Annotated in this window: 114 protein-coding genes and 1 pseudogene (2 of these 115 only partly in view); 23 read left to right on the plus strand and 92 right to left on the minus strand. The window is 49.9% G+C overall.

The features are described from left to right. The 12 genes from MKY86_RS19565 to MKY86_RS19620 form a co-directional block, all read right to left on the minus strand. Positions 1 to 281, minus strand: partial view of a Ger(x)C family spore germination protein gene (locus MKY86_RS19565; RefSeq protein WP_076084265.1) — the 5' portion only. 925 nt of this gene lie to the left of the window's left edge; the window shows 281 of its 1206 coding nt (coding positions 1-281); it begins with the start codon at positions 279 to 281; the stop codon falls past the left edge of the window. After that, the gene (locus tag MKY86_RS19570; RefSeq protein WP_076084268.1) at positions 271 to 1803 is read right to left on the minus strand and encodes a spore germination protein; all 1533 of its coding nucleotides are present in this window, start codon (positions 1801 to 1803) and stop codon (positions 271 to 273) included. Before MKY86_RS19570 ends, MKY86_RS19565 begins: the two co-directional genes overlap by 11 nt. A 179-nt stretch (positions 1804 to 1982) precedes the next feature. Next, the gene (locus MKY86_RS19575; RefSeq protein WP_036727441.1) at positions 1983 to 3023 is read right to left on the minus strand and encodes an NAD(P)/FAD-dependent oxidoreductase; all 1041 of its coding nucleotides are present in this window, start codon (positions 3021 to 3023) and stop codon (positions 1983 to 1985) included. Positions 3024 to 3050: 27 nt separating this feature from the next. Further along, on the minus strand, positions 3051 to 4085 hold the full coding sequence (locus tag MKY86_RS19580) for a FecCD family ABC transporter permease (protein WP_076084271.1): 1035 nt from the start codon (positions 4083 to 4085) through the stop codon (positions 3051 to 3053). A gap of 2 nt (positions 4086 to 4087) precedes the next feature. After that, a complete protein-coding gene (locus tag MKY86_RS19585; RefSeq protein WP_076084274.1) occupies positions 4088 to 5146 on the minus strand; it encodes a FecCD family ABC transporter permease in 1059 nt (352 codons plus the stop codon). A 232-nt stretch (positions 5147 to 5378) separates the two neighbouring features. After that, on the minus strand, positions 5379 to 6293 hold the full coding sequence (locus tag MKY86_RS19590; protein WP_076084277.1) for a phosphotransferase: 915 nt from the start codon (positions 6291 to 6293) through the stop codon (positions 5379 to 5381). Between the two features lie 199 nt (positions 6294 to 6492). Beyond that, a complete protein-coding gene (locus MKY86_RS19595) occupies positions 6493 to 6804 on the minus strand; it encodes a hypothetical protein (protein WP_143803872.1) in 312 nt (103 codons plus the stop codon). Between the two features lie 95 nt (positions 6805 to 6899). Next, positions 6900 to 7121 carry a hypothetical protein gene (locus MKY86_RS19600; RefSeq protein WP_076084283.1) on the minus strand — a complete coding sequence of 74 codons (222 nt, stop codon included), beginning with the start codon at positions 7119 to 7121 and terminating at the stop codon, positions 6900 to 6902. A gap of 73 nt (positions 7122 to 7194) precedes the next feature. Next, positions 7195 to 8889 carry an oleate hydratase gene (locus tag MKY86_RS19605; protein ID WP_076084286.1) on the minus strand — a complete coding sequence of 565 codons (1695 nt, stop codon included), beginning with the start codon at positions 8887 to 8889 and terminating at the stop codon, positions 7195 to 7197. A 130-nt stretch (positions 8890 to 9019) separates the two neighbouring features. Further along, positions 9020 to 9628 carry a TetR/AcrR family transcriptional regulator C-terminal domain-containing protein gene (locus MKY86_RS19610; protein ID WP_076084289.1) on the minus strand — a complete coding sequence of 203 codons (609 nt, stop codon included), beginning with the start codon at positions 9626 to 9628 and terminating at the stop codon, positions 9020 to 9022. 87 nt (positions 9629 to 9715) lie between these two features. Then, positions 9716 to 10477 (minus strand): metallophosphoesterase family protein, encoded by a 762-nt coding sequence (locus tag MKY86_RS19615; RefSeq protein WP_340827348.1) that lies wholly within the window; start codon positions 10475 to 10477, stop codon positions 9716 to 9718. 103 nt (positions 10478 to 10580) lie between these two features. Next, a complete protein-coding gene (locus MKY86_RS19620) occupies positions 10581 to 12176 on the minus strand; it encodes a sigma-70 family RNA polymerase sigma factor (protein WP_076084292.1) in 1596 nt (531 codons plus the stop codon). A gap of 286 nt (positions 12177 to 12462) precedes the next feature. On the opposite strand from MKY86_RS19620, the gene MKY86_RS19625 reads away from it, so the two are divergent. Beyond that, the gene (locus MKY86_RS19625) at positions 12463 to 14634 is read left to right on the plus strand and encodes a YDG domain-containing protein (RefSeq protein ID WP_076084295.1); all 2172 of its coding nucleotides are present in this window, start codon (positions 12463 to 12465) and stop codon (positions 14632 to 14634) included. A gap of 104 nt (positions 14635 to 14738) precedes the next feature. Here MKY86_RS19625 and MKY86_RS19630 read toward each other — a convergent pair whose 3' ends face one another. The 14 genes from MKY86_RS19630 to MKY86_RS19695 form a co-directional block, all read right to left on the minus strand. Beyond that, positions 14739 to 15278, minus strand: coding sequence for an RNA 2'-phosphotransferase (locus tag MKY86_RS19630; RefSeq protein WP_076084298.1), 540 nt, complete (start codon positions 15276 to 15278; stop codon positions 14739 to 14741). Between the two features lie 525 nt (positions 15279 to 15803). Beyond that, positions 15804 to 16559 (minus strand): RNA polymerase sporulation sigma factor SigF, encoded by a 756-nt coding sequence (sigF, locus tag MKY86_RS19635; RefSeq protein ID WP_076084301.1) that lies wholly within the window; start codon positions 16557 to 16559, stop codon positions 15804 to 15806. Positions 16560 to 16570: 11 nt separating this feature from the next. After that, a complete protein-coding gene (gene spoIIAB / locus MKY86_RS19640) occupies positions 16571 to 17026 on the minus strand; it encodes an anti-sigma F factor (protein ID WP_036727460.1) in 456 nt (151 codons plus the stop codon). Then, positions 17023 to 17376, minus strand: coding sequence for an anti-sigma F factor antagonist (gene spoIIAA, locus MKY86_RS19645; RefSeq protein WP_036727462.1), 354 nt, complete (start codon positions 17374 to 17376; stop codon positions 17023 to 17025). Before spoIIAA ends, spoIIAB begins: the two co-directional genes overlap by 4 nt. 172 nt (positions 17377 to 17548) lie before the next feature. Continuing rightward, entirely contained in the window at positions 17549 to 18787 is a 1239-nt protein-coding gene (locus MKY86_RS19650; protein WP_083685674.1) for a D-alanyl-D-alanine carboxypeptidase family protein, read from the minus strand. Positions 18788 to 18919: 132 nt separating this feature from the next. Next, the gene (locus tag MKY86_RS19655; RefSeq protein ID WP_076084304.1) at positions 18920 to 19345 is read right to left on the minus strand and encodes a hypothetical protein; all 426 of its coding nucleotides are present in this window, start codon (positions 19343 to 19345) and stop codon (positions 18920 to 18922) included. 88 nt (positions 19346 to 19433) lie between these two features. Then, positions 19434 to 20444: an acyltransferase family protein gene (locus MKY86_RS19660; protein WP_076084307.1), complete on the minus strand. Its 1011-nt coding sequence runs from the start codon at positions 20442 to 20444 to the stop codon at positions 19434 to 19436. 821 nt (positions 20445 to 21265) lie between these two features. Continuing rightward, entirely contained in the window at positions 21266 to 22228 is a 963-nt protein-coding gene (locus tag MKY86_RS19665; RefSeq protein WP_076084310.1) for an ABC transporter ATP-binding protein, read from the minus strand. Continuing rightward, positions 22225 to 23202: an ABC transporter ATP-binding protein gene (locus MKY86_RS19670; RefSeq protein ID WP_076084313.1), complete on the minus strand. Its 978-nt coding sequence runs from the start codon at positions 23200 to 23202 to the stop codon at positions 22225 to 22227. The genes MKY86_RS19665 and MKY86_RS19670 overlap by 4 nt, the downstream gene beginning before the upstream one ends. A gap of 247 nt (positions 23203 to 23449) precedes the next feature. After that, on the minus strand, positions 23450 to 24733 hold the full coding sequence (locus MKY86_RS19675; RefSeq protein WP_076084316.1) for a M20 family metallopeptidase: 1284 nt from the start codon (positions 24731 to 24733) through the stop codon (positions 23450 to 23452). A gap of 125 nt (positions 24734 to 24858) precedes the next feature. Then, on the minus strand, positions 24859 to 26460 hold the full coding sequence (locus tag MKY86_RS19680; protein WP_076084319.1) for an ABC transporter substrate-binding protein: 1602 nt from the start codon (positions 26458 to 26460) through the stop codon (positions 24859 to 24861). Between the two features lie 142 nt (positions 26461 to 26602). Next, a complete protein-coding gene (locus tag MKY86_RS19685; protein ID WP_036727473.1) occupies positions 26603 to 27499 on the minus strand; it encodes an ABC transporter permease in 897 nt (298 codons plus the stop codon). Positions 27500 to 27529: 30 nt separating this feature from the next. Beyond that, a complete protein-coding gene (locus MKY86_RS19690; RefSeq protein WP_340827350.1) occupies positions 27530 to 28540 on the minus strand; it encodes an ABC transporter permease in 1011 nt (336 codons plus the stop codon). Positions 28541 to 28781: 241 nt separating this feature from the next. Beyond that, entirely contained in the window at positions 28782 to 30308 is a 1527-nt protein-coding gene (locus tag MKY86_RS19695) for a PucR family transcriptional regulator (protein ID WP_076084340.1), read from the minus strand. A gap of 613 nt (positions 30309 to 30921) precedes the next feature. On the opposite strand from MKY86_RS19695, the gene MKY86_RS19700 reads away from it, so the two are divergent. Then, positions 30922 to 32115 carry an IS256 family transposase gene (locus tag MKY86_RS19700; protein ID WP_076086938.1) on the plus strand — a complete coding sequence of 398 codons (1194 nt, stop codon included), beginning with the start codon at positions 30922 to 30924 and terminating at the stop codon, positions 32113 to 32115. 909 nt (positions 32116 to 33024) lie between these two features. Here the strand turns inward: MKY86_RS19700 and MKY86_RS19705 are convergent. From MKY86_RS19705 to MKY86_RS19720, 4 genes are all read right to left on the minus strand, one after another. Next, complete coding sequence (locus tag MKY86_RS19705; RefSeq protein ID WP_076086865.1) at positions 33025 to 33681, minus strand: aspartate/glutamate racemase family protein; 657 nt, start codon at positions 33679 to 33681, stop codon at positions 33025 to 33027. 181 nt (positions 33682 to 33862) lie between these two features. After that, a complete protein-coding gene (locus MKY86_RS19710) occupies positions 33863 to 34807 on the minus strand; it encodes an aminopeptidase (protein WP_076086868.1) in 945 nt (314 codons plus the stop codon). An 18-nt stretch (positions 34808 to 34825) separates the two neighbouring features. Beyond that, positions 34826 to 35494 carry an AroM family protein gene (locus tag MKY86_RS19715; protein ID WP_076086871.1) on the minus strand — a complete coding sequence of 223 codons (669 nt, stop codon included), beginning with the start codon at positions 35492 to 35494 and terminating at the stop codon, positions 34826 to 34828. A 102-nt stretch (positions 35495 to 35596) separates the two neighbouring features. After that, complete coding sequence (locus tag MKY86_RS19720; protein ID WP_076086874.1) at positions 35597 to 36547, minus strand: DUF1177 domain-containing protein; 951 nt, start codon at positions 36545 to 36547, stop codon at positions 35597 to 35599. A gap of 245 nt (positions 36548 to 36792) precedes the next feature. Between MKY86_RS19720 and MKY86_RS19725 the strand changes: the two genes are divergently transcribed. Next, entirely contained in the window at positions 36793 to 37842 is a 1050-nt protein-coding gene (locus tag MKY86_RS19725; protein WP_076086877.1) for a serine hydrolase domain-containing protein, read from the plus strand. A 119-nt stretch (positions 37843 to 37961) separates the two neighbouring features. Here MKY86_RS19725 and MKY86_RS19730 read toward each other — a convergent pair whose 3' ends face one another. The 11 genes from MKY86_RS19730 to MKY86_RS19780 form a co-directional block, all read right to left on the minus strand. Continuing rightward, a complete protein-coding gene (locus MKY86_RS19730; RefSeq protein WP_340827351.1) occupies positions 37962 to 40070 on the minus strand; it encodes a collagen-like triple helix repeat-containing protein in 2109 nt (702 codons plus the stop codon). Between the two features lie 760 nt (positions 40071 to 40830). Then, positions 40831 to 42162, minus strand: a complete 1332-nt coding sequence (locus tag MKY86_RS19735; RefSeq protein WP_076086441.1) for a pyrimidine-nucleoside phosphorylase — start codon at positions 42160 to 42162, stop codon at positions 40831 to 40833. Further along, the gene (locus MKY86_RS19740; protein WP_076086444.1) at positions 42162 to 43025 is read right to left on the minus strand and encodes a purine-nucleoside phosphorylase; all 864 of its coding nucleotides are present in this window, start codon (positions 43023 to 43025) and stop codon (positions 42162 to 42164) included. The genes MKY86_RS19735 and MKY86_RS19740 overlap by 1 nt, the downstream gene beginning before the upstream one ends. A 57-nt stretch (positions 43026 to 43082) precedes the next feature. Then, on the minus strand, positions 43083 to 43907 hold the full coding sequence (locus MKY86_RS19745; protein WP_036732029.1) for a purine-nucleoside phosphorylase: 825 nt from the start codon (positions 43905 to 43907) through the stop codon (positions 43083 to 43085). Positions 43908 to 43957: 50 nt separating this feature from the next. Further along, the gene (gene deoB / locus MKY86_RS19750; protein WP_076086447.1) at positions 43958 to 45136 is read right to left on the minus strand and encodes a phosphopentomutase; all 1179 of its coding nucleotides are present in this window, start codon (positions 45134 to 45136) and stop codon (positions 43958 to 43960) included. A 199-nt stretch (positions 45137 to 45335) separates the two neighbouring features. Further along, positions 45336 to 46229, minus strand: a complete 894-nt coding sequence (gene xerD / locus MKY86_RS19755; RefSeq protein ID WP_076086450.1) for a site-specific tyrosine recombinase XerD — start codon at positions 46227 to 46229, stop codon at positions 45336 to 45338. 140 nt (positions 46230 to 46369) lie between these two features. Continuing rightward, complete coding sequence (locus tag MKY86_RS19760; RefSeq protein WP_076086452.1) at positions 46370 to 46603, minus strand: DUF4227 family protein; 234 nt, start codon at positions 46601 to 46603, stop codon at positions 46370 to 46372. 827 nt (positions 46604 to 47430) lie between these two features. After that, positions 47431 to 47898, minus strand: coding sequence for a ferric iron uptake transcriptional regulator (gene fur, locus MKY86_RS19765; RefSeq protein WP_036732017.1), 468 nt, complete (start codon positions 47896 to 47898; stop codon positions 47431 to 47433). Between the two features lie 150 nt (positions 47899 to 48048). After that, the gene (gene spoIIM, locus MKY86_RS19770) at positions 48049 to 48684 is read right to left on the minus strand and encodes a stage II sporulation protein M (RefSeq protein WP_076086458.1); all 636 of its coding nucleotides are present in this window, start codon (positions 48682 to 48684) and stop codon (positions 48049 to 48051) included. A 67-nt stretch (positions 48685 to 48751) separates the two neighbouring features. Continuing rightward, a complete protein-coding gene (locus tag MKY86_RS19775) occupies positions 48752 to 49945 on the minus strand; it encodes an endonuclease Q family protein (RefSeq protein WP_076086461.1) in 1194 nt (397 codons plus the stop codon). Then, positions 49936 to 50508: an NUDIX domain-containing protein gene (locus tag MKY86_RS19780; protein ID WP_051493868.1), complete on the minus strand. Its 573-nt coding sequence runs from the start codon at positions 50506 to 50508 to the stop codon at positions 49936 to 49938. Before MKY86_RS19780 ends, MKY86_RS19775 begins: the two co-directional genes overlap by 10 nt. Before the next feature lie 77 nt (positions 50509 to 50585). Between MKY86_RS19780 and MKY86_RS19785 the strand changes: the two genes are divergently transcribed. Then, on the plus strand, positions 50586 to 50759 hold the full coding sequence (locus tag MKY86_RS19785; protein WP_340827352.1) for a hypothetical protein: 174 nt from the start codon (positions 50586 to 50588) through the stop codon (positions 50757 to 50759). 171 nt (positions 50760 to 50930) lie between these two features. On the opposite strand, the gene MKY86_RS19790 is transcribed toward MKY86_RS19785, so the two are convergent. Continuing rightward, on the minus strand, positions 50931 to 52058 hold the full coding sequence (locus tag MKY86_RS19790) for a M20/M25/M40 family metallo-hydrolase (protein WP_076086465.1): 1128 nt from the start codon (positions 52056 to 52058) through the stop codon (positions 50931 to 50933). Between the two features lie 99 nt (positions 52059 to 52157). Between MKY86_RS19790 and prli42 the strand changes: the two genes are divergently transcribed. Beyond that, complete coding sequence (gene prli42, locus MKY86_RS19795; RefSeq protein ID WP_143803916.1) at positions 52158 to 52259, plus strand: stressosome-associated protein Prli42; 102 nt, start codon at positions 52158 to 52160, stop codon at positions 52257 to 52259. Here the strand turns inward: prli42 and lipB are convergent. From lipB to lpdA, 5 genes are all read right to left on the minus strand, one after another. Continuing rightward, positions 52256 to 52987 carry a lipoyl(octanoyl) transferase LipB gene (lipB, locus tag MKY86_RS19800; RefSeq protein ID WP_143803917.1) on the minus strand — a complete coding sequence of 244 codons (732 nt, stop codon included), beginning with the start codon at positions 52985 to 52987 and terminating at the stop codon, positions 52256 to 52258. The genes prli42 and lipB overlap by 4 nt on opposite strands. 59 nt (positions 52988 to 53046) lie before the next feature. Then, complete coding sequence (locus tag MKY86_RS19805) at positions 53047 to 54486, minus strand: dihydrolipoamide acetyltransferase family protein (RefSeq protein WP_076086468.1); 1440 nt, start codon at positions 54484 to 54486, stop codon at positions 53047 to 53049. A 354-nt stretch (positions 54487 to 54840) separates the two neighbouring features. Continuing rightward, a complete protein-coding gene (locus MKY86_RS19810; RefSeq protein ID WP_036698320.1) occupies positions 54841 to 55827 on the minus strand; it encodes an alpha-ketoacid dehydrogenase subunit beta in 987 nt (328 codons plus the stop codon). Positions 55828 to 55830: 3 nt separating this feature from the next. Then, a complete protein-coding gene (locus tag MKY86_RS19815; protein ID WP_076086471.1) occupies positions 55831 to 56862 on the minus strand; it encodes a thiamine pyrophosphate-dependent dehydrogenase E1 component subunit alpha in 1032 nt (343 codons plus the stop codon). A gap of 295 nt (positions 56863 to 57157) precedes the next feature. Continuing rightward, complete coding sequence (lpdA, locus tag MKY86_RS19820) at positions 57158 to 58579, minus strand: dihydrolipoyl dehydrogenase (RefSeq protein WP_076086474.1); 1422 nt, start codon at positions 58577 to 58579, stop codon at positions 57158 to 57160. Positions 58580 to 58746: 167 nt separating this feature from the next. Here lpdA and MKY86_RS19825 point away from each other — a divergent pair, with 167 nt between their 5' ends. Then, positions 58747 to 59052 (plus strand): DUF2627 domain-containing protein, encoded by a 306-nt coding sequence (locus MKY86_RS19825; RefSeq protein WP_076086477.1) that lies wholly within the window; start codon positions 58747 to 58749, stop codon positions 59050 to 59052. Positions 59053 to 59515: 463 nt separating this feature from the next. Continuing rightward, positions 59516 to 60646, plus strand: coding sequence for an IS4 family transposase (locus tag MKY86_RS19830; protein WP_340825549.1), 1131 nt, complete (start codon positions 59516 to 59518; stop codon positions 60644 to 60646). Positions 60647 to 61070: 424 nt separating this feature from the next. Here MKY86_RS19830 and MKY86_RS19835 read toward each other — a convergent pair whose 3' ends face one another. From MKY86_RS19835 to MKY86_RS19845, 3 genes are read right to left on the minus strand one after another with little or no spacing between them, the layout of a single operon-like run. Next, positions 61071 to 62918 carry an ABC transporter ATP-binding protein gene (locus MKY86_RS19835; RefSeq protein ID WP_076086697.1) on the minus strand — a complete coding sequence of 616 codons (1848 nt, stop codon included), beginning with the start codon at positions 62916 to 62918 and terminating at the stop codon, positions 61071 to 61073. After that, on the minus strand, positions 62899 to 64641 hold the full coding sequence (locus MKY86_RS19840; protein ID WP_076086701.1) for an ABC transporter ATP-binding protein: 1743 nt from the start codon (positions 64639 to 64641) through the stop codon (positions 62899 to 62901). The genes MKY86_RS19835 and MKY86_RS19840 overlap by 20 nt, the downstream gene beginning before the upstream one ends. An 18-nt stretch (positions 64642 to 64659) precedes the next feature. After that, positions 64660 to 64869 carry a hypothetical protein gene (locus tag MKY86_RS19845; RefSeq protein WP_076086704.1) on the minus strand — a complete coding sequence of 70 codons (210 nt, stop codon included), beginning with the start codon at positions 64867 to 64869 and terminating at the stop codon, positions 64660 to 64662. 182 nt (positions 64870 to 65051) lie between these two features. Here MKY86_RS19845 and MKY86_RS19850 point away from each other — a divergent pair, with 182 nt between their 5' ends. Continuing rightward, on the plus strand, positions 65052 to 65621 hold the full coding sequence (locus tag MKY86_RS19850) for a thymidine kinase (RefSeq protein ID WP_076086707.1): 570 nt from the start codon (positions 65052 to 65054) through the stop codon (positions 65619 to 65621). A 73-nt stretch (positions 65622 to 65694) separates the two neighbouring features. Here MKY86_RS19850 and MKY86_RS19855 read toward each other — a convergent pair whose 3' ends face one another. Together MKY86_RS19855 and MKY86_RS19860 are read right to left on the minus strand one after the other, a co-directional pair. Further along, positions 65695 to 65949, minus strand: a complete 255-nt coding sequence (locus MKY86_RS19855) for a hypothetical protein (protein WP_076086710.1) — start codon at positions 65947 to 65949, stop codon at positions 65695 to 65697. 15 nt (positions 65950 to 65964) lie between these two features. Then, on the minus strand, positions 65965 to 66483 hold the full coding sequence (locus tag MKY86_RS19860) for a DinB family protein (protein WP_076086713.1): 519 nt from the start codon (positions 66481 to 66483) through the stop codon (positions 65965 to 65967). A gap of 137 nt (positions 66484 to 66620) precedes the next feature. Between MKY86_RS19860 and MKY86_RS19865 the strand changes: the two genes are divergently transcribed. The 5 genes from MKY86_RS19865 to MKY86_RS19885 all read left to right on the plus strand — a co-directional run bounded on the left by MKY86_RS19865 (position 66621) and on the right by MKY86_RS19885 (position 68675). Beyond that, entirely contained in the window at positions 66621 to 67286 is a 666-nt protein-coding gene (locus MKY86_RS19865) for a hypothetical protein (protein ID WP_076086716.1), read from the plus strand. Next, complete coding sequence (locus MKY86_RS19870; protein WP_076086719.1) at positions 67270 to 67794, plus strand: accessory gene regulator ArgB-like protein; 525 nt, start codon at positions 67270 to 67272, stop codon at positions 67792 to 67794. Before MKY86_RS19865 ends, MKY86_RS19870 begins: the two co-directional genes overlap by 17 nt. Then, entirely contained in the window at positions 67791 to 67910 is a 120-nt protein-coding gene (locus MKY86_RS19875) for a cyclic lactone autoinducer peptide (protein WP_143803921.1), read from the plus strand. The genes MKY86_RS19870 and MKY86_RS19875 overlap by 4 nt, the downstream gene beginning before the upstream one ends. 21 nt (positions 67911 to 67931) lie before the next feature. Next, positions 67932 to 68267, plus strand: a complete 336-nt coding sequence (locus MKY86_RS19880; RefSeq protein WP_076086722.1) for a LytTR family DNA-binding domain-containing protein — start codon at positions 67932 to 67934, stop codon at positions 68265 to 68267. Positions 68268 to 68501: 234 nt separating this feature from the next. Beyond that, positions 68502 to 68675 carry a sporulation histidine kinase inhibitor Sda gene (locus MKY86_RS19885; RefSeq protein WP_083685839.1) on the plus strand — a complete coding sequence of 58 codons (174 nt, stop codon included), beginning with the start codon at positions 68502 to 68504 and terminating at the stop codon, positions 68673 to 68675. Positions 68676 to 68775: 100 nt separating this feature from the next. On the opposite strand, the gene MKY86_RS19890 is transcribed toward MKY86_RS19885, so the two are convergent. Beyond that, positions 68776 to 69084 (minus strand): hypothetical protein, encoded by a 309-nt coding sequence (locus tag MKY86_RS19890; RefSeq protein ID WP_036698353.1) that lies wholly within the window; start codon positions 69082 to 69084, stop codon positions 68776 to 68778. Between the two features lie 119 nt (positions 69085 to 69203). Further along, the gene (locus tag MKY86_RS19895) at positions 69204 to 69863 is read right to left on the minus strand and encodes a helix-turn-helix domain-containing protein (RefSeq protein WP_036731967.1); all 660 of its coding nucleotides are present in this window, start codon (positions 69861 to 69863) and stop codon (positions 69204 to 69206) included. Between the two features lie 237 nt (positions 69864 to 70100). On the opposite strand from MKY86_RS19895, the gene MKY86_RS19900 reads away from it, so the two are divergent. From MKY86_RS19900 to MKY86_RS19910, 3 genes are all read left to right on the plus strand, one after another. Continuing rightward, positions 70101 to 70472, plus strand: a complete 372-nt coding sequence (locus MKY86_RS19900; RefSeq protein ID WP_076086725.1) for a hypothetical protein — start codon at positions 70101 to 70103, stop codon at positions 70470 to 70472. 377 nt (positions 70473 to 70849) lie between these two features. Further along, positions 70850 to 72301, plus strand: a complete 1452-nt coding sequence (locus MKY86_RS19905) for an IS1182 family transposase (RefSeq protein ID WP_036726139.1) — start codon at positions 70850 to 70852, stop codon at positions 72299 to 72301. A 1408-nt stretch (positions 72302 to 73709) separates the two neighbouring features. Then, positions 73710 to 74144 (plus strand): hypothetical protein, encoded by a 435-nt coding sequence (locus MKY86_RS19910; protein WP_143803930.1) that lies wholly within the window; start codon positions 73710 to 73712, stop codon positions 74142 to 74144. Between the two features lie 130 nt (positions 74145 to 74274). On the opposite strand, the pseudogene MKY86_RS19915 reads toward MKY86_RS19910, so the two are convergent. Beyond that, a pseudogene (locus MKY86_RS19915) lies at positions 74275 to 74406 on the minus strand (sporulation initiation factor Spo0A C-terminal domain-containing protein); the annotation flags it as partial. Positions 74407 to 74601: 195 nt separating this feature from the next. Beyond that, positions 74602 to 75471: an SHOCT domain-containing protein gene (locus MKY86_RS19920; RefSeq protein WP_076086214.1), complete on the minus strand. Its 870-nt coding sequence runs from the start codon at positions 75469 to 75471 to the stop codon at positions 74602 to 74604. 194 nt (positions 75472 to 75665) lie between these two features. On the opposite strand from MKY86_RS19920, the gene MKY86_RS19925 reads away from it, so the two are divergent. After that, positions 75666 to 76046, plus strand: coding sequence for a helix-turn-helix domain-containing protein (locus tag MKY86_RS19925; RefSeq protein ID WP_076086217.1), 381 nt, complete (start codon positions 75666 to 75668; stop codon positions 76044 to 76046). Between the two features lie 142 nt (positions 76047 to 76188). Here the strand turns inward: MKY86_RS19925 and MKY86_RS19930 are convergent, their stop codons facing one another. The 9 genes from MKY86_RS19930 to MKY86_RS19970 all read right to left on the minus strand — a co-directional run bounded on the left by MKY86_RS19930 (position 76189) and on the right by MKY86_RS19970 (position 85594). Next, a complete protein-coding gene (locus MKY86_RS19930) occupies positions 76189 to 77043 on the minus strand; it encodes an HNH endonuclease (RefSeq protein ID WP_143803907.1) in 855 nt (284 codons plus the stop codon). 2 nt (positions 77044 to 77045) lie between these two features. Beyond that, positions 77046 to 78539, minus strand: a complete 1494-nt coding sequence (locus tag MKY86_RS19935) for an AAA family ATPase (RefSeq protein WP_076086223.1) — start codon at positions 78537 to 78539, stop codon at positions 77046 to 77048. A gap of 31 nt (positions 78540 to 78570) precedes the next feature. Then, positions 78571 to 79215 (minus strand): restriction endonuclease, encoded by a 645-nt coding sequence (locus tag MKY86_RS19940; RefSeq protein WP_076086226.1) that lies wholly within the window; start codon positions 79213 to 79215, stop codon positions 78571 to 78573. A 206-nt stretch (positions 79216 to 79421) separates the two neighbouring features. After that, positions 79422 to 81170 carry a DUF2326 domain-containing protein gene (locus MKY86_RS19945; protein ID WP_076086229.1) on the minus strand — a complete coding sequence of 583 codons (1749 nt, stop codon included), beginning with the start codon at positions 81168 to 81170 and terminating at the stop codon, positions 79422 to 79424. Beyond that, positions 81167 to 81580 (minus strand): hypothetical protein, encoded by a 414-nt coding sequence (locus MKY86_RS19950; protein ID WP_340827353.1) that lies wholly within the window; start codon positions 81578 to 81580, stop codon positions 81167 to 81169. Before MKY86_RS19950 ends, MKY86_RS19945 begins: the two co-directional genes overlap by 4 nt. After that, entirely contained in the window at positions 81580 to 83022 is a 1443-nt protein-coding gene (locus tag MKY86_RS19955; RefSeq protein ID WP_076086232.1) for a metallophosphoesterase family protein, read from the minus strand. The genes MKY86_RS19950 and MKY86_RS19955 overlap by 1 nt, the downstream gene beginning before the upstream one ends. 235 nt (positions 83023 to 83257) lie before the next feature. Beyond that, complete coding sequence (locus MKY86_RS19960; protein WP_076086235.1) at positions 83258 to 84091, minus strand: hypothetical protein; 834 nt, start codon at positions 84089 to 84091, stop codon at positions 83258 to 83260. Continuing rightward, the gene (locus MKY86_RS19965; protein WP_076086238.1) at positions 84063 to 84716 is read right to left on the minus strand and encodes a hypothetical protein; all 654 of its coding nucleotides are present in this window, start codon (positions 84714 to 84716) and stop codon (positions 84063 to 84065) included. The genes MKY86_RS19960 and MKY86_RS19965 overlap by 29 nt, the downstream gene beginning before the upstream one ends. Next, positions 84713 to 85594 (minus strand): hypothetical protein, encoded by an 882-nt coding sequence (locus tag MKY86_RS19970; protein WP_076086241.1) that lies wholly within the window; start codon positions 85592 to 85594, stop codon positions 84713 to 84715. The genes MKY86_RS19965 and MKY86_RS19970 overlap by 4 nt, the downstream gene beginning before the upstream one ends. Before the next feature lie 637 nt (positions 85595 to 86231). Here MKY86_RS19970 and MKY86_RS19975 point away from each other — a divergent pair. The 4 genes from MKY86_RS19975 (at position 86232) to MKY86_RS19990 (ending at position 90076) form a co-directional block, all read left to right on the plus strand. Further along, positions 86232 to 86843, plus strand: coding sequence for a class I SAM-dependent methyltransferase (locus MKY86_RS19975; protein ID WP_076086244.1), 612 nt, complete (start codon positions 86232 to 86234; stop codon positions 86841 to 86843). Between the two features lie 47 nt (positions 86844 to 86890). Further along, positions 86891 to 87916: an HNH endonuclease domain-containing protein gene (locus tag MKY86_RS19980; protein WP_076086247.1), complete on the plus strand. Its 1026-nt coding sequence runs from the start codon at positions 86891 to 86893 to the stop codon at positions 87914 to 87916. A gap of 19 nt (positions 87917 to 87935) precedes the next feature. Then, positions 87936 to 88259: a nucleoside triphosphate pyrophosphohydrolase gene (locus MKY86_RS19985; protein ID WP_076086250.1), complete on the plus strand. Its 324-nt coding sequence runs from the start codon at positions 87936 to 87938 to the stop codon at positions 88257 to 88259. Between the two features lie 623 nt (positions 88260 to 88882). Then, on the plus strand, positions 88883 to 90076 hold the full coding sequence (locus MKY86_RS19990) for a protein kinase domain-containing protein (protein WP_076086253.1): 1194 nt from the start codon (positions 88883 to 88885) through the stop codon (positions 90074 to 90076). Between the two features lie 81 nt (positions 90077 to 90157). Here the strand turns inward: MKY86_RS19990 and MKY86_RS19995 are convergent, their stop codons facing one another. The 6 genes from MKY86_RS19995 to MKY86_RS20020 form a co-directional block, all read right to left on the minus strand. Further along, positions 90158 to 90436, minus strand: a complete 279-nt coding sequence (locus MKY86_RS19995; protein WP_076086256.1) for a hypothetical protein — start codon at positions 90434 to 90436, stop codon at positions 90158 to 90160. A gap of 336 nt (positions 90437 to 90772) precedes the next feature. After that, positions 90773 to 91684, minus strand: a complete 912-nt coding sequence (locus MKY86_RS20000; RefSeq protein WP_076086259.1) for a hypothetical protein — start codon at positions 91682 to 91684, stop codon at positions 90773 to 90775. 574 nt (positions 91685 to 92258) lie between these two features. Then, positions 92259 to 92939, minus strand: a complete 681-nt coding sequence (locus tag MKY86_RS20005; protein WP_076086263.1) for a hypothetical protein — start codon at positions 92937 to 92939, stop codon at positions 92259 to 92261. A 27-nt stretch (positions 92940 to 92966) separates the two neighbouring features. Further along, positions 92967 to 93194: a hypothetical protein gene (locus MKY86_RS20010; RefSeq protein WP_076086266.1), complete on the minus strand. Its 228-nt coding sequence runs from the start codon at positions 93192 to 93194 to the stop codon at positions 92967 to 92969. A 20-nt stretch (positions 93195 to 93214) separates the two neighbouring features. Beyond that, positions 93215 to 93787 (minus strand): hypothetical protein, encoded by a 573-nt coding sequence (locus MKY86_RS20015; RefSeq protein WP_076086269.1) that lies wholly within the window; start codon positions 93785 to 93787, stop codon positions 93215 to 93217. A gap of 536 nt (positions 93788 to 94323) precedes the next feature. Then, complete coding sequence (locus tag MKY86_RS20020) at positions 94324 to 94617, minus strand: hypothetical protein (RefSeq protein WP_076086273.1); 294 nt, start codon at positions 94615 to 94617, stop codon at positions 94324 to 94326. Between the two features lie 161 nt (positions 94618 to 94778). Here MKY86_RS20020 and MKY86_RS20025 point away from each other — a divergent pair, with 161 nt between their 5' ends. Both MKY86_RS20025 and MKY86_RS20030 read left to right on the plus strand, forming a co-directional pair. Continuing rightward, positions 94779 to 95021 (plus strand): helix-turn-helix domain-containing protein, encoded by a 243-nt coding sequence (locus MKY86_RS20025; protein WP_076086276.1) that lies wholly within the window; start codon positions 94779 to 94781, stop codon positions 95019 to 95021. Further along, positions 95018 to 95257 (plus strand): hypothetical protein, encoded by a 240-nt coding sequence (locus MKY86_RS20030; protein WP_076086279.1) that lies wholly within the window; start codon positions 95018 to 95020, stop codon positions 95255 to 95257. The genes MKY86_RS20025 and MKY86_RS20030 overlap by 4 nt, the downstream gene beginning before the upstream one ends. 868 nt (positions 95258 to 96125) lie before the next feature. On the opposite strand, the gene MKY86_RS20035 is transcribed toward MKY86_RS20030, so the two are convergent. The 21 genes from MKY86_RS20035 to spoIIIAF all read right to left on the minus strand — a co-directional run. Beyond that, a complete protein-coding gene (locus tag MKY86_RS20035; RefSeq protein ID WP_076086282.1) occupies positions 96126 to 97103 on the minus strand; it encodes a tyrosine-type recombinase/integrase in 978 nt (325 codons plus the stop codon). Positions 97104 to 97284: 181 nt separating this feature from the next. Then, complete coding sequence (gene spo0A, locus MKY86_RS20040; protein WP_340827354.1) at positions 97285 to 98103, minus strand: sporulation transcription factor Spo0A; 819 nt, start codon at positions 98101 to 98103, stop codon at positions 97285 to 97287. A 197-nt stretch (positions 98104 to 98300) separates the two neighbouring features. Next, positions 98301 to 99410 carry a SpoIVB peptidase gene (gene spoIVB, locus MKY86_RS20045; protein ID WP_083685253.1) on the minus strand — a complete coding sequence of 370 codons (1110 nt, stop codon included), beginning with the start codon at positions 99408 to 99410 and terminating at the stop codon, positions 98301 to 98303. Between the two features lie 138 nt (positions 99411 to 99548). Continuing rightward, a complete protein-coding gene (gene recN / locus MKY86_RS20050; protein WP_076079895.1) occupies positions 99549 to 101276 on the minus strand; it encodes a DNA repair protein RecN in 1728 nt (575 codons plus the stop codon). Positions 101277 to 101325: 49 nt separating this feature from the next. Further along, entirely contained in the window at positions 101326 to 101775 is a 450-nt protein-coding gene (ahrC, locus tag MKY86_RS20055; RefSeq protein WP_036698370.1) for a transcriptional regulator AhrC/ArgR, read from the minus strand. A 26-nt stretch (positions 101776 to 101801) separates the two neighbouring features. Beyond that, positions 101802 to 102272, minus strand: a complete 471-nt coding sequence (locus MKY86_RS20060; protein WP_235192067.1) for a hypothetical protein — start codon at positions 102270 to 102272, stop codon at positions 101802 to 101804. Positions 102273 to 102395: 123 nt separating this feature from the next. Further along, a complete protein-coding gene (locus MKY86_RS20065; protein WP_076079896.1) occupies positions 102396 to 103286 on the minus strand; it encodes a TlyA family RNA methyltransferase in 891 nt (296 codons plus the stop codon). A gap of 42 nt (positions 103287 to 103328) precedes the next feature. Then, a complete protein-coding gene (gene dxs, locus MKY86_RS20070) occupies positions 103329 to 105233 on the minus strand; it encodes a 1-deoxy-D-xylulose-5-phosphate synthase (protein ID WP_076079897.1) in 1905 nt (634 codons plus the stop codon). Positions 105234 to 105328: 95 nt separating this feature from the next. Next, on the minus strand, positions 105329 to 106276 hold the full coding sequence (locus tag MKY86_RS20075) for a polyprenyl synthetase family protein (RefSeq protein WP_076079898.1): 948 nt from the start codon (positions 106274 to 106276) through the stop codon (positions 105329 to 105331). Continuing rightward, complete coding sequence (gene xseB, locus MKY86_RS20080; protein WP_036731943.1) at positions 106263 to 106520, minus strand: exodeoxyribonuclease VII small subunit; 258 nt, start codon at positions 106518 to 106520, stop codon at positions 106263 to 106265. Before xseB ends, MKY86_RS20075 begins: the two co-directional genes overlap by 14 nt. Beyond that, positions 106504 to 107877: an exodeoxyribonuclease VII large subunit gene (gene xseA / locus MKY86_RS20085; RefSeq protein ID WP_076079899.1), complete on the minus strand. Its 1374-nt coding sequence runs from the start codon at positions 107875 to 107877 to the stop codon at positions 106504 to 106506. The genes xseB and xseA overlap by 17 nt, the downstream gene beginning before the upstream one ends. Positions 107878 to 107886: 9 nt before the next feature. Continuing rightward, positions 107887 to 108744 (minus strand): bifunctional methylenetetrahydrofolate dehydrogenase/methenyltetrahydrofolate cyclohydrolase FolD, encoded by an 858-nt coding sequence (folD, locus tag MKY86_RS20090; RefSeq protein WP_076079900.1) that lies wholly within the window; start codon positions 108742 to 108744, stop codon positions 107887 to 107889. Positions 108745 to 108836: 92 nt separating this feature from the next. Then, positions 108837 to 109286: a transcription antitermination factor NusB gene (gene nusB, locus MKY86_RS20095; protein ID WP_036698385.1), complete on the minus strand. Its 450-nt coding sequence runs from the start codon at positions 109284 to 109286 to the stop codon at positions 108837 to 108839. A gap of 260 nt (positions 109287 to 109546) precedes the next feature. Next, the gene (locus MKY86_RS20100; RefSeq protein ID WP_036698387.1) at positions 109547 to 109780 is read right to left on the minus strand and encodes a DUF2273 domain-containing protein; all 234 of its coding nucleotides are present in this window, start codon (positions 109778 to 109780) and stop codon (positions 109547 to 109549) included. Positions 109781 to 109795: 15 nt separating this feature from the next. Beyond that, positions 109796 to 110335 carry an alkaline shock response membrane anchor protein AmaP gene (gene amaP, locus MKY86_RS20105; RefSeq protein WP_036698389.1) on the minus strand — a complete coding sequence of 180 codons (540 nt, stop codon included), beginning with the start codon at positions 110333 to 110335 and terminating at the stop codon, positions 109796 to 109798. A 72-nt stretch (positions 110336 to 110407) separates the two neighbouring features. After that, positions 110408 to 110824 (minus strand): Asp23/Gls24 family envelope stress response protein, encoded by a 417-nt coding sequence (locus tag MKY86_RS20110; protein ID WP_036698392.1) that lies wholly within the window; start codon positions 110822 to 110824, stop codon positions 110408 to 110410. Positions 110825 to 110942: 118 nt separating this feature from the next. Then, positions 110943 to 112286 (minus strand): acetyl-CoA carboxylase biotin carboxylase subunit, encoded by a 1344-nt coding sequence (accC, locus tag MKY86_RS20115; RefSeq protein WP_036698394.1) that lies wholly within the window; start codon positions 112284 to 112286, stop codon positions 110943 to 110945. A 56-nt stretch (positions 112287 to 112342) separates the two neighbouring features. Next, the gene (accB, locus tag MKY86_RS20120; protein WP_036698397.1) at positions 112343 to 112852 is read right to left on the minus strand and encodes an acetyl-CoA carboxylase biotin carboxyl carrier protein; all 510 of its coding nucleotides are present in this window, start codon (positions 112850 to 112852) and stop codon (positions 112343 to 112345) included. 277 nt (positions 112853 to 113129) lie between these two features. Next, positions 113130 to 114050 (minus strand): SpoIIIAH-like family protein, encoded by a 921-nt coding sequence (locus MKY86_RS20125; protein ID WP_076079901.1) that lies wholly within the window; start codon positions 114048 to 114050, stop codon positions 113130 to 113132. A 109-nt stretch (positions 114051 to 114159) separates the two neighbouring features. Further along, a complete protein-coding gene (gene spoIIIAG / locus MKY86_RS20130; RefSeq protein WP_036731930.1) occupies positions 114160 to 114798 on the minus strand; it encodes a stage III sporulation protein AG in 639 nt (212 codons plus the stop codon). Positions 114799 to 114815: 17 nt separating this feature from the next. Next, positions 114816 to 115343, minus strand: partial view of a stage III sporulation protein AF gene (gene spoIIIAF / locus MKY86_RS20135; protein ID WP_076079902.1) — the 3' portion only. It continues 276 nt past the right edge of the window; the window shows 528 of its 804 coding nt (coding positions 277-804); its start codon lies beyond the right edge, outside the window — the gene reads right to left on this strand; it ends in the stop codon at positions 114816 to 114818.

Below are 115343 nucleotides of genomic sequence, written 5' to 3' on the forward strand. Positions count from 1 at the left end.
ACATGCTTTGACGCCCGCCGCAACGCGCCGAACATCGTTTTGTCTGTGGCCGACACCACCACTACAGCAGGCTTGCCGCTCCCGGGAGAGGTACTCGTCGATGTGGAAGACGGATTGACCAATTGAAAGGTGACCCGGTATTCATCGGTCTCCGGAACGAGATCCATCCCTATGCCGCTTACGATGGCCAGCTCATTCAATTCCCGGCTGTTCCAGCAGCCGCTGAGCGGCATGACCAGCATTGCGATGGCAATCAGGTGCAGCAGCCCCTTAGCGTTCATTGGATTCCCTCGTGGAGGCCCCTTTGCCTGCGGAAGCAGATGCCGAGCTCCCACCGTTGTTGACCAGACGTTTTCTGAGCTTCATGAAGCTCTTAGGGGAACGGATGAAGGTATCCTTCAGATTCCCCGGAACAAGGGGACCGATGGGCGTCATGTAAGGAACACCGAGTGAGCGCAGGCTGCACAGATGGGCAATCAGCATAATAGTAAATATAGCGATGCCATACAGCCCCATAAATGCGGCGATCGCCATGATGATAAACCGCAGCATGCGGATGGAGAGCGCCATGTTGAAGGCAGGTGTAGCAAAGCTGGAGATTCCTGTGAGCGAGACCACGATTACCATCGCCGGCGAGACGATCCCTGCCTGAACCGCCGCTGTCCCAAGCACCAGACCGCCGATGATGGATACGGTCTGGCCGATCGGCGAAGGCATGCGGACCCCTGCTTCCCGGATAATCTCGAAGGTAACCTCCATCAGAACCGCTTCTACAAAGGCAGGGAACGGCACCCCCTCCCGCTGTGACGCCAGATTGATCAGCAGCGGGGTCGGAATCATCTCCTGATGGAAGTTCAGCGCAGCGACGAAGATCGCCGGGCCATATAGCGAAATAACCAGGCATACAAACCGGAGCATTCGGATTAACGATGAGATATCATAACGCTGATAATAATCCTCCACCGTATGAAAGAACATGAAGAAGGTAGTCGGAGCAATCAGCACGAACGGGGTACCGTCCACGAATATGGCAATCCGTCCATCCAGCAGATTGCCCGCGACACTATCCGGGCGCTCCGTATTGAACATCGTGGGAAACGGGGAGTATTTGTTCTCCTCTACGATCTGTTCAATATATCCCGACTCCAGAATCATATCGACCTGGATCTCCTGAAGCCTGTTCTTGAATACCTCGATCGTCTCTTCGTCTGCAATGCCGCGGATATACATGATCGTAATATCAGTGTGGGTGACATCACCCAGCTTCATCGTCTCGGTCCAGAGGTCCGGGTTCTTGATGATTTTGCGGACCAGGGCAATATTCGTGCTAATGGTCTCGGTGAAGCTTTCCTTGGAGCCGCGGATGGCAACCTGGGTCCCCGCCTCTGAAACGGCTCTGGACTCTCCACCGCAGGTGCTTCCACTGATCCCCCCCTCCACTCCGTTAACCAGAATAACTGTGTCTCCCGACAGCAGTGCCTCGAGCAATCCGTTGATATCGCTGACCAGCTTCTCCTTGCCGATGCTAAGGGCATTCTCTTTGATATAGCTGTAGACTTCCTCCGGGGTTACTGCAAGCCGCGCACGGTCATTCAGAGCTTGAAAGGACATCACATGCGAGATGTAGTCATCGACCATCACTCTGTCGGTAATGCCGGCGATATATATTGCAGCCACACGGGCTGTTCTATTAATTAATTCATAGGTGCGTATAACCAGATCTGGACTGTTCCCGAGCCTTGCTTGAATGGTACTGATGTTGTCTTCCAGCTTAGGGGAGACCGGCGAATTTATATTCTCCATATCCGCACCTCCTGGCTCTTACTATTCGCCCGCTATCCTTTTTTTATACAGCATATGGAATGTGTAAAAGCAGAACAAGCTGTCCCCGGTACGGAATAATCCGTGTAAGGGACAGCTTGTGCAGATACAGCTTATGGTATAGCGCCGGTACACCGGCTGGTATCTCAGAAGGAGGAATGCTAGTGGTTATCTACTACGCCAAGCGCCTTGTTCTTCTCCTTGAACCGGTCATTATGGGAGGAGACGTAGGCTACCTTCTCAGCGGTAGGGTCCATGTACAGCTTCGCGCTGTTCAGGGCAAGCACCGCGTCGGTGAATGTTCCGGCAATAAGCCGTACCTTGCTCTCATGATCCACGAAATCTCCGGCAGCGAAGATACCCGGCAGATTGGTCTCCAGCTTACCGCTGACGTTCGCACACCATTCTCCCATATCCAGTCCCCAGTCCTTGAGCGGACCGAAGTCGCTTCTCAGCCCGTGGTTGACAATGACGGCATCGACCTCAAGCTGCTCATGCTCTCCGGTCTGAATATGGCAGACGGTCACCTGATCGATCTGCTCTCCGTCACTGCTGTGCAGCTGGCTTACCGCGCAAGGCACACGCACATCCACCGAGGAGGCCTTCATCCGGGCAATATTCTTCTCATGCCCGCCGAACTGCTCCCGGCGGTGTACCACAGTTACACTGGCGGCAATTCCCTCCAGCTCATTCGCCCAGTCCACTGCGGAATCTCCGCCGCCCGAGATCAGCACCCGCTTGCCGCGGAAGGGCTCCAGCTCCTGTACCGTGTAGTGCAGATTTGTCACCTCATAGCGGTCCGCGCCTTCAATCTCCAGCTTCGCCATCTGCAGAATACCGTATCCGATGGTAAGTATGACGGTACGGGTCCAGTGCTGCTCGCCTGTGGCTGAGGTCAGGATATACGTACCGTCCTCCTGGCGGGCCTGGTGAACAATCTGCTGTCCGAATACAAGGGTAGGATCGAAGGTGCGCGCCTGCTCTGCCAGCTGATCAATTAACTGGCGGCAGAGAATAGGTGTTACTCCTCCGACATCCCAGATCATCTTCTCAGGATAGATCAGCATTCTGCCGCCCAGCTCATCCTTCGCTTCAATCAGCTTAGTCTTCAGATCCCTCATTCCGCTATAGAACGCTGTATACATGCCTGCGGGGCCGCCGCCAATAATCGTCACATCGTATAATTCCATTGCTTCGTTCATTGATATCCCTCCAAGGTCTGGTTGTATTTAAGATTTGGTACGGGCCAGAAGATACAGAAAGTATGGAGCACCGATGACGGCTACTACAATGCCGGTAGGAATCTCGGACGGCTGCAGAATCCGCCGTCCGATCGTATCCGCCGCAATGACAAGCAGCGCGCCGATCAGCGCAGAGGCGGGCAGCATCAGCTGATGCTTCGGTCCAACCAGCCGCCGCGCCAGATGCGGACCGACCAGCCCTACGAAGCCGATGCCTCCGCTGACCGCTACGCTGGAAGCCGCAAGGCCGACCGCTGCTGCCAGCAGACGGAACTGCTCTCTGCTCACATTAGCACCGAGTCCTGTCGCTGTCTGCTGGCCCAGATTAAGTACATTCATCACCCGTGCCTTGTAGATGACATAAGGCAGGAGAATCACGATCCAGGGCAGCAGGGATAAGACAAACTTCCAGCTTGTGCCCCAGATGCTGCCCGCCAGCCAGGTGGCAACGAACTGATACTTGTCCGGATCGAGGCGAAGCGTCAGCACGATCATCGCCGCGCTAATGCCTGCCGCCACTGCGACCCCGGTAAGCAGCAGCCGGATCGGCGAAATGCCCTGATGCCGCTTGTAGGCGAGGCTGTAGATCAGAGCAGCAGTACAGGCCGCCCCGGCAAAGGCAACCACAGGCAACAGATAGACCGGTGCCGCCGAGGTCGTCGGATAGAAAGAGATCAGCAGCATGACCATCAGTCCCGCCCCGGCATTAATGCCGAGAATACCCGGATCGGCCAGATCATTGCGGAAGACCCCCTGCATCACTGCGCCGGATACGGCAAGTGCGGTACCAATTAACAGAGAAATGACAATCCGCGGCAAACGGAACTGGAACAGAATCAGCTCCTGCTTCTCCGTCCCCTTGCCGACCAGCGTATCCAGCAGCTCAAGCGGAGTAAGTCTTATGTATCCTGTATTCATACTTATAATGAACATTATCACAATCAGAACGGCCAGCACGCCGATCACTCTCAGGCCATACTTACGCCTTGCATCTTCGGAAGAAATTCTCTTATGGCTCTGCATCTTTACAGCTCCCTTCTTTCTTTTCGGGCCAGATACAGGAAGAACGGTACCCCAATCAGGGCTATAATCGCACCCACCGGCGTTTCATGCGGCGGATTGATCATCCGGGCGGTCAGATCCCCCCCGACCACCAGCAGCGCACCCAGCACCGCAGAGCAGGGAATAATCCAGCGGTAATCCACACCCACCAGATAGCGCGTCAGATGGGGGATGATCAGGCCGACGAACCCAACAGCTCCCACTACAGCTACCGAGGCTCCGGCCAGAATCAGGACAATTAACGTACCAGCCAATTTCACCAGTCCTGTACGCTGCCCAAGCCCCTTGGCAATATCCTCACCCAGGCTGAGCATCGTAATCGAACGGGACAGCACAATGGCTCCCAGGATAGCCGCTATCACCCATGGGGACATGATCTGCAGCTGGAACCATTTCGTTCCTGCCAGACCACCGGCATACCAGAAGGCAAGATCTTGTCCGATGCGGAAATAAAGGGCGATGCCTTCGCTTAGCGCAGAGAGCAGCGCACTGAGAGCAGCACCTGCCAATACGAGCCTGGCCGGGGTTAGTCCGCCCTTCGCCAGCGAGCCTACACCGTAGACAATTCCCGCTCCGGCTCCGGCGCCAACGAAGGAATAGAGTATGAGATACATGAACGGCAATCCCGGAAAAAATGCAAAGCAGACAGCCAGTGCAAAGCCTGCTCCAGAGTTAATGCCCATCAGTCCCGAATCCGCCAGCGGATTGCGGGTCATCCCTTGCATAATCGCCCCTGCCACAGCGAGGCCGGCTCCCACCATTACGCCGCCCAGCACACGCGGCAGCCTAAGCTCGCGGATGATCTGATGCTCGGTAAGTTCGGGATTGAAATGAAAGACTGCGGTCCATACGACCGACAGCTTAATATCTGCGGCCCCGAACGATACGGAAATAGCGATACCCAGCGCCAGCGCAATCAAACCGCCAATAAGAATTAATGTTGCCGCCCAGGGACGGGACCGCAGCTTCAGCGGCTTGGCCTTCTCATCCAGCCCGCTCCCGGACACTGCCTGTTGATTCATGAATGTCACCTGTTTCTTTGAAATTGATTCTCATTATCATTATCAATATTGTAAAGGAACAGGTCAAGGTTTGGCAATGGACAAAATAAAAACAAGTAGAAACGGCTTTGCCGTCCTTTAAAAGGATGGCAAAGCCGTTTCAGCGAGAAGGCGGATCGTACCTTATCGCGGCCTTTAAACGACCAAATGGTGCTGCTAGCCCTAGCCCCATAGCCGCAACCAAATAATGAGCCTAATCCGACAGTGCCCGCATGATGTTGGATTTCGCCTCTGCCGCAATCGCTTCATTCCCGTCATCGACCGCTTGCATTAAGATCAGCATGGGGATGTATACCGCCATCAGCCGCGCCAGCAGCTTCGTCTCCTCGTCCGCTCCTCCATACGTTTCGAAAAACACGCCGCGGGCGAAAGGTGGTAAAAAGCTGTAAGCAACGCTCAAATCGCAAGCCGGATGGCCTACGCTCAGATCGCCCCAATCAATGATGCCGGAGACAATCCCGTTCTCATTCACAAGCATATTTTTGAAATGAAGATCGCCATGCAGCAGTGCATTCACCGCCTCGACACGGTCCTTTTGCAGACTGTTAATATACGCTTCGATCACACCGGACTCCTCCGGCGACAAGTGTTCAGCCACCTTCGATAGAAAGCCCTCCAATTTCACTTTGCGCGATGCTATGTCCGTCAAGCTTCGATGATCTTGCTGAACTCCGCACTTCAGCGCCGCCTGCACCGGGAACTCATGTAATCTCCGCAAAAATCTCGCCAGCGTCTCTGCCGATAAAGCCCGGCGTTCTTCCGCCAAACCGATGGGGAAATCTCCCGGCACGTGGCCATAGCCAAGAAATGGTGCCGGATATTCGTCACTTGCTTCGCCATAAAACAGCGGTTTCGGATAGGGAATGGTCAAATATGCCTCCAGCTTCGGCAGCAGCTTCCCTTCCATACGAATCGCGCCCACTGCAAACGTTCTTCTTGGAAACCGGAACACGTACTCGTCACCGATAAGAAAAACCGTATTGTCCCAGCCCCAGCCCAATCGCTTCACTTGCTTCGATGACAGCTGAGGGAATTGTCTGCCGATCAGCGTCCGCGCCTGCTCTTCGTTAACCTCCCACTCCGCATCCCATACATTCGTTCCTCCCATGAATTGTCTGCCTCCTCGTTCCTTCGCTCAATCATGCATTCGATAAACCGAACCCACCTATGAGGTCGCCCTCATCTTTATGCTTATCAACAATAAAGTTTAACATAGCCATATTTATAAAAACAGCCTATCCTCCCGGTTCCATCCTGTTAGAGATGTAACTGGAGCATAGGCTGTCAGATTGGCGGTTAGTTGAGTTCTATACATTCTGAAGCGTGCCGCCAAATATTTTGCGGATGTACCCTTGCAGCTTGCCGATATGCGGCACGAAGAGGCTTTTGTCATACACATAATTGGATTGGCTTACCAGCTGTGAATAGAGCAGGAAGAGGATGGCCGCGAGCTCCCGGTCAATCTGCCGCTCATGCTCCATCAGAGCATACGTCTCATCCAGCGCCTCATAGAGCTGAAGCAGAGCCGTCTCATTAATGATCTTACGGCGCAGAGGTACAAGAATATCTGTAGCAATAGCATCAATCCGCAGAATAACAGCCGCCAGTCTCTCGTTCACACTATTCTCCTCCTGCAGTGACTGAATGGTTAAGCGCTTGCTTATTACCATCCTATGTCTGCCGGACCCCTGGCATGCCTGGGCAGCGGAATCAGCTACCTCGTGTAATCCTCGTATTCGTCTCTCCTGTTCAGCTTGGAGTACATATATTCATCATTCTTCAGCTTATAGAGCTGGCCCATTGCACCAAAGATCAACACTATAACTACAATCAGACCATAGGCATAGCTAAACTGGTTGAAATAGAAACACAATACAATGGCTGCAAAGGTCATAAGCAGCAGTGCAAGTGCGATCCGGCTCAGAATTTTCTTCATCAGGGTTCCTCCGCAAAAAGTTTTAGTCTAAATGTATCATAATCTGCGGACGAATCCTGTCGAAAGCTGGCAGCTAGACCATTTTCGAGAGTACCGTTCCCGCCAGCAGCTCCCCAAGTGTCTTATCGAGCGGCAGCGGCTTGTTGCCCAGGCAGGTGCGGAGCGCGGTCAGCAGTACCCGGACATCATATTTGCTGGGATGAACAGGAATCACTTCTTTGTCCAGCGCCAGCAGATTATAGACGGCCATCATTGCGGAGCGGACCGAATACTCCACGGTGAACACGCAGTCGTCCGGCACTTCGGCGAACTGGCCGAGGAAGGCTAGATTCACACTGCCCTGCGGCACGACCTGCGGACGGTCACCAAGAACGCGCGGCATGAACTGCGCAGTGATATAAGGCATCATACAAGGGATGACGTTAGTGGTATGCTCCAGAATCCCGGGAATGCGGTCCGCAAGACCCATATGGTAGCACAGTTCCTCCAGCAGCTCGCGTCCGGTGCAGTCGCTCATTTTTTTCTTGATATAGTCGCCTTCGGCATCCGGGAACAGGCCATACGCCCACAGTACCTTCACATTGTCTGGCTGGTTGATGAAATGCGGCTGCTTCGGTGCGGTCCAGGACATCATCCAGCTGGAGTCTTTGATCGTGACCACGCCGCCCATGCCGGGAGCATCTCCCGTCAGCTCCAGCAGATAAGGGAATACAATCTCATCATCGGTAAAAGTCATTGTGAACGACAGCCATTTGGACTTGTCGATATCCCCGCAGAACACTTCAGGGCGGCCGAAATCCGGGGATTTGGCAGCAAGCTTCTCCCAGAGGCTCCAGCACCCGCGTTCAGTAACGGACCGGTTCAGCACCGCCGGGTGGTCCAGATCGCCAAGGGTAGAATTCTCTGTCATTGAGCCGTTCGTGACCATGACCAGATCCCCGCGTGTCACCGGAATCGTCTTGGGGGAACCATTAACCTGCACCTGAATCGCGGTTACAACCTTCTCATCGCCGCTCATACTAAGCTCCAGATCCGTAACCTCATGCCCTTTGTCAAAATGAACGCCCTCACGCTCCAGCCATTTCATCAGCGGCAGGATCAGCGAGTCGAACTGGTTGTATTCGGTGTGCAAAATTCCTTTCAGCTGGTTCATCCCGGAGATCAGGTGCATGAACCGCTCCATATAACGCTTCACCTCTACCACGCTATGCCAATTCTCGAAGGCGAACATGGAGCGCCAGAAATACCAGAAATTCGTCTCCAGGAAGCTCGGGTCAAAAAACTGCTCAATCGTCACCGCGCCCAGTCTCTCTTCGGTAGCCAGCGTCAGCTTACCTAATTGCAGTGCATGTGCGGTAGAGAGCCCAAGCGATGAGAAGTCGGCGGGGGTGCCTTGCTTTTCGATCAAACGGCAATGCGATTCAATCGGTTCAGCCAGGTTCAGCTCCCGGAATTCATCCAGCACTGTCCGGTCCGGATTGGTCAGGGAAGGGATGAAGCCGAACAGCTCCATGAAGCATTCGAAGTGCTCTTCAATCTCGCGTCCGCCCCGGGCGCTGTAGCCGTCCTTGGCATTGCCCGCCCCGTCCATGGAACCGCCGTATACAGCTGATTGCTCCAGAATATGAATATTCCGGCCGGGCATATGCCCGTCACGGATCAGGAATGCCGCCGCCGACAGGGAGCCGATCCCTCCTCCGACGAGATAAGCCTTGCGTGAAGCGATGCCTTCCTGTACCTGCGGATGAATTCTTTGATATGTACCCATGTGTCCTCTTCCTTCCTTGATCAGGGGATAAGTGCCTGCTAACTGCCTTCACTATAACCGCCGTGAACCAGGGATTCTATGGACAGCCGGACGCAACTGTCTAGGGATTACACATCCGCCCGATATTGTGTCATAACTTCACCGGATGAACTGCAGACTGATAATGCTCAAGCCCCCGGGCAATGCATCCGTCCATAATCCGTGATACCTTGTCCACCACTCCGGCCGGATCTGTATTCGCCCCGGCTCTGAGCCAGTGGATCACCTGTTCAAGGATGGCCAGCGTGTAGAAATCGGCTATATCGAGTCTGGCCTGCATTCTCACAGGCTCCGGAATCTGCTCCTGTCCCGGCCACGCCTGCCCGTCCAGCTCCTCCACTACGCTGATCATGACGCGGTAAATTACCCCGTACAGGAATTGCTCCAGATGCTCGCGTCCCAGCGAATGGAAGGTATTCAGACAGATGGTTTTGTTATTTACGGTGTAACGCAGGACGCTTAAGAATCCTTGCTTCCAGCCCGCCCAGCAGCAGTATTGGTCCAGTCCTTCAATCACTTCTGACTTGTAGATCCAGCCGAGCAGCTCATAGATATCCTGAAAATGATTATAAAATGTATGGCGGGTCACCCCGCAATCTGCGGTGAGCTGCTGGATCGTTATTTTGTTCAGGGGCTTGGTGAGCATAAGCTTCTTCAGAGACCGGGCTAACGCGTTCTTCGTTAAGAGTGAATTGGACATCTCTGCCTCCTGTGAGCGCTTGGATTTGATATTCCAATTATAACCAATTGGGAGTTTGTTTTCATCCCGCCTCCTCCGCAGCTCTTGTTACTCCCGCTCCCCCAGCCGGACTGCATAGGTCTTGTATCCCGCTTCGCTAATCTCAAGGCAGTTCAACTGCTCCCCGTACACACAGCCGCCGTCGATGCCTATTTTGTCGCCCAGCGGACTGAACCAGACGCCTGCCCCGTCCTGCAGATCTACCGTAGAGGTATGGCCGAAGACGACCGTCTTCTCCGTAGAAGTTACAGGATGATTGTAGAAAGGCTCCCGAATCCAGATAAAATCATACTCCCGCTGGGTCCGCCAGTCGGCAAGGGAAGGATCAATGCCCGCATGAACGAACAGATGGGTCTCCGTCTCATAGTAGTAAGGCAGCGAACCCAGGAAATCCAGATGCTCCTTATACTCCGTACGCATGAACCGCTTCATCTCCGTGTAATCCTTCCAGCCTGAATCCGGGTGCAGCAGCACCGAATCCCGCCCTCCGCAGTAGCTCAGAAGGGTGTGGAATCCCCCATTGGTTATCCAGTGGGTATCCCGCTTATCATCCTCTCCCGCCAGCGCATCGCAAGCCATCTGATCATGGTTGCCCCGCAGCACAATAACCCCCTCTGCTTCAGCAAGCCGCTTCACCTGCTCCACGACCGCTCTGCTGTCAGGCCCTCTGTCTACATAATCGCCCAGCAGGATCAATTGATCCTTGGATGGGTTATACTCCGCCCGGCGGAGCAGCAGGCTGAATTCCTCTATACAGCCGTGAATGTCACTGATCACTAATGTTCTGATGCCGCTCTCCTCCTTCTTCACTTGTAACTGTCTTGACCTGGAGTATTCATTATACTATATAGGCATAAAAAAGAGGTTCACCCGCCAAGCGTTCAGCTTAGCAGGGCAACCTCCTGGTTACATTCTATTCCATCCGCGCGGATGACGGGTGCTGTACCGGCCGTTCCGCAGCACGGTCCCAGCGCCAGAGGGCGTCATGCCCCTCCAGATGCAGGCCGCCGTACCATTCATCGATACTTTGCAGCTGTAGCCGGTCGGCTGCTCCGGCCAACACCTGCTCTCCCCATCCAGTCAGCGTAACGCTGCGATGCAGGAATTCCGGTACTTCCCTGTAATCTGTTAGCTCTGCTACACCATCGATCTCAATCAGAGGCTTCTCCCCGGCTGTCAGTGTGCGCAGGATCTTCCAGTATTCCGTATCGCCCATGCCAAGCCGGTGCAGCTCATCCGTCACCTGCCGGAACAGCTTAAGCGGCGTGTCCATTCCATTAGCCACGGCTTGAAGGGTGGTCTGTTCGACGATCCCGAGACCATTCTCTACGGAAGGCAGGCGGGAGAGATGGGCCATGAAGGCGTCATAGGCAAAAGCAAGTGCGCCCCCCGCCAGCTCCTCCCGCTTCGCCGCAAGCAGGTCTGCGAGCTTCCGGGGATCGGCAGCGGCATAAACCTCCCACAGCAGGCTTCCCAGCTGCAGCTCCTTGCGGCCGATATTCCGCCAGGTTCCCGGCAGGGTACTCAGCTGAGCTTCCGTCAGCTGTCCCAGACCATGGAACAGCTCAATCCCGGGGAATTCTCCGATGCAGAGCAGGCTCAGCTTCGTGTTGCCCAGCTTTTGCCCATTGAACCAGTGTAATAGATAGGCCAGCATACTCTGGTCGAACAGATCATGCTCGAACCACAGCACCACCTCATCATACTGACGGAATCCGCTAATCCTCTGCTCCTGCTCCGCACAGCCCGCCATATATTCAGCCGCCGGAATGCCCATCGTGGCCTGTAGCACCTCAGCCCGCAGCTGCTGATTCTGCTCTGCCACCGGATCTATGAAAATCGGCCCCGCCGAATAGATCTCTCTCCACACCAGCACCTCCCCCTGGACAATCCCCTGCTTCAGCTTGTCTCCCACCGTGTCACCATTCACAATATGCAGCATTCGCTGTCCTCCCTCATGTAACAAATGAAATGCAGCCGCCAGATCGACAACAGGCAATGCCCCCTTCAGCTTGCGTCTGCCGTCATACAGCCTTTTCTTCAGCGTAGCAACGGAAAGGTCCAGATACACGGAAATCTCCTGAAGCGAGTACCCGTAGAAGTAGAACAATTGCAGCGGTACCCGCAGCTTGGCAGACAATTCCGACACTGACCTGTGGAGCACCTGCGTCCATTCTCTATGTTCGGCAATCTCCGCAACCCCTGGAGAAGAGCCCGCGACATGCACCGCCGCCTCCAGAGGCAGCAGGGCTTGACGCTTACGCCGCAGCAGCCGGTGACACTGTCTGACCACAATGGTTTTGAACCATCCCGGAAACGCCGCAGGCTCCTGCAGGCTGGCAAGGTTCATATACGCCTCCAGCAAGGCTTCCTGTACCGCGTCTTCCGCAAGCTGCACATCCCCGAGCATATCGTAGGCCACTACGTAAGCCATCCCCCGCACATGCCCGCTAAGCTCCCGGAAGGCTTCGGCATCGCCCTTCTGCGCCTTTTCAATCCAATGCAGCATACGTCTGCAAACCTCATTTCTGTATTTTTATCGTGTTCTAATGATAAGTGCCGGTCCGGGAGGAAAAGGTTACAAAGAGGGTGCAGAATGTATTGACCAGTGTTAGATTTATATTTTGGTAAATTAAATTTGCAATGATTATATTTATTTAAATCAATTTCGAATGATATGTGTTACTATTATTTCATTTAGCCAAGCTCGGAGGCCAAAACTGTTGCCCGGAGGATATTAAGTGATACCCACGGCCTATGTCAGCGAAGATAATACACTTTCAGGAGGCAAAACATTGAACCATACACCGGGCAAGCTTTTTCTCTCTACACTAATGATAGTAACTGCACTATATTCTTCTGCCGGAACAGCTTTTGGCGCAGCAGCTCCTCAATTAACTGGAATCACAGGCCACTGGGCACAAAATGAAGTTACCGACTGGGTTGACAAAGGGCTCATTCAGGGATACGCCGACGGTAGCTTCAAACCGGACAATAGTCTGAAAAGATCAGAGTTCATGGCGCTCATCAACCGCGCCTTCGGATTCACCGAGACGGCACCTGTTGCCTATAAGGATCTCTCTACAAGCAACTGGGCCTACACCGAGGTTGCCAAAGCCGTGAAAGCCGGATATATCAGCGGATATTCAGATGGTACCATCGGTACCGGCAAGACGATCAGCAGACAGGAAGCCGCAGTGATTATCAACCGGTTATTGAAGCTGGATGCCGCGCAGACCGGCGCTCTTTTCAGCGATTCCAAGGATATTGCCGCCTGGGCACTGGATTCTGTCAACGCCGTGGCTGCCGCAGGAGTCATGAAGGGTTACTCCGAAGATAACAGCTTCAGACCCGGCAGAGATATTACCCGTGCGGAGGCCGTAGTGTCCTTAACGCGCACCAAAGTTATTGAGGAAGCTCTGGCCAATACTCCTGGAAATGTTGGAGGCACCCCTTCAGCAACCATCTCTCCAACAGCTAGTCCAACTGCCACACCAACTGCTACACCTACGCCTGTCCGGAGCACCTATGTCCCTTCCGATCCAACGGCTACTCCTACAGCTACACCAGTAGCGACACCAACACCTGCAGTTACACCTACACCAGAACCTTCACCAGTTCCTACACCAGCACCTACTCCTGATCCGGGTGATACGTCAGCCCCTATACTCACAAGTGTGACCCTTGGAGCGGTGACTGTAGGAGACAATGTATATGGAACAAGCAACGAAGCGGGTTATTTGTATCTGGTCCCCTCCACAGTGGCCGTAACGACAACGGGTCTGGAAGATTCTGTTCATGCCGCTCTGGGTAAAAAGCTGGCGGTAACCGCCTCCGTCTATTCCCCGCTGAATACGCAGGGTCTGCCTGCCGGTCATTATATTGTGTATGCTGTAGATGGCTCCGGCAATATCTCGGCCCCTTCCAGCACGATTGAGGTTAGAGCGATTGAACTGACTATAGGGCTTCCTGCCTCCTTGACAGAGTCCAAAACCTATGACGGCACTGCTTCAGCAGCTGTAACCGCGAATTCGCTGACCGGTGTGCTGAGCGGTGACGATGTTGATGTTCATGCCTCTGCTGCCTACAACAGCGCAGCGCTTGGGGTGAACAAGACGATAACCGTTACCTACACATTAAGTGGAGCGCAGGCAGCCAGCTATATCGCACCAGCTCCCTATATCGTGAATACGGGCATTATCGCACTGAATCCATTAACCATCGCAGCCCCTAATTTGACCTTGGCAAAGTTCAAGGACGGAACCACTACAGCAGCAGTGACCCCCGGACAGCTTATAGGGGTAGTTCCCGGGGAAGATGTCACTGTGAGCGCCGTTGCCAACTATGACACATCAGCCGTTGGGACGAACAAGACCATAACTGTAGTCTATACGCTGAGCGGAACAGATGCGGGTAATTATATTGCACCTGCGAGCTACATTGTCACCAACGGGGAAATTGACCGGGATCAGATCACACGCTCCAGAGTCTATGACGGAACGACTGCGGCAGCGGTAATCGTTGGTGCGGTAAACGGTATCATCGACGGAGATGATGTGACTGTGCATGCCTCCGGGACCTATGACAGTCCTAATGTCGGTGTGAACAAAATCATCACCATCTCCTACACCTTAACAGGAGCAGATGCAGGTAACTATTTCCCACCTGTTAGCTATTCCATTAATACAGGTATTATCACAGCCTTACAGTTGGACATTACAGCACCCGTTCTCACAGAGTCTAAGCTCTATGACGGGAATACATCGGCCCAGATCACTCCAGGTACCCTGATCGGAGTTATTCCGGGGGATGATGTTACAGTGAACGCTACAGCAACTTATAACGATGCTGCTGTCGGCAGCGGCAAACTCATCACCGTGGTCTACACCTTATCCGGCGACGATGCCGGTAACTATGCGGCACCGGGAAATTATATGATTTCCACGGGTGTGATTGTAGCGCCTTAAGAAGATATCTCTGAACACAGGGTATGAATAAAAGCGTCCCGCGAGCCGTGAACCGGCTGGTTGGGGCGCTTTTGTTGTAATTGGTTGGGGTTGGATAAACTAGGCTACGAGTTAGCAATGAATTCGGGCGGAATATCGTCTGCGAGCCAGATATTATGATTTCCGTGATAGAACTTGATTCCTTCCTGTGCGGCCCGCCCGGCATCGATGGTTAAGATCACAGGACTTGAGTCCTTTCGTCCTCCCACCAGCTTCGCTGTATCCGTATCCACCGAGAAATGAACATACTGCCTCTTCATGGGTTTCAGTCCTTCGTGCAGAATCGTCTCCACCCATTGCCTGGCTGTACCGTGGTACAGAATGGGGGGCGGAGTTTCATTTTGCTTGATTATTTTTTGCGGGACAGAGTGACCATACAGCGCCCTGATTCTGCCATCCGCAAGCTCATGCCGCTGCTTATCCGATGCTGCGATCATCTTGTCCAGATCCTCTGCACCGACCGATTCCCACTTCTTGTCCTGATGCAGCGAGTGGAGCAGTTGCTCGATATGCACCCATCCCTGTGCATCCAATTCCAGTTCATATTCCCACGGTGCGTGACGCAGGGCGTAGGAGACCTCTTTGCTGAGCTTTGCATAATCCACCTGTGTTTAGCCCTCCATAGTCATTTAGCATTGTTGTCAGTATTCAAAATCATCGATTGTTACGAGTTTAGCCTAGTTTAGCATATGTGAAGCTTCCGGTATAACCACGCGCAAAGCCATAGGCGTGCTCCGTCAACAAGCAAAGAGGACTGAGATTCAGCTATGTCTGCGTATGAGCCGGATATGCCGGGGCACGCGGACACAGAATCCGCTATGTGACCAGATTCCGCTTGATTAGGAGCCGGATAGACAAGATAAGGGAATCTCAGTCCGTTTCAGGCTCAAAAAGAGACGTTTCGGCCAAATAAGGGAATCTGAGTCCGGTTCGTACAATGATCGGCAGTGAGGGGCATGGTCTCACTTTGAGCGCACGAAAAAAGCCGCCCCTCTAGGAGGCGGCCCCCTTGCACCCGTCACTGTACATCACATACTTAACTCTTGCTAAGCACCACAGCTAACCCGACTGCTGTATCGGACTTACTGAGCTGCGGCAGTATCAGCCGAGACGCGCTGTAACTTCCACTGCTACTGCGCAATCTGCTCGCGGATGTTCGCGAGGATTTTCTTCTCCAGCCTCGACACCTGCACCTGCGAGATGCCGAGGCGGCTGGCGACTTCCGACTGGGTCTGATCGCGGTAATAGCGCAGATACACGATCAGACGCTCGCGCTCGGTTAGCGCACCGATGGCCTCGTTCAAGGCCAGCTTGTCGAACCAGCGCTCCTGCGACTCGTCGGCGATCTGGTCGATCAGCGTGATCGGATCGCCGTCGTTCTCGAAGACGGTCTCGTGGATCGAAGTCGGCGGCTTGTTGGCTTCCTGGGCGAAGACGATTTCTTCGGGCGTGACGCCCAGCGCTTCGGCCACTTCACCGATGGTCGGGAGGCGGTCGAGCGTTTTGGACATCTCATCCTTCATCTTGCGCACCTTGTTGGCCATCTCCTTCAGCGAGCGGCTGACCTTGAGCGTGCCGTCATCGCGGAGGAACCGTTGGATCTCGCCGATAATCATCGGCACCGCATAGGTGGAGAACTTGACCTCATAGCTGAGGTCGAATTTATCAACGGACTTCAGCAGTCCGATACAGCCGATCTGGAACAAATCATCCGGTTCATATCCGCGGTTCATAAACCGCTGCACCACTGACCAGACGAGGCGGATATTGCAGTTGACCAGCGTGTCGCGGGCCGTATGGTCCCCGGCTTGACTGAGCGCGATTAGACGTTTGACCTCCGCATCGTCCAAATAGGTCGGCGGAGCTTTTTTTGCTTCTGCATCCATGGCTCCAACCCCTAATTGTATAAAGCTTTTTTCGAGACGATGGTTTTCTTCATGGAGATTGAGGTTCCGCGTCCCGGTTCGCTGATAACCTCGAATTCATCCATGAAATTCTCCATAATGGTGAAGCCCATACCTGACCGCTCCAGCTCCGGCTTCGAGGTATACAGCGGCTGCTGGGCCAGCTCCAGATCCTCAATGCCCCGGCCCTTATCCTCAATCGTCAGATGCACGGTCTCATTCTCAAGGGAAGCGGATATGCTGACAACACCTGCGGGATCACTGTCATAACCGTGAATAATACAATTGGTGACAGCCTCCGAGACTACCGTCTTCAAGTCATTCAGCTCCTCCATCGTCGGGTCGAGCCGGGAGACAAAGGCAGCCACTACCACACGCGCGAACGATTCATTCTCCGACAGCGCAGCAAACTGGACACTCATGAAGTTACGAGCTTCGCTACTAGTCATAACGCGACCTCCAAATCCGAGAGTGCAGCGCTCTCGTCGTCATATAGGGGCATGATTTTGAACAGGCCCGACATTTCCAGCAGGCGCTTCACAGGCGCTGTGGCATCGCAGACTGCCATTTTGCCGCCCTTACTGCGGATCAGCTTGTACCGCCCCAGAATCACTCCGAGACCCGAGCTGTCCATGAACTGCAGCTCCTTCAGACTCAGGATCAGATGCTCCACCTGGCCCCGCATAATCGCTTCATCCATATCCATACGTACATAATCGGCTGCGTGATGGTCCAGTTCCCCGGACAACCGGACAATCAGCACACCCCGGTGATGCTCCATCTCCACATGAGAATTCATGCTTGCCACTCTCCTCTTCGTTGCTTGGACAACCGCCCTGTAACTATTTCTTTCCCCTACAAGGACAAGGTTTCTACACCGCAATTGAGGATTCCTGCCTCACGACAAAACTAGAAGAAAACCCCTAAGAACTTACACAAAGCCCCCGGTTCAATCTACAAAATGCAAGAAATTAATCATTCGTAAACATAGCGCCCGTTGCCCGCTTGAACAGCTTCCACCAGCCCGCCTTGGCTACCGTTTCGCCTGCCTTCAACTCGTATTCCTTCAATACATCGTTCCCCTGGTAGACCACCAGCTTGCCGACCGTCTGGCCTTCGGCCACCGGAGCCTTCACCTGCTCATTCAGCACCAGCTCATGGCGGATACCCTCCTGGGTCACTCCTTTGCGGAGCAGGACACTATAGTCTTCCTTCGCCACCAGCGGGAGCTGCGACTTCACGCCCTTCTCAACCCTCACCGTGCCGATGGTGTCGCCTTCCTTGTGAATCGTATGCAATTTATATTGGGAAAAGAGGTAGTCGAACATCGCCGAGACCTCGCTGTTGCGGGTCTTGGTGTTCGGCTCGCCCAGCACCACTGCTACAGCGCGCAGGCCGTCTCTGGCCGCTGTCGCCGACAGGCAGAACTTCGCTTCGGACGTATATCCCGTCTTCAGCCCGTCAGCCCCCGTGTAGAACCGCACCAGCTTGTTGGTGTTGACCAGCCAGAACGGCTTGGTGGAATCCTTGCGCAGGTAATCCTGATAAGAGCCGGTGTATTTGATAATCTGCTCATGCTTCAGCAGCTCCCGGCTGATGACGGCAATATCATGCGCGGAGGAATAATGATTCGCAGCCGGCAGGCCGTTGCAGTTGGCGAAATGAGTATCCTTCAGGCCCAGGTCCTGCGCCTTCTGGTTCATGAGATCGACGAAGGCGCTCTCCGAGCCGGCGATTTTCTCCGCCATAGCTACGGAAGCATCATTGCCGGAGGCCATCGCGATGCCCTTCAGCATATCGTCAACCGTCATTTCTTCACCCGGCTCCAGAAAAATCTGTGAACCGCCCATCGATGCCGCATACTCGCTGGTCCGCACCTTGTCGGTCAGCTGCAGTTTGCCCTCGTCCAGCGCCTCCACCGTCAGCAGCATGGTCATAATCTTGGTAATACTGGCCGGCGGAAGTTTATCATGGCTGTTCTTCTCATAGATGACCGTGCCCGTGCTGGCATCCATCAGAATGGCAGAACGTGCCCCCGGCGCCAGCTCCGCAGCCGCCCCGCCGGCATTGCCGGAATTTGCGGTGCCTTTGGCTTTTTCCTCGGCCCAGGCTCCGGTAGCGCCTCCCAGAACCGATACAGCAATGCACAGCACAAGCGTTACATAACGAATTTTCCTCACAATGGTTCCCCTCCTGAACTTAACCTTCATTTCACAGGTACTGTGTTCCAGTTTCGTCAGAATCGCAGGAAATTATTCCATTTCACGCACAAAAAAAAGAGCCTCCCCCGGTATCTTCACAGATACTTGAGAAAGCCCCTTTCCGGTACTGCTATGAATAGCTTAGCCGCCGATAGCCAAAGCGCTGAAAATAACAGGTCCCACCACTGTGGCAACGGAGCCGACATCCTGGTTCTCTACAATCAGCTGATAGTTCTGGACACCGGCCGGGACGTTGATATCTACCATATGCAGCGAGATAATACCATCGTCATTGAAATTCTCCTCCAGCTCTACCCGTGCATAGAAGATTTCGGTACCTGCCCGCCAGATGCGGACCAGCACATTGGGCGTATCCAGAGTAACATCCACGCCGATGGTGGCTTTCAGTTCCACCTTATTGGGGAAATGTCCTGGAACTGCGGGATTAATATACACCGATGTTCCTGCAATCTGTATACCAGCCGGAGAAATAGGAACAGGGATGGAGACCCCGTTAGTAATAGGTGTAACTACGGATGCGTTATAATCCAATAGTGTTTTGGCCATGCGTTATCACTCCTTTTCATATTCTACTAAAGTATATGAAAGATATGAAAAAGAGCTTGTGCATTTCTATTACTAGTCCACCTATTTATTAACGTGCGTTGCTATAATTCACTGCCGGACGGCTGCCGCCCTTATGCCCGAGATACAGTCTGGACAATAGAGGAGAGCGCACCGCCCAATTGGCGGCCAGCAGCGGCACCCCCACTCCAATCAGCGTAAAGGGCAACAGCCCGTAATCCGTCCCGAGGAGATATTTGAGCCCGTAATTCAAAGGCAAATGCAGGTACATGATCGCAATGGAGTTACGTCCCAGGCTGCCCATCCAGTCCAGCGGAACAAGCTTCGAGAGACGGTACACAGCGGCGCAGATAGTCAATGAGATGAGTAGCGGCACGGCCAGATCGAGCAGCAGCGAAGTATACTCCTTGTATTTCATATTCAGGCTGTATTGAAGGACACCAGTCCGCTCCAGCAGCAGCACAAGAGCACATAACGGAAGGAGCACCGGCAGCGCCGAATAGCGGCGGATGAGCGCAGGGATCATCTGTTTGCCGTAGAATCCGATCGCATAATAAGTAATGGCGAGCAGGGACACATCTGCATTCCAGGGAAGATTGAAGTTCCTGAGCGCGGTCAGGGAGATGAGATGTGACAGGAGATAAGCAGAAGCGATCAGGAGAAATTGCGTGCGGCGGGAATAACGGACAATGTATCCGAAGAGCAGCTGTGTGAACAGCAGGCAGGTGATGAACCAGAACACCCCGTAAGGACCCGTAAGTGACAGTCCCCCGTAGAGCAGTCTCGCTACATTCTCGGCGAACCCTCGTATACTGAAGTTGAACAGCAGCAGCACTGCCGCAATCAGGAGTCCGTAGGCAAAATAGGGAGTCATCAGCCCCTTGGTCCGTTTGGCCGCCCAGCCCAAATACCGCCCGGGTTCAACCGGCTTAAATACAAGTCCGCTAAGCATGAAGAACAAAGGCATCCGGAACCAGGACAGATAATGATTCGCTGCCGCATCGCCGGAGTGGCCCATTACTACAAAAATAATACTGAATCCCTTGGCGGCATCAATCCATAATTGTCGTGGTTTGTTCACGTCTTCCTCCCATCTCCTCCCAAATCAGTTTTAATTTAAAGTAATTATAAAAGGGTTTGTTTTTATTTTCAAATTCCGATGAAATATTTCAGTGTTATTTCTGAAAGGATATTCACTTAACAACGGAGCAAACTCTGTAAAAATAAGTCATTCTGCCTAGACGGGAGACGTTGTCCCATCCGGGTAATAAATAGGGCTAAAGTCCGGCGGTGTTGCCGGTGACGTAGCGGGCAGAAAAAGCGTCTGGTATGGTGCGGGGAAGTAGGAGGCGGGATGCCGAATGTGGTCGGTTTTTCGATTACATTTGGACCACACGCATCCGCAGCGCCGAATGTGATCGGTTTTCCGATTACATTTGGACCCACGTAACTCGGCAGCGCCGAATGTGGTCGGTTTTCCGATTACATTGGACCCACGCAACTCCGCAGCTCCGAATGTGGTCGGTTTTCCGATTACATTTGGACCGCGCGCCTCCGCAGCTCCGAATGTGGTCGGTTTTCCGATTACATTTGGACCACGTGCCTCCGCAGCGCCGAATGTGATCGGTTTTCCGATTACATTTGGACCACGGGCCTGTGTGTGAGCATATTGCATGCTGTTTTCAGCATACATTAGTCCACGGGCCTGTGTGTGAGCATATTGTATGCTGTTTTCAGCATACATTCGGTCCACGGGCCTGTGTGTGTGCATATTGTATGCTGTTTTCAGCATACATTCGGTCCACTTGTCTTCGCCCGGTCCATTGTATGCTGTTTTCAGCATCCAGCAAAAGCAAAGAGCCACCCGCTGCCGGATGGCCCCTCCTCACACTGCACATATGCTTAATACAAATGACAGGCCACCTGATGGCCTGAGTCCAGCTCCCGCAGCACCGGCGCTTCCGACTTGCAGCGGTCCATCGCATGCGGACAGCGGGGGTGGAAGGCACAGCCTGTGGGCGGAGTCTCAGGGTTCGGAACATCCCCGGTCAGGACGATGCGCTGCTTTTTCAGGCCCGGATTCGGCACCGGAACGGCAGACATCAGCGCCTGGGTATACGGATGCAGCGGCTTCGCGAAGAGTGCCTTCGTCGGCGCCAGCTCGACAATCCGCCCCAGGTACATGACGGCCACCCGGTCGCTGATGAACTTCACGACTGACAGGTCATGCGAGATGAACATATAAGTGAGGCCGTATTGCTCCTGCAGATCCTGCATCAGATTCAGCACCTGGGCCTGGATGGAGACATCCAGTGCCGATACCGGCTCATCGCAGACAATGAACTTCGGATTCAGCGCAAGCGCGCGGGCAATCCCGATCCGCTGCCGCTGGCCGCCGGAGAATTCATGGGGAAAACGGTGGGCCTGATAGGGGGACAGACCCACCACCTCCATCAGTTGCTCGACCCTGCTCTTCAGCTCTCCGGCGGGAGCCGATCCGTGGGTACGGAGCGGTTCCTCCAGAATGCGCTGGACGGTCCAGCGGGGGTCGAGCGAAGCGTAAGGGTCCTGGAACACCATTTGCATATCGGTACGGAACTTGCGCAGCTGCTCGGTATTCAGGCTGCGCACATCAGTGCCGCCGAATATAATCTCGCCTTCTGTCGGCTCAATCAGCCGCAGAATGGCCCGGCCGGTGGTCGATTTCCCGCAGCCGGATTCTCCGACCACAGCCAGCGTCTCTCCCTGCTCTACGGATAAGGTTATGCCGTCAACGGCTTTGACTGCACCCACCTGCTTAGAGAAGAAGCCTTTGCGGATCGGATAATGCTTCTTCAGATTGCGGACTTCCAGTAATGTGGTCATAGAACCCCCTCCTGCTGCAGGATACAGCGGCATGTGTGGCCCGGCTGCACCTCAAGCAGCTCCGGGAGCTGCTCCCGGCAGCGGTCCACCGCTACCGGACAACGCGGTGCGAACCGGCAGCCGGGCGGCTGGCTGGCCGGATTCGGCACCTGGCCCGGTATCGAGCTGAGGCGGTCCTCATCCCCCGCCAGCTGGGGCAGGGAAGCCAGCAGCCCTTGAGTATACGGGTGCAGCGGCTGGCTATACAGGGTAGCCACATCCGTCTCCTCGACGATCTGACCCGCGTACATGATGACGACCCGGTCACACATCTCAGCAACGACCCCCAGATCATGCGTGATCATCAGGATTGACATGCCCTCGTTCTTTTGCAGATCCCGCATCAGATCAAGGATCTGCGCCTGAATCGTCACATCCAGCGCCGTAGTGGGCTCATCGGCAATCAGCAACTGGGGATTGCAGACCATCGCCATTGCAATCATCACCCGCTGCCGCATCCCGCCGGAGAGCTGATGGGCATACTGCTGGGCAATCTTTTCCGGCCGGGGAATCCCTACCTTGCGCAGCATCTCCACCGCCCGCTCAGCCGCCTCCTTCTTGCTCAGCTTCAGATGGTAACGGGCGGATTCGGAGATCTGGCGGCCGATCTTGAACACCGGATTCAGCGAGGTCATCGGCTCCTGAAAAATCATCGCAATCCGGTTCCCCCGGATATTCCGCACCTCATTCATCGACATCTCCAGCATATCCTTGCCCTCGAAGCGGATCTGGCCGGAAGCAATCCGGCTGATCCGTTTGGGCAAGAGCTGCATGATTGAGAGTGAGGTAATGCTTTTGCCGCAGCCCGATTCGCCTACAATGCCCAGTGTCTCTCCCTTGCGCACTGACAGACTGATGCCGTCCACCGCACGGATTGTACCCGCCGCTGTCTGAAATTCGGTGCATAGCCCTGATACTTCCAGCAGTTCTGTCATGATTGCCCCTCCTTAAATATCCCTGCACAAATTAAAACTTGAAGCTTCGTCGTCACTGCGGTGAACATTTGGACTTCCGGCCGCTGTTGTCCCCAGATTTCTTGATTCAATCCGCTGTTCGCGGGTGAAATCCGGTGACAAAGGCGCTCGCTACCGCTCCTTCAGTTCCAAATTTCCCCTCCGCTTCTTTTGCTTTTTGTTTATTTCTTTAGTACCTCTTATATAAATCGGTTCCCTTGTTGTGTAATTAGCTCTCTTTATCCTCTACGCCCAGATATTTCAGCGCCGTCAAGGCATACACCTTCGCACACTGGATAATCTGCCAGACAGGAGCTTTCTCGTTGAAATTATGAATGGTTGACAGCTCGGCCGGTCCGTATTGCAGCACGGGAATGTTATGAGTGCGGAAATGGCGTGCATCGCTGGAAGCCCATTGCAGCACACCGTAGGCTTCTTCCCCGCTTACCTCACAGATACTCTCAACCAGGTCCTTGACCACCGGCTCCTCATTAGAGGTCCAGTTGGCATTGCCCTGGAAGCCGAAGCCCTTCACCTCCGATTCAATGCCGGCTTCAAGCAGCAGGGAGCGGGCACGGTCCAGCACATCCCGGTAGTCTACCCCGAAGGGTACGCGGGAATCGACCTGAATCGTGCAGCGGTCCGCCACTACGTTCACTTTGGTTCCGCCCTGAATCGTTCCGATGTTGACCGTCACATGGTCGAATACCTGATAGGCGAGGGAATCTTCTTCTTCGCTGCCCTTCACGTAATCCTGCGAGATGCGAATAATCTCCTGAACTTCCTCGGGAATGTCCACTTTGATATCCCATAGCCGCTGTAAGGCTTCAATCCCTTTGGCGGCCTTCACAATGGCGCTGTCTCCAACCACAGGCGACAAGCTGCCGTGACCCGGTGTGCCTTCCACGGTGAATTCGAACCAGCAGCTGCCCTTTTGCCCGATGGTCGGGTTCAGCGGGCCGGAAGGCTCGGCAATCACAGCAGCGGTTCCGGTAATCAGGCCGCGCTCCAGCACCCAGGGAACCCCGAGATGACCGCCGGTCTCTTCATCGGGCACGATCAGCAAGGAGAGATCCCCTTTTAGCGGAACGCCCAGCTTCGACAGCAGTGCAGTGACGTAGATTAACCCGGCCAGGCCCGCTTTCATATCCGAAGCCCCTCTGCCCAGCAGATAGCCATCCACGATATCGCCGCAGAACGGATCGAAATCCCAGCGCGAGCGGTCTCCCGCCGGAACGACATCGGTATGTCCGCAGTAAATCAGCTTTTTGCCGGTGCGCTCCTCCGCGCCTGCGCCCAGTGTGGACACCAGATTGAACATGGTTTCGGTGGCCGGATAGATCGCGGTATCGATACCGGCTTCTTTCAGATAACCAATAATATAAGCGCTGATCTCCCGTGAATCGCCCGGCGGATTCTCCGAAGGGTAACGGATCAGCTGAGAGCAGAGCGCAAGCAGTTCCTCCTGCCCGGCATCAATGGCTTCCAGCACTTTGCTTTTCCAGTCTGTCATGGGTTACGAATTCTCCTTTGTGTTCCAGGCTGCACGCCTTGCGGCTGGCAGGAGGAACTGTGAATTTGTGACAAAGAAGAGGGACAAGGCCTAAGGCCTGCCCGCTCTCTTTTAGCCAAACCTGCTTATTCTGTAATCGACAGCGGATAGAAGCGGATGACTTCGTCCGGGTAGAAGGCGTAGCCGCTGATCTTATTGCTCATTCCGACAATGCGGTTATACTCGTAGAGATACGCCCAAGGTGCTTCTGTCGTGATGATTTCCTGAGCCTGCTTGTAGAGCTCTGTGCGCTTCGCCGTATCTGTCTCCAGGTTCGCCTGCTCCCACAGCTTGTCTACTTCAGCATTCTGGTAGTTGATGTAGTTGGAAGAGCCCTTGCCGTACAGCAGGAAGCCGAGGTGATAGCCAGGATCATTGACGAAGGAAGTCCATTTGGAGATATAAGAGGTCAGATTATTGGTCTTCTGCTGCTCCAGGAACTGTGCGCGGGCCAGCTTGTTGATCTTCATGTTGACTCCGATTTTGGCCAGCTCAGCCTGGATCAGGACCGCATCATCTTCCCAGTCATCGAAGCCGGAGCCCAGCGTGAAGTCGAAGTCAAAGCCCTTCTCATAGCCTGCTTCCTTCAGCAGTGCCTTGGCCTTGTCCAGATTGTACTCATACACATAGCCTGCATCGGTGAAGCCCGGCGTGTTGCTGGCTACCGCACTCTTCATCTGCTTGGCCTGGCCGTACATCACCCCGCTCAGCAGCTGATCGTAGGGAATCGCATAGTTGATCGCCTGACGGACTTTTACATTGTCGAACGGCTTGACTTTGTTGTTCATGGCGAAGAACAGAATCCGGTTACTTGCATTGGAAGCAACGGTCAGCGCCTTATTGGTCTCAAGCGTTGACACATCCTTCGGAGGAATCTCAATCGCCATGTCTACATCGCCTTTACCCAGCAGCAGCACGCGGTTCGAAGCTTCCTTGGTGAACTTCAGGGTTACCTTGCCGAGGCTTGGCGCACCCTGCCAGTAGCTGTCATTAGCTGTGAAAACAGCTTCGGTAGCCGGGTCCCACTTCGTAAGCTTGAACGGGCCGGAACCGGCGGCATTCGTCTTCAGGTAGTCTGCACCCTGTGCTTCTACCGTCTTCTGGTCCACGATGGAGAAGGTGTACATCGCCAGAATCTGCAGGAAATTATGATTGGCATTAGTCAGAGTAACTTCAACGGTCGAAGCGTCTTTTACCGTCACTGATTTAATTGAAGCCATGCCGTAGAGGAAGCTGCCGGAGCTCGACTTCGCCACACGTTCAAAAGAGTACGCTACCGCCTCGGCATCCACCGGATTGCCGCTCTGGAAGCTCACGCCGGATTTCAGCTTGAACGTATACACCGTGTTGTCAGCATTCACTTCCCAGCTCTCTGCGAGCATGGGCTTGATGTCTTCGGTATTGGCGATGCTGGCGCCATTCTCGGTCTTGATGCCGTAGGTGACCAGCTGATCATAAGCGGCCAGCACAAGCGTATCGGAGGTCAGATCATTAGCTTCCGCCGGGTCGAGCGTGGTGCCGCCCTCGGAATAGGCCACCGTAAGGTTCTTTTTGACCGGGGCTGCTGTTGCTGCAGTATCCGTTCCTGCCGAAGTGGCAGCTGGGGTCTGCGGATTGGCGCTGCTGGCGCATCCGGCAAGCATGATTGAAAAAGCGACGAGTGTGGACAACAGTTTAACTTTTTTCATCGATAATTCCTCCCTTTTCTATATCCTGCCTGCATAACAACTACTTGTGCTGCTGATGATTGTCTGCCGCTTGCGCTCCAGCTGACGTTAATCTATCTATCTCTATCGGGACGGGCGGCCTTGGGGAATCCCCCTGCTCGCCTCATTTCCCCGAACGCAACCGCGGGTCAAGCACATCCCGGAAGCCGTCTCCGAGGAGGTTGAAGCCTAAGATGGAGGTGGCAATGCCGAGGCCTGGAAAAGTAACCAGCCACCATTGCCCGGAAATGATATATTCCCGGCCTTCGGAGATCATCGCGCCCCATTCGGCAATCGGAGGTCTGACCCCAAGCCCCAGGAAGCTGAGACTGGACGCGGTCAGGATGGCGAAGCCCATCCCGAGCGTAGCCTGCACCATTAGCGGCGCCAGAGCATTCGGCAGAATATGCCGGTACAGAATGACTCTATCCTTCACACCAATGGCCCGGCTGGCTTCGATATACTCCTTCTCCCGCAGAGAGACCGTCTGGCCGAACATCAGCCGGGCGAATTCGGGAATGCCGACAATGCCGACGGCGATCATTGCGCTGCTGAGTCCGGCGCCGATCGAGGCGGCAATCGCCATAGACAATACCAGTGACGGGAAGGACAACAATACATCCATGACCCGCATGATGATGGTTCCGGTCCGGCCGCCGTAGTAAGCGGCAATCCCGCCCAGCGGCATCCCGATCAGGAAGGAGATCGAGACCGCGATCAGGCCGGTCCAGATGCTGATCCGTGCGCCGTACAGCACCCGGCTGAGGATATCCCGGCCGAAGTTGTCGGTTCCGAACCAATGGCTGCCGGAGGGCGGCTGCAGCTTATTCGCCATATCTGTGACGAACGGATCATGCGGAGCCAGCCAGGGGGCGAAAATGGCTACCACGGTCCAGATCAGGATGAAGGTCAGCCCGATGGCCGCCAGGCGGTTGTGCAGCAGCAGGGATAATAGGGTCCGCGGCTTGGCCGGTGCGGGCTTCGCCGGGCTGCCCTGTGCTGAATGTGCTGCAGTGCTCACAAGCAATCTCCTCCTCTCACACAAGCTGTTCTATTCATAACGGATTCTCGGGTCAATGAACCCGTAGATCAGGTCGACCGCCAGGTTAATTCCGCAGTAGAGCACGGCACTGACCAGGGTGAACGCCTGGATCGGCGCGTAATCCGCTGCCAGTATGGAGTCGGTGACATAGCCGCCGATTCCCGGCCAGGAGAAGATCGTCTCTGTGATGACCGCGCCGCCCATCAGGAAGCCGAACTGGAGTCCGAGTACCGTTAGCGTGGGAATCAGCGCATTAACCAGTGCGTGCTTGTAGATGACGGCCGATTCCCGCAGCCCTTTGGCCCGGGCGGTGCGGACGAAGTCCTGATCGACCACCTCCAGCATGCTGGAGCGGGTCATCCGGGCGATGATCGCCATCGTACCGGTACTGAGGCAGATCGCCGGAAGCACGAGATGCGCGAGGCTGCTTTTAAGTGCAGCGGTGTCGCTGGAGAGTATACTGTCCAGCACGTACAGCCCGGTGATATGCACCGGTGGGTTGAGGTCCCCGCTGATCCGGCCCATCGGTGCCGGTGCCCAGCCCAGAATGGAGTAGAAGATATAGATGAACATCAGTCCGAGCCAGAAGATCGGCACACAAGCACCTATCAGGGAAAATACACGCGAGATGTGATCCAGTAGCGATTCCTTACGAGTAGCGGCCACAATGCCTACCGGAATGGCGATTAGAACCGCAATCAGGATGCTGGCCAGGGTCAGCTCAATCGTAGCCGGGAAGCGTGAGGCCAGGTCGCTGGCGACCGAATGTCCAGTGTGATAGGCATAGCCGATATCGCCTTGCAGCAGCTGCCCGATGTAAGCGAAGAACTGGATATACAGCGGCTTGTCCAGCCCCATATCCTGGCGGATCTTGTTCACAATCTCCTCCGGAGCCTGCTCTCCGGCCAGCATAATCGCAGGATCGCCCGGCAGGACTCTCGACAGAATGAAGGTGATGACGATAATGCCGAGCAAGGCTGGAATCATCTGCACCAATCTTTTTAATGTATAAGCAAACAATGAATCAACCCCCTTACGACTTCGACTGCTGTGCCTCTGTGACGGAATTCCGCTCTCATGTCAGGTAATACGTGTATGCTGTGTCTTATTAAAGTGTTGAGCTAATTCTACATAGAATTTCACAGCCCCTCTACGTCCCGTTCAGCTAAAAAAATGCACAACCGTTTGTCGATTGTGCACTATCAAGGACTATGAATGTTAGATTTACTCACACGACATTCCAGAAATCTTCCAAAGCGCCCTATTTTTCCTGGAGGTAATAGTAAATCAGGCACAAATGGCAGACGAACTGTTCGCGCGGATCATTCAGATCGAAGCCGGTGATATCCCGAATCCGCTCCAGCCGGTATTTGACGGAGTTGCGGTGGATATAGAGGCTGTTCGCCGTCTCAATCAGACTGCCCCGGCACTCCAGATAATGATAGAAGGTCAGCAGCATATTGCTGTCATGCTCCTGGTCATATTGCAGCAGCTTGCCCAGCTTGCGCTCGAACAGCTTCTCGAACCCCGGACCGCCCAGCCCCTCCAGCAGATGATAGACCTCCATCTCTTCGTAGCGGGTAATCCCGCCGGGGCCTTGTCCGAGTCTTCTGGAGATGGACAGTGCTTTGCGCGCCTCGTTATAGCTGGTGTGGATGTCCCAGAGATATTCCGAGGTGCCGATACCGCAGCGGTAACTGCTTAAGCCTTCTGCCTTGTCCTGTAGCCAGCCGCTCAGCGTCTTCTCCCACGGCTCCTCCGCGTCACCGCCCGGCGTGAACCTGCGCCCCTCCTGCGTAGGCAGGAACAGCACCGCCCGGCTCGAACGGTACTCGACGTGCGGCGTGACGCCGCGCTTCTTCGCCTCCCGCTCCAGCAGCCGGTTCACCGTCTCCTCGCTCGGCGCCGTCTCCCCTTCGATGACGGCCACCTCCCACTTGTGCTCAGGGTTCATCCCGAGCTGTCGGGCCCGCCGCTGCACCTCATGCCTCGACGGCAGCGGCGGGGTCAGCAGCTCATCAATGAAGTTGCCGCGCAGCCGGAATTCCGTATCCTCGGCTACCTTACGCCGCATTATTTCAAGGGCAAAAACAAGCCGGGCTTGCTCAATGCCCACCTCCTCCATATCATCCAGCCGCTCCTTGTCGACGAGCAGCCGGGCGACCGTCCGGCGGTCCACATGGATGTTCCAGCTAAGCGGAGAGTCGCTCTGGGTCCAGTCATAGTCTGCCGGGGAGGATACGATAATCTTCCGCTCCGTATCCACGAGTGCCACCGGGGCCTTAAGGAACTCGGCCACACTGTCGCTGACCGCCTGAATGCCGCTGTTCTCCAGCACCATGGTGGTCAGCGTGCGGTAGACCTCCTCCGCCCGGCGCAGCAGCATCGCCTGCCGTCCCAGCAGCAGCTCCATCACCGGCTGGGTGATATCCGTGTACGGAATCTCGGGCGGGATCTCCACAATCGGCAGACCGCAGGCATTGCTGGCCTCGATGGCCCCCTGGGGGATCTCCTTCAGGAAGCGGGCCGGCTTGATCGCCAGCGCCGCTGCGCCCAGATTATCAAGCGTATAGATCACCTCAGTCAGCAGCGAAGGATCATGGCGGATCGAATAGGCTGTCGTCAGCAGCATCACCCCTTCGCTGATCCAGCCCTTCAGATCCGGAACCTCCATAATATCCACGAACCGGACCACCCGGTCCAGCCCCTGCTCCCCGCTGATGACCTTCGCTTTCCCAAGAACCGAGAGCTCCATTAGCTCCCGCAGCGTAATTCCTCGTGTATTCACCCTTCCGCCTCCCTCTGCTGTCTTCAGTATTTCATGATTTTTCCTGAAATATGCCAATATGCCATGACAATGCCACCAGCCGACTTTTTGCGTTCCCGCTAGTTTATCAGAGATTCCCGCCGAGCCACAGGAAATTGATATCCAGTTACGGCAGATTTTCGGTGTGAAAGCGCATTAGGAAGAAATTGGATGAATGGGAGGGATGGGAAGCGGTTGCTGGGGGAGGCGGTGGGAAGGGGTGAGAGACGTAGGAGAGCGATAGAGAGGGCCATTGGGGAGTTGGTGAGAGGAACAGGTGGATTGAGGAGTGCGTGGGGCGGATCAAAGGGATTTATCCCTTTGATTTCGAGCGGCGGGCGCGTTTCGCGAGATTCAGAGGGATTTATCCCTTTGATTTCAGGCGGCGGGCGTGTTTCGCCGGATTTAGAGGGATTTATCCCTTTGATTTCAGGCCGCGGGCGCGTTTCGCGAGATTCAGAGGGATTTATCCCTTTGATTTCAGGCGGCGGGATGGCGTAAAGTAAGTTGTGTACCACAATTTGGAGCCTAGCCAGGCAACAAAAAAGTAGGGTATCCTCGGGTTTACCACAACACCAAGAAGGAGCCCTACTCGATGACTATTGTACCCGAACATATGCTAAATAATCTATTTGAAAAACTTGTTAAAGACTTCATGAAAGAGAATATGGAATCGCTGCTGCGTGCCGAAATCCAAGGGTTTATGGCGAGTGAAGAAGCCGGTGCCAGCAATAGCCGTAACGGATACTATACACGGGATCTGCATACGAGATACGGCCATATTGAGGATCTTCAGGTTCCCCGGGACCGCCAGGGTCTCTTTCAAACTCAGATGTTTGAACCGTACCAGCGGCGGGAGGGCTGGCTAGAGGAGGCGGTGATCCAGATGTATAAATCCGGCATGGGTACCCGAGATGTGGCCCGGTTTATTGAAAGCATGTTCGGCAGCCATTACTCGCCCACCACCATCAGTAACATCACCGCTACGGTGCTGGAGGACATTCACCAGTGGCAGAAACGCCCGCTGAGCAAGCGCTACTCTGTGATTTACCTAGATGGGCTGTACGTGAAGCTGAAACGGGGCACGGTCCGGGGCGAAGTCGTCTATTTTGCCATGGGAATCGACGAAGAAGGTCAGCGTCAAATCCTGGGGTTCTACGTGGGGGGTCAAGAGAGCTCGAATGGCTGGCGGGAGGTACTCAAAGATCTGTACGCACGCGGGGCCCAGGAAGTGCTGCTAGGTGTATTTGACGGACTGCCGGGGCTAGATGCGGCCTTTAAAGAAACCTACCCGCAGGCGGATGTGCAGCATTGTGTGGTGCACAAAGTACGAGCCACGTTACCCAAAATCCGGGTGGAGCACAAAACCGATGTAATTAAAGCCCTGAAGACCGTGTATGATGCACCGGATGAGGTCGTGGCCCGGGCGAACTTTGACACGGTGAAAGCGAAGTGGAATGCGTTATACCCGAAGGAAATGCGGTCTTGGGAGGAGCAGCTTTCGACGTTACTGACGTTCTACAAGTACCCGGAACCGATGCGTAAAGCGATTTACACGTCCAATCCCATCGAGCGAATGAACAAGGAAATCCGTAAACGCCTGAAGCCGATGAATAGTCTGACCAACATGGATGCGGCAGAAAAAATCGTGTATCTGGAGATGTTAGGCTACAACGAAAGGTTTGGACAGCGAGTCACCCCTGGCTTTGGGGTGGACACGGTGAAAAAGAAGCTCAGCCAGCTCTATGAAGCCCGCTACCCTTCGTTGCCGACAGCCGAAGAAGAGTAACTAATGAATCCAGTTTCTGGGGGTCGGGGTTCCCCCTCCCCCCAGAAACACTACACCCCCAACCCGTAACCCCGGGGAGGTACTTCTACTCATTTACACAAACTTCTTGACGCTACCGGCGGCGGGCACGTTTCACCGGATTTAGAGGGATTTATCCCTTTGATTTCGAACGGCAGATGTATGCAGATATGTTACCTATGGCTAAGTGCTCTAACCAAATTAGTTACTCTACACCTTCTGGCTATTTCCCATTCCATAGCGCTGCATCATACTCCCTATGTACCTGACCAACTATAATTTACCAGATTGCTCTCCTCACTAACTATTCTGTTCAGTACGGCTAAGCTTAACGATTCAACGGATCTGTAACTAACTATTCCCTAATTTATCTCCCCTCCCATTCACTGAACACAATAAATGCCAAATGTTACTCAAAAGATACTCATCCACGCCGCCCCACTCTCCTGCTTCCCCAAAGCTCTCCCCCGCCAATACTCCCCCCATAGTCAATCTGCCCAATTCAGGGGCACTAATGCTCCTCATTCGCTCCCTTTGCCCACTTTCGCTGAATTCAGGGGCACTTGTGCTCCTCATTCGCTCCCTTTGCCCACTTTCGCTGAATTCAGGGGCACTAATGCTCCTCATTCGCTCCTTTTGCCCGCTTACGCCGAATTCAGGGGCACTTGTGCTCCTCTAATCCCCTATAACCACAAACAAGCGCCCCCCGGGCCTGAGCCAGGGGGAACGCTTTAAGGAAATCATAGCTATTAGTTTGCCGCACCTTAGTTTTCACGCATTAGTTTTCACGCATTACTTGCCACACATCGCCTATACACGTAGTCTGCACCACACTCACAGCAACGGCGGGTCTCAGCAAATTGCAAAGCCTGCCCAACACAAAATGCCATTCTATATGCGATGCACAGCTCCTGCACCAGAGGCTGACGCAGCAGCAGCGGCACCAAGGCAGAGTATGGGATCGAACGCCCGAATGCCGAGCTGTTCTTCCAGCTCCGCTGCCAGGCCGATGGTGGCGAAGCCTGTGCACGCCAGCACAAGGGCTTCGGCGCCGCGTTCTACGAGCCGGGCAGCACCTGCAAGCGCGCCTGCGCGTCCGGCGGGTGTGTTCAGATCCAGCGTGGTTGTCACGCCGTCGGGGCGGTCCATGCCAACGTAGGCATCGCCGAGAATGCTGCGGATAAGCGGCGGCACCTCTTCCAGAATCGTCAGCACCCCCACCCGGTTGCTGTAAGCCATAGCCATATGGGCCGCGCAGGAGCCCGCTCCCAGCACAGGAACATTCACCACTGCTCTGGCTTCCAAGAGTGCCGGATCGGCAGCACAGCTGATGCCGATAGCCGTGCATCCCTGCTGCTCCAGTTCCCCGGCAAGCCTTATAATCTTCGGAATGGATTCCGCCTCTGTCTGCGCATCATACACACCCTGAGGCTGATCCGGGATGCAGCGGCTCATCACCGGCAGACCATACCGCCGCTCAATTAGATCCCCATGTAACTGAATTGCAGAGCTCTCCTGCAATGTAATAACACGTATGATTCCAAGCATCCTGTCTCCTCCTGATCCGCCTTGATTTAGTTACCGCAAAAGCATAACCAGCCGCCCTATTTCAACCGTAAACAGCAATAGCAGCCGGAAATCCAAAGGTTCACTACAGTGGCGATTGCGCCCACCGTCCAAATCTGTGGTGCGGCTTATTTAACCTTGCAATCAGCAGCTTCCATTCTGCTTACAGTAGTTCCCCAGCCTGCATAATCAGCTTGTTGTCGATATACACATCCGGCTTCATGACCACAGCATCAATATGCACGCCAGCCGCAACGACCCCGCCGAACGTATTATTGCTGCCAAAAGCAACATGGATCGTCCCGTACACCTTCTCATCTTCCAGCACCACGCCTGTAATCCGGGCCTTGTTATTGGTCCCGATGCCGAATTCACCCAGCAGCCGACCATCGCCATCGCCAAGCATGTCCAGCAGCTTGCCGCCATGCTCCCCGCCGGCATGGATCAGCCGTCCATCTTCCACGGTCAGCACCATCGGGCCATCCAGTGCGCCAATCCCTGCTACCGAGCCATCCACCTTAATCTGGCCGCTAGCTGTGCCTTCCAGCGGTGCAATATAAGCTTCACCGGAGGGCAGATTGCCTGACTCTCCCGGATTTAGATATAATCCGGTGCTAAGGATGCCATCCCGGCCGTCAATAGAGAAACTAAGAACCATCCCTTCCTTCTCCACACGCACCCGGCTGCCCGCAGACAACAGCGCAGCGACCTGCTCGGTCAGCGCCTTCACCTGCCCATAATCCGCAGTGATCGCGCCGTGGCTGAACATATCATCGGTGATCCCCGGCATGGTCGCTACCCGGGTTCCCGCTGCGGCTGCCTGCTTACGCGCCGCCGTATGTGTCATCGAGTGGGTCGTGATGCATACGGCCACATCTGCCTTAGCCATAGCTTCGGCAACGGGAGCCGGAGGCTCCTCCCCCGATCTGCTCCGCGGCTGCATAACCAGCAGCATTGATTCCGCTCCCAGCCTTTTGCCCGCCTCATAGACCGACTCGGCCAGATCACGCTTATCATCGTCGGCTACTACAGCCAGCAGTTCTCCGCTGGCAAGCCCGAGACAATCCTTAAGAACATTCATGCTAATTCCAATTCTTGCTTCACTCATCTTCATTTCCTCCCGGGATTAAACCATTTCTGCTATCAGCTTGCCCATCAGGGCATTGGACAGCACGGCGGGCACTCCTGCGGAGGCCGCCCACTGTCTATGCTGCTCCACATATCCCATACAGTCAAGCACTAACACATCCGCATGACCGCTCAGACGCTCTGCTGCGGCGCGAAAATCCGCTTCCGTACCCGTATAAGGTGAAGCCGCAGCGAACGGCAGCCTGGCTCCGGCGCCAGCGAATTTCTCAATCATTGCGTCCTCCTGCTCCGGCAAAGGGCCAATCAGTCCCAGACGACGCCCGTCCAGCATCGCCTGCACGACCGGAGGAATGATCCGGTCCGGCTCAATCAGATGGGCAGCAGACGTATGCAGTCCCGGAAAAACTCCCGTACACGCCAGCAGGATCGTCCGAATCCCAGCGGCTTCCATAGCATCAATCTTCCCTTGGAGAACGGACTGTATCCGCTCCCGCGAGATTACCGCAGCGGACCCGTCCGCCATGCGGGTGGTCAGCACATACTCTCCCGGCCCTGGACTGTAGAATTCACGCACCTGTTCAGCCGTGAACCCGTCCAGCACCCCGGACTGAACCAGTCCCGCCTTGCCTTCCAGATATTTCTCAATGATGGGCGCGACATCCTGCCTGGGTGCTTGCCCAATCGTAATCAGCCCGATATTCTTCATGCGCTTCCCTCCTCTGCTGTCTTGCCTGCTTCTGCTACCCCCAGTGATTGCAGAGCAGGCGCTGAAGGAAATTCAGCGCCTACCTGCAATACCAATATCCAGTTATTGAGAGGTGACTGCCGGTTTGCCCAGCGTCTGCAGCACGCTCATGGAGCCGTACAGCTCGGTAATCTTCGCAAACTCTGCTTCGTTGTAGAAGGAGCATGTCCCCTGCGTTACTTCCTTGGCCGTCTCGATAGCAAAACGCACCGCCTGAGCAATATCCACCTCATGGCTGGCACCGGTACCACAACCCGGAACCATAGACTGGGCAGTAATCGCGAGGCCCACCACCGGAGCAGAGGTAGCTACCGCAGGCTGAAGAATGGAATTGATATGATACAGCCCGTTGCCGTAAGGGGTAATATCCTGAGTCGTCACCGGAAAAGTCACCGGGTACTGCCCGGTCGTCATTTCCTTGATCCGCAGCAAATCTTCGCTGACCCGCAGAATATAGCCTTCTTTAACGGTCGGCGAGATGGCGATTCCTTTGTGGTTAACCACACGGTTGCCTTTGGTCGTATCAATCGATAGAACCGCTTCCATCTCCGGCAGCACTTCATGCTCATTCATCTGCAGAATATCAACAGGGGAATCCATAAAATCCACCGGCTCGTGCGGCAGGGTCGGCGCATCCGGGCAAATATGGGTGGTCACCAGCACATCTCCCAGCAGCACATCCCCTTTGGTCTGCATGTCTGCCAGCTTCAGCGCAGAAGCAATCGCCGCTACCGCACCGTCTGCATCAGAGACCAGGCCAATTCGGCTCGGGCGCGCCCCGATCCCCCCCAGTCTGCCGACAATGCCGAACGTTGGGGCAGATCCGCCGCCAAGCTTGCCTTCGCTGCCCGGGATCGTGATTTTGACGAATTCTGTGCTGCCCTTCTCCCCTTCCACCTTCTGAATCTCAACCTTAACCGCAGGATATTCTGCGAATAACTGCTTGACCTGCTTACCGTTAACATAAGCGCTGTCCAGTGCGTTCAAGACTGTAATCGTTTGATGAAGTGCCATTCTAATTCCTCCCCGGATGCATGCTCATGTTTGTCATGTTTGCATTTATACTATCTCATCCGGCAAAATGTCCACAATGTACCGTCCTGCCAAACTGGAACAGCATTTCTTGTCCTTTGCAGATAAACCTTACGCGCAGAGTACACTCTTACGGCTTACCGCCAATGAATAAAGGTTAATTCTCCCAAGCAGCGAAATATAACAGGGTAATGGTGCTTATTTTCAGACAGGAGGTGCTTCATAGGATGAAGCCTGCACATCAGATTAATAAGGACAAGCTGGTCCAGATTATCAGTGAAGAGGCCCGGCGGACGGGGTTCTCAGGGGTCGTACAAGTGACGGAACAGGAGCATATCCTTGCAGCGGCAGCTTTTGGGATAGCTAATATCGGGGACGTACGGCTCAACCAGGCCCACACCCGCTTCGCCATCGCTTCCGGCAGCAAGTTATTTACCTCCATTGCGGTCTGCCAGCTCGCAGAGCAGGGTTTGTTTTCTTTTGACGCCAAAATACTGGACATTCTGCCGAAGCAGGAATTCCCAATGTTCGACCCGGCAATCACAGTGCATCAACTATTGACTCACAGCTCGGGCATACCGGATTACTTCGATGAAGAAGAGATGGAGGATTTCGCGGCACTGTGGAAGGAGACCCCGATGTACACGCTGAGGCGGCCTGCGGATTTCCTTCCTCTGTTTGCTGGACTTCCTATGAAATTCGTCCCAGGCGGGCGGTTTCACTATAACAATGCAGGATATATCATGCTTGCTATGCTCGTAGAAGCCGTCAGCGGGCAACCGTTCACGGAATATGTAGAACAACATATTTTCCTGCCTTGCGGGATGAAGGATTCCGGTTACTTCGCGCTTGATGCGCTTCCGGCCCACACCGCTCAGGGATACATCGACAGCAGCAATGGGAAAAAGACCAGCAACATCTACTCCATTCCGGTGGTCGGAGGCGGGGACGGGGGGGCATTTGTTACGGCGGCGGATATGCATAAGCTGTGGAGCGGCTTGCTTGAACACAAGCTGTTACAGGCAGAGACCACGGCTCTGCTGCTGACACCGCATATTTATGAGCGAAAGGACAGTTATTACGGTTATGGCGTGTGGATACAAGCCGGCCCCAGCGAAAAGGTGCTTAAGTACCATATCATGGGCTACGATCCCGGGATTAGCTTCCATTCCGCATACTATCCCGAACGTGGCCTAACGATTACTGCTCTCTGTAACAAGAGTAACGGGGCTTACACGATGATGTCCGCTATGGAGGGCTATCTGCCGGTGGGGTAGCGGTATGTTCCGTTTAGAAGTTACGGAGTATGATTCAATTGTCCTCAGATACGCTTATAGCCTTAGCTCAGTTTCTGGGCTAAGGCTATTTTACTTTTAATCTGCTAGGTGGAGTGGGATTAGGGTGTGAACGTAATAATATTGAGATTTCGATTGATAACTGTTGCTGAGGTTATATTGGCATCCGTAGTAACAATTGCACGAACTTGGTAGGATACAGAAGCAGTAGCCGGAGCTGTATCAACATAAGTGTCCGCAATCGGAAAACGTTGCGTTCCCGATGCATTTCCGCTACGGTTAAGTGTTCTGGTAGAGATCAAAGTCGCAGAGCGGTAGATACGAAGTTCAGCAACAAGTGACCAGTTGGACGAAGTGATCGCTTCTAATGATATAGCGTAATCAATTTTCAGCTGCTGAGAGATCACTTCGTTCTGAGTCACCGAAACAACAACGACTTCTGTATTCAAAGGAGGATAGATAGCTATTGAGCCTGTAGTGTTGGTAAATGCCAGTGTAGGTGTACCCGTAGCTCCGGTTGCTCCTGTAGCTCCAGTGACTCCTGTTGTTCCCGTTACACCTGTCGCTCCTGTTACTCCGGTTGCGCCTGTCACTCCTGTGACTCCGGTAACTCCTGTTGTTCCTGTTACACCAGTTGCTCCGGTTGCTCCGGTTGCTCCTGTAGCTCCAGTTGCTCCAGTGACTCCTGTTGCGCCAGTGGTTCCGGTCTCTCCCGTCGCCCCTGTAATTCCAGTTGCCCCGGTGGCTCCCGTTCCTCCCGTAACTCCCGTTACACCTGTGGTCCCCGTAATTCCAGTCGCTCCCGTCGCTCCCGTTACACCTGTGGTCCCGGTCTCACCCGTTGCCCCCGTAATTCCAGTTGCTCCGGTGGCTCCCGTTGCACCCGTAATTCCAGTTGCCCCGGTTGCACCCGTTGCCCCCGTTGCTCCTGTAACTCCAGTTGCCCCGGTCACTCCCGTTACTCCAGTTGCTCCAGTCGCTCCAGTCGCTCCAGTCGCTCCCGTTACACCTGTGGTCCCGGTCTCTCCCGTCGCCCCCGTAACTCCAGTTGCCCCGGTTACTCCCGTTACTCCGGTTGCTCCAGTTGCTCCGGTGGCTCCCGTAACTCCAGTTCCTCCGGTGGCTCCAGTCGCTCCCGTTACACCTGTGGTCCCGGTCTCACCCGTTGCCCCCGTAATTCCAGTTGCTCCGGTTGCACCCGTTGCTCCCGTTACTCCAGTTGCTCCGGTGGCTCCCGTTACACCTGTGGTCCCGGTCTCTCCCGTCGCCCCCGTAATTCCAGTTGCCCCGGTTGCTCCCGTTGCTCCCGTAACTCCAGTTTCCCCGGTTACTCCCGTTACTCCCGTTACTCCAGTTGCTCCGGTGGCTCCCGTAACTCCAGTTGCTCCCGTCGCTCCCGTTACACCTGTGGTTCCGGTCTCTCCCGTCGCCCCCGTAATTCCAGTTGCCCCGGTTACTCCCGTTACTCCCGTTACTCCAGTTGCTCCGGTTGCTCCAGTCGCTCCCGTTACACCTGTGGTCCCGGTTGCTCCCGTAGCTCCAGTCGCTCCTGTTACACCTGTGGTCCCGGTCTCCCCCGTTGCCCCCGTAATTCCAGTTGCTCCGGTTGCACCCGTTGCTCCCGTTGCCCCCGTTGCTCCCGTAAGGCCAGTTGCCCCGGTTACTCCCGTTACTCCAGTTGCTCCGGTGGCTCCGGCGGCTCCCGTAACTCCAGTTCCTCCGGTTGCTCCAGTCGCTCCAGTCGCTCCCGTTACACCTGTCGCCCCGGTGATTCCCGTTCCTCCCGTCAAGCCTGTCGCTCCGGTGGCTCCAGTTACACCAGCCGCTCCCGTTGCCCCTGTCACACCCGCCCCTCCAGAATAACCTAGTAATTCTGCAGAAACTAAGCGATGTGGGGTAGTTAGCTGTCCTGAACTTCCTTTTCCCCATACAGATATTTCCGTGTTATCAACAGCTCCACCAGTGATTGTAAATACAAATTCAAAGGAATTAAGATTACTGTAATAATCTCTGGAAATCACCGTATTGGGTAGAATCTCATCCTGGCTTAAGATAAACAATGATCTCATCCCACTGAGATTGTAACCCTGTGTTAAGACGATCACGGGTTGGGTTGTACTTTGATTGGCGATTATTACAGTCGATGATATCGTTGGTCTTGAGCCGTTTACAGCATTATTCTCAATAGGCCCCGTATTCCATACCGCCATTCCCTGGCCTCCTTCTCTAGAAGTTAGCTGCTCCATCGCTTTAAGAATCATCTTTATAAATGAACTACACATTCATCCAGAACCTATCGGTTCTTTCCATATGAATCCGGTAATAAAATAGTATGTAGTCTATCATATTCATGCTAAATTCAATTGCTTATGCTGTTGACCCTAGTAATCAGTGATTTGGTTCCATTCGTTACGAGATTCAGGCTTATGTAAAGGGAATTACTAGATATGCAGGCAACAGGCGAAGGAATGACCCAGATGTCTTCAGAACTAAATCATCCTAAAGGATGAATAAGATTACCTTCGCGCGAACACAATGTATGCTGTTTTTCACATACATTCGGGCCGTGTGCCTACTTGCGAGTATAATGTATGCTGTTTTTCACATATATTCAGGCCGTGCGCCTGCTTGCGAGCACAATGTATGCTGTTTTTCACATATATTCAGGCCGTGCGCCTGCTTGCGAGCACAATGTATGCTGTTTTTCACATACATTGGATCCATATTCCGCTGTAATAGCCCATTGTATTCGGTTGTAAGCATACCCTCAGCCTTCAGTCACATTCAGCATTAAAGTCCTTCTACGAATCTTTCAAAGAACTCGTATCCACAAATTTACACACACCTTTTCCACAGCAGAAGGAAACTATAGTTTCCTATACAAAAATAAAACAAGCCGTACACCAGCAATCTGCTGATTCGTACGGCTTGTTTGTATAAACGTAGATTCCAAAGTGTACTCCGGTCCGGCTAGTAACGCGTTACCCCGTCCTTGGTCACCAGCGCAAAGACCAGCGGCTGCGGCGGAACTGGCTGGGCGGAGATGCGGTAAGCTTCCAGCACTTTGGCTTCGGCTTCCTGCACCTTACTCTCGCTGGCATCGTTCACATGCAGCACTGCCAGCGTATCACCTGCGGCCACGGCGTCGCCGACCTTCAGCGAGAGCTGAATGCCGACCGCCAGATCGATCACGGACTCCTTCGTCTCGCGTCCGGCACCGAGCAGCATCGCGGCCACACCGATCTCTTCAGCCTGGATGCTCTCCACATAGCCTGCGGTCGCAGCCTTGACCTCGATGAATCTGCGGGCAGCGGGCAAGGTGTCAGGAGAATCAATCTGTGAGACATCGCCGCCCTGGGCTGACACCATCTGCTTGAACTTAGCGAGGGCGCTGCCGTCTTCGATATGGGACAGCAGCATAGAGCGCGCTTCTTCCTCATCCTTCGCCTTGCCGCCGAGCACCAGCATCTGGCTGCCCAGGATCAGGCAGACCTCCTGCAGATCCTTCGGCCCGTGACCGTTCAAGGTCTCGATGCCCTCCTTGATCTCCAGGGCATTGCCGATACCGAAGCCCAGCGGCTGGTCCATATCGCTGATGACCGCTACCGTGTTGCGGCCAAGGTGAGTGCCGATATCCACCATGGCCTGGGCCAGCGCGATGGAATCGTCCAGCGTCTTCATGAATGCGCCGCTGCCAGTCTTCACATCCAGCACGATGGCGTCTGCGCCTGCGGCGATCTTCTTGCTCATGACGGAGCTGGCAATCAACGGAATCGATTCCACCGTGGCCGTCACATCACGCAGGGCATACAGCTTCTTGTCCGCCGGCGTGATGTTGCCGGACTGGCCGATCACCGCCGCGCCGATCTCGCCCACCTGGGCGAAGAACCGTTCCCGGTCCATCTCCACCGAGAATCCCGTGATCGACTCCAGCTTGTCCAGTGTGCCTCCGGTGTGGCCGAGGCCGCGCCCGGACATTTTGGCTACCGGAACTCCGGCCGCTGCGACCAGCGGTGCAAGCACCACGGTCGTCTTATCACCCACGCCTCCGGTAGAATGCTTGTCCACCTTGATGCCCGCAATCGGGCTAAGGTCCACCTGGTCGCCGGACATTGCCATCTCCAGGGTCAGGTCGCCGGTCTCCCGCGCGTTCATTCCGCGGAAATACACGGCCATTGCCCAGGCGGAAATTTGATAATCCGGGATTTCCCCTTTGCTGTAGCCTTGAATCAGGAACGCTATTTCTTCGCGGCTAAGCTCACCGCCGTCTCTTTTCTTCTGAATAAGATCAACAGCACGCATTAGATCTGTACCTCACGGACGAAGGAGCGCACCAGTCCGATGAATTTTGGCTTGGTCAGGTTCGCCACTTTTACTACCTGCTCATGGGTGAGCGGCTCCAGCTCATCGCCGATCGCCATGTCAGTGATACAGGTAATGCCGAGCACGCGCAGCTTGCTGTGACTGGCCACGATAACCTCCGGCACGGTGGACATTCCCACGGCATCGCCGCCGAGATAGGCCAGCATTTTCAGCTCAGCCGGGGTCTCATAAGTAGGACCGCTGATGCCGGCATATACGCCTTCCTGCAGCACAAGCGCTTCACCGTCCACACCTGTAACGCCCCCTGCAAGCTTCTTCGCCAATGCAATATATTCAGGGTCATAGGCACTGGACATATCAGGGAACCTTACGCCCAGCTCCGGATCATTCGGTCCGATCAGCGGGTTGTCGCCGGTCATATTGAGGTGGTCGGTAATCAGCATCAGGTCACCTGCCTTGAACGCTCTGTTCATCCCGCCGCCTGCGTTGGTAATAACAAGGGTACCGATGCCCAGCTTAGCCATTACATAGACCGGAAGAACTACCTTGCGCATCTCATAACCTTCATAGTAGTGAAAACGGCCCTGCATGATCATAACATCCTTGCCTTCCAGCTTACCGATCACAAACCGTCCGGCATGGCCTTCTACCGTTGAACGGGGGAAATGCGGAATTTCTTCATAAGGCAGGTAGACTGCATCTTCGATCTGATCGCCCAGGTCGCCAAGACCTGAACCCAGAATAAGGCCGATTGCCGGTGTATAACCGCCGAATTTAGACTGAATATAAGCAGCGGCTTCCTTCACTTGTGTGCCGTATGGGATTGTTGTTGGTGTTGTCATCGATTGTTCCTCCCGGATATGAATTGTGTATAGAATAACGCGTATGTGAAGCAGTACCTACATTTTGGGAATAAAAGCAAGCACAAGCTTCAGGAACTGCTCGCGCACACGCTCAGCCGTCTCCATCACCTCTGCATGATTCAGCGGCTGCGGCAGAATACCGGCGGCCATGTTGGTGATACAGGAAATGCCCAGCACTTCAATCCCGGCATGACGGGCAACGATGGTCTCGGATACGGTCGACATGCCTACGGCATCTGCTCCCTGGCGGCGCAGCATCACGATCTCGGCAGGCGTCTCATAGTTCGGTCCGAGCAGACCGGCATATACGCCTTCTTTGAACTCGAAATTCAGGGCGGCGGCAGCTTCCTTGGCGGCTGCAATCAGACGCGGGCTGTACGCCGAGGACATATCCGGGAACCGTACGCCCAGCGCATTGTCATTCGGTCCGCTCAGCGGATTGCGGCCAGTAAGGTTCAAATGATCTGTGATTAGCATGAGATCGCCCGGTGTGTATTCCGTGTTGACGCCACCGGCAGCGTTGGTGACCAGCAGGCTGGTTACGCCCAGCTCCTTCATCACCCGTACCGGGAATGCTGTAACCTCAGGGCCGTAGCCTTCATACATGTGGAAGCGGCCCTTCATCATGACCACGCGGCGGCCTTCGATCATGCCGATCAACAGCTCACCTTCATGTCCTTCTACCGTGGACACCGGGAAATGAGGAATCTCATGATAAGGAATAACGACTTCATCTGTGATCAGATCCGCCAGAATGCCTAGGCCGGAGCCCAGGATCAGCCCGATTTCAGGGGCGACGGTGCATTTATCTTTAATATATACGGCGGCTTCTTGAATTTTGCTTGAGGTTATAGTGGTCATGGGTTACACTCCTTCTTTTTTCAAAAAATCCAGTTCAAGCTGTGGTGTGATTACTGTAATTCAGACAAAAAGCTTGTCCCGTACTGCGGAGCCTTCGCCCCGAAGTTATCGGCGATTGTGGCGGCCACATCCGAGAAGGTCTGGCGGATGCCCAGGCTGCCGGGAGTCTTGAATCGCGGGCTGTAGACCAGGAGCGGCACATACTCGCGCGTGTGGTCCGTTCCGGCATGGATCGGGTCATTGCCATGGTCTGCGGAGATGATCAGCAGATCATCCTCACCGAGCGTACTGAGCAGCTCAGGCAGCGCCTGATCGAATACCTCCAGCGCGCGGCCGTAGCCTTCCGGATCACGGCGGTGGCCGTAGAGGGAATCGAAGTCCACCAGATTAGTGAACAGGAATCCGTTAAACGGCTTGCGCAGCTCGTCGATGGTAATCTGGATGCCGTGTTCATTGCTTTTGGTCGGATAGGTTGCGGTTACCCCTTCGCCGGTAAAAATATCATTGATCTTACCCACAGCAATCACATCCTTGCCGATATCCTCCAGAGCGTTCATCACTGTCGGCTCCGGCGGCTTCACCGCATAATCATGGCGGTTCGGCGTGCGCACGAAGTTGCCCGGCTCGCCCACATAAGGGCGGGCAATCACGCGGCCTACGGAGAACTCGGGAGCCATCGTCAGCTCACGGGCGATTTTGCAGGCGCTGTATAGCTCCTCCAGAGGGATGATATCTTCATGCGCTGCAAGCTGGAACACGCTGTCCGCCGAAGTATAGACAATCCATGCGCCCGTCTTCATCTGCTCCTCGCCGTATTCCACAAGAATCTCCGTGCCGGAGGCCGGCTTGTTGCCGATGACCTTGCGTCCGGTAGCCGCTTCGAATTTCTCGATCAGCTCCGCAGGGAAGCCGTCGAAGTAGGTGTTAAAAGGAACCTCAATCTTCAGTCCCATCAGCTCCCAGTGTCCGGTCATGGTGTCCTTGCCTACGGATACCTCCTGCATTTTGCCGTAGTAGCCTGTAGGGGCCGTTACCGGTTCAAGCGGCGGCAGCGGGGCAATATTCGCCAGCCCGAGCTGCTGCAGATTCGGAAGCTTAAGACCCGGAACCCGTTCCAGAATATGTCCGAGCGTATGGGAGCCTGTATCTCCGAAATTAGCAGCATCCGGCGCTTCACCGATACCTACACTGTCCAGAACAATAAATCCGATGCGTTTAAATGAGGACATTGCCGTCTTCACTCCTTTTATAGTTTGCATAATCTTGCCGTCTGCTCTAAGCATGAAGAAACTCCGGGAGAACCTCTCCCGGGAGCGATTTCTTCAGTATGATTCCATCATAGCTTTCTTACTCACAAAAAGCATCTTTTCGGCCCAATCCGATCCGCCCGCCCGTTATTCCTAAGGTCTCTCATCCTTGTACAGCCGGCTATTTCGCCCGGGGATGATGATTCTCGTAGACCTCCTTCATATTCTTGCGGGCAATCCCGCTGTAGATCTGAGTGGTCGAACTATCGGAATGGCCCAGCATCTGCTGCACAGAGCGCAGGTCCGCCCCGCCTTCCAGCAGATGCGCAGCGAAGGAGTGGCGCAGAGTATGCGGTGTGATGTCCTGCTCAATCTGAGCTTCACGCGCGTATTTTTTGATGATTTTCCAAAAGCCCTGACGGGTCAGCCGTCCGCCCAGACTATTCAGGAACAGCGCAGGCTCCTCCCGGCTCGCACGCAGCAGCTTGTCCCGCATTCCCGAGGTATAACGGGCCACGCAATCAGCCGCAATCACGCCGATCGGGACCACACGCTCCTTGCCGGAGGCGCCGCTGCAGCGTGCGAACCGCAAGGATGTGTTCACATCCTCCACATTCATCGAGATCAGCTCCGTCACACGGATACCCGTCGCATACAGCAGCTCCAGCATTGCCTTATCGCGCATCCCCTGGGGAGCAGCTTCATCCGGAGCCGCCAGCAGACGCTCGATCTCCGCAATGCTGAGAATGATCGGCGGCTTGTAACTCGGCTTAATGGCTTCCATATCCAGCGTAGGATCTTGGCCAATCAGCCGTTCCTTCATCAAAAAATGAAAATAGGCGCGCAGCGATACCGTATTCCGGTTCACCGTGGCTGCTGCCTTCCCTGCTCCGCGCAGGGCACCCAGATAGAGCATGATATGCGTTCTTCTAATATCTTCGGCCGCGTCCAGGCCCCGCTCTTCCGTAAACTCCAGAAACTGCGAAATATCCCGTCCATAGGATTCCAGCGTACTAGGAGACAATCCTTTGTCCCCGGACAAATACTGCATAAACGGCTGTAAGTATGACTTCATCAATTCACGCTCCTGTCAGACTCAGGCTGCTTCATGCAGCTTCGCAGCGGGTTGAGATCCAGCAGCCGGAACAGCGTTGTTCCATGACATGCTATAGATTGATTCGACATACTTCTCCCTTAATCCTGCAATCCGGCCCGTTACTCCCCGTACCAGTAAAAAAGGCGCAGGCGATCCCCCGCACTTATCCCCTGTTCCCCATACTGGACATCCTGAAACGCCCGGACAGCGGTGCCTTCCGGAATCTCAACATTGCGGGCCGGACTGATCCATGCGCTAACCCAGCTCAAAACATAATACAGCACACAGCTTACCGCCACAAGCATCGTCATGAAATACAGCCGCCGCACCGTGCGGGGCAGAGAAATAATCATCCAGGCAGCCTCCTCAAAATGATATCAGCATCTGCATCATCATCCTGCATATGCTTCCCTTCTGCTGCACTTGGGTAAGTGCAGGCAAGTGCGGCGAGTAGAAAGAATGCGGGCAGAAGGAATGTGAGCAGAACTCGTCCTTCACTTTATGCGCCGGAGGGACGTGTTATGTATGTTAAGTAATATTTGGCTCCCTGGCCGCTCTCACTGAGACGGCTCTGCCGAAATCAGGTGCACTTTTACACCTTATTCGCCTGTTTAGTCCACGTTTGCCAAAATCAGGTGCACTAATGCTCTTCATTTGCTCAATATAGCGTACTTGGGCTGAATTCAGGGGCACTTGTGCTCTTCATTTGCCCGTTTAGCCGACTTTGGCTGAATTCAGGGGCACTTGTGCTCTTCATTACTCTCCTTCAACTGCCCGTCCAGCACACTTTTAGTGAATTTAGTGGGATTTATCCCTTTCTTTTCTTCGTCCTGTCCACTTTCAGCCAATTAAAAGGGATTTATCCCTTTCTTTTCCTCATCCAGCTCACTTTCAGCCAATTCAAAGGGATTTATCCCTTTCTTTTCCTCATCCAGCCCACTTTCAGCGGATTCAAAGGGATTTATCCCTTTCATTCCCCGCTACAGCCCACTTTCAGCGAATTCAATGGGATTTATCCCTTTCATTCCCCGCCGCAGCCCACTTTCCTTGCTCTCCCGGCAATCAAAAAGCTCCCCTCCAGCCATTCAGCCGGGGGAGAGCTTGCGCGGTCATGCTTCATCTGAAGATGAGCTTAGGAATATCGCAATGAAGCATTCTTAAGTCCACGTTCTATATACGCTTATTCGGGAGTATTGTCCTCTGCCGGATTCTTATCCTTGCAGCGGTGGCATATTCCGTGAAAATCAAGTCTATGATCAACCACCGTGAAGTTGTATTCCTGCTCCAGCCGCTCTTCCAGCGGTCCGAGCCAATCCTCACGAATCTCATCCATACTTCCGCACTGCACACAAATCAAATGATGATGATGATGCTTCGCCGTATCCGTACGCAGATCATAGCGGGCCACACCGTCTCCGAAATTGATCTTCTCCACGACATGAAGCTCGCTAAGCAGTTCCAGGGTACGATACACGGTGGCAAGACCGATCTCGGGCGCCTTTTCTTTCACAAGCATAAATACATCTTCCGCACTTAAATGATCATCCTCGTTCTCCAGGAGAACTCTTAAGGTCGCTTCCCGTTGAGGTGTAAGCTTGTATCCTTGGGATTGTAGTTGTTGCTTAATCTTGTCTATTCGGGCTTCCATTGTCTGCCTCCCCCTTGGAAAATTACCACACCGGGCTTCAAGCCACTTCTTCCATTATAGGGGGATTTCCTTTAAGAAGTCAAACGGTTTTAGTATCTCGACAGGGCTGGCCCATTCATTCACAGATCCTCCATATTTGAAAATTCTTCCTCATCCGGCCGACACCAGAAGAGGCGTCACCCAGCGCATCATCACCGGAGTCACGTAAGCCTCGAAGCCCGAGATTCCCATCACCAGCAGCGCCATCCCCAGCGAGAGCAGCGTATACATCATGAACGGATGAGTCACCTGCGTGCGGCGCTGCTGTCCCAGTACCCGGCTGCGGATCATTAGCAGGGAGAAACCGAGGGCCGCCGCGCTGCATACCAGCAGCACTGGAATCAGCACCAGATTATGCGGAGCGACGGAGACCAGGGCGAACAGCATACCGTGCCAGGAATATTGGCTGACGAGAGTGCCGACGGTGAAGCCGATCAGCACGCCTTTGAGGAAATCCAGAATTAGAATGCCCGGAAGTCCGATCACGGACAAGCCGAGCACCCAGATCAGGCCGACCCACTTCAGATGAAAGGCGGCGATGCTCCAGTATGAATCCTGCGCGGCAGGCAGTCCCTGCTGATCGACCGTCACGAAGAAATTGCTTAAGTAATCGCCCAGCTCCTGCTGCTGATCCAGCGTAAGCGCAGTGACGATAAGCGCTCCGAAGACCACCCCGACCAGAAATAATACCGCGACAAAAATATATAGAGGCGTCTGTTCCTTCACCATCAGCTTTAGACTGCGCACCCTGACATTCCCCTTTCCGGTCACATGTTACACCATATGAGGGAATGTCCTGATCTATGACTTGTCCTTAGTTCTTGAGCACCTTGCCGTAGGTGCCTCCGCCACCCGAGGAGAGCACGAGCTGTCCTGTACGGGCCAGCACGATCAGCCCGGCCAGCTCCGCTCCCGCTACAGCGGCAAGCTCGGCTTCCGCAGCCCGGTGCAGAATGTTCATCTCTGTGCCAAAAGCCTCCAGCAGCTGGTTCAGCTTACGCTTGCCGAGGCCGGGAATGAACTCCAGCGGCACCTGGTAATGGTACGCAGGCCGATATTCCGGAACCTGCGGCAGCGGACGGTCGGCAATGTGCAGAATGCGGTCCAGCACACCCTGGACCAGCTTCGGACTGCCGCAATACGGGCAGCGCTCCGAGGTGCTGTAGGCTTCATCGATGATGCTGCCGCAGCCGCCGCAGTAGGTCCGGTGATATTTGCCCAGCCGGGGATTCAGCCCGAAGTTGGCGCTGACCCTGCGTCCTTCCGAGCGCCGGAGCGCCAGCTTCAGCTCCTCGAAGGAGGGCTCCCGCATCTCGATGACATTGTACTCGCGGCCGATTTTGCCGAGGGAATGAGCATCGGAATTGGTCAGGAAGCTGTAACGGTCAAGCTCCGAGATATACCCTGCCATCTCTGAATCCGCACTGAGGCCAAGCTCCACCGCCGCGATGCGGTCCAGATCGAATAACTCAGCCATCCGCTCGGCCGCGCAGCCATAGAGCCCCTTATGAGGCGTGAAAATATGTGCCGGAATCAGCAGCCCGCCCCGCCCGGTAATCTCGTCCTGAAGCACCCTGGAAGGGGCGTACAGGCGCTGCGAGCTGAGATTCACATTACGCATATGGGCGCTCATCCAGGTGCTGAAATCCTCCATCGTTCCAAGGTCCGGCATGAAGGCCAGGACATGGCACTCCCGTCGCCCGGGCTCACGGATCTCGATCTCGGTTCCCAGCAGGATCGTTGTCCCCCGGTACGCAATTCCGCCGCCTGCGGCTATCGTCATTTCACCGGAATCCAGCGCGGTATGAATATCACGCAGCACGCCCGGTGAGTGGCTGTCGATAATGCCGATCAGGCCAATCCCCTTGCGCTCCGCCGCTTCCCGGGCAATCCCGGCGAAGGTCAGATCACGGCTGCCGCTGATTTTGACCGCCTGGCCCTCCGAAGTCCGTCCGATATGCACATGCAGATCGCAGTAGACGTTGCTGAGCTCCGCCGCTAGTGCCATTGGCCTGTCAGCGTGTAGAGATGCCAGGCATAGACCGCCATCATCGTCTTGGCATCGGCAATACGTCCGTCCGCAATGTACTGGTAGGCTTCCTCCAGCGTCAGCTCGGAGACCTCCAGGAACTCATCCTCATCCAGCGCCATCTCGCCCGGCTGGGCATCCTCGGTCACATAGAGGTGAATGATCTCGTCGGCGAAGCCGGGCGAGGTGTAGAACGACTTCAGCAGCTTCAGCCCCCCGCTATGAAAGCCGGTCTCCTCCTGAAGCTCACGGCCCGCAGCCGCCAGCGGATCTTCACCCGGGTCCAGCTTGCCTGCGGGAATCTCCACCTCGGTACGGTGCATCGGCTGACGGTACTGCTCCACGACCAGCATTTTACCTTGGTTCAAGGCCAGCACGGCTACAGCTCCAGGGTGCTTCACGACCTCGCGGGTTGCGGTGTTGCCGTCAGGAAGCCTCACGGTATCCACCTGAAGCGAAATAATGTGGCCTGCAAAAATCGGCTTCGTTGACAATGTTTCTTCATCCAATGCGGGGTTGCGGTTTATTTCATCTTTTTTCATAGATTTGTGGTCTCCTTTGGCATCGTTATGCATAGGGTGTATTATAGCAAACTTAAGAAGAAAGAAGGAATGCAGGCATGAATAACATCCTTGTCCAAGCAAGCTCATCCGCAGTTACAATGGTAGGTAAACCGGAACAGATTATGGCCGTAATGGCCGGGTGGATGAAGCAATACGGGCGCGATATGCCCCTCTCTTACATCCTGCTGCTCCAGGCAGATTCGCGGATCAAAGCTTCCAAGGCTGGATAATGCCGCTTCGTTCTTCCGGTCAGCGTCTATAATATTCCAGAGTATAAGAAGGAGCTGTCTCCCGGATCATCCCGGAAGCAGCTCCTGTTTATTATTTGTTATGCGGCAGCAGACCGCCTTGGTACTAGCCTTGGCATGAACGGGTCCCTCCTGCACAGTGTCTTGATCGGCTCAGCCCTTCTGGCTCTCGGCCACAATGGCAACAACCAGGCTGGCCACCTTGACGATGTCTGCGGCCTTGATCCGCTCCTTCGTAGTGTGAATATCCTCGTAGCCAACCGCCAGATTCACAACCGGAACATTCAGCCCGTTGAACACATTGGCATCACTGCCGCCGCCGGAAGCGAACAGCCGGGTCGTCAGACCCAGCGAAGTGATCGCCCGGTCAGCCAATTGAACAACCGGATCATTCCCATTAAAGCTGAACGCCGGATAGATCATCTCGCTGCGGAATTCACTCTGCGCACCGTGGTCGCGTGCGGTAGTCTCCAGCGCCTCACGCATAGACGCAATCTGCTTCTCTACCTTCTCCTGCACAATACTGCGGGCCTCCGCATCCAGCTGAACATGATCGCAGACCACATTCGTCGGTCCGCCGCCGGCGAATTTGCCGATATTCGCTGTCGTCTCGTTGTCGATCCGTCCAAGCTTCATAGCCGAGATCGCTTTGCTCGCTACCTGAATGGCGCTGATGCCATCCTCCGGGTTCACGCCTGCATGGGCGGATTTGCCGAAGATCTGCATCGTGACCTTCGCCTGTGCCGGTGCTGCAATCGCAATGGCTCCCACTTCTCCGTTGGAATCCAGCGCGAAGCCCATATCTGCATCCAGATGCGCCGGGTCCATGGCGCGTGCGCCCATCAGCCCCGACTCTTCGCCTGCCGTAATGACGAACTGAATCTGGCCGTGCGGCAGCTTCTGCTCCTGAATGACCCGGATCGCTTCGAACAGGGCAGCCAGTCCCGCTTTGTCATCCGCTCCAAGAATGGTGCTGCCATCACTTCGAATCCAGCCGTCTTCCCCCAGGGCAGGCTTGATCTTCTGGCCGGGTACCACGGTATCCATATGGCACGTGAACAGCAGCTTCGGCGCGCTCACACCGCTGTCCGCAGGCCAGGTCACGAACAGGTTGCCGGCTCCGTGCCCCGTTCTCTCCTGCGAATCGTCCTCCGCCGCAGTCAGCCCCAGGCTGCTGAACTTCTCCTTGAGCACATCGGCAATCTGCCGTTCATTCCGGGTCTCACTGTCAATCTGGACAAGCTCCATGAACTCATGGATCAATCGGTCTTCTGATATCATATGGACTTCCCTCTCTTTCTCAGATACGTTACAATGGTTGTACTGCGTTCAATTGTGGGCTTATGCTCATAACTTAAACTAATCTCAAAGGAGTCACTCATGCAACGACAAAAATGGTTCCGCATTATCATCTACATCATGCTGTTCGCTATGATCGCCTCTACGGTGCTGTTCGTCATCGAACCGTTCCTCGCAGGTTAATCACGCTTAGCGCTTAAGTAACAGCGTCCGGGTTCCCCGGGCGCTGTTTGGCTATACGGAAACTGCTCCAGGAAATAGGGCACCAGCTCTTCAGCGACCGTCCCGATGTCAAAAGCGCGCCCTGTACATTCCTCAAGCGAGGTCACTCCGTATTCCGCAATCCCGCAAGGGATAATGCCTGTGAAGCCGCTTTGCCCGATCCCGGCCGATACGTTGAAGGCGAAGCCATGACTGGTGACAAACCCACGGCGGAATTTACACTTGTTGAACTTTACGCCGATGGCACAGATTTTCTCATCACCGACCCACACCCCGGTATACCCCTGCTTGCGGGTTCCCGTAATGCCATAGGCCTCCAGATACGCAATAATCACCGACTCCAGCTTGCGCAGATAGCCATGCAGATCAACCTTACCGTTCTCGCCCAGCTTCAAAAGCGGGTACCCGACCAGCTGGCCGGGCCCGTGATATGTAATATCTCCCCCGCGGTCAATCTCAAACAGCGCAATGCCCTGCTGCCTGAGCTGTTCCCCGCTGAGGAGCAGATGCTCCGGATGATTCTGCGAACCGATGGTGTATGTGGGCGGATGCTGCAAAAGAATCAGCTGCTCGGAAGCAGTGCCCGCGTCAATCGCATGCACCGCTTCCTTTTGCAACTCCCAGGCCGCTCCGTACTCCATCACCGGAAGAATGGTAACTGTAAGTTTTCTTAGGTTCAGATTCTCCATGATCTAAGTTCCCCTTTGCTTCTCATTCTCCCTGTTCCAGGAGTCCGCAGCCGCCTTACTTAGTAGAGCTTCGTCTCCGGGGTGTAGCCTTCCACATTATCCTTCACGCGCTGCAGGAACCGTCCGCTGATGACTCCGTCCAGAATCCGGTGATCCAGCGACAGACAGATATTCGCCATCGAACGTACGGCAATCATATCATTGATGACGACAGGCTTTTTGACGATAGATTCAAAAGTCAGAATCGCCGCCTGCGGATAGTTGATAATCGGGTAAGACAGAATCGAGCCGAACGAGCCGGTGTTGTTCACCGTGAACGTACCGCCCTGCATATCGTCCAGGCGCAGCTTGCCCTCCCGTGTCTTGAGTGCCAGTTCGTCGATCTCGCGGGCCAGCCCGGCGACATTCTTCTGATCGGCTTTTTTGATGACCGGCGTCATGACGGAATCCTCTGTGCCTACGGCCAGCGAGATGTTGATGTCGCGTTTGACGATGATTTTGTCAACGGCCCAGACCGAGTTCATGATCGGGTAATCCTTGATTGCACTGACCACCGCCTTCATCAGAAAAGCGAGATAGGTCAGGTTAATGCCCTCTTTGCGCTTGAACTCATCCTTCAGCTTGTTGCGCAGCACCACCAGATTGGTCACATCGACCTCGATCATCGTCCAGGCATGCGGGATCTCCGAGACGCTCTGGCGCATTCTGGTAGCAATCGTATTACGGATCGGCGTAACGTCGATCAGATATTCCGAGCTGCTGCCCCGTCCGCCTTCGATCTCAATCGTCGGAATCTTCGGCGATTCGCTGAGGTGCAAGCCGGAATTGCGCACCGGCTGAAATTCATCCTGAACCGGCTGGAACACAGGCTGCTGCGCAGCCGGTGCAGGGGCGGCGTCAGGTACAGGCGCAGCAGCAGGGGCTGCTGCGGGTGCCGGCGGCTGGACGGAGACGCCGTTCTCCAGGAACGTGAGCACATCCTTGCGTGTGATACGTCCGCCCAGGCCGGTGCCCGGCACGGCCGCCAGGTTGATGCCGTGCTCGGCGGCCAGCGTCTGCACAGCCGGAGAGTAACGGGCCCGCATTGGAGCTGCGGCGTCATAAGCCGCAGCGGGCACGGGCGGCCGCGCGGCGGCGTGGGCCGCCTGCGGGGCGGTGCCGGATGCCGCAGCCGGGGCAGCCGCTGGGGCTGGGGCGTCACCGGAAGCTGCCGGTGACGGGGCTGCAGCGGCTGGCGCAGCGGAGCCAGCCACTGCGATGCGGGCGATGATCTCGCCGACGCTGACCGTCTGGCCCTCTTCGGCCAGCAGCTCGGCCATGGTGCCGTCTACCGTTGCAGGCAGCTCCGCGTTCACCTTATCCGTGATTAGCTCGCAGATCGGCTCATATTGCTCTATCGAATCACCCGGTTGCTTCAGCCACTTCCCGATAGTCGCTGACACCAGCGATTCAGCCAGCTGCGGCATAATTACATCCGTCAGCGTTGTATTGTCAGACATAATGTCACTCCTTAATGGTTTGTAAGCGTGGACTTCTTGAATTTACTTCGTACAAAACTGGCATCGGAAGCATAGGCTTTGTTTTGTAAGCATTAGCCACCTGGCCCCCGAACGGATAGCCAGCCATGAAATCCTGCACTTAATACAACATTCGCTCATACAAATCTGCCCAAAATCAAAAATGTTGCTCAAAACGCAGCAATTCTCTTCATTCGGGCGGCTGAGCGGACATATTGTTGTATTTCCTGCAGCATTCTTCCCAATTCACTGTATATTTCATATCCAAGCTGCACTTTCTGCAACATTCTTGCCCGGGTCCCGGTCGCGGTGTCCAGGTAGGATGAACTATTGAACTTAATACTGCGCCAGACGCAGCATCTCAGCCTTGACCTTGTCCTTGCTGAGCAGGAAGAATTTCTCCATCGGCGGTGAGATCGGCATTGCCGGGACATCGGGTCCGCACAGGCGGAAGATTGGGGCATCGAGGTCGAAGAGACAATGCTCGGCGATGATCGCCGCCACTTCAGCGCCGATGCCTCCGGTCTTGTTGTCCTCATGGACAATCAGCACCTTGCCGGTCTGCCGAACAGCGGCAATAATCGCCTCGCGGTCCAGCGGCTGGAGGGTGCGCAGATCCAGGATATGCGCGGTTACGCCATGCTCCTTCTCCAGCTCCTCCGCTGCCTGCATCGCAAAATGCAGCGGCAGGCTATACCCGATCACCGTAATATCGCTGCCTTCACGCAGCAGATTCGCTTCACCAATCGGCACCGTGTAGTCGCCTTCCGGCACATCGCCCTTGATCAGCTTGTAGCACTTCTTGTTCTCGAAGAACAGCACCGGATCAGGATCGCGGACAGCGGCCTTGAGCAGGCCCTTGGCATCTGCAGCCGAATAAGGAGCCACAATCTTAAGTCCCGGCGTGCCGAAGAAAATCGACTCCGGACACTGCGAATGGTACAGCCCGCCGAAGATGCCTCCGCCGATCGGCGCACGGATGACGACCGGACAGTTCCAGTCATTATTGGAACGGTAGCGGATTTTGGCGGCTTCACTGATAATCTGGTTCGTTGCGGGCAGCATGAAATCCGAGTACTGCATCTCGGCAATCGGCTTCATACCATACATTGCAGCACCGATAGCCACCCCTGCAATAGCAGATTCCGCAAGCGGTGTGTCCAGCACCCGTTCTGCGCCGAACTGCTCCTGCAAGCCTTTGGTTGTTGTGAAGACGCCGCCCTTCACGCCGACATCCTCACCCAGCACGAACACCGACTCGTCACGTTCCATCTCTTCCTTCATTGCCAGCCGGATTGCATCGATATATTCCATCATCGCCATGGCTTAAGCGCCCCCCTTCAGGCCGGATTCATCGTAGACATGCAGCAGCGTATCTTCCGGTTTCGGGAACGGCGCATTCTCCGCGTAGGTTATAGCCTCTTTCAGTTCAAGATTATATTCGGCAGCCAGATCACGCTCCTGCTCGTCACTCCATAGACCGAGTCCGGTCAGATAGGTGCGGAACGCGGCGATGCCGTCTTTTGCCCAGTTCTCATCAACTTCCTCCTGGGTCCGGTAAGCCAGATCATTATCCGAAGTGGAGTGCGGCGACAGGCGGTACATCATCGCTTCAATCAGGGTCGGGCCTTCACCGGCAAGCGCACGTTCCCGGGCCTCCTTCACCACACGGTAGACCTCCAGCGGATCATTGCCGTCCACCCGGATGCCGGGGAAGCCGTAACCGAGCGCACGGTCGCTGACCTTGCCGCCAAGCTGCTTGTGAGCAGGAATCGAGATCGCATACTGATTGTTTTGGCAAAAAATAATCATAGGCAGCTTATTCACACCGGCAAAGTTACACGCTTCATGGAAATCCCCCTGGTTGCTGGAGCCTTCCCCGAAGGTAACGAAGGAGACGAACTTCTTCTTCTGCATCTTCGCCGCCAGCGCGAAGCCTGCCGCATGCGGAACCTGGGTCGTGACCGGGCTTGAGCCCGTTACAATCCGCAGGCGCTTGCTGCCGAAGTGGCCCGGCATCTGCCGGCCGCCGCTGTTGGGATCTTCCGCCTTGGCGAAGACGGAGAGCATCAGCTCGCGCGTGGTCATTCCGACAGAGAGGACAAACGCATAGTCCCGGTAATAGGGCAGGAAATAGTCATTCTCCCGGTCCAGTGCAAATGCCGCCGCGACCTGTGCTGCCTCCTGCCCGATGCCGGATACATGGAAATTGATCTTGCCCGCACGCTGCAGCAGCAGACTGCGCTCATCATATTTCCGTCCGAGCTGCATGAATCTGTACATATCGATAACCTGGCCGTCTGTGAGTCCAAGCTGCTTATGTCTGTTAACGGTGTCTACAGTACCTTGGGATTCCATATAAGAGGTACCTCCTAAAAAGTATTGCCGGCGCTCAGCTTCCAGCCCCGCTATCTCTAACAGGTTCAGGATGCGTCCGTCAGGCGGGTTGACCCTAATACTAAATATATATGCCCTGATCCTATCACCAGGTACTAAATCCATTATAATCTTTTTCGTGGCAAAAAGAAAAGCCAAAATCCCTCCGCCAAGGCAAGGCTCTGGAACCGAACAAATATAGCCGGTATGGAGCGATATCGGCGCATTACGCGCCTTCCGCTCCCTCCGGCCTTCTTGTTAAGCTCTCTATCGCACGCTAGAATCCGATTGCTCTTCCATCCACCGCCAGCATCGCCTCGCCCAGCACCTCCGACAGTGTCGGATGAGCATGTACAGCCTCCCCGACCTCCCAAGGTGTAGCATCCAGGATCTGGGCCAGCGCCGCTTCGCCGATCAGATCGGTCACATGCGGGCCGATCATTTGCACGCCGAGGATATCCCCGTTCTTCGCGTCAGCCACCACCTTCACGAAGCCGTCCTTCATGCCGTAGACAATGGCTTTGCCGATGGCGGAGAACGGGAATTTGCCGGTCACCGTCTCACGGCCGAGCTCCTTCGCTTCCTTCTCTGTGTAACCGACACTTGCCACTTCCGGCCGTGTATAGACACAACGGGGAACCAGATGCGCTTCATACGGATGGAGCGCTTCACCCGACAGATGGTTGACGGCACGGATGCCCTCATGGCTGGCGGCATGAGCCAGCTGCAGACCGCCGATACAATCGCCAATCGCATAGATATGCGGTTCACCCGTCTGCATATTGGTATTCACCGCAATGACACCTGTATCGAAACGGATATCTGTATTTTCCAGTCCGAGATTCTCGATGTTCGCCACGCGTCCCACGGATACGAGCAGCTTATCAGCCGATAGACTCTGGCTCTGCTCCCCCTTGCGGGCTTCAATCGTAATCCCTGTCTCCGACACTGTGCAGGTCTCGGCATCCACCGTTGTTCCGGTGAGCACCCGGACTCCGCGTTTCTTCAGCAGACGCAGCAGCTCGCGGGCCACCTCTTCATCCTCCTGTGGCAACAGCTGCCCGGCTGCCTCGACGACAGTCACCTGCACTCCGAAATCAGCCAGCATGGATGCCCACTCCACTCCGATCACCCCGCCGCCCACAATAATAATCGAGGCCGGTAGCTCCTCAAGCGTAAGCGCCTCCTCACTGCTCAGAATCACCTTGCCGTCGGGCACCAGTCCCGGCAGAACGCGCGGACGCGAGCCGGTAGCAATGATAAGATTCGTAGAGACCACGGTCTCCATCTCGCCATTCTCCAGTTCTACAGCCACTGCGCCGCTTCGCGGGGAGAAAATCGAAGGCCCGATGATCCGGCCTTTGCCCTTCAGCACCTGAATCTTGTGCTTGCGCATCAGATACTGCACCCCCTGATGTAGCTGCTCTACTACCGCTTCCTTGCGCTGCTGCACTTTGGGGAACACCAGCTTGGTGCCCGTAGTCTCTATACCGTAGCTTTCGCTCTCGTTGATTTCAGCCAATACCTCTGCACTGCGCAGCAGTGATTTGCTGGGAATACAGCCGCGGTGCAGGCAGGTTCCGCCCAGCTTGTCCATTTCAATAACGACAACGGATTTGCCCAGCTGCGCAGCGCGGATCGCTGCCACATAACCGCCGGTGCCTCCCCCAAGTATCGCCACATCACAGGTCATTGTCATGATATGTATCCTCCAGTCATTCCTCTTGAATTCAGTTCAATCTATTATATTGTACTCTCTTTCGGGAGTAATTCAAAACTTATAAACGTCATGTATTCATGGACTTTTGCAGGTTAAAGCGTTATCATATGGGTGAATTCAAACGGCTGCGAAGAGGAGCGACTGTGATGAAACTGCTGATTTCACGCTTCATTGCCATCCTTATTCTGGTGATCCCCGGCCTCCTGGCGATGACGGGCTTCCTGATGATGAAAGATGATCTGTTCAACTATTTCGCGATGCATGGAGACGACTCGGTCGTTCCGGTGTTCGCGTGGCTGCATTTCGGCGGCGGCCTGCTTTTATTCCTGGCGGGCATGACCTTCCTCGGCGGCTGGATTCTGACCCGTGACCGCAAAAAGAACTACGTTGGCCCCCGCTTCAGGGAGAAGCAGCAAGCACAGCAGCCCCCGTCCTCCGAAGCCCGCTCCTAATTATATTCCATTGAAACAGGGGATGCCTCAAGCCATGAACGAACCGGCTGCTAAGGCATCCCCTTGTTGTTAGCTATCGAACTTTTAACTGGAGGACTCCCGATTCACACCAGACGCCGCGTGAACCGCACGCTGTACTCTGTGAGAGTGCGCTACGAGTCTGTCGCTCAATTGCTACGTGCCTGTTACTTAAGTGCAGTTTGTACAACTAAAATGCTCGGATCAGGCCCATTGTGAGTTTTAGCTGCACTTCGTACACTTATAAATCTCTACATTGCGTTTAAAGACTAATGTGCCTGATCTTAGTTGTACGGAATACATCTATGCCAGCTTATTCGTTAATCCGCAGCATTATAGCTGCACGAAATATAAGCGTGTTGATTTCCCAAAAAAAGGGACAAGAAAGGCCGCCATTTCGGGTAATGGTAAGTACGACCAAACCAAACCGAAATGAGGCGACCTCATGAATAATAATACCCCATTCCTGGCCGTGTTCAAACAAGTATTAACCCCGGAAGAAGTCGAAATGGTGACTGGGCAAACCGAGAACTACGAGGATACAGGAACCAAAATGACTGTCGGTGTGTTGTTCGACTACTTTATCCAAGCCTGCTACCACCAATGGGATGGCTTTCGTCAAAGTGCTCGGGTGGGCTCGAACTACGATTTGCCCAAGGTTCATTACTCCACTCTTTCGGGCAAAGCCGGTGAAGTGCCTTACGATATCTTCAAGCGTTTGTTTCAACTGCTCGTCCAGAAATGTAACCGGCAAACCCGTCGGCACCTGAATCTGCCTAAAGATCTTCTGCTTATTGACTCTACGACGGTTACGGCGGCAAACTCCCGTATGTCTTGGGCTCCGTATAAAAAATTCAGAGGAGGTATCAAGCTGCATGTGGCCTTCTCGCATGGACAGCATTCACCCGTGAAGGTGGTCGAATCGATTGCCAGGCGCAATGACGCTCCATTTGGAGAAATTTTGGCCGATAAGGACTACCTTTTAGTTCAGGATCGGGCGTATGGAAAGATCGGTCGATTGGATCAATATGTGCAGCAAGGTCAGTCCTTTGTGATTCGTCTGAAAGACAATCTCCATTTGGTGATGCCGCGAAAGCTTCAACGACCGGCGGAGGGAGACACCAAAATTGTACGCGATATCACCTGTTATATTGGTCAAGGCAAACACCAATCCGCCCACCGCCACCGCGTCGTTGAATTTGAAAATGACCGGGGTGAAGTGGTACGAATTGTGACCGATTTGAGAAAAGAGTCCGCTCATGTGATTACTGAAATGTACAAAGCACGCTGGGAAATTGAAGTATTTTTCCGCTGGGTGAAACAGCATTTGAATGTCCCTTGTCTATTTGGAACCACCGAAAATGCAGTATATAGCCAATTGTTTGTAGCCCTTGCCGCGTATGTGCTTTTGAAATACATTTTTGATGAAATTCACCCGAAGGTACCGGTCTTTGCTGAGCTGACTCTTTGGGAATTTATGCAGGACTGGCGTATATTTAATCTTCCGCTGGAGTGGCAGGTTCAGCTTAATCAGCTCAGGCGTAAAGAACATTTAGGTGTTTTTGTCATCCCATAATATGGGTAATCAACACGCCTGCACGAAATACAACTATCCGCGAGATAAGAGATACGGTTCACAGGTATGTGGTACGATATTAGAGCTTACCAACAGCACAATTGCACAATGTACAACAGAAAAGGGTAATCTCCAGCAGAATTCAAAAGCTATTGCACTTCGTACAGTAGAATTCGAACAACCCCCACTTTTCTGCTCAAATCAGCAAAATCTAATGTACCAAATACAGTAGAATACCATTTTCCACTCAAAAATGAGATTTCTACTGCACAAAATACAGTTACCTTACCAATTCCACCGCCGTAGCCTCTACGTACAACCTTCAACGCAAGTGTGAGCATTAGCGTGAGCATCAGCATTAGCGTGAGCATCAGCGTTACACTTCATTGCCTCACCCTCACCATGCCTCAACCATCCCTCATCCTTACTCCCCGGCCGCGTCCTTACTTCCCCGCACCAGCTGACTATAGAGGCCGCCCTGCCGGAGCAGCTCCTCATGCGAGCCCTGCTGAAGCAGGCGTCCGCTCTCAAGCACCAGAATGCGGTCGGCTGCGCGGATCGTGCCCAGCCGGTGGGCGATCACGAAGCTGGTCCGGCCGCGCATCAGCGCCTGGAGCCCTTCCTGAATCTTGATCTCGGTCACCGTATCGATGCTGCTCGTCGCCTCATCCAGCACCAGCATAGACGGATTCGCCAAAATTGCCCGGGCAATCGCCAAGAGCTGCTTCTGTCCCTGGCTGATACCGCTGCCGTCCACAGACAGCATCCGGTCGTAGCCGTCCTGGAGTCTCATGATGAAGGCATGGGCATTGGCCAGCTTCGCAGCCTCCTCCACCTCTTCATCGGTTGCATCCAGCCGGCCATAGCGGATATTATCGCGGATCGTACCTTTGAACAGGAAGGAGTCCTGGAGGACGAAGGCCATATGGCTGCGCAGACTCTCACGGGTGACCGTTGACAGCTCCCGCCCGTCCAGCGTAATGCTGCCCCGGCTCGGATCGTAGAAGCGGGACAGCAGGCCGATTAGCGTCGTTTTTCCAGCACCGGTAGGTCCGACCAGCGCAATCATCTCCCCGGGCTTCGCCTCGAACGTAATTCCCTGGAGCGTATCAGCGCCACCTTCATAAGAGAAGGACACATCCGTGAACTTTACGGCTCCCTCCACATGTTCCAGCTTCACCGCCTCGCCTTCATCCCGGGCCTCCGTCTCTTCATCCAGCACCTCGAAGACGCGCTCCGCACCGGCGATCGCCGACAGCAGGGTGTTCCACTGGTTCGCCAGATCATTCAGCGGCCGGGTGAATTGGCGGGCATATTCAGCAAAAGCGATAATAATCCCCACCGTCACCAGCCCGCGGATCGCAAGCAGCCCCCCGACTCCTGCCACGATGGCAAAGCTCAGATTGTTCAGTCCATTCATCAGCTTGGGAATGAAGCCCGAAATCGATTGCGCCCAATACCCCGACAGCATGATCCGTGTATTGCGCTCTCTGAATCCGGTAATCACCCGCTCCTCCTGCGAGAAGGCTTTGATAATCCGCTGCCCGGACAAGGTCTCTTCGATGAACCCGTTCAGCTCACCCATATTCCGCTGCCGCTCCTTGAACAGCGGGCCAGTCCGCCGGGTAATCCAGCGCATGCCCAGCATCATCAGCGGCACTACAATGAAGGTCAGCAGCGTCAGCAGCGGGCTGAGCCACAGCATCACGCCAACCGTGCCCACTAGCGTCAGGATACTGGAAAAGATCTGAATCGCCGAGCTGTTCAGCGTCGAACTGATATTCTCGATATCATTGGTCAGACGGCTCATAATCTCTCCCTGCTGCCTGCGGTTGAAGAAGGAGATCGGCAAGCGGTGCAGGTGTGAGAACAGATCCGTCCGCATCCGGTAGACCGTCTCCTGGGCCACTTCGATCATCCACACATTTTGCAGCCAGGAGACCAGGGAATTCAGCAGGTAGACGAGCGCCAGCACCAGCAGGAAGATGCCCCACGTTCTGCCGCCCTCCCCGCCCAGATAATCGTCCACTGCCCGGCTGATCAGGTAGGGTCCAAGGAGCGACAAGGCTGAGCTTAGCAGAACCATGAACAGCACCAGTATCAGCTTTGTCCGGCGTTCAGCGAGATAAGTCCATATGCGTCCTAATGTGCCAGACCAGTTCTTGGCCTTCGCCTTCGGCTTCCGGCTGCCCATCGCCCCGAAGACCTTGGCTTCGCCGTGGCCTACATCCAGCTTCGGATAGCGGAACGGCTCAATGAGTGCTTTGAACATGCTGCCCCTCCCCTGTCTGCGATTGATAGATTTTGCGGTACAGCCCGGACTCCTCCATTAGTTCGGAATGAGTCCCCTGCGCAATGAGCCGGCCTTCGTCCAGCAGCAGAATCAGATCCGCCGAAGCCGTTGAGCTGATTTTCTGTGTGATCAGGAAGGTCGTGCAGGACAACTTCTTCAGCTCCCCCAGCAAAAGTCCCTCCGTCACCGCATCAAGCGCACTGGTGCTGTCATCCAGAATCAGGATCGCCGGTCTTCGCACCAGCGCCCGTGCAATGCTCAGACGCTGCTTCTGCCCGCCCGACAGATTAACTCCGCGTTGCCCAAGGGCAGTCTCGTAGCCCTGCGGCAGTCCGGCAACTGTGTCATGAATCTGCGCTGCCGCTGCTGCCTGCTCAATCTCTGCCTGACTCGCCACTGCATTTCCCCAGGCTATATTCTCCCGGATCGAGCCGGTGAATAGCAGTACCTCCTGAGGTACATAACCAATTGAGCCCCGTAAGGTCTGCATATCCATCTCCGTATGCTTCTGTCCGTCCACCAGGATGCTCCCGCTGCCGCATTCATACAGCCTGGGAATCAGCGTTACCAGGGAGGATTTGCCTGAGCCGGTCGCGCCCATAATCGCCACGCGTTCCCCCGGCTGCACCGTGAAAGAGATATCGTCAAGCACCTTAATGTCACTGCCGGCATAACTGAAGCTGACCCGCTGGAATTCAACCTTGCCTTGAACAGCTGACGCAAGACCTTCTCCAGAAGTCATACCCAGCTCGCCCGGGCCATCGCTTGCCGCCATCACTTCAGTGACCCGTCCCGAAGACGCCCGTGCGCGGGAGAAGCTGACCATAATCCAGGATAGCGCTGACAGCGCTCCCATTGTCCGCAGCGAGTAGTTAATGACAGCAACCGTCTGCCCCAGCGTCGCATCCCCTGTAGAGATCTCTATCCGCCCAAACCATAACACGGCCAGAATGCCGGCGTTGACGATGATCATAATGAACGGGGTTGAGGTCTCGGTAAGCCGCAGCGCAGCAATAGTCGATCTCATCAGCTCTCCGCTGAAGGTTGCGAACCGTCCAATCTCATGGCCCATCCGCACAAATACACGGATCAGCCGGATTCCGGTCAAATTCTCCTGAATCACACCATTCACGCCGTCGAGCCGGCTCTGCACATTGCGGAACAGCTCAGATGCTCTGCGCATCAGCCAGACCATGAAAATCACCAAAAACGGCAGGGTCACGGTCAGCAGCAGCCCCAGCTTGATATGTACAACAAGCGCCATAATCACGCTTCCGATCACGACCAGCGGAATTCGGGTCATGAACCGCAGCCCCATGAATATCGTATCCTGAATTTGCGTTACATCCCCGGTAAGGCGGGTGATCAGGGACGAGGTAGGGAAGCGGCTAAAAATATCGTAAGAGAACGACTGTACCTTTTCATACAGCTTGTCACGCAGGTCGAATGCAAACCCCTGACTGACATGCGACGCAAAAAAGGAGCTGAGTATTCCCGCCACAAATGCCACAGCGGCACTCCCTACCAGCACCCCGCCCCACAGCCAGACGACTGCCGTGTCCTGTTGCCGGATACCATCATCAATGATTTTGGAGATCAGCAGCGGCTGCGACAGCTCCACGGCCAGCTCAATCAGCATCATGACCAGCGCGGCAATGGCGGCGACCCGGTATTTTTTAAGAAAAGTCAACATTAGCTTCATCGAAGATACCCCATTTGCTTATTCGTAGAGCGCATCCCGCAGGCGGGTAGACATGGCAGAGCCCTGTCCCGACTTCAAAATGACCCGGCGCAGTGCCTTGTTGCTGCGGTTCAGCTCGGTGAGCTCGGTTAGCATGTCTTCCAGTAAATTCTCCGTATCGGGGATGAGCTCCCCCTTCTCCTTCAGCGCATTGATCCGTTCCTTATATTGCTCCAATTTCTCTGTCACCTGACTAACTTCCCTTCTGTTCACTATATTCTCCTGCTGAAGACACAATTGCGTTCATTATAGCACATCCCGGGCGGAAGCAATGTTTGCACTGGCTACTCCGGCCCCGAGTATGATACTCTAGTAAGGTCGATTTTTTGGTCGTGTAGCAGATTAGCTGAACAGTGAAAGGATAGATGGACGTGGCACAATTATTTTTCAGGTATGGAGCTATGAACAGCGGCAAATCCATTGAGATCCTCAAGGTTGCACATAATTATGAAGAGCAGGGCAAGTTGGTGCTTCTCTTCACACCTTCCATTGATAACCGGGATGAAGTGGGATATATCTCCTCCCGGATCGGACTGCGCAAGCAGGCCATTCCGATCGACGAGCAGACCGATATCTACAGCATTGTCAGCAGCAGTCTGCCGAAGCCGCATTGTGTACTGATCGACGAGTGCCAGTTCCTGAGCAAGGACTGCATCCTGCAGCTGGTGCGTATTGTGGATGAGCTGGACATTCCGGTGATGGCCTTCGGCCTCAAAAATGATTTCCAGAACAATCTGTTCGAAGGCAGCAAATATATGCTGATCTACGCCGACAAGATCGAAGAAATGAAGACCATCTGCTGGTTCTGCGCACGGAAAGCCACCATGGCGCTGCGGGTCGAGAACGGCAAGCCGGTATACAGCGGCAAACAGATCCAGATCGGCGGCAATGAAGCCTATTACCCGGTCTGCCGTAAATGCCACAAGAATCCTCCATTGTAAAATACCCTAAAACAGAACATTAAAACGCACTCCAGCCCTCAACAGGCCAGAATGCGTTTTTTTGTGTGCCAGTCTATTGAACCGCTTGAAGCGCCCTGTGCTCATCCTCCTTACGGACGAACAGATCATGCTGGATCGTAGCCTTCCCACCGAAGTTAGCACGCCGTGTGGTCTCTCTCATTCCGCCATTAATCCGGGAACGGTGCGGGATACCTGCTGCTGCAAGGCGGCTTTTGACCCGGAGATATTGTCCCTGATCGAACGTGGTGTATATTAATGTGCGCTCCCTCGGGACGAAGACATGCCAGATACCTCTAAGCAAGCCCACATGCGTCTCCTCCCTTTAGTTCAGATAACGTTCATGAAGAATCCGCAGATGATGCCGCTCATGTCCAATGATTAGACAAAGCTGAGCTCGCACAGACATGGCAGTCCCGCCAAAATTCCCTGTACGGGTATAGTCGTCCTCCGCAAGACTGTCTGCCAGCGCCAAGGTGGACTCGCGGACGATCCGGTAGTGCGCAATCATCTCTTGCAGCGTAAAGCGGTCGAACGCCCCGGCAGCCGCATAATCATTCTCTTCATAGCCCGGAAGCGGCGCCTGTTCTCCCCTCGCAAAACAAAGCAAGCGGTAAGACATAATGCGGTCATTATCCGTCAGATGCCCTAGCATTTCCTTGATACTCCACTTCCCTGGGGCATAGCGGTAGGCCCCTTGCTCCTCTGTCAGCCCGCCAAGCAAAGCCAGCACCTGCTGAGTCTGCTCTCTTAGAATAACGCCCAGTGCTCCTTCCGGCGGCACCAGTGTAATATATCTGGACTGAAATTCGGTATACTCTCCTTGCGCAGGACGCTGATTCATGGTAAAAACCCCTCTCCAAACCAATTTTTAAGAAATATTTGCCGGATTGTGTCAAAACCTGTTGTTGTATCTTAGCCTATTATGTATAATATCACCAGGATTACAGATTTGTTAATCTATTTCCCGGGAGTGTAAGCATGCTGGATTTTGTGCTTTATATGGTATTTTCTATTTTAGAAACATCAGCAATGTTTTATTTGGCTTTCAAGGTCTTTAAGATTGATGTTTATCCTGTGGAAATGATATTTGCTTCTACAATAATGGCATTTGTCTCGTTTGTTCTCCGTAATGATTATGAAATGGTGCTAACAGATGTATTATTCCAATATTTGTTGACCTTCTGCTTTATGTGGCTCTTATTTCGAATTCATATTTTTTATGCTGTTTCTATGACAGGGCTGACATACCTTGCCTATATGTTCATTCAATCCTCATGCTACTTCATTATGAAAATAATTGGATTGTACATTCCGAGTATACCTTACGCGACAATAGGTATTTATATTATTCAATTTATTTCGGCTCTCTCAGCTATATTTATTGGTGTTTATATCGGCAAGAAGAAAAAGGGCTTTGATTTCGTTCCTGACAAACAAAATATTAAAGTTAAAATTGAAACTCGCGAAATCAAAATCTTTATTCTAAGCGCACCATCCTTAATCTTTGTTGTTTTGATGGTGGACCTGGCACAAAAGTATTGGCAATATTTTTTCCTAATGCCCATGATTTATGCCGTTCTGCTTTATGCTTACCTATATCTTGCATATAAGAAGGATCGAATGCACAATGAATTCATTAGCTAATCGAATTGCAGTCACAATCAAAAATGCTAATCCCGAGGAAACTCATTCCATAGAAATCATGCAATATGCGCTTGGCATTATCTTAAATACGTTGTTAATCATAGTAAGTACAGCAGTTATAGGCCTTATTACCGGCCGTTTAACAGAATGTTTAACCTTTCTGTTAAGCTTCTGTTTCCTTCGCCTCGCCTCTGGCGGGTTTCATTTAAAAACAGCTATGGCTTGTAATATTGTCACTACTTTATTAAGTACCCTACTCCCTTTTTTAATCGCATTTTCAGAATTCGGCCTTTGGATTGCTAACTCAGCCAGTTTACTCATCATGATTTTATTCGCTCCAAACCCTGATAACAACGCAAGAATCCCCGCTTCAATTTATCCTATGTTGAAGTTGGTTTCTATAGTAATGGTCTCCTCTAATTTCTTTCTTCAATCAACTGTGCTAGGATTGGCGTTTTTAGTCCAGTCATTAACAGTAATTCCCTGGACAAGGAGGCAAACACATTGAGAAAAACTATCGCAAAACAGCTTTCATCCGCTCTTGCCGGATCTGCGCGTTTCTTTGTCTCAATTATGAAGCCAGCGTTTCATAATCCTGAAGTACCTAAAGAATTACGCAAGTAATTACACAAGGATGGGGAGTACATGCGTGTCTTACAAAACGACGGCTCATCCCGCAGTATCAAGGATGAGGAGATATTGTATTTCTCTAATTACAAGAATACAATATTCGTCCATACGAAAGAAGGCGAATTTGTTCTCCCTACCACCCTTTCCGATTTGTATGCAGCTTACGGAGAAATGGGCTTTGAACGTCTTGACCGCAGCAATGTAGTCAACATTGGCAATATTGACGGTTATGATCCGGAACGGAAGATTGTTCTGTTCAATCAAGGGGAACAATTTGCAACGGTATCTGAATCCAAGGAACCACGTATCCGCAGATTTCTGGCTTCGCATAAGAACGAACCACAGTCATAGAGTGTAAAGAGAGCAGCGATCCTTTTTATAGGTTCGCTGCTTTTTTGTAGTCATGAAAGGCTACGAGAAACAAAATCAACTATTATCACATATTATCCAACTTATGTAAAGATAAATTCAGAGGGCGAATGACAGCAGACGGATTATATTCCAGATGGTACCATTTACATAGAAGCATTTCATTAATATCTTAATTATCTTTTCCACTACTCTCAACCATGATGGAGGAATACAATGGATACTTACTTTCATCCTTCTCCGCGCCCCTCATCACTTGAGCTATTGTCTGACGAACAATTAATGAACATCTACGAATTGGCGCTGGAAGCCAAGGCTTCACCGGATTTTATCCAGATTATCAGGAATGTACTCACCACGCGGAATCTTTCAGGTACCCAACATCATTAGAATGCGAAGCTCTCCACCCATATGATATACCTCCACAGAAGCCAAAAAACCATCCTCCACAATGTGCGGGGATGGTTTTTGGTGTGTAACAAGCTTACGCCTACTCGATAATTTCGGTCTTGAACACATTCTCCAGCTTCCCGCCGAGCCGCTTCTTGAGGGGAACCTTGATATCGCGTCCCAGCTCCTTGAAGAAGGTCTCGGCATCACATTTGACGTTCTGGGCCATAGCAATGACTGTTCCATCGGCAACGATATTCTGATTCACTTCAAGCGGCACATCTACTTCAATATCGTATTTTTTGGTCAGTGTCTTGATGTATCTTGCAAAAATCTCCAACAGCTCTTCGTTGTTGAAATTCTCGATGGCCGCTTTCCCTTTGCTGGTGAACTTCATATTGATTCTCATGATTCTTATCCCCTTTTCTGTCTAACCATTTGTAGTTTGTTTATGGATCAAGATGAATAGATGGCTGCAAGAAAGGGCAACATTATTCATTTTGCAATCACGCTAAGCCGGGCCCTTCTTTACTTGTACACGCCCTTGATCTGTTGTACTTTGAACTGGGTGAATTCCTTCAAGGCCTGAATGACCTGGTCCTGTTCCTCTTCCTTCAGCTCGAAGATACCTTCACGCAGCCATTCTCCGAATAAGTATGCCTGACGCCCTTGGCGCGGCTGCCTGCGGAGACTGTCCAGACTTCCCTCGAATATATCGTTAAGCACATCGGTCAGGTTGTACTTCTCGATCTTCTCTATAACCATTCCTGCCCCATATTCCGTCTCATAAACGATGACCTCGTCAGAATCAAAGGAAACATATGACGTTTCTTTGTCTTCCTTCGCCCGGAATTCCTTCAGCTTGTTGAACGCCGTCTCGTAAATGTAGTCCTGGGACTGATTATGCTTAGGCAGCTTGTAGCCCTGCTTCAGCGTCTTGATGTACTCAATATCAGGCATATAGTCGGCCAAATGATACATCCGGTTCTTGAGATCCCCTCCGAGTGCTTCAATGATCTTATCCAGGTTATCCTTAAGCGGGATACTCTCTCCCCGTTCAATCTTGCTGAGCTGTGAATAACTGATGCCGCTCTTCTCTTCCAGCCCCCTGAGGGTTAACCCCCGGGCCTTCCTGAAGTGCCGGATGAAATTCCCCAGCTCATCGGGGTAATTATCGAAATCGTTCATAAGAGCCACCTCTACCTATATCATAACACAAGACAACAATTTGTGTTTCATAATAACAATTGTTTGTGTAAATTCTTTAGGCGAGAAGCGTAAAACCCTCCATATCCCCTTAATATATGGGGTTATTTGCCAAAAATGAGAACCATTCTAATCCGTTTTCCTTATTCTCTCAAATAGACCCCAATCTTATCCGATATAACCTAATGTAAACTTAATACCACAACTGGAGGAATGTTCATGTCTTACACAATGGAAGTCAATCTTGCAAAAAACCAGGTGATCGTTAAAGCCTACGGCCTGACTGAGAGTGACGTACCCGCCTACATAGCAGATTTTGAAAACGCTCTGAAGCAGCTGAAGCCAGGCTTTACCGGAGTCACTGATGTGACAGGTTCCCCAACCGTGCTCTCTCCTGAAGTAGCCGCAATGCTCGCTCCCACCGGTGACCGCGCGATAGAAGCAGGGGTAGGCGGCTGGGTATACGTTGCAGACTCCCCGGTCTGGAAAATGCAAATGAAAAGACTGTTCGGCAAATTCGCCGTGCATTATCCTACATATCAAGAAGCCGATGCTTACCTGAGCAGTCTGGGCAACCAGTCCGTTAATTAAGATATATGAAATATAAGCTTATATTTATAACAAAACCGACCAAGCAATGGCTTGGTCGGTTTCTTTTACAGAATTATTATTAGCGTAGTACCTTAACCAAAGCCGCGACTTCCTCGCTCCCATAGCCAGCGTGAAGGGCCTTGCCAAGTCGGTCGAAGCTGCTGCGCTGACTTGTTCACTAGCAAAGCGCCGGAGCTGTATCGCAGTCTCCGACGCTCCGGGGGCATCCAATCCGGTAACTAGCTGCTATAGATTCACTACATATAATGACGAGGCCACTGAAAAAGTCCATAAAGAACTGAAAGAGACATTCGACACAAAGAATGTCTCTTTTTTTCGATACAATTAAAGAATTAAATCAAAGGCTGGTGGTCTTCATGCTTCCTAAGCAGCAAAGTTTTATCTTGAGCCCGTATATCGAACTTTACAATATACTCATTCCAAAAGATAACTTGTTGCGGCGCATGGACGAGTTGGTGGACTTCAGCTTTGTTTATGAGGAACTAAACGAAAGGTATTGCCAAGATAATGGACGAACCGCGGTAGACCCGGTCCGAATGTTTAAATATCTACTGCTTAAATCCATTTATGACTTGTCTGACGGCGATCTTGTGGAACGCACCAAAACCGATTTGTCGTTCAAGTTTTTTCTACATATGGCGCCAGAGGAAGAGGTTATTGATTCTAGTTTACTGAGCAAATTTCGTAAGTTGCGGCTGAAAGATATGAAGTTGCTCGATATACTCATTGGTAAAACGGTGGAGATTGCCATTCAGCAAGGAATCATTCGCAGCAAATCCATTATTGTCGATGCTACCCACACCAAAGCCCGCTATACCCAAAAAAGTCCGCAAGAGTTGCTGCGAGAACGTTCCAAAAAGGTACGAAAAGCAATCTATGCCTTAGATGAATCTATGAAAAGTTCCTTTCCAGTGAAGCCCGTTACGAATGTACTGGAAGATGAAATCGGGTACTGCCAAGATCTCATTGAGGTCATTGAAAAGGACGGACGTTTTACCGGACTCCCCAAGGTCAAAGAACCCTTCAATCTATTGAAAGAAACCGTCGCTGACGATGTTGAACAGTTGCAGACTTCTACTGATCCAGATGCCAAAGTAGGCCACAAAAGCGCAGATTCCTCATTTTTCGGGTACAAGACCCATATCGCGATGAGTGAAGAGCGAATCATTACGGCAGCGACCATTACCACGGGAGAACGAAACGACGGGAAGGAATTGCAAACTCTTATTGAAAAGAGCAAAGCTGCGGGCATGAGCGTAGAGACAGTCATTGGAGACAAGGCCTATTCAGAAAAAGACAATATTGCTTACAGTACGGAGCAGGGCATTGAACTTGTGGCCAAATTACATCCACAGATTACGCAAGGAAACCGAAGAAAAGAAGACGAATTCGATTTTAATAAAGATGCGGGTATGTATGTCTGCAGAGCCGGGCATCTGGCCATTCGAAGAGCACGGCAAGGCAAAAAGGGACAGGGCAAAAACCAAAAGGATACCTATTTTTATGATATTGAAAAGTGTAAGCGATGTCCTTTAAAGGAAGGGTGCTACACAGAAGGCGCTCGGAGTAAGACCTACTCGGTAAGTATAAAGAGCAACGAACATGCCAAGCAAGCTGTGTTTCAGGAAAGTGAACCCTTTAAGGTCAAAGCGAAAGAGCGCTACAAAATAGAAGCCAAGAATAGCGAACTCAAACACAGACACGGGTACGATGTTGCATCTTCCACGGGTTTAGTTGGCATGGAGATTCAAGGAGCCATGGCGATATTCACTGTTAATTTAAAACGAATATTGAAACTCATGGAGTAACCAAAGTTGAAGAAATAGGTAAGAAAAAGACGACGTCCATTCGGAGAAACCGAATAACGTCGTCTTTTAAATACGTTTTTTTACTTTTTCTAAGAAAGGCTAGTTTTTCAGTGGCCTCTATAATGACCCAAGTGTTTTTTGTTATTCCTTAATACCCCGGCCAAGGACGCCGCACACAATATAATATAGAGTCCCAGGAAAAGCGGCATGGACAGGACCGCCTTACGCTCAACAATCCCCATTCCAATAAAAGTCATCCCTAATATGAGATAGGGCAGGACCATCCCTCTTTGAAAAGAGGCCCGCGCCTCCTTACTCAAACTATCCCTAACGGATTGCCGAAGGAACACATCAAGTCCAAAAAAGTGACAAGCCGCTTGTGTGAGCATCCAGATCCCTAAAAGAATCTGCGCTATGATTTCTCCCACCTCCTTTGCGTATCCCTTCATTATAAACTAAAAAAAGCCACTCCATGAAGGAGTGACTTGATTTGTTATTCACTCAGTTGACGCAGCTTCAGTATCTTTTATATATAATACTTTCCAGCTGATACTGTTTAAAGTATGATTATAGATGTAAGGGAGGGAGGTGATTCCCTTGGAGACATGGCAAAAGCTTTCAGTCATCATTGCAGTACTATCCTTCGTTCGTCTAATCATCAAAGACATTGCTGAAATTAAGGACAAACACAAGAAAGTACGCAAAAAGAAAACGTCTAGGACTTCGGCAAAAAGTCGTAGACGTAAGCGCTAGGCTCCAACAGCCTGATGATATGGAATGGAACGGACACAACACCGTTCCCCTTTTTCCCTTACAGTTTACATTATAACGTTGCATATAGTCAATGTAAAAGGCCAATTCATTTATCTCACTATAGCTTAGAAGGATGTGTATTCAATGTCTAAATCTAAACGTGAAGGTACATTACGATTGTCAATATTCATCATCATGATACCTTTGATTTTCGTTGTTCAATCCAATCCTTACTATATAGCTATTATCTCGTTCGTTGCTCTGTATTCGCTTTTAACTGGCGTTTACAGACTCACACGCAAGTCATGACAGCAGACGAGGCTGTTACTCATTGACGACTGGCTCAGGATCATCCTAGACAAATAGAACGTAACAATATAACTGAAGCCTCGCGATGGGCTTCTTTATTTGTGTGAAGAAGAACAATATCACTCCAACGGGTGAAGGATGCGGGTGTCTCATCGTTTTCTGGTGAAATACATCCAGCCCATATGCCTTTTAGCCACACAATGTAGCCGGGTATCGGAAGCTTTCTGAAGTGTTTATTCCTTTCATGACGGTACTCCCGCCTATCTGTCGCCATTTCTGAGAGTTTTTCTCACCGACCACTGTATGGAGCCTGATTGTTGCACCTTTTGCAGGATTCCTCTAAAAAATGTTACTGGCTATGGTACATTGTTGCTTCATTTGCATAAATTCCGGCATTTTAGAGCAAGTTAGCGCTGGCTTTGTTGCTTTTCATGCAGGATTTCAACAAAAGTTGCTGCGATTAGGCAGCATTGCTGCACTTCTTGCAGGATTTCCCTGCAATCTTACGGGCTGTAGAGCATTAGCGTTAGGCCCCTACATCATCGCAGCAGCACTGAATATGATCGGTTTTTCCATTACATTTGGGCCACGTGCCCACGTAGCGCCGAATGTGATCGGTTTTTCCATTACATTTGGGCCACATGCCCATGTAGCGCCGAATGTGATCGGTTTTTCGATTACATTTGGGCCACGTGCCTCTGCCGCGCGAAATGTGATCGGTTTTTCCATTACATTCCCATTGTGTTCGGCTTTTCGTGTACATCCGACCTGTGTCCAGTGAAACAAAATACCACTTGCTATTGGGGAATACAATTTCCCATTAGCAAGTGGTATTTATTATTATGCATTCCGGTATTCACAGTACAGGCTCTAGACTGAGTATCCCATCATCTATCCTGCCCCTAACCCTTTCAACCCACCTTATGCTCAATGCGCAGCTTATCCGCTACCATGGCAATAAATTCCGAGTTAGTTGGCTTGGATTTGGAGATATTAATGGTATAGCCGAACAGGTGGGAGATGCTGTCGATGTTGCCACGGGTCTTCCTTCTATATAAGTTATGTATTTTAGGTTGTTTATTGGGTTCTAGCGTGAAAATCAGTTGCTCAGTAATCTCACAGGAAGAATGTATATTATATCCATTCTTATGTCAACCCTACAAATAGAAAAAGTGACACGTAATTGTGCCACCCATAGAAATTTCTATCCATAATTAAAAACGAATGCATTACAGTTTTTAAATTTGTGAAAGTAACTTTTTCTTCATCTCACTAAACTCTTCTGATGTAATTAGACCTTGTTTCATCAGTTCCCCTAGCTTTACTAACTCATCAGCCACAGAAGCAGATACTGTAGACACTGAAGCTTCTTCTTTAATCGAATTAGGAGCAAGAGCAGATACTAATTCCTTTTGCTTCGTATCCTGCAATTCAGCATCTGCTCGTCTGATTAACACGCTAATAAGTCCATGCCAATGATTTGCCTCCTTAATTGCATTTTGGTATTTAGGCGTATTTTTTCGAACTGCCTCTATCACAAACAAGAACTTAATATAGTAGACTGGATTTTTTGTATCGTTAACTGTAATTTTTAATGTGATCGCTTTGATTTCACTTTTTGTAGATTTACTCGCTGATAAAGCTCCTACAGCAGCTCCAGTGCCTCCAGCAATCATACCACCAAGTAGTACTCCACCCAATTGACTTGTTCTGGATGTAGTTGTAACTGACTCTCCATCTTCGGTAATTTCAGATTTGATTAAGTCTCTGTAGGAATAAACCTTTTGTGCGATGCCATAATTATTGTCAATAAAGCAGACCTTTTTAGAAGTTTCGTCTATAGCGACCAAGAACTTTTTGTCCTCAGATATATGATATTTTGAAGCTTTAAAATCTTTAACCTCATCCAAATACCAATATAGTTGTTTATCAGTATTATAGTTTTGTTCTGTTTTTTTCCGTTTGGCATACCATGAAGTAACTAATGCTACGCCACCCCCAATAATAAATGCTAATATTGGATTTCCTGTAATCATCCACAACAATATAAACAAAGCTATTGAACCCATACAACCTAGAAGAAAAGTTTTATCATCTGTATTACTCATATATACTCCCCCTATTAATTGAACCCTTTCAAAAACGAAAAAACCAAACGTGCTCCTCTCCTTCATTTAGATTTATTTTCCATACTATAGTCATGATAGTGTCGATAAGTGTAAAAATCAACATAAAATTAACTCAATGTTTGGCTGTTTACAAATCCCCAGCTAACCTAACCTTATGTATGAGGTGGTTACAAATGTCAGAGTTTATCAATCTTGTCGCACAACGCATTAGAACATTGAGAAAACAGAAAGGTCTGACTCAGGAACAATTGGCTGAGAAGGCAAATCTACATTACAGCTATCTATCGTCGGTGGAAAGAGGCGAACGAAACGCCTCCCTAGAATCTATCGAAAAAATCATCAATGCTCTTGAAATCAATCCCATGCAGCTTTTTAATTTTGCTGATATCAATGTTTACGAAGAAACAGCCGATAAGCAAAACACACTTGAAGCAATCGAAGCCTTACTACAAACCAGAAATTCTGACGAAGTCTCCATGGTCTATCGAATTTTAAATGACATGGTTGACACCTTCGACAGAACAAACAAAAGAAGCACTCCACGCAATGACTGAGTGCTTCTTTCCCAGCTCTTCTGTCCTCTATAATGGGGTTCGTACCTTTATAGGAACAAACCCCTCAGCGCCTCCAAACACGCTTCAGCAGCCTCTCCAACGACTCCGTAAAATTCGGATTTTGTCGTTTTATAGTTGCCTACTATTCAAAGAATTCATCACAATTCATAACGCCTCTACAAATAGCTGCTTTCCAATAGTTTTTCCCATGACTTTCTTCAAGCTGTTTTATTTCAATACTGAGAAGACTCTTTAAAGAAAATTCGTCTAATCCAAGGTTTAACCTTTTTTTGTTTATTTGTAAAATTTCAGCTACGTAAGACGTTACTTTATATTCTATTCTGTTAAAAACGTTAAGTTCTTCATAATGCGTACTGATAATGTCATAAAAAGGATTAGTCGTTATATTAGGCGGACACATCGAAAAAACTACCGTTGGAGCATTATTCATCATAGAAATATCAGCTTTCATAAAGACTTCATTAGGAATTTCATCAAAATAGAAATGAACAAATAACCTCATTCCAGTTTCATGATTAATCCATTTCCTACCCTTTAATGAATTACAGTCTGCGCAGCATGGTACTAGATTATGACTCATTACTGAAAATTCAGGAAAATCTTCTTTTGGCAAATAATGATCTACTGTTGTGGGAGAATTAATGCCACAGTAAGGACATTTATCTTTTGTAAAAGTATCCTGGACATTAGTAATTTCTGCAAATAACCAATTGGATGCTTTTGTTTCAGAATTATAACAATTAATTAGACATTGTTTCTCAAGTCCAGAGAAACTTACAGGTGATACATTAGTTAAATTGTAGCAATTGTCTTGATACTCTTTGTAGCGATCTAGAACCCTATTCTGAATACAACCATCCGTATTACCATTTCCCTTTTCAACCAACATATCTCTACATGGACTACTCTTACTACCAGCTATTGAAAGGAACAATGCTTCAGGTGTTAAATTTGGAAAAATAGATAAATTCCTCATGTTTATCGTTTCCCATCTTTATTTAATTCTAAAACATTAAGGTAGGTCATAGCATTATAGCTTAATCCTTTTGGAAAACTCTGAAGTATCTGTTCAAATTTTTTATTCTGCAATGTAACTACATCTCTCAGTAAAGTCATGTAATTACTTTCCAAATCCCTAACATTAAAAACTTCTTCTGTTATCTCTGTAAGGTTTTCACCGAATGATTCAAGAGACAACTCAGAAACCCGTAGAGTGTTATTATTCCGATCAAGCTTTTTTATGTATCTTGAAGGAGTCTCTTGAACAATTAGCGAAGAATGTGTAGAAACTATTGCATATGAATTAAATTCGTTCAGGAGTTCGTTTAGCATCCTCATTAAATTTGATATGGCGTTAGGATGAAGATGGAGTTCTGGTTCGTCAAATAGTAATATTGATTCATATTCTATACTCGAAATTACATTAGTCATTGTGTATAGTAAGATACTTTGACCAGAACTTAATTTCCTTTCAAATAACTGCTCTGGTTCCTCTTCTATAACAAACGTCCTGAATTCATCTTCAAAAACATTTTCAAGTATCCTTTTCCACGCCGCAAACTTTTCTGAATCCTCTTGAAGTTCATATAGCGTATTTTTTGCATTTTCCTTCATTTCTTCCATGGATATTGTTTTCTTGTCCTTACCTTGAATTCCACAATATATATAGTTGTTTAGTTTTTTTGCTTCTTCTCCGTCAATATTAAAGTTCCTAGTCTGATGTGGCTTACTGAACTCATCGAAAGCACTAAAAGAAACTGCAATAACTTTACTGAAAAGTGGCATCGTATCAAATGCATTAATACTATTTTCTTTGCTTTCATCCCCGCAAAGAGCATTTGCAAATTGTGCCATAAATTGTGTTTTACCAGAACCATTCTTACCCACCAATACATGCATTCTGTGAGGCAAGAAGTCATATAATGTATAATCAAATAAAAAATCCACTTTTTGATCTATTAAAGAATATGGAGGTTTAAATGAATAATTAAACTTAAATATTTCATCTTTCCTTACACCACCAAAAAATTGATCAGCTGATTTGAAAACTTTCCGTGGTTCACTCGACCGAAAAAAAGATTCTCTTATTCCTTCATGATTTTCAAAAGCTTTATAGTACTGTTTGTAAATGGCTATATCTTTTATAGCTTTTAAATATTCTTCATATATATCATTACCAAGTTTTAAAATCCTCCTATAATATTCCATGGTTTGACCTAGCGAGCAAAAGATATCTTTCTCAAGCTCATCAAATTCATATGGCATTTTATTAAAAGAAGTAAAAGAAGTAATATGTAAAATTTTCACTGCTCCTAACTCTACTCTAGTATTCGAGTTTAAAAATATATAAGAGGTAAAGAAGGTTTTGTAGCCAAAATCATCCCAGTTATCTTTAAGCAACTCCACATAAGGAAATTCTCCCCTAGTAAAATCCCCTAAGTCATTAGGATATGATACAACATAAAATTTCATGTCAGAACCTTCTTTCTATTTCACTGAATATTCATTGCAATCTTCTTCCCCATAACTTCTCAGCCTTGTAATCCTTGCGCACCTCGTGCAGTACACCGCTATTCGCTTCTGACCAAGACTCCAGTATCATCCTTGGCTCTCCCTCAATGATTTCACACGCTGTAAGAGTGTCGCCGCTTCTGAACGCCTCAATGACTTTAATCAGGTCAGTTCGATCGAGTAGCTTGACATGGTTGATACCAGCCAGTGTCTCACAAGGCTCTGTATACTTGGCTGTAGCAATTACTATAGCTCTCTTTGCTTTGTAGTACCGCATGCAGGAGAAGACCTCCTGTACAGCACTGATACTTACTGGATTGTTAACGTGATAGCGCTTTGCTTGAACAACATTCCTTACACCTTCACGATCAGTGAAAACCAAATCTGCACCAAAATCGCGGCTCCCTAAAGTCTTGTAGACTCCAAAATAGCCTAGCTCCATAAACAGCCTATAAAGATACATCTCAAAACCTGAGCCATCCTCCATCTTGTCTATTTCAGCAATGGTGATAGCTTTTAAATCATAATTCTCTTCAGTGAAGACTGCTGTCCTCTTTTGTTTAAGTTGGAAACTCACAACCAACAAGCCAATTACAACAATCAATACAACTATTAATACAGATAAAACATAGACCATAAGGGCTACCTCCACTATAAACTAGTAAAATCATACCATATTTCACTTGGAAATAAATCAATTTTTTGGATTATTCGACACAGAAAAAGAGACAGTCTAAGACTGCCTCTTCTATTAATTTATGGACAAACATCATACAGTTTTCTGCTTTATTAAAATCCAGACTCGATAGTTCAGCTAGTTGATTTTTTGTAAAAATCATGAATTTAATATCTAAAACCAAAAAACCTATTTTCGTCAGTGCTTCGATCTAATTTTGCAACTACTGACTTTTCATTAATAAATTGATTAATATCATCATCAAGCAACTCATCAACATTTATAGTAACAAAGTATTGTCCTAATTTATTGCTCCGAAGGGCATGGTCAATATATCTTAAGAGTCTTGGCTTCACTACCACATCTGGTTTAGAATAAGAACCATCATGAAATAAAAAACTAATAGCTCTTTTCCTTTGGGTACGATATAAGAGCCACGTCAAATCAAACATATTTATTTTCATGTAAAGTCTGCCATGTGACTTTTCATCTGGTATCGAACAGTTAATTTTAATTCTTCCAGTAGCAGCTTTACTCTTTCCAGAGTTCTCATATTCAAAAATTAAAACTCCTGATTGTTTATAAGTCACCCCCATAAGCTCACTGAATAAGCTTTGCAGGTAATTACGCTGATCTGAAAAAGAAAGAAACTCATCGTTTCTTATTGAAGTAATCCTCAACTTTTCAGATTCTAACATGTTTATGTTGTCATTAATTTTGTTACGTTGATTATACTCCGAAATTCTCACTCTAATTTCTGCTAATTCCAACTGTTTTCTTTCTAATTCATTAATCATGGATGTTATATCTTCAACAATACTTGTATTGTTCAATAAATCAGCGGAAGATTTCAAAGCCAATTCAATCTTCTTTTTTTCTTGATTCCAGTCAATAATTTTCATATCTAATTTATTAATTTTGTCCTTGAAGTAATTCCCTCTATTTTCTACCATGAAATTATAAAAAGATTCAATTTCAGTGTAATTTTTGTTTATACTTTCAGGGAAATAACCTACTAGCTGTTTATAAAATGGGGCTACATCATTTAACTTTTTTATATCTCTTGTTTTATGAGCCAAGTTTTCAATATTTTTTTCATATTGTCTTTTTATATGCTCAGATTCAAATATTTTTTTTTGCAGTTCATTTAGTTCATTTTTCAGATTCGAATACTTTAATGAATTAACTTCATAATGTCCCGTTACATCAAACGACTTAACAGAGCTTTTAATAGTATTAATCTCATTATTTAAAGTATCTTCTTTTAAGATTAGTGCATTTATATTAGTTCCACTTTCAATATAATTAATTTGTTGTTTTAGCTTATCAATTTCCTTCTTGATATTGATAATTTCAGTTTCAAAATAATGAGGTAATCCAAAAAGATATGATAAGAGCGCATGATTTTTAGTAGCATCTCTACCTACCAGAGTAACATCGCTATATCCCTTTTTTTCATCTCTAATTATGTATTCTCTTAAGGAAGAAAAGCTAGTGAAATTACATTCTTCATCTATGAAAACTAAATCATGAATTAGTTTCTTATATTCTGTGGCTGTGTGATTATGCCACTTCGTAATATCATATGTTACCTCACTACTCTGAATACTGTAGCCCTTTTTAGGTGAATTAAATAATCTTGCTAGGAAAATTGTATCTTCGGAAACACTAACTTTAAGTATTATCATAATATCTTTTTCAATAAGTATTTCATTATTTTCATAATGTTTAGTAATAGATTTCCCTAATAGCATTTCTATACATTCGATCATTGTTGTTTTTCCTACGCCATTTGTTTCATCATCGACAGAACTCTTTTCACCTAAAATAATATTTAAACCAATTGTATTAAATTTATATTTTTTCAAGACATCTTCATCTTTCCGACTATAAACTATCAGTTCTTCTAATATCATCCCAAGTTCCTCTTTATCATGTTTTTATTTTCAACAATGAGATTTAGTGAATACAGTAATGATAAAGATAAGTATAAAATCCTTTCCATGTTAAGGTTTAGAGTTATTTCCCTTTCATTTGTGTACGCTAAAAACAACTCATCTATATGTTGTTCTTTCTTTAATAGTTCATATAATGTTTTTGAAGTAAATAAAACATTTTCTTCAATTATTTGATGCTTCGATACCAAAAAATAATCAATACTGTAATAATCGAATTCTTCCATATCTTTCTGCTTCCTTTCCATAAAAGCAGATTTAAAATCAATAACATTAAACAGATTATCTATAAATTTTTTTTGCTTCACTTGATCATTAAATTTAGATTTGAAATTTTCTTTTTGGAAAATCGCAATTGCCGATGTTTCCATCAATTACTTACCTCCAGTTTATTTTTTGATTCATTAAATATCCCACAATCATATATAATCCAAGCTACTAAAATTTTAATATATCTTTTGATTTTGTTATTACTATATGGCAACACTTTAATTTCCGAACTATTAAATAATATCTCAACAACTTTATTAAATATTTCATCCCCATTTGTAAAATTGTTATGAACGCTCATATATGTTTCAATAATAATTTCAGAAACAATCTCTTTTTTCTCCAGTTCAATATATGATGTTGAGTTCATAATTTCATCAATTGCTGAAAAGAATACAGCGTATCCAGAAAATAAATTTTCGAAAGTATCACTACAGTTCATCTTTTCAAATTTTTGCTCAATCTCGACTTGTTTACTTTTATACTTTTCAACATTTCCTTTTTTTTGAGGATATTGATGAAAATCAATTATAAATCGTTTAAATTCGTCCTCATTAAAATCACCTTCTTCAGAGATTGAACTGACAGTCTGTTCTTGAAATCTCTTAACTTCATAGGACAAAATGCCAGTCTTCACTTTTCGACCAACATCATTATTAATCTTCCAATAAGAATTTTCTTGATTCCAAGAGTGATACTGAAAATCAGCTTTTGCACTACTAGTAGAAATCTTTGCTGTTACAAACCCTCCATTAGCATAAGAATCTACTAAACCTGCGCCACTAACAACATGCAGAATTGAGTTGTTTCCATTGACTTCAATGTCGTAATTTGGTTTGTGAACATGCCCAGATAGGTACATATCAATACAATAATCATCAAAATTAGTTTGCATTGCTTTTTTATCTGTATTAGTCATGCAGTCTAGGGTATGATGTCCAATGGCTATATTTAGTTTTTGGGAATTCTTCTCTAGTTTTTCCAAGCAAGAAAGTAATTTGTGTTTTGCAACTAACAATGTACTTTCTTCTTTTGCTGAATAAGCTATTAAGCAGGTATTAATATGTACAATGTTACATTTTTCATTACTTCTTATAAAATGAACTTCATTTTTGGGATAATCTTCACCTAAGAACTGCTTATAAAACTTGAAAAAGCCTTTAAAACTTTTATATAAAATATTTCGAGTATCCGCTATGTTGATAGCTTTATCAAGTTGTTCTGTAGGATTGGCTCCACCTTTAATACCCTGTATCATTAAGCTTCTTACTTCATCTCTTTGCAAATCATGATTCCCAGGAACAAGGTATACTTGCTCTTTAGATATTCTCATGCAAGTGATAATACTTTGTAAAAAGCGATCTATTTCTGAGGTGAATTTCTGACCTTGATGAGTTAAGTCACCTGTTATAATTAGCATATCGAATTTCACTGTATCAGATAAATTAGAAAGATAAGTCATTAACTCTCTTCTCATTTTTTCAGAGTCATAATTAACAAAATGAAGATGCATATCAGAAATATGAACAAAGTTTATCTCCATGGATCCCCCTCGTTTCTTTAATCATCACAATTACATTTATTCCACAAAATTCGCAAGAAATATTATTTAAAACAAACTTTTTTTCGTAATAGTGCGATTTAGTTTAGTGGATGTCTCTTTAGAAGATTATACCATATCACAGATTTCTTTTTTATTGAATATTTGCAAAACATACTTATATTATAAAAAAGGCAGCTAAATTTGCCGCCTTTCCCATTTGGATCTTGTTACTTATTTATCCAAAAACAGGTACAAGTCCTGTTACTACTGCGCTGCTAAAATCGACTTTTCCATTTAAGACCACCGTGTTAGTATTTGCATTCAACACAAGATTCCCGCCAGAAGGTTTAATTTGCAAACCTCCGTTAATCGACTCAATAGCACCACGATAATTGCCGTCACTCCAAAAGGCTAATGACGAGAAGTTTGAACTTTCAATTCTCACACCATGAAGTTGATTGCTTGAATTGTATGAATTAAATCCGCCTGAGTTCAATTCAATCCTGTTCCCTGAATCAGCAGTCTTAAACAATCCACCTATGATAGTACTACCTGTGATAGTACTACCTTCAATTGAGTTACCAACAATTCTCCCACCCTGCAACGTTGGAGAGTATATCATCTTTCCATTGATGAACGTTCCGCTGTAGGTTCCATTTGCAACAGCAGCAACTCCATTCACAGCCTTGTTAGCTGTCGTTTGTGCGGTTGTAATAGTGGGATCGCTGTTGATATTGCTCCAGGACATTGTGCCGCTTGTCATTGAAATATTTCCGCTAATGTTGGCGTTTACAAGAGTTGCATTTGTTGCCACGAAAGCACCTGTAGTACTAACTCTGAAAGGCGCTGAACCAAATGTAGAACTTCCTAAATATATTCCATTTGTATCAGCTTTAAATATACTGCTTCCACTACCGATTGTTAGCGTCCCACCCACAATGTTCGAATTGTTCATGGTTGAACTGTTAATTATACCACTTAATGTAATGTTAGTAGCAACAACGTTACCATACATATCTGCTCTGTAGTTAATGCCTCCTTCAAATATAATCCCAATCATCACATTCATATGGAAAGTTAGCTCCTTTCCATTTTGCAAGTTGCCTATTATCTGCAATAGCAGAAATGCCTTTTTGTATACCCGTTGATGAAACCAGAAAACAATGTAGCGCTCCACCAACCGTTTCGTCCGCCACCTGTTCATATGCTTGTCTAATCACTTCTGGTATATCCAAAGTAGGATTCTTTAATTTAATATTTTGACAGTGTTGGCGTGCTTCTTCAGAATGCGCCCCTGCATTGAATAGCTGGCAATCTGACGGAACCTGTCTGTTCATAGAGAAATTATCAAAATGATTAAGTTGGTAAAGCGTAGCTTTTCCATATTCCATTGTGACAATATTAATCGCAAAGTCAAAACAATCATTAAACTGATTTTTTTTGTTATATTCATTATAAAGTTTTTTCACTTTTCTCTGAATAAATCTAATCGAACTATCCGCCTTTATCAAGTTAAATAGCTGTTGATCGACTTCCACATTACCGCTAACGAAAATCACTTTATTGCCAATCACTCTAATTTTCTTGTATTTATCCGTAACATAATAAGATTTCTCCATTACCCTTGCACTAACTCTACTGTCAGCACAAACAAACACTTGATTTCCTTGAAAATATGCATGCCATAAACTCATATTGCTACCTCTTCTTTCATATTCTCGATACTTTCATCAAATTCAATATAAACAACTCCAAAATCATCAACGTATAGTTCCAAGCAGCTTTTCGCTTCTTCTTGAACATCCGGTATTTGCACATAACGAACACTTGTATCATCCGTCACAACGCTAATTGGAATACCCATACCTACAATCATTGGTGCATTCATAAGCCTGTCCCTACCTATGACATAGATTGAATAATCCTCTGTGACACGCCTGATACCACTGGTAAGATTGCCATGCATCATATTACGCGTGACTCCTAATTGCATGACTTCATCAATACGTGCTATAGAATTGACCACACTGGAGCATTCGAACACAGTTGCCGTAGAATCTGCTTTGGTGGCAACTACGGCTATGCATGGCGTTGAAAACCTCTCCACTGCCCTTTCTGATGCATTTTGACTAAAGGGAACTGCTTCAATGTTGTCCTTGGTATACCCCATATCATGATCCTTCCTTCCGATTGTTGGTCTATAGTCCAACCTCATGTTCCGCTCTTTGAAAAACTGATATTGCGAAGTCCATTCTTTGATGAAACCACGTTCTGCAATCAGTGCTTTAGCCATAGCATAACGATCTTTAAATTCGTGGGGCTTTCTAAAATACGTTGGTTTACTTATGCTTTTCGTTCGATCAATTGAATTCTGGCTTGACTTAACTAACAATATTAATGCCTCCAACTTTTCAATTTCACTCTTTAGCCCTGATAAAGCTGCGCTAAACTCCTGTGATTCTAAAATCTCGCTGCAAAACACATCATCCTTTTTGCACCAACCTGTTCCTTTCATCTTTTTAATCCTACGATTCTCCTGTAAAGCTTGTCTTTTCTCCCTCTTGCTTTTCATTACGGTCATCCTTTCTTTTACTGTTTCAAACACTAATTTTGTATATAAAAAAACATCCAATAGATGTACATTGGATGTTTTTCTTCACTTCGTAATTATTTAAAAAATTGTGTACCTTTAAAATCTCTCCCCGAAACAAAAAAATTCATAACATATTAAATACGTCCTAACCAAACTAATATAGCCTCACAATATATAGGGAGTTGGGGTGATTTCATCAAGTACTTTTGCATACTCATGAGCTTTCATTATATATAGGGAGTTGGGAGACTTTTATCAAGTGGTTTTGGCGACTTTAAAAAGCAGATGACCCGTCGCAGTAGAACAGCGTATGGGATTTTATGGTAATTATCTAGCGTTTCTGATCTAAACATACCCCCGGTATACTGTCGTCTAATATGGATTAGAAGACACTTTTCACACTTAAATACAACATTACAACCATATATTGTATATATTTTTTCATTTTTCGAACTATACTTGCAGTGTCCTTGAGACACGGACATTGTATGAATTAATTCAAGCCAAAAGTGATTTGATGTATAATAATCTTAAGTTACGACGCTTTTCATAATTGTTAGTAGCAGAAGTCTGCCTGATATAATATCCTTAATCACCTCTGAGAGGAATGAGGTTTATGGAACTTTTAGAATATTGGAATAAAACTTTTAGTTCAAAGAGCCTAGAGCTGATATATGATTATTGGTTAGATAAGTATGAAGGGAATCTTCGTAATTGCAACAAACCCATTATTGACTTAGGTTGCGGAACTGGTAATAACACATTATATCTGCTAGAGAGAAATTACGAAGTAATATCTTGCGATTTTTCCGAAGTGGCTCTCAATAGTTTAAAATCCCACATCCCTTATGCAACAATTAAGCATTTCGATATGAGAGACGGCATCCCATTTAATGATCGAAGTGTTGAAATTGTGATAGCAGATTTATCGTTGCACTATTTTGATGAACAAACAACTTTTGAAATACTACAAGACCTAAATAGAATATTAGAAGATAATGGATTACTATTATGTCGACTTAATTCCACTAAGAATATACCAAATTTAAATGTGTTTTATCTCCAATCAGATGGGTTACAGCGAAGATACTTCAACGAAGAGCATATAAATTATTTTTTCAATAATGTATCATGGGAAATTATTTTCAGATCAGAATACATAATGAAAAGATATGCAACGGACAAAGTTGTGTGGGAACTCTTAATAAGGAAGAAGCCATCCAATTGATTCGATTCACACATTTCTAAATAACATTAAATATCTTGGAGGAAGCTATGTCGCTTTTCGTAAATGAATATCCTTCTCTGGAATCTTATTGGCGTTCAGTAATACTATTTGGTCAGAATGTTGCTTCTTACAAATTTGCTTTAGCCAAAGCGCTCTTGGAAGTTTCACCAAATGCTAATACTTTCATTCCATTGGACGAGCTTTCGGAACCTTTCTCAAGACACATACTGGAACATCTCAAGATGAATGACAAGCAAATTACATCTAAGTCTAGCAAATTCGTAGATGCATGTAGAAATTTCAATGCTGGCACAATAAGTAAAGATGAGTTGATAAGCACTACTGTTAAATATGGATATTCCAATGTTCTAGATGCTTTTCACGTGGTTAACCGTGAGGAAATACCAGTAAAGTTTTTTGAGAAAGCTTCTAATGGAAAACAAAAAGGAATTTGCCTAACGGATAATATATTCCACCTAATGAATTCAGTACAAAACCCTAATTTACCTCATGAAGTTGAAGCTAGATGGAACTTGGTTGAGACTGCATGGAAACTGGGAATGAAGTCATCTTTGATAGCCATTCATTACGATGAGTCCAATAATCTTTTTTATACACAAGAAGACAAATTTAAGAGAACAGACGTTACTTCAGCACGGAATGCTTTGAATGGTTATCAGAAGGGGAAGTGTTTTTACTGCTTTCGAGATATTACTGTGGAGCCATCTTCAGATGAATTAGCAGATGTAGATCATTTCTTTCCACACAGTCTCAATCGAGAAATTCATGTGAATTTAGATGGCGTATGGAACCTAGTTCTAGCTTGCAAGTCTTGCAATAGAGGCGAAAGCGGAAAGTTTGCGCGAATACCAGCCATTCATTTATTAGAACGCCTTCATAAGAGAAATAATTTTTTCATCGAAAGTCATCATCCACTAAGAGAGACGCTTATGTTACAAACAGGAACAGCAGAAAAAGAGAGGTATTCATTTTTACTTCATGTAGATAAGGCTGCAATTAATGCCCTCATTCATCGCTGGAAGCCAAGTTTGGAGTTAGCTCCAGCATTCTAACAAAGGAGACTTCGTATAAATGAAATTGTACAATAAACTCATTCGTGACAAAATTCCGGAAATTATGGAGGTGGACAATAAGACATTTGAATTAAGAACTTTGAGTAAGAGCGAATATTGTGAACAACTCATAAAAAAACTCCACGAAGAAATAAGAGAATTCGAAGAAGCAGATGACTGTAATCAAATTGAAGAACTAGCCGATATTGTAGAGGTAATTTACGCTATAGTGGAGAACCAGAGTTTAAGTGTTGAGGAATTCGAAAAAATTCGTTTAGCCAAAAAGGATAAACGTGGCGGATTCTCAAAACAACTATTCCTTATCAGTGTCAACAACGATTGATGTAATTATTACCACTTGCTTTCGCCCTCCCCATAAATCAAAAGGAGCCTATCACTAGGCTCCTCTTTTGATTTTCTGCTCCTAATCTATAACACCGTAATTGCTTATATAAGGATTTACATTTTAGTTTCCAGTAGATAGAGTGGAAAAAGAGCATCCTATAGATGCTCCCATGTTCAACCACTCGTAGAACCTTGCTTTCTTTACTCCAGTCATAGCTTCTATATCTGCAATAGAATGATACAACTTCAAAGCACGTTCAATCTTCTTCGCATCAGTCTTGGGTCGCTATCCTTTCTCCCCCTTGCTCTGAAAGCCGCTAATCCAGCTTTAATCCGCATAAATCCCCCTCCAATATCTATGTACTATCATCATCGCATCATTAACAAGTACGTTTTAACAACCTAGATTTAGCAAGGAGTAATGTAACTGGATCCGTCACATTTCGGGGTACTTACGTTGCATTCTTCCTTCGTCTGAAATATGAAGATTTTTGAAACAACTGTTCAATTTAGTCAAGATTGTTTACATAAAGAAGCAATGAATTAATAGATAGGAAAACATATTGTTCTGAGGTAGGATAATAGGAGAGTTGGAAATATAACCAATTGAGGTGACTTGAATTGAGTAATCATCAAGCAAGATTTATTGAATTAAAATTAAATCAAATTTTAAGATATGATTCTGATGAAGCTGCACTTTTCAGGGGATTTTACGAAAATATTGAGAACATAAAGTTAAAAAAAATTTTCTCGATACTTCATGCACAATTCAATAATTTATTTTCTTTTATGAATGATAAAGCACAAGCCAACCAACATTACAATGCAGATCCCAGTAGATCACTTAAAGATTTAATTCAATTCACTAAATCTTTTCATGCCAACCTTAGAGATGAATATGCATTTACTATAAACGATTATTATGAAGACATCATGAATAAGTGTATTTCCTTCCTTTCATCTAATGGAGGAAGTACAATACCAGAGGACTTTAAATTCATTAACATTATTGAAGATCAACCTATTTTCAATATAGCAAATACAAAGTCTTTATCCAGTGCAGTGAGTAGCACAACTGTGCATATGCGCTTAATTGGCGAAGGTTCATATGCAAATGTGTTTAAGTACAAAGACCCCTTTTACAACGTATTCTATGCAGTGAAGAGAGCTAAGAACGATTTACGCTTTGATGAATTAGAAAGATTCAGAAATGAATTCGATGATCTAAACTCCTTAGAGAGTCCCTTTATCATTAAGGCGTTCTCTTACGAGAATAAAAAAAATGAATATGTAATGGAGTATGCTGACGAAACTTTAAGCAAATATATAAATCGAAGCAACAGTACCCTTCTTTTCGAAAGTAGAAGAGTGTTAATTGAGCAACTGTTTCGCGCATTCATGTACATTCACGCCAAAGGTATACTTCATAGAGATATCAGCTTAACCAATATATTAGTAAAACATTATGATGATGGTTCAGTCTATGCAAAAATTTCAGATTTCGGAAACGTCAAACGCATGAACAGCACCCTTACCAGACAAGGCACTGAAATAAAAGGGGTTTTAAATGATTATAACGATCTCGAAGTTGTGGGGTTTGAAAACTACGAGATAAGACATGAAACTTATGCGCTTGGAAAGGTTATTTACTTCGTCTTAACTGGACGCACTAGTAATTATCATTCGGAAAAGAATGAGCCACTAAAACAGTTCATACTAAAAGCCGTATCACCTAACAAAAACAAGCGATTTACGAATGTTACAGAAATGAAAGAAGAACTTTATCAAAAAGTATACCCAACACTCCGCAAATGAATGACACAGAATCGTCGAAAAGCTAGGAGTCACTCCCCTATCAAAAAGGAGCCTTTCGCTAGGCTCCCTCCCACTCACTACTTAGTCTTTCTTATATTTGTACCTCATATCAGTAAAATTAGAATCCAGATCATTGACTCTCTTAATTAATGTTGGCATATCAGATTTTAAAAGCTTAATCATCCTCTCTACTTGCTCCAACCTCTTACCAAGTTCCTCTTCACATCGTGCTAACCCATCACTTTCTGCAAGTTTCTCGACCAATTCTTCAAGCATATTCTCTATCCTTTTATTGGTTTCTCCTTGCTCCCATATAAAATCCTGTAACTCAAGTTGCAAACCCTTGATATTTTCACTCATGCCTATTCACCTTTCATCTTTAGAGTTTAAGTTTGTAATATGAAAAACAGGATTATCGCAAGAATTTGTCTATCGCTTACCCTATCGCTCACCGTAGTCAATCCGTACAATCTTCAGCCAGCTTTTGATTTTTTTGATTTCAGCTTTGTCCACATTCATCAGCTTTTCAGCGATTGAACTGATGGTATTATCAGCTCTATTCTATACACTCTATCGTCTGGTAACAGGCGGCGCATTGTAGAACAGTTAAATTGGTTACCAGCAGTGATAGGAGAGGCTCAAACGTTAATCCGTTTCGGAATCAATCCTTATAATAATTACTTTCTACTCCAGCCCCTAATGATAAACTGCCTCATGTTCAACAAATCCAGTCCCTAAAGGTAAGCTACTGATCTCAAATTCATCACTCTCTACTTCTTCAAATGCCCCTTCCTCAAAATCTAAACCATCATCGTCTTCTCCATTAAATCCAATATTTCTGACACCCCTGCTTTTCCACCGTTCAGTATTTCTATCCATTGTATCTTTATTTATTTCCAAGAATTCAGCGTATGTCCCAACACCTTTGCATATCTTATGCTCAAGCTTTTTTCCACCTTTTCCGTTATTCCTAAAAAAGGAACATACCACATTCTTTTCATTCATAACTTTGATATATTTATGAATTGTATCCTGATGAGTGCCCAATGTTTTTGCCATCTTCGTAATCGTCATAAAAGCTTTTTGTTCTTGACCATTTGATAACTTTGACAACAAGCAATGTAGTGGATAGTATTTGTCACTTAGACCTTTTCCCTTATAGAATTCAAGCATGTCTAAATCTACAGAAATCCATAAATCCTCATCACTTCTAGGTTGGTCTTTTCTCTTTCCTTCTTTTATAACAGAATCAGTTTGAGGAACATCAATTGCTCTAAACACAATCATTTCATTAACTTTGATTTTATTATTTTCATCTTTTAGTCTGTCCCACCTAGTTGGCTTTTGTAGCTTAATAATCTTTTTTGTTATTAGCAATTTCAATAAATCAATAGTTTCATCAGCAGAATAACCGCTTGTATGCCTTAATTCTGATATTGTAGTATAGAAAATAAATTCTTCATTTAAATTTTCTCTTTTCAGTCTATATTTGCATAGAGTCAAATACATGTTGAGTCCTTTGTAGTCTATGTCCAATATCTTTCTTTTTTTATTGTTCTGGTCGAACCAAGCCGACTTAATCTTTACACTTCCATATAACTTCTCCAATTTAATCTCGTCTCCAATGTACTTATTTTTAGCACTCTGCCCGAAGGGCAGCAGCTTTTTTGCCCGAAGGGCAGTAGGCGAAGCCAATCAAAAGATTAGTAAGCTTCGCTTGCTAAGAGATATTAATCTTTATTAAGGGAGTATATTAATAATATTTAATATGTCCTATTATTAGGGATATCGACATCATCTGAGCATCCTTTTAAATAGAAATTTTGGCTTATTGTCATTAAAATCCGTTCGAAAATTTTATTAGTAACCCTTATTAAATAAGGCTAATATCATTCCAATTACTTTTGATCTGTATGTCCTAATTTTGAGATTTTTGTCACCGTTGATTGAAAATCGAAATCCCATTATTAGACGGTTTGTCATCAAACTAAACATCTAAATCCTAATTTTTAGAATGTTGATCATAATAGTTTGTAACTCTTGTATATTTTTTCAGTAATAATAGGTACTAAAAAAATGAAATTAGTGCAGTGTATCTATTCTGCTTCAATTTAGTGCTTCTAAAAAGTCCACAGGGATGGGACAGTGTTCCAGCCCATGGACTTTGAAATATTTATATCATTCAATATTTTTCATTACCGCGCTCTTCCCTTGTTAAACGTATCGCCTCTTCTATAGTCATATCCGCATTCTTTGGTGGCTTGCCAAGCTGACCATTTGTTTTAGATTCATGACTTTCCTTATTCTGCCGCTGGCGACCTTCAAGTTGCTCAAAATACCTCACATTTTCTTCTGAATAATACTCTTCACCGCATTTAGGGCATTTATGTCCCAAAACTTCAACCTTCACCTTCTCTGCCTCTCCCTGGGGATAAAGCTCCTTATGAATCTTAGCAGGAGGAACATTGTACCAACCACATGTACATTGAGGAATATTGTCTGATTTGGTTGTGACAGTGATATTGGGTAACTCAGCCTGTCCGCATTCTGGACAGTGTAAAATCAACACATTACTAATGCTCACTTCTGAAGCGCTGATTGTTGCTGGAATTTTAATTTTCCAAATATCAAATTCTACTTTTCTATGACAAAATTTACACTCCTTAGGTATGTGGTAGTCCTCTGCTTCAAAAACATCAACTACAAAGTTGTGAAGAATGGTTAGTAGAGATTCCTCTAACCTACGAATGCTATTCGAAATGTCCATGTTCTGTAATTGACCTGTATCTTTTAGTTGTCTAGTTAAAGCCAATAGTTCCAATTGTGCAGTTCCAATTACGTTTGCGATATTGTTAGAACCCATAATATCCCTCCATTCATCCAATGAGTCTTACTTCAGACGACCTAGCTCACGTTGTAATTCCCCCAGCCGCTCCCAACAGGTATTAATGTCCTGTAGATTTGTCGCCAGAAGCTGCTCCAGCCTTCTTACTCTCGCTGGTAGGGCAAAGTGGGAGGTGTCTTCGATCGGATTACTTTGCATGGTTATCAGTTGCTCCTTTACCTCTTCAAGTTCAGCAGCCAGCTTGTCTAACATCATCACTTTATCGTTAGTCATGCGCTTAACCTCCATTATGTTTAATTTGCTTTCCCCAAGTTTTCAATCCATCTAACCGTTGACTTGAAGTTCTCATCATGTAACGGATATCTCATTCTTTGTTTAAATTGCATAGGAGTCATCTTCCACATCTTCGCATCTTTTGCATATTCCCTTGTGAGAAACTGATATATACTGGTATCATAAAAAGCCTTTTGATAATTCAAGAGTGGTTTATAAATATTGATATACTCCAGTTCAAGAAGCAACATGTCAGCATATGAAGATACGTAGCAAACTGTAACTCCACCACAGTAAAAATTTTTAAAATACATGTCAGCGATCGAACCAGATGTTTTCCCATTATATTTTTGTATTGTTCTGGTTCGAACTTTCCTTGAGGCGCCAACATTCAATATAGTGGAGTACGCATTTTTCAAACAATATACAGCCAGTGTGTCTATCTCTATCTTATAAGGATTCTCATAATCCAAAATACGAAAATTTGACTCATATCCCTTAAAAGAAAAACGCATTTTTCTAGAACTCATGGATAAACAATATAACGCCCATCTTTCCTCGTCAGTTGTTGTCGCTGTAATTGGTGTTATCATTAGCTTCGCCCTCCTCAACATGCTGATCATCTTCACTTTTCTCTGTTATTCCAGGCTTTCCAAACCATATAAACAATGATAGTGCATACACCACCTATCCCAAATCCAAAAACGAATGACATGTCAAATGTCGGATTTGTTAACTCAATTACGTTCAACCACCTTCACTCCTTTCGTTCTTACTCCATTCGACCACCTTTCTTCAGAAGGGTATTGACAATACCCAAACTGAAATGCTAATATGAGTGCAGACATTAAACAAAAATTATAATGGTATATTTACGCAAAAAATTAAAAATAAATCAATTTTATCATAAAACATCTTCTATAAAAAGTAAAGGGACGACTTTTTGAGTCGCCCTTTTTTGATATCTTTTAGCGTTCTTCAAATCGCGCTATACGACATTGATCATGCTCCAGACGTGTTCGCTTCCCTCTGTTCTTGCCCTATACACGCCTTCACAGGTAATTTTTTTTGCCTCCAACTCTTTTAGCAACCACTCCGGGACTGCTTCGATAAATAGATATTCTAACGCTTATTTCCTGTTACTACGATACAACAGTTTAAACTTTTTGAAAGTCACCCCTTCCTCTACCTGCTGCATTTTGTGCTGGCGAAAATCACAGATATCAGCAGGAATTGTATCAATATTACCACTCCAAAAGCCGTTCCACTCTCTCAGATCAGCTTCGTTTCTTATTAAAAAGTCCAATTTTTGCAACCAAATGGGGTGTATATTGTTGTATTTCAGAAGTTCTAGCCAAGTCTCCTTTGTGTTTCCAAGGTCATTGAGTATTGATTCGTAGGTCTTTCCGTTTCCCAGCATCATAATTTTTCTCCTTCGAAATGGGCATTGTTAAACAAGGAAATGTATATACATTCCTTTACGAAAATGATATGATCGTTTTATGTTTATGATCGTTAAACGACTATATTCAAACTATAGAACTATAGACGTTTAATGTCAATAGTTTATTTGGAGGGCAGCTTATGAAAAACATGTTTTCTCTGCATTGCAATCTTGCACAAATCCTTGCCGATAGAGATATTACGCCATACAAGCTGTCGAAAGAAACCAGCGAAAGGATAGGTACAATTTACAAGTTAGCTAACAATGATATTGACGGAGCAAGACTCCCAGCTTCTTTATTGGCTAACGTTTGCGGATATTTGGATATTACACTGGATCAGTTGTTTACTATTACTGGAGGCGAAAAGGAGGATGAAGCATGATCTCAGATAATGCATTGAATGAGATGGGTGTTATAAAGAGTAAAGAAGGGGTATTCATTCCGAAAGACTTCTGTCTTGTTACGCTGCTAAATCTTTACCAAAATGAAACTACTGTGCTAACTGATGAAGAGCATAATGCAATATCTAAGTTTCTTTTTCACTTGGAGCTTGACTTGAGCATCTGTGACGGAACGAAAAAGGCATACCTTAAGCAGAGAGTTGTTGAAGCGGACTAACACCCTTGTATGCTCAAAATTTCATCCAAGTCACCAAGCTGCTCATATACGTTGTAACGCTCTCTCATTGCTCTACCAACATTCCCCTGCCAAAGGGATTTAAGAGGCGCTAAACTACATATGAATTGTTCTCAGCACTATGTTCACGCTTAACGCCACTCTGTAATCCCTACCCAGCTCAAAAAAAAGGCAGCACACTCAGCTCTTTTCGCTAAAGTGTGCTGTCCTTCTGTTTAAACATACACATAAAGTGGTATGAATAGAGGGGTATTACAATGTTTCTAAGGCATTCTATACCCCTTGATTTTTACCTCCGAAACGGGGTTTTTGGGCGGCTCCAAGCGTGATAAAACCCCCCGAAATCGGGATATAATATTCTTTTCTATATCTTTAATATTCTCTTCTATATCTCCGGTGAACGGGGTTCTCCGTTTTATCGGCTTCGCCTTTGGACGCTTCGCTTAGTGGGCTTCGCCCATGGCTTCCTGCGGAAGCGAAAACCGCTGATATGGTTAAATGACAAAGAGTAATCCGCCGACCCTAGAAAAGTGACGGATTACTCTTTGTGGTTTAATCCTTAAAGACATGAACAAAAAGGTAATCCGCCCACCCTGAGAAAGTAACAGATTACTCTTTGTGTCCAAAAACAAGGGATAACAAGAAAAAGAATAGCACAAAAGTATAGAAATGCAAGTTTTTACTAAATAAAAATCCACACCTCTCCACAACCATTCCACATGATGTAAACGCCGCTGTAGCCTCTGAGGGCAGATTTACCCATTCTGGCTCCATGAATGGCATCTATCAATAATGGAATCGCTCTGAGGGAATCAGAGGGGGAAGTCATTCTGACAGGGCTATAATTTAATCACAATTCTTCAATAAAAGACAACGGACTATGTTTCTGATACTTCTTCGCTATCTCTTCATCTGAAAAATCTAGATATGCCTTCTGTGTAACTTCCACTGAGGAATGACCTAATATCCTGCAAAGGCTGAACCAATCCCCTCCGTGCAAGATATAGTATTTTGCAAAATTGTTTCTCAACAAATGTGGGTGGACATGAACTCCAGCTTTTTCACCAGCCTGACGTAAAGCTCGTTCATAGTTACGCACTTCAAGCTGCGTTCCTTTAGTGGTGGGGAACATATAAGGACTTTCAGAATATCTGTCCTTATATCGCAACCATGATTTTAACTCATTTGCGGTTTTATAGGAGAAATAAACAAAACGTTCTTGTTTGTTTTTTGCATTTGTCACATGAATACTCTTGTGCTGGAAATCTATATTTTCAGGCAAGATACTTAGACATTCACCAATACGCATTCCAGTATCAAGAAGGAGTCTGGTGATCACAAGGTTCCTGTAACCATGGAATGTACTGGATTCAAAGTGATTGAAAATACCCTTTAGCTGATTGGGTGACAAAGTTTGCTTTAGCTTACGTTCAACTTTAGGGTTCTCTATATTCTCCATAGGATTCTTGGTAATTTCTTTTTCGACTTGATACAGGTAATTGAAAAAGACTTTGATGTTGCGAACGTAATTAGAGATTGTGGACGTTGATACTTCCGAGTTGTAGTCTTTTCTGCCTTCTGGATGGTTGTTATATTTTGACTTTGATGCAGCAACTACTGTGTATTTTCCGCGCTCTCGTAAATACTTAATGTAGTGCCTCATATGCCCTGTTTGAACTTTTTTGACTTCTTCAATTTGAAATTCACTTTTGAGATATAGCATAAAAAGCTTCAGCGTCTGTTCGTAACTCGCAAGTGTTTTCCGTGACAAGTTCTTAGATGAACAATAAAGCATAAAGTTTTCCAATTGAAATTGCATGTCTGTCATAAAAAATACCGCCCTTCATTAGGTTTTTGATAAACCCAATAAACAACGGCATTAATACATTTGTCATATAGAAGTAAGGTGGTTTCAAACGACCATTTTCAGATGTTTACCGCCAAAATTGTTCTGACTGTAAACCACTTCCAACCCGTATATCCCATCATCTATCCTGCCCCTAACCCCTTCAACCCACCTTATGCTCAATGCGCAGCTTATCCGCTACCATGGCAATAAATTCCGAGTTAGTTGGCTTGGATTTGGAGATATTAATGGTATAGCCGAACAAGTGGGAGATGCTGTCGATGTTGCCACGGGTCCAGGCGACCTCAATCGCATGGCGGATGGCGCGTTCTACGCGGGAAGGCGTGGTTTTGAATTTCTCGGCTATAGCCGGATACAGCGTCTTGGTGATGGCACCAAGAATCTCAATGTTGTTATAGACCATGGTGATGGCTTCACGCAGGTACTGATAGCCTTTGATATGCGCAGGGACGCCGATTTCATGAATGATTGAGGTAATATTCGCATCCAGGTTCTTGCCCTTGGACAGCGGAACCACATTACTGGAAGATCTGGAAGAAGAATAGCCGGACATGCTTCCGGAAGTGCTCATACTGCCCTGCGTGCCGACCAGCTGGCGCACACGGTTCGCCAGAACCTCCATGTCAAACGGTTTCAGAATATAATAAGAGGCGCCAAGCTGAACGGCTCTCTGCGTAATATTCTCCTGGCCAAAAGCGGTCAGCATAATGATCTTGGGCTGCGGGTTCAGATCCATATCACGCAGGCGTTCCAGCACGCCGAGGCCGTCCAGATGCGGCATAATGATATCAAGAATAAGGACATCGGGGATCTTACGTGCTCCGCTGAGCATCTGTAGTACCTCTTCCCCATTATAGGCAATGCCTGTTACGGTCATATCTTCTTGTTCAGTAATGTACTCGGCGAGCAAATTCGTGAACTCCCTGTTATCATCAGCCAACAACACTTCAATATTCTGCACTGGCTACTTCCTCCTTATATATCTGCTATTCAGAAAATAATGATCATCTTCTCTCCCTATAACTTTCGACATCAGGTTTGAATATCCTTCTGTCGAAAATTATTTTTCTTTATTTTTTTTCGGTGTTGATTTATAATTAAATATTTTGTTTCACGTTTCGAGGATAATCGCTGCCCTTCGACAAAAAAATCTTAAGGCTAAACCGCCTTAAGATTGTATTGAGACTCCTGATCCTGTTGAACCACACCGGAGTCCCTGAGCATCCACTCAATGAAGCAGCCATACCCTGACTTGGGATCATTGACGAACACATGGGTCACTGCACCGATTAGACGGCCGTTCTGGACAATCGGGCTACCGCTCATTCCCTGGACAATCCCTCCGGTCTTATCGAGCAGACGCGGGTCGGTGATGCGCAGCACCATACCCTTAGTAGCAGGGGTCTGCTGACGGGCCACATGGATGATCTCTACGTTGAAGCGTTCGACCTGCTGACCATCGACAACGGTAAGAATTTGCGCCGGTCCTTCCTTCACTTCAGTGCTCATAGCCACCGGAATCGGCTCCTGATATAGGCTGTGCTCAGGATTACGGGTCATTTTACCAAATATTCCGAAATCCGTGTTGCTCTCCACATTCCCGAGAACCTGGCTTTCCTTCAGAAAATGGGCCCGTTTCTCCCCAGGATCGCCATCCTGACTCTTGGAGATTGAAGTGACGCTGGACTGCACGATATGGCCGCTGCCGACCACAATCGGCGTACCTGTGTTCATGTCGGTGATGACATGCCCAAGGGCCCCGTACACACCCTGCTTGGGGGCGTAGAAAGTGAGGGTCCCTACACCTGCTGCGGAATCACGGATGTAGAGCCCGAGCCGCCACACCTTGTCTGTGCGGTCATACGCGGGCTTTAGCTGAGCTGTGTGCTCTTTACCGCCGCGTTTGTAGACGATGCTTAAGGAATCATTGCTCCGGCCGGCTTGCTCGACCAGCCTTGCTACCTTCGATACCTCGTCCAGCTTCACCCCGTTAATGGAGATCATCAGATCGCCGGGCAGGATGCCGCTGTTCTCGCCGGGTGAAATCTTGGACTGCTCCGATACTTCAATCAGATGATGACCTACCACCAGCACGCCTGCCGACTTCACCTTCACGCCAATCGTCTGACCTCCGGGGATGACCTTAAGTTCACTCTCGGTTCCCTGTACCGCCCTAAGCGGCTGATGTTCAAGCGGTGCTGCGTGGATCTGTGAGGGTCCCGTTATGCCTGATAAACTGAGAAAGAAGGCAAATAAAAGGCCGGGCATTAACTTCCTGAGGTTAGGCTTCAATGGCTGTCACACTCCCTTTTGCTTCTTTCGCTTGACGAAAAAGGTGGTCGCCAATTGCGTACCTATAAGATAACCTTGCCCTCAGGCTTTTATTACTGTCAATCATTGTCCCGCTTAGCTTGCAGCTGCCTTGCTGGCCTCGGCCAGACCCAGCATCTCCTGCGCGTGATGCAATGTTTTTTCGGTAATTTCCACACCGCCCAGCATCCGGGCCAGCTCCATTACGCGGCCTTCGGCCGAGAGTGAGTCCACCTCAGTCATCGTGCGTCCGTCTTCGACTTTTTTGGCAATCAGGTATTGATGATCCGCCATACAGGCCACCTGCGGCAGGTGGGTAATGGAGAACACCTGGCAGGTGGAGGACAGCTTATACAGCTTGTCCGCGATGGACTGGGCCGCCCGTCCGCTGACCCCGGTATCCACCTCATCGAAGATAAGGACAGGAATCGCATCATGCCGCGCAAAAATACTCTTCATCGCCAGCATGATCCGCGACAGCTCTCCGCCGGAGGCGATCTTGCCCAGCGGACGCAGCGGCTCGCCGGGATTCGGGGAGATCATGAATTCAGCACTGTCGATCCCCTGCCGGGTCAGACGGTACCGCCGTCCCTGATACTCCATACCGCGTGGATCTTCGAGCGTCTCCATCTTCACCTGGAGGGAGGTCCGTTCCATCTGCAGGTCCTTCAGCTCTCCCTCGACCTGTGAGGCAAGATCCGTCGCGCACTGCCGCCGCGCTCCGCTTAGCGCTTCGGCTGACTCCATTAAGATATGAAGCAGGCCATCGCGTTTGGCCGTTAATTTCTCAATATATTCGTCCTTATTCTCCAGAAGATCCGTCTCCCGCTCAATCTGCTGATAATACTCCAAAATCTGCTCCACACTATCCCCGTATTTGCGCTGCAGTCCGGTGATCAGATCCAGCCGGTTCTCAATATCCTCCAGCCGTGCCGGATTGAACTCGATCTCTTCACGGTAGTCGCGCAGCTGAAATGCCGCATCCTCCAGCTGGTAATAAGCCGACTGCAATTGCTCGAAGACTGCCCGCAGACCCTTCTCGTCATACCGCACCGCATCTTCAAGCCTGGAGATTACATTGCCAATGGACTCCAGCCCTTGCCTGTCATACAGCAGCTCGTATGCGCCGGATACTGAATCCATCATTTTCTCACTGTGGGATAGTTTTACCCGTTCTTCGGCAAGTAATTCATCTTCTCCCGGTTTTAGTCCCGCAGCAGAAATTTCCTCCAGCTGAAAACGGTACAAATCAAGCATCTGATACGCCTTTTGGCTGGATTCCTGAAGTTCCCGGAGTTCTTTTTCCACTTTGGCGAAGGCTGTATATTTCTCCTGATAATCCGCTTTGAGCGGTCCGATTACCGCCTCCCCATAGGTATCCAGCAGACCCAGGTGACGTTCAGCCTTCAAGAGGTTCTGATGCTCATGCTGGCCATGAATATTGACCAGCTGCTCCCCGATTTCACGCAGCATGCTCAGATTGACCATCTGACCGTTCACGCGCGAAGTACTCTTGCCCTGGGAGGTAATCTCCCGGCGGATCACCAGATGCTCCTCACGTTCTGCCCCGATGCCCAGACGCTCCAGCGTATCCCAGACCGGGTGACTTCCCTGCAGGCTGAAAAGCGCTTCCATTTCGGCCTTCTCACACCCATACCGGATGGAGTCAGCGGAACCGCGTCCCCCGGCAATGAGTGCGAGCGCATCGATAATAATTGATTTTCCGGCACCGGTCTCCCCTGTAAGGACATGGAACCCCGGATAAAAATGCACATCCACCGCCTCAACCACGGCCAGATTGCGTATAGACAATGTCTCTAACACGAATACAGCACCTCCGACATGATGATTGCCTGTCTGCCCGTAAGCAGAACTACGATATATAGCCCATAATTTGTGAAATAACGTCCTTGCTGTCCTCCGGCTGGCGGCAGATTATCAGAATAGTGTCGTCTCCTGAGATCGTACCCATAATTTGCGGCCAGTCGATATTATCGATCAGCGCAGCCACGGAATTGGCCGTTCCCGGCAGACATTTCATCACCACAAGATTCGCGGAATAGTCAATTTGTACAAAGTTGTCCACCAGCACCCGCTTCAGCTTCTGGGTCGGGTTGTAACGCTGGTCGGTGGGCAGGGAATACTTGTAACGCCCGTCATCCATCGGAACCTTGATCAGCAGCAGTTCCTTGATATCGCGGGATACGGTAGCCTGTGTGACTTGAAAACCCGATTCACGCAGTGCCTCCACCAGATCATCCTGGGTTTCGATTTCCTTTTGCGAGATAATTTCTCTAATCTTGATATGCCTGTGTCCCTTCATTGTTGCCTCCCGTATTTATATAGTGCTTAACTGGATTCTCCGTCGTCCTTGCCGAAATTAATTACATGAATGTTGGAATTCACCGTATCCACATAGAGTACCCCGCTGCAATCCGGGTAGATCAGCAGATAGGGGAGGATGTGGTCCCGGAGTCCGCTGCCGGTGAATTCAAGCTCCTTGCGGGGGCGGGACAGGATGACCAGATAGTAATGCTCCTCATTCCTGGTGGCTACATAATCAATGAACAGCCTGCTGTACATCGGTGCACCATTCACCTGAAAAGACAGCGGAATCTTCAGCTTGCCGCCAATGACCTCATATCCCGCATCCTCCAGCAGAGCGATGGACGGATGGGACTGAATGACCTTGTTGATCGGCACCCGGTCCTTCATGAAGGAACCCGGAGACCCCTGCAGCCAGATATAGATTCTATAAAGGATAAAGATTGCCGCCGCCAGTCCCATAAGTGCCACTACAGCCTTGTCCGAGCTCGCCACTCCCATCACCTCGGTGAATCTATTCGCGCGAGGGCGGGCGAAATCCTGCTTCGGTCTGACAATCTGCCGTTAATTTCCGGTTCGGGGAGACCTGTAATTTCTTATATTGGCAGCAAAAGAAACTCATCTCTTAGATGAGTTTCCATGGCCCGCAGCGCTGAAGGTTGCATTCGCTTCCTTAATGACCGAGTCGGCAAGCGCGGCGAAATTATTCGGCTGTGCTTCAGCCGCAGAAGTCTGCTGCACTGAAGTCTGCTCCGCAGCCTCTGCAGGCAGCAACTTCCAGTGTGCCAGAAATTCAATATTACCTTCCCCGCCGGTAATGGGGGAATACGTCAGTCCTGCAAGCGTGTAGCCCAGTTCGGCTGCCATGGACAGTACATTTATCAGTACCTCCCGGTGAACAGCCGGTTCGCGCACAACTCCAGACTTGCCCACCTTCTCGCGGCCGGCTTCGAACTGCGGCTTAATCAGCGCAGCGATATCAGCAGGACGGTTCAGCAGCGCCATAAGCGGCGGCAGGATGATCTTCAGTGAAATGAAGGAGACATCGATACTTGCAAAGTCAGGTACCGGTCCCTTTAAATCGGGCGGGGTCATGTAACGGAAGTTGGTCTGCTCCATTACGGTTACCCGTTCATCATTACGCAGGCTCCAGTCGAGCTGGTTATGTCCCACATCGATCGCGTATACATGGGCCGCTCCGTTCTGAAGTGCACAATCGGTGAAGCCTCCTGTTGAGGAGCCGATATCCAGCATATTACGGCCGGTCAGCTCGATGCCGAACTGCCGCAAGGCCTTCTCCAGCTTCAAGCCGCCGCGGCTGACATAGGGGTGCAGTGCTCCCTTGACTCTTAGGACAGAGCTGCGCAGCACCTTCATCCCCGGCTTTTCTATCCGTTCTTCGTTCGCAAGCACAAGCCCCGCCATAATGGCAGCCTTGGCCTTCTCTCGGCTGTCGTAGAAGCCTTGCTCCACTAACAGCACATCAATTCGTTCCTTAGGGTGTTCCATGTTCATCTCCCGATCACTTCGGTCCGCCTTCCGCCCCTGCCCTTACGAGGTGGAAGTTGACTTATAGGTATAAGTGCTAAGACCCTTCATTGACTTTATACGTGCGCACACGGCTTCAACGGTAAGGCCGGTTTCCTGGCGTTGCTCCTTAATCGACCCATGCTCGACGAAAATATCCGGCACGCCCATCAGGTGGACATGCGCATCATATATCTCATGCTCTGCAAAGAACTCCAGCACCGCACTGCCAAGGCTGCCGGCCTGGCTCGCTTCTTCCAGCACCACCATCCCTGTTCCGGCATGTGCCAGATCAAGCAGCATGGTGTTATCCAGCGGCTTCAGGAAGCGCGCATTCACCACACCGACCTGAATCCCTTCACGCCTCAGCACTTCTGCCGCCTCTTCAGCAACCTGAACCATCGGGCCGCAGGCAAGCACGGCATAATCCTCACCAGGACGCAGGCGTTCCCAGGTGCCGATAGGCAGACTGTGCAGCTCAGCATCCATAGCCACACCCGTGCCGTTAATCCGCGGATAACGGTAAGCAATCGGTCCTTCATTATAGTCCAGCGCCGTCTTCATCATGTGGCGCAGCTCATTCTCATCCTTCGGCATCATAAGCACCATGTTCGGGATATGACGCATAAAAGCAATATCGTACACGCCCTGATGGGTCTCCCCGTCCGCGCCGACGAAGCCCGCACGGTCGATGGCGAACATAACATTGGCATTATGGCGGCAAATGTCATGAACGATCTGATCATAGGCACGCTGCATGAAGGTGGAATAGACGGCAAATACCGGCTTCATGCCTTCCATAGCCAAGGCCGCACATAATGTGGCGGCATGCTGCTCCGCAATCCCGACATCAATCATCCGGTCCGGGAATTCCTTGGCGAACGGGAAAAGTCCCGAGCCGCCCGGCATCGCCGGTGTTACGGCAATCAGCCGCTTGTCCTGATGCCCCAGCTCAATTAACGTCTGTCCGAAGACTTCCGTGTACATCGGATTGCCGACCGCTTGAAGCACCTGGCCAGATTCGATTTTGTAGGGGGAAATGCCGTGCCATTTATAGGAATCGACTTCCGCCGGTTTGTAGCCCTTGCCTTTGGTGGTAAGCACATGCACCAGCACAGGCCCAGATACATTATCCGCCTGATGGAAGGTGTCGATCATCTTCTCCAAATCATGACCGTCTACGGGTCCCAGATAGGTAAATCCGAGTTCTTCAAACAAAACACCGGGCACCAGCATGTTCTTCAGACCGTCCTTCACATTCTGCGCAGTCTTCGCCAGACGTCCGCCGATGGCCGGAATTTTCTTCAGCAGGCCTTCGACCTCGTCCTTGGCCCGCAGATAATGACGGTCTGAACGGATCTTGCTTAGATAGTTATGCATAGCCCCTACATTCGGAGCAATCGACATTTCATTATCATTAAGGATAACCATCAGCTTGCGGCCCTCATGTCCAATATGGTTCAAGGCTTCAAAAGCCATACCGCCGGTAAGGGCACCGTCGCCGATCACGGCAATTACCTTATTGTCTCCGCCCTTCAAATCACGGGCCATCGCCATACCCATGGCTGCGGACAAAGAGGTACTGCTGTGTCCGGCTTCCCAGACATCATGCTCGCTCTCTGTACGCTTGACGAAGCCGCATAATCCGCCGTGCTTACGCAGTGAATCGAACCGGTCCTGGCGGCCGGTTAATATTTTGTGGACATACGCCTGATGCCCTACGTCATAAATCATTTTGTCCCGTGGACTGTCATAACAGTAGTGCAGGGCCAGTGTAAGCTCCACGACGCCCAGATTGGATGCGAGATGCCCCCCTGTTACAGACAGCTTCTCGATCAGAAACTGGCGGATCTCCTCCGCAAGTGCAGCCAGTTCCCCGACTGATAGAGATTTAAGTTGCTGAGGATCATTTATTTGTGGAAGCAGCACGAGTATTCCCCGCTTTCCTAGATGTTGTAAAATATAAACCCCATTATAACACAAACGAAACGGCTGTCGAAACACAGCCGTTTGCGAAACTTCATTTAGTGATCGCGTGACATCAAATAATCGGCAATTTCCAGCAGCCGGGACGGGTCCTGGAACCCACCCTCAAGGATCGCATGACGCGCTGCTGCGGTCAATTGCGTGACCTCTGCGCGTGAAGCCTCCAGCCCGATGAAATACGGATAGGTTACTTTTTGCTGCTTGATATCACTGCCGGTTTTTTTGCCCAGCTTGCTCTCATCGCCGATGAGGTCCAGAATATCATCCTGAATCTGGAAGGCCAGGCCAATCTGTGTGCCGAACCGGCGCAGGGCTTCCAGCTGCTGCTCATTCGCACCGGCGATTCTGCCGCCCGCAAGCAAGGAGAAGATCATCAGATCGCCGGTCTTGTGCAGATGAATATACTGAAGCTGCTGCAAGTCGGTCATGCCCTGCTCGCCTTCCATATCGGCTACCTGACCGCCGACCATTCCGCGCGGGCCGGCCATCTCGGCCAGATCCTCCACGATGGACAACACGCGCTCTGCCGGAACGCCATGCTTACGGGAGGCTTGTACCACACTGTAGAACGCATGGGTCAGCAGCGAATCCCCGGCCAGAATGGCCATCGCTTCCCCAAAGACCTTATGGTTCGTCAGCTTGCCTCGCCGGTAATCATCATTATCCATCGCCGGAAGATCGTCATGAATCAGAGAATAAGTGTGCACCATTTCAATCGCTGCTGCTACAGGCAGCGCAGCTTCACGGCTGCCGCCCAGCGCTTCGCAGGCAGCGGTGACCAGCAGCGGCCGCAGGCGCTTACCACCAGCTTGCAGTGAGTATTCCATCGACTCTCTTAGGACCCGGGGGACGTCCCACTGCTCCGGTACAACTCCGCTGAGAGCAGCGGCAACCCAGCGGCTAACGTCTGCTATATATTCCTCCAGCGGTTCGCGGCCCTGCGCCGCTGCCGAACCGCCCGATGGCTCAAGCTCAGAATGACTCATCGCTATCGCCTTCCAGCCGGTTGCCGAATGGCTTCTTGCGAAGTTCGCCATCCTCCACAGTGATCATTTCAATCTTGCGTTCCACTTGCTCCAGCTTACTGCCGCATAGCTGCGAGAGCTTCATTCCCTGCTGGAATAAATCAATCGCCTTCTCCAGGGGAACGTCACCGTGTTCAAGCTCACGCACGATACCCTCCAGGCGCTCCATGGCTCCCTCAAAATCCAGTTCAGCTTCCTTCGCCATTCGCTTTGCCATCCTCCTTCATTCCCCATACGTGGCAGTTTAGTTGTCCGTCATTAAGCTTTATGTTGACCACATCGCCAAGCTCTACTTCCTTCAGCGATTTGATTAAATGCTGCTCCTTCTCGTCATACACAAGGCTGTAGCCCCGTGACATGACCTTAAGCGGGCTAAGCGCATCCAGATGGCGCAGCTCTGCCCCGAACCGCGCGCGCTTATCTGCAAGGCGCGCCTGCATGGCCGCCGTCAGCTCACGGGTGAGGCCATCCGTGCGCCGGCGGGCAGCGCTGACACTGCTAAGCGGATGGAAGCGCTGCAGGCTCTGGTGCAGCAGCGCGCTGCGCCCCTGCGCGCGGCTGTGCCTTGCCTCTGCTGCGCGGAGCAGGGCCGCGCGCAGCATATCCAGCCGCTGCGCGTGCTGGGCCAGCTGCCGGCGGGGGCCGGCCAGCGCCAGCGAGCGCTGCAGCGCAGCGAGGCGTTCGCCGCCGCGCTGCGAGCGGCGCAGCAGCCCTTGGCGCAGCCGCTGCCGGGCCATGCGCAGCTGCCCGGCCAGCTCGGCTGCGCTCGGCACAGCGAGCTCCGCCGCTGCCGTAGGGGTGGCCGCCCGGAGATCGGCGGCGAAATCGGCGATCGTGAAGTCGGTCTCGTGGCCCACGGCCGAGATGACCGGAATCCCGGAGGCCGCAATCGCCCGGGCGACGGCCTCTTCATTGAAGGCCCACAGCTCCTCCAGGGAGCCGCCGCCGCGCCCGACAATCAGCACATCGGCCTCTCCCATGGCATTCAGGTTCTGTAAGGCCTGTACAATGGACGGTCCAGCCCCCTTACCCTGCACTAGTACAGGGTGCAGTACAATTGCAACCTGCGGGTAGCGCCGCTGCAGGGTGATGATGATATCCCTCACAGCCGCTCCTGTCGGGGAGGTCACAACCCCGATGCAGCGCGGGAATTGCGGCAGCGGACGCTTGCGCTCCGCTGCGAACAGGCCTTCCTTCTCCAGCTTGCTCTTCAGCTGCTCGTAAGCCAGATACAGGCTGCCGATTCCGTCAGGCTGCATATGTGTCGCATAGAACTGGTATTGCCCGTCCCGTTCATATACAGTCACATTTCCCCTGGCGATTACCTTCGTGCCTTCCTTCGGCACGAACGGCAGCCGCGAGTTATGCGAAGCGAACATGATGGCTTTGATCCGGCTGCTCTCATCCTTCAGCGTGAAGTACATATGCCCGCTTCCGTGATGGGTGAAATTCGAGATTTCACCGCGAATCCATACGTCGGACAGCAGCGCATCCGAATCCAGCTTCATACGGATATATTTGTTAAGCTCCTTGATGGAGTAGATCTGCCGCTCTGCCGCCATAAGTCCGGCCTACTTCAGGCCGCGGCGGCGTTTGGCGGCGATCAGTGTGTTGCTCATCAGCATGGTGATCGTCATCGGTCCTACGCCGCCCGGCACAGGCGTGATATGCCCAGCGACTTCCCGGGCACTCTCATAATCGACATCGCCGGCAAGCTTGCCGGTATCCAGACGGTTCATGCCGACATCAATCACAATCGCACCCGGCTTCACGAATGAAGCATCGATGAAGTTGGCCCGTCCAATCGCTACCACCAGGATATCGGCCTGGCGGCTAAGCTCAGCCATATTCGCTGTGCGCGAGTGGCACATGGTTACTGTGGCATTCTCCCGCTGTAACAGCAGGGATACAGGCTTGCCGACAATATTACTGCGGCCGATCACTACCGCGTGCTTGCCGGAAATGTCCGTACCGGTCCGCTTGATTAGTTCAATAACCCCGGCAGGTGTACAGGGAAGCAGACTGTCGTCCCCGATGACGAGGTTCCCCACATTGACCGGGTGAAAGCCGTCCACATCCTTCTCTACCGAGATGGCGTCAATCACAGCCTTCTCTTCAATATGCTTCGGAAGCGGCAGCTGAACGAGGATGCCGTCAATATCGCTGCGGCCGTTCAGGTCTGCCACCAGTGCCAGCAGCTCCTGCTGGGTGGTAGCTGCATCCAGCCGGTGCACCTCGGAATGGAAGCCCAGTTCAATACAAGACTTCTCCTTGTTGCGCACATAGACCTGGGAAGCCGGATCTTCACCGACAAGAACGACAGCCAGACCCGGCTTCACGCCGCGCTCCGCTAAGTCTGCAACCTCCCGGGCAATCCCGATCCGAATGTCGTCCGATACCTGTTTACCGCTGATAATCGCTGCTGTCATGTAAGTCTCTCCCCTATTGTCTATTGAAGGCTTATAAGCCTGTTACTGCCGCTTGCTGTGAATCTGAATCTGAATCCGAAGCTGAAGCTGAACTACAGCTCAGCTCTAAGCGTGTCCACATCCTGAATCATTTTACCGAGGACACCATTCACGAATTTACCGGAATCTTCTGTGCCGAAATGCTTGGCCAGATCAATCGCCTCATTGACAGACACCTTGGCCGGCACATCGCTGGCGAAGATCATCTCGAAGGTAGCCAGACGCAGAATCTGACGGTCTACACGTGACAAGCGGCTCATCTGCCAGCCCTTAAGATAATGCTCCAGCATATCGTCGATCGCCATTTTGTGTTCCCACACGCCGTTTACATGCGTAACTACATATGCCTTCAGTTCAATCTCATCTGTAATAACGCGCTCGGTTTCATTCTCATCTGCCGCTTCTTCAATCAGCATGTCAACCGCTTCTGTAACCTCTACATCGTTCATTTCCATCTGGTACAGGCTTTGTACAATAATTTCTCTCGCTAAACGTCTCTTCATGTGTTCCTCCTACGAACTAACCTCTTGTTTTGGTGTTACAGATTACAACGATTATAACCGGACCAGCTTCTATACTACATTTCCTCACATAAACAGCCGCATAGGCTGATATAGGAGCATTTATACCCTTAATTTTCTCAAAAAGCCCACTCCGGGCAATTTATATTGCATTTTCAGCAAAAAACCGCGCAGCCTTTCTTCCGCAGGTCAGCAACTCAAAGTAACGGGTTCCAGGCTTCCGGGAGAAAGACTATCGCGGTTCATTTGAAGGGACGCCAGCGTCCGGACAGCCGCTCTGCGATCTCCTGCCATTGAAACAGGGGACCCTGCGCGGTATCCTTTCGTTTGCCGAACGTATATCCGATGAACACTACCAGTGCAAAGAACAGCATATCCCAAAAACCGCTAATCAGATAAATCAATCCGAGAAAGACACCGAAGGCAACTCCGGTAATTCTACCCCCGTGACTTTCCCATACTTCTCTCCAGGACATAAGGGAAACTCACCTCTATTCCACTCGACTTTTGAAGCTTGGTGCCTGTGTGAGGTTAGCAATGTATACAGACACATCTGCAACCGGAATTCCGGTTGTCTCCTGTACGAAATCATGTACCTGGCGCTGTACATCCGTAGTAAGCAGCGGCAGTGAATGCTCGCCGTCGACGACCGCCCGGATCATAATCTCAAGACCCGCCTGTGAGACACGGATGCGCGATTTCAGGTCGCGGATGCCCTTCACTTTGCCTGCAGCCTTCAGACTCAGGTTCTCAATGGTCTCCATTGAGATCTGAATATCCCCATACTCTGTACGCTGATCCACAGACGGCAGGGAAGCGCGGTCGCGGCGCAGGGAGATGTAGAAGAAGCGGATGCTCAGCAGGAACAGAATGACCGCCACCGAGATCGCAGCGATATAGACCGCCGGTCCGTCCGAAATCTCATACTTGTCCGGAATGACACCGCTTAAGAGGAGGATGGCAGTTACAGATAGTATTCCAATGCTTAAGCTGTACAGGAACAGCAGAAGCCTGTCCAGAATTTTGGCCACGAGTCTCACAACCTCCTTAAATTAAGGTAAACCCTCGACGCACTGTCGGGGGTTTATGGAAGAACTGAACCCTTACTTCACGCGGATAACCGCATCCGTGTCCTCGCTCTTGTCAATGCTTGTATTGCTTTTGAACTGCACATCATGGATATGCACGTTCACTTCCACAACGGTCAGACCGGTCATGGTTTCGATGGAACGCTTAACATTGCGCTGAATTTCAGCAGCCACTTCCGGAAGACGGTAGCCGTATTCGATAATTACGGACACATCCACCGCAGCCTCGCGCTGTCCAACCTCAACCTTAACCCCTTTGGACAGGTTCTTGCGTCCGAGAAGCTCCACGATTCCGCCGGCGAAACCGCCGCTCATTCCGGCCACACCTTTCACCTCAACGGTTGCCAAACCGGCGATAACCTCGATCACCTCTGGAGCGATCTGGATTTCACCGATTTCCGTACGTTCAAATTCTGTCGGCAATGTACTCATTTGGACTTCACACCTTTCCAGCAAAAAAGTTGTAGGGGCACTTCAAGCGGGCAGTACGCCTCTTATTAAACATACTATATCATTTGACGAACTTTATGACAAACCATGAGAAGCCGTCCTAAACTTCATACTCCTCAAGGAACTTGATATCGAAGTTCCCGTCCAAAAACACCGGATGCTCCAGCAGTCTCTGGTGGAATGAAATGGTGGTATGTATGCCCTCCACCGCAAATTCAGCCAGTGCACGCTTCATCTTGGCTACAGCCTCTTCCCGGGTCGGTGCCCAGACGATCAGCTTGGCAATCATGGAGTCATAAAAAGGTGAAATGGTATAGCCCGGATACGCCGCGCTGTCGACCCGCACCCCAAATCCGCCCGGTGGCAGATAGAAGCCGATTTTGCCCGGAGACGGCATGAAATTACGCTCAGGATCCTCGGCATTGATACGGCATTCAATCGACCAGCCGTTGATCACAATATCCTCCTGGGTGAAGGAGAGGGGATTACCTTCCGCTACTGAGATCATTTCCTTAATGAGATCGACGCCGGTGACCATCTCCGTTACCGGATGCTCCACCTGAATCCGTGTATTCATCTCCATGAAATAGAAATGTCCGTCAGGACCCAGCAGGAATTCCAGGGTACCTGCCCCCGAGTAATTAACTGCCAGTGCAGCCCGTACCGCCGCTTGGCCCATCGCATCGCGGACCTCCGGGGTAAGTACGGCGCAAGGCGCTTCTTCGATCAGCTTCTGGCGGCGGCGCTGCACAGAGCAGTCACGCTCGCCCAAGTGGACGACGTTGCCGTGATTATCGGCGATGATCTGAATCTCCACATGCTTCATGCCGGTCAGGAATTTCTCCAGATAGACTCCGGCGTTGCCGAAATTCTTCTGCGCTTCCTGCTGGGCAGCGGTAATCTGCTTCACCAGTGACTCTTCATCCTCGGCGATGCGGATGCCCTTGCCTCCGCCGCCTGCCGTAGCTTTGACGATAAGCGGGTACCCGATATCACGGCCGAGCATCACGGCTTCCTCTAAGTCACCGACAATCCCGTCCGAGCCCGGTATAATCGGAACTCCGGCCAGCTTCATCGTTTCTTTGGCAACAGCCTTGTCGCCCATCCGGGTAATCGCATCCGGAGACGGGCCGATGAAGGTAATGTTACAGGATTCACAGATCTCGGCGAAATCCGCGTTCTCGGCCAGGAAGCCATAGCCGGGGTGAATAGCATCGCATTCCGTCAGCGTGGCAACGCTCATAATATTAGTAAAGTTCAAATAGCTGTCCTTGGCGGGCATCGGTCCGATACAGTACGCCTCATCCGCAAGACGTACATGCAGGGAATCGCGGTCCGGCTCCGAATAGACAGCCACGGTGGCAATACCCAGCTCGCGGCAGGCCCGGATAATACGGACCGCAATCTCGCCGCGGTTGGCAATCAACACTTTTTGAATGTTCATGCGTTTCCTCCCAAAGTTTAGCGAAGCTTGCAAGCTCCTCTTCATTCTCGCGGCAATTATTCCGCTCTCACCAGAAACAGCGGCTGACCGTATTCCACCAGTTGGCCGTTCTCAACCAGGACAGAGACAATCTCGCCCTTCACTTCGGCTTCCAGCTCATTCATCAGCTTCATCGCTTCAATGATGCAGACCGTAGATTTCTCATTCACCCGGTCTCCGACATTAACAAAGGAAGGCGTCTCCGGTGAAGCGGCACTATAGAAGGTCCCAACCATCGGCGAGACGATTTTATGTAATGCGCCTTCAGCGGAGGTTGCGGGCTGCTGCGCCGCAGCAGGAACTTCACTAACAGCCTGAGGGGCAATAATCTGCGGACTTTGCGGCTGCGGGGCTGGCGTAAAGGGGTAGGTATAAGGAGCCGCCTGAATTACTGTTCCTTCAGCTTCAGAGCGATCCGGTTTACGGATAGCCAGCTTCATACCTTCGCTTTCAATCTCCAGCTCGTGCACGGAGGAAGTCTGGTCCAGCAATTGAATCAATTCCTTAATCTCGCTTAACTTGAACATTGGGTAGTTCACTCCTTCAGCTTTCTCTCGAAGCCATTTTGGGACGCTGGCTGAGCAGGGTACGATATCCGTTCTGACAAGCATACCCGTAACGCGGGTCTGCTCTGTAATTCTCTTGAATCGCTACCTTGTGTAACCGCTGCCTGCGTAATCTTCTTTTTCTATACATCGATAACTTTATGTATTATATCACAAACGCTAGAAATGGAAAGAGCCTGGGACGCGCCCGGGCTCTTTCGGCATTTTATTCTATTTTCCCTGGTTTTATTCAGCTGGCTTACTGCTCCGAGACGTATTGGACCTTAATCTTGTCCTGGGTAACGCTCAGTTCCTTCATTACAAAATCCACGATGCCGACCGCCTGCTTCACATCCAGCTTATCGCTAAGCACCACGATCGTGTAGGCGTCACCGGCTTCTTCTTTCACAATGGCCTCACCGTATTTTTGTTGAAGCTTCTCTTCAATCCCGGTGATCTTGGACTCTTTCTCTTCCAGCTTGCTGAGCTGCTCCTGGGCTGCTGCATTCTCAGCCGGTGTCTTATCCATATCGTTAATCAGCGCCAGCAGATCATTGTGATCCTTCAGGTTCTTCTGTTCGCGTTCGTACAGGTAGTTCGTGAACAGGCTGCTCGCCGATACGCTCTGCGAAGCCACTTCATCCAGAATCGCCTCGTCGTCCTTCGCCGGAGTCTTGTCTACAGCGGCTGACGTATCCTTGCTGTCTTTGCTGTCCTTGGTATCCTTGGTGTCCTTATTTTCCTTGGTATCCTTGCTGCCAGCTGTATCCTTACCTTTATCAGCTGTAGTAGTGGCCGCCTTGTCCGTTGCAGCAGTTGTATCCTTGGCAGTGTTACTGCTGTCAGCAACCACACTGCTGTCATCTATCACGGCCGGAGTCGTGCTGTCATCAGTTGCCACTGTCGATGCCGCTTCATCCTTGGTGGTCTTGCTGCTGTCATCCACGGTTCCTACTGCAATTCCTTTGTCCGTGCTGACCTCTTTGATGACAAGTCCGCTGTCCAGCGTAGTCGCGGTTCCGCCGCCCGTTCCGTCTTTTATAGTATCCACCTGGATGCTGCCTGCGGTTTCTTTGGGGATGGGAGCCCCCGTATCTTCCGTGAACAGATAATATGCAGAGAGCACTACCATCAAACTGAGCATAGAAACCAGCCAAATCGTTTGTCTTTTGCCCTTCATTGTTTATACCTCCTATAATTTTGTTGCCAGCCCTCTTGTCGTCTCTGAGTCGTGTGCATCGTACAAGCCTCTTCTGTTAAAGCATATGCCGGGGTTGCCGGAGACATGCCTATTCCTGCTTGCGCGGGACAACAGAAATCCGGTAGACCGGTACGTTAAGCCCTTTTTCAACCGCCTGCTCAATCAGACTGCGCACGACCTTGTTCTCTGCCCCTTTGGCGACCACTAGCACTCCCCGTACCTGAGGCTTCACCCGCTTGGTGATGATCGGAGCCTCATTCCCTGACTGGCTGTAAGTGACGATCTGGCCGTCCCTGGTGTACTGGGTGGTATGGCGTTTACCGCCGCTGGCATCTGTTTCTTCACTTTGCTGCTGCGAGTCGTTCATATTGCGCTGCACGATAATCTCCTCTGTGGAATCTACGGTGACCATGATATCCACAGTACCGACCCCCACGATTTTCTCCAGAATCTCCTTCGTGCGGTTCTCCATCGCCAGTTCGATGCTGTCAAAAGAATTCGCGCTCCCAGTCTCCTGCTGCAGGACTGTCTGCGAGGTCCCGCTGTCCGGCGGTTCACGCCCTGTGTTCTCGTTGTCCAGCTTCTTCACATTCACGAAGGAGTTGAACAGCATAATTGCAACACCCAGCAGGCCGATAATGATCAGCCAGCGGAAGGTGTGGCTGCGCTTCGGGCTGCCGTTGCCGCCTCCGGCCCACTGCTCCAGCTTTTTCAGCCAATTGCCCATTGATTTCCCTCCTTCAATTATGATTTCACGGTACCGCCCCCGCTGCTTTGCACCTTGATCAGAGCGGGGTCCAGGTTCCAGTTCTTCTCCAGCAGCTGGATAATTGTTCCGGCTTCTTCCGCCAGGGTCTCCTGCACTCCCTCAGTGCCGCTCCCGGAAGAGGAGGACGCCGGAGCCGAACCACCACCTGAGGATGACGCTTCCTGCGCTTCACCATCTCCCCCGCTGCCTTCCAGGCTGACCTGGACCGGCTCCACAGGGTTAATCTGTATCGGCCCGGCTGACGGGAGGGATGCAGTACCATTGCCCGGCAGAGCCCCTCCAGAGGCGCTCTGCTCCGGCGGAAGCGCTACTGTGACCGAGGAGATCAGCGGCACCTCCTCGCCGAGCGGCGCATCTGGATTCGGGCCCATGGCCAGGGCCACTGTCACCTTCACCCCGCCGAGCCCGGTGCTCCCGGCAATCTGGTCGCGCATCTGGCCGGCTACTTCTTCGGCAGCCAGCTTCAGGCTCTGCTCACGCGCTCCGGCAGCCAGCATCCGCCC

Source organism: Paenibacillus sp. FSL R7-0333 (assembly GCF_038000365.1).
Lineage (GTDB): Bacteria > Bacillota > Bacilli > Paenibacillales > Paenibacillaceae > Paenibacillus_AQ > Paenibacillus_AQ silagei.

Excerpts from the sequence above, each read along its gene's own strand:
- MKY86_RS19870 (WP_076086719.1), top strand. The coding sequence starts at position 67,270 with ATGAATTCATTAGCTAATCGAATTGCAGTCACAATCAAAAATGCTAAT.
- MKY86_RS19705 (WP_076086865.1), bottom strand. The coding sequence starts at position 33,681 with ATGCTTGGAATCATACGTGTTATTACATTGCAGGAGAGCTCTGCAATT.
- MKY86_RS19935 (WP_076086223.1), bottom strand. The coding sequence starts at position 78,539 with ATGAAATTTTATGTTGTATCATATCCTAATGACTTAGGGGATTTTACT.
- MKY86_RS19945 (WP_076086229.1), bottom strand. The coding sequence starts at position 81,170 with ATGATATTAGAAGAACTGATAGTTTATAGTCGGAAAGATGAAGATGTC.
- MKY86_RS19925 (WP_076086217.1), top strand. The coding sequence starts at position 75,666 with ATGTCAGAGTTTATCAATCTTGTCGCACAACGCATTAGAACATTGAGA.
- MKY86_RS19655 (WP_076084304.1), bottom strand. The coding sequence starts at position 19,345 with ATGGCCAAAACACTATTGGATTATAACGCATCCGTAGTTACACCTATT.
- xseA (WP_076079899.1), bottom strand. The coding sequence starts at position 107,877 with ATGGCGGCAGAGCGGCAGATCTACTCCATCAAGGAGCTTAACAAATAT.
- MKY86_RS19940 (WP_076086226.1), bottom strand. The coding sequence starts at position 79,215 with ATGGTCTATGTTTTATCTGTATTAATAGTTGTATTGATTGTTGTAATT.
- MKY86_RS19930 (WP_143803907.1), bottom strand. The coding sequence starts at position 77,043 with ATGAGGAATTTATCTATTTTTCCAAATTTAACACCTGAAGCATTGTTC.
- MKY86_RS19835 (WP_076086697.1), bottom strand. The coding sequence starts at position 62,918 with ATGTTCAAAGCACTCATTGAGCCGTTCCGCTATCCGAAGCTGGATGTA.
- MKY86_RS19745 (WP_036732029.1), bottom strand. The coding sequence starts at position 43,907 with ATGACCACTATAACCTCAAGCAAAATTCAAGAAGCCGCCGTATATATT.
- MKY86_RS19995 (WP_076086256.1), bottom strand. The coding sequence starts at position 90,436 with ATGAGTGAAAATATCAAGGGTTTGCAACTTGAGTTACAGGATTTTATA.
- MKY86_RS20015 (WP_076086269.1), bottom strand. The coding sequence starts at position 93,787 with ATGATAACACCAATTACAGCGACAACAACTGACGAGGAAAGATGGGCG.
- MKY86_RS19590 (WP_076084277.1), bottom strand. The coding sequence starts at position 6,293 with ATGGGAGGAACGAATGTATGGGATGCGGAGTGGGAGGTTAACGAAGAG.
- MKY86_RS20030 (WP_076086279.1), top strand. The coding sequence starts at position 95,018 with ATGATCTCAGATAATGCATTGAATGAGATGGGTGTTATAAAGAGTAAA.
- MKY86_RS19675 (WP_076084316.1), bottom strand. The coding sequence starts at position 24,733 with ATGACAGACTGGAAAAGCAAAGTGCTGGAAGCCATTGATGCCGGGCAG.
- MKY86_RS19900 (WP_076086725.1), top strand. The coding sequence starts at position 70,101 with ATGTCTTACACAATGGAAGTCAATCTTGCAAAAAACCAGGTGATCGTT.
- MKY86_RS19805 (WP_076086468.1), bottom strand. The coding sequence starts at position 54,486 with ATGTCTGACAATACAACGCTGACGGATGTAATTATGCCGCAGCTGGCT.
- accB (WP_036698397.1), bottom strand. The coding sequence starts at position 112,852 with ATGTTCAAGTTAAGCGAGATTAAGGAATTGATTCAATTGCTGGACCAG.
- MKY86_RS19650 (WP_083685674.1), bottom strand. The coding sequence starts at position 18,787 with ATGAAGGTTAAGTTCAGGAGGGGAACCATTGTGAGGAAAATTCGTTAT.
- sigF (WP_076084301.1), bottom strand. The coding sequence starts at position 16,559 with ATGGATGCAGAAGCAAAAAAAGCTCCGCCGACCTATTTGGACGATGCG.
- spoIIAB (WP_036727460.1), bottom strand. The coding sequence starts at position 17,026 with ATGACTAGTAGCGAAGCTCGTAACTTCATGAGTGTCCAGTTTGCTGCG.
- MKY86_RS19895 (WP_036731967.1), bottom strand. The coding sequence starts at position 69,863 with ATGAACGATTTCGATAATTACCCCGATGAGCTGGGGAATTTCATCCGG.
- fur (WP_036732017.1), bottom strand. The coding sequence starts at position 47,898 with ATGGAAGCCCGAATAGACAAGATTAAGCAACAACTACAATCCCAAGGA.
- deoB (WP_076086447.1), bottom strand. The coding sequence starts at position 45,136 with ATGTCCTCATTTAAACGCATCGGATTTATTGTTCTGGACAGTGTAGGT.
- MKY86_RS19710 (WP_076086868.1), bottom strand. The coding sequence starts at position 34,807 with ATGAGTGAAGCAAGAATTGGAATTAGCATGAATGTTCTTAAGGATTGT.
- MKY86_RS19880 (WP_076086722.1), top strand. The coding sequence starts at position 67,932 with ATGCGTGTCTTACAAAACGACGGCTCATCCCGCAGTATCAAGGATGAG.
- MKY86_RS19760 (WP_076086452.1), bottom strand. The coding sequence starts at position 46,603 with ATGATTATTTCTCTGCCCCGCACGGTGCGGCGGCTGTATTTCATGACG.
- MKY86_RS20100 (WP_036698387.1), bottom strand. The coding sequence starts at position 109,780 with ATGTCCTGGAGAGAAGTATGGGAAAGTCACGGGGGTAGAATTACCGGA.
- lpdA (WP_076086474.1), bottom strand. The coding sequence starts at position 58,579 with ATGACAATGACCTGTGATGTGGCGATACTTGGGGGAGGCACCGGCGGT.
- MKY86_RS20110 (WP_036698392.1), bottom strand. The coding sequence starts at position 110,824 with ATGAGTACATTGCCGACAGAATTTGAACGTACGGAAATCGGTGAAATC.
- MKY86_RS19620 (WP_076084292.1), bottom strand. The coding sequence starts at position 12,176 with ATGCTGCATTGGATTGAAAAGGCGCAGAAGGGCGATGCCGAAGCCTTC.
- spoIVB (WP_083685253.1), bottom strand. The coding sequence starts at position 99,410 with ATGCCCGGCCTTTTATTTGCCTTCTTTCTCAGTTTATCAGGCATAACG.
- MKY86_RS19955 (WP_076086232.1), bottom strand. The coding sequence starts at position 83,022 with ATGGAGATAAACTTTGTTCATATTTCTGATATGCATCTTCATTTTGTT.
- MKY86_RS19830 (WP_340825549.1), top strand. The coding sequence starts at position 59,516 with ATGAATAATAATACCCCATTCCTGGCCGTGTTCAAACAAGTATTAACC.
- MKY86_RS19825 (WP_076086477.1), top strand. The coding sequence starts at position 58,747 with ATGAAACTGCTGATTTCACGCTTCATTGCCATCCTTATTCTGGTGATC.
- MKY86_RS19785 (WP_340827352.1), top strand. The coding sequence starts at position 50,586 with ATGAATAACATCCTTGTCCAAGCAAGCTCATCCGCAGTTACAATGGTA.
- MKY86_RS19725 (WP_076086877.1), top strand. The coding sequence starts at position 36,793 with ATGAAGCCTGCACATCAGATTAATAAGGACAAGCTGGTCCAGATTATC.
- MKY86_RS19605 (WP_076084286.1), bottom strand. The coding sequence starts at position 8,889 with ATGGGTACATATCAAAGAATTCATCCGCAGGTACAGGAAGGCATCGCT.
- prli42 (WP_143803916.1), top strand. The coding sequence starts at position 52,158 with ATGCAACGACAAAAATGGTTCCGCATTATCATCTACATCATGCTGTTC.
- MKY86_RS19965 (WP_076086238.1), bottom strand. The coding sequence starts at position 84,716 with ATGAGTTTATGGCATGCATATTTTCAAGGAAATCAAGTGTTTGTTTGT.
- MKY86_RS19910 (WP_143803930.1), top strand. The coding sequence starts at position 73,710 with ATGTTACTGGCTATGGTACATTGTTGCTTCATTTGCATAAATTCCGGC.
- MKY86_RS19715 (WP_076086871.1), bottom strand. The coding sequence starts at position 35,494 with ATGAAGAATATCGGGCTGATTACGATTGGGCAAGCACCCAGGCAGGAT.
- MKY86_RS19980 (WP_076086247.1), top strand. The coding sequence starts at position 86,891 with ATGTCGCTTTTCGTAAATGAATATCCTTCTCTGGAATCTTATTGGCGT.
- spoIIIAG (WP_036731930.1), bottom strand. The coding sequence starts at position 114,798 with ATGGGCAATTGGCTGAAAAAGCTGGAGCAGTGGGCCGGAGGCGGCAAC.
- MKY86_RS19810 (WP_036698320.1), bottom strand. The coding sequence starts at position 55,827 with ATGGCGATGATGGAATATATCGATGCAATCCGGCTGGCAATGAAGGAA.
- accC (WP_036698394.1), bottom strand. The coding sequence starts at position 112,286 with ATGAACATTCAAAAAGTGTTGATTGCCAACCGCGGCGAGATTGCGGTC.
- MKY86_RS19585 (WP_076084274.1), bottom strand. The coding sequence starts at position 5,146 with ATGAATCAACAGGCAGTGTCCGGGAGCGGGCTGGATGAGAAGGCCAAG.
- MKY86_RS19735 (WP_076086441.1), bottom strand. The coding sequence starts at position 42,162 with ATGCGTGCTGTTGATCTTATTCAGAAGAAAAGAGACGGCGGTGAGCTT.
- xerD (WP_076086450.1), bottom strand. The coding sequence starts at position 46,229 with ATGAAGTCATACTTACAGCCGTTTATGCAGTATTTGTCCGGGGACAAA.
- MKY86_RS19775 (WP_076086461.1), bottom strand. The coding sequence starts at position 49,945 with ATGGCACTAGCGGCGGAGCTCAGCAACGTCTACTGCGATCTGCATGTG.
- MKY86_RS19860 (WP_076086713.1), bottom strand. The coding sequence starts at position 66,483 with ATGAATCAGCGTCCTGCGCAAGGAGAGTATACCGAATTTCAGTCCAGA.
- MKY86_RS19920 (WP_076086214.1), bottom strand. The coding sequence starts at position 75,471 with ATGAGTAATACAGATGATAAAACTTTTCTTCTAGGTTGTATGGGTTCA.
- MKY86_RS20075 (WP_076079898.1), bottom strand. The coding sequence starts at position 106,276 with ATGAGTCATTCTGAGCTTGAGCCATCGGGCGGTTCGGCAGCGGCGCAG.
- MKY86_RS20020 (WP_076086273.1), bottom strand. The coding sequence starts at position 94,617 with ATGATGCTGGGAAACGGAAAGACCTACGAATCAATACTCAATGACCTT.
- folD (WP_076079900.1), bottom strand. The coding sequence starts at position 108,744 with ATGACAGCAGCGATTATCAGCGGTAAACAGGTATCGGACGACATTCGG.
- MKY86_RS19985 (WP_076086250.1), top strand. The coding sequence starts at position 87,936 with ATGAAATTGTACAATAAACTCATTCGTGACAAAATTCCGGAAATTATG.
- MKY86_RS20035 (WP_076086282.1), bottom strand. The coding sequence starts at position 97,103 with ATGACAGACATGCAATTTCAATTGGAAAACTTTATGCTTTATTGTTCA.
- nusB (WP_036698385.1), bottom strand. The coding sequence starts at position 109,286 with ATGAAGAGACGTTTAGCGAGAGAAATTATTGTACAAAGCCTGTACCAG.
- MKY86_RS19720 (WP_076086874.1), bottom strand. The coding sequence starts at position 36,547 with ATGGCACTTCATCAAACGATTACAGTCTTGAACGCACTGGACAGCGCT.
- MKY86_RS19600 (WP_076084283.1), bottom strand. The coding sequence starts at position 7,121 with ATGAAGAAAATTCTGAGCCGGATCGCACTTGCACTGCTGCTTATGACC.
- ahrC (WP_036698370.1), bottom strand. The coding sequence starts at position 101,775 with ATGAAGGGACACAGGCATATCAAGATTAGAGAAATTATCTCGCAAAAG.
- spoIIAA (WP_036727462.1), bottom strand. The coding sequence starts at position 17,376 with ATGAATTCTCATGTGGAGATGGAGCATCACCGGGGTGTGCTGATTGTC.
- MKY86_RS19610 (WP_076084289.1), bottom strand. The coding sequence starts at position 9,628 with ATGTCCAATTCACTCTTAACGAAGAACGCGTTAGCCCGGTCTCTGAAG.
- MKY86_RS19680 (WP_076084319.1), bottom strand. The coding sequence starts at position 26,460 with ATGAAAAAAGTTAAACTGTTGTCCACACTCGTCGCTTTTTCAATCATG.
- MKY86_RS19700 (WP_076086938.1), top strand. The coding sequence starts at position 30,922 with ATGACTATTGTACCCGAACATATGCTAAATAATCTATTTGAAAAACTT.
- MKY86_RS19960 (WP_076086235.1), bottom strand. The coding sequence starts at position 84,091 with ATGAATGTGATGATTGGGATTATATTTGAAGGAGGCATTAACTACAGA.
- MKY86_RS19730 (WP_340827351.1), bottom strand. The coding sequence starts at position 40,070 with ATGGCGGTATGGAATACGGGGCCTATTGAGAATAATGCTGTAAACGGC.
- MKY86_RS20065 (WP_076079896.1), bottom strand. The coding sequence starts at position 103,286 with ATGGAACACCCTAAGGAACGAATTGATGTGCTGTTAGTGGAGCAAGGC.
- MKY86_RS19665 (WP_076084310.1), bottom strand. The coding sequence starts at position 22,228 with ATGACCACATTACTGGAAGTCCGCAATCTGAAGAAGCATTATCCGATC.
- MKY86_RS19970 (WP_076086241.1), bottom strand. The coding sequence starts at position 85,594 with ATGAAAAGCAAGAGGGAGAAAAGACAAGCTTTACAGGAGAATCGTAGG.
- MKY86_RS20005 (WP_076086263.1), bottom strand. The coding sequence starts at position 92,939 with ATGGGTTCTAACAATATCGCAAACGTAATTGGAACTGCACAATTGGAA.
- MKY86_RS19790 (WP_076086465.1), bottom strand. The coding sequence starts at position 52,058 with ATGATATCAGAAGACCGATTGATCCATGAGTTCATGGAGCTTGTCCAG.
- MKY86_RS19865 (WP_076086716.1), top strand. The coding sequence starts at position 66,621 with ATGCTGGATTTTGTGCTTTATATGGTATTTTCTATTTTAGAAACATCA.
- MKY86_RS19570 (WP_076084268.1), bottom strand. The coding sequence starts at position 1,803 with ATGGAGAATATAAATTCGCCGGTCTCCCCTAAGCTGGAAGACAACATC.
- MKY86_RS20125 (WP_076079901.1), bottom strand. The coding sequence starts at position 114,050 with ATGAAGGGCAAAAGACAAACGATTTGGCTGGTTTCTATGCTCAGTTTG.
- MKY86_RS20010 (WP_076086266.1), bottom strand. The coding sequence starts at position 93,194 with ATGACTAACGATAAAGTGATGATGTTAGACAAGCTGGCTGCTGAACTT.
- MKY86_RS19575 (WP_036727441.1), bottom strand. The coding sequence starts at position 3,023 with ATGAACGAAGCAATGGAATTATACGATGTGACGATTATTGGCGGCGGC.
- MKY86_RS20025 (WP_076086276.1), top strand. The coding sequence starts at position 94,779 with ATGAAAAACATGTTTTCTCTGCATTGCAATCTTGCACAAATCCTTGCC.
- MKY86_RS19885 (WP_083685839.1), top strand. The coding sequence starts at position 68,502 with ATGGATACTTACTTTCATCCTTCTCCGCGCCCCTCATCACTTGAGCTA.
- MKY86_RS19815 (WP_076086471.1), bottom strand. The coding sequence starts at position 56,862 with ATGGAATCCCAAGGTACTGTAGACACCGTTAACAGACATAAGCAGCTT.
- lipB (WP_143803917.1), bottom strand. The coding sequence starts at position 52,987 with ATGGAGAATCTGAACCTAAGAAAACTTACAGTTACCATTCTTCCGGTG.
- MKY86_RS19670 (WP_076084313.1), bottom strand. The coding sequence starts at position 23,202 with ATGACAGAACTGCTGGAAGTATCAGGGCTATGCACCGAATTTCAGACA.
- xseB (WP_036731943.1), bottom strand. The coding sequence starts at position 106,520 with ATGGCGAAGGAAGCTGAACTGGATTTTGAGGGAGCCATGGAGCGCCTG.
- MKY86_RS19740 (WP_076086444.1), bottom strand. The coding sequence starts at position 43,025 with ATGACAACACCAACAACAATCCCATACGGCACACAAGTGAAGGAAGCC.
- MKY86_RS19950 (WP_340827353.1), bottom strand. The coding sequence starts at position 81,580 with ATGGAAACATCGGCAATTGCGATTTTCCAAAAAGAAAATTTCAAATCT.
- MKY86_RS19580 (WP_076084271.1), bottom strand. The coding sequence starts at position 4,085 with ATGCAGAGCCATAAGAGAATTTCTTCCGAAGATGCAAGGCGTAAGTAT.
- MKY86_RS19890 (WP_036698353.1), bottom strand. The coding sequence starts at position 69,084 with ATGAGAATCAATATGAAGTTCACCAGCAAAGGGAAAGCGGCCATCGAG.
- MKY86_RS19975 (WP_076086244.1), top strand. The coding sequence starts at position 86,232 with ATGGAACTTTTAGAATATTGGAATAAAACTTTTAGTTCAAAGAGCCTA.
- MKY86_RS19780 (WP_051493868.1), bottom strand. The coding sequence starts at position 50,508 with ATGAAAAAAGATGAAATAAACCGCAACCCCGCATTGGATGAAGAAACA.
- MKY86_RS19840 (WP_076086701.1), bottom strand. The coding sequence starts at position 64,641 with ATGAAGCTAATGTTGACTTTTCTTAAAAAATACCGGGTCGCCGCCATT.
- MKY86_RS19905 (WP_036726139.1), top strand. The coding sequence starts at position 70,850 with ATGCTTCCTAAGCAGCAAAGTTTTATCTTGAGCCCGTATATCGAACTT.